102 protein-coding genes, 2 tRNA genes, 1 other RNA gene and 1 pseudogene (2 of these 106 only partly in view) are annotated in these 111,832 nt (G+C 66.9%); 61 read left to right on the top strand and 45 right to left on the bottom strand.

Going from position 1 to position 111,832, the window contains the following annotated elements:
• From ACVN9Z_RS00795 to ACVN9Z_RS00785, 3 genes are all read right to left on the bottom strand, one after another.
• Positions 1–194, bottom strand: partial view of a TRAP transporter substrate-binding protein gene (locus ACVN9Z_RS00795; RefSeq protein WP_054516094.1) — the start only. The gene continues 793 nt to the left of window position 1, outside the view; the window shows 194 of its 987 coding nt (coding positions 1–194); its start codon is at positions 192–194; its stop codon lies beyond the left edge, outside the window.
• Between the two features lie 251 nt (positions 195–445).
• The gene (locus ACVN9Z_RS00790; protein ID WP_020926750.1) at positions 446–1,639 is read right to left on the bottom strand and encodes an acyl-CoA dehydrogenase; all 1,194 of its coding nucleotides are present in this window, start codon (positions 1,637–1,639) and stop codon (positions 446–448) included.
• Positions 1,640–1,771: 132 nt separating this feature from the next.
• The gene (locus ACVN9Z_RS00785) at positions 1,772–3,454 is read right to left on the bottom strand and encodes a thiamine pyrophosphate-binding protein (protein WP_458212986.1); all 1,683 of its coding nucleotides are present in this window, start codon (positions 3,452–3,454) and stop codon (positions 1,772–1,774) included.
• A 179-nt stretch (positions 3,455–3,633) separates the two neighbouring features.
• On the opposite strand from ACVN9Z_RS00785, the gene ACVN9Z_RS00780 reads away from it, so the two are divergent.
• The 4 genes from ACVN9Z_RS00780 (at position 3,634) to ACVN9Z_RS00765 (ending at position 6,930) form a co-directional block, all read left to right on the top strand.
• Positions 3,634–4,536, top strand: coding sequence for a LysR substrate-binding domain-containing protein (locus ACVN9Z_RS00780; protein WP_020926753.1), 903 nt, complete (start codon positions 3,634–3,636; stop codon positions 4,534–4,536).
• 130 nt (positions 4,537–4,666) lie between these two features.
• Entirely contained in the window at positions 4,667–5,650 is a 984-nt protein-coding gene (xerD, locus tag ACVN9Z_RS00775) for a site-specific tyrosine recombinase XerD (protein ID WP_458212985.1), read from the top strand.
• 66 nt (positions 5,651–5,716) lie between these two features.
• Positions 5,717–6,205 carry a Cys-tRNA(Pro) deacylase gene (ybaK, locus tag ACVN9Z_RS00770; protein ID WP_026383153.1) on the top strand — a complete coding sequence of 163 codons (489 nt, stop codon included), beginning with the start codon at positions 5,717–5,719 and terminating at the stop codon, positions 6,203–6,205.
• Positions 6,206–6,351: 146 nt separating this feature from the next.
• Entirely contained in the window at positions 6,352–6,930 is a 579-nt protein-coding gene (locus tag ACVN9Z_RS00765) for a DJ-1/PfpI family protein (protein ID WP_006385523.1), read from the top strand.
• Between the two features lie 150 nt (positions 6,931–7,080).
• Here the strand turns inward: ACVN9Z_RS00765 and adhP are convergent, their stop codons facing one another.
• Positions 7,081–8,109 carry an alcohol dehydrogenase AdhP gene (gene adhP, locus ACVN9Z_RS00760; protein ID WP_020926756.1) on the bottom strand — a complete coding sequence of 343 codons (1,029 nt, stop codon included), beginning with the start codon at positions 8,107–8,109 and terminating at the stop codon, positions 7,081–7,083.
• Between the two features lie 211 nt (positions 8,110–8,320).
• Here adhP and ACVN9Z_RS00755 point away from each other — a divergent pair, with 211 nt between their 5' ends.
• Positions 8,321–8,710, top strand: coding sequence for a ribbon-helix-helix domain-containing protein (locus tag ACVN9Z_RS00755; RefSeq protein ID WP_006385521.1), 390 nt, complete (start codon positions 8,321–8,323; stop codon positions 8,708–8,710).
• A gap of 135 nt (positions 8,711–8,845) precedes the next feature.
• On the opposite strand, the gene pbpG is transcribed toward ACVN9Z_RS00755, so the two are convergent.
• From pbpG to ACVN9Z_RS00740, 3 genes are all read right to left on the bottom strand, one after another.
• Positions 8,846–10,129, bottom strand: coding sequence for a D-alanyl-D-alanine endopeptidase (pbpG, locus tag ACVN9Z_RS00750; RefSeq protein WP_458212984.1), 1,284 nt, complete (start codon positions 10,127–10,129; stop codon positions 8,846–8,848).
• A 312-nt stretch (positions 10,130–10,441) separates the two neighbouring features.
• Positions 10,442–10,516 (bottom strand) — tRNA-Arg (locus tag ACVN9Z_RS00745).
• A gap of 190 nt (positions 10,517–10,706) precedes the next feature.
• On the bottom strand, positions 10,707–12,458 hold the full coding sequence (locus tag ACVN9Z_RS00740) for an ATP-dependent nuclease (RefSeq protein WP_458213495.1): 1,752 nt from the start codon (positions 12,456–12,458) through the stop codon (positions 10,707–10,709).
• A gap of 398 nt (positions 12,459–12,856) precedes the next feature.
• Here ACVN9Z_RS00740 and ACVN9Z_RS00735 point away from each other — a divergent pair, with 398 nt between their 5' ends.
• From ACVN9Z_RS00735 to ACVN9Z_RS00695, 9 genes are all read left to right on the top strand, one after another.
• Entirely contained in the window at positions 12,857–13,621 is a 765-nt protein-coding gene (locus ACVN9Z_RS00735; RefSeq protein WP_047993232.1) for an enoyl-CoA hydratase/isomerase family protein, read from the top strand.
• Positions 13,618–15,240 (top strand): AMP-binding protein, encoded by a 1,623-nt coding sequence (locus ACVN9Z_RS00730; protein WP_150101803.1) that lies wholly within the window; start codon positions 13,618–13,620, stop codon positions 15,238–15,240. The genes ACVN9Z_RS00735 and ACVN9Z_RS00730 overlap by 4 nt, the downstream gene beginning before the upstream one ends.
• The gene (locus ACVN9Z_RS00725; protein ID WP_150101804.1) at positions 15,237–16,187 is read left to right on the top strand and encodes a hydroxymethylglutaryl-CoA lyase; all 951 of its coding nucleotides are present in this window, start codon (positions 15,237–15,239) and stop codon (positions 16,185–16,187) included. The genes ACVN9Z_RS00730 and ACVN9Z_RS00725 overlap by 4 nt, the downstream gene beginning before the upstream one ends.
• 87 nt (positions 16,188–16,274) lie before the next feature.
• The gene (locus ACVN9Z_RS00720) at positions 16,275–16,811 is read left to right on the top strand and encodes a MarR family winged helix-turn-helix transcriptional regulator (protein ID WP_006385515.1); all 537 of its coding nucleotides are present in this window, start codon (positions 16,275–16,277) and stop codon (positions 16,809–16,811) included.
• A 90-nt stretch (positions 16,812–16,901) separates the two neighbouring features.
• Entirely contained in the window at positions 16,902–17,636 is a 735-nt protein-coding gene (locus ACVN9Z_RS00715; protein ID WP_047993231.1) for an enoyl-CoA hydratase/isomerase family protein, read from the top strand.
• Positions 17,633–18,829, top strand: coding sequence for a CaiB/BaiF CoA transferase family protein (locus ACVN9Z_RS00710; protein ID WP_047993230.1), 1,197 nt, complete (start codon positions 17,633–17,635; stop codon positions 18,827–18,829). The genes ACVN9Z_RS00715 and ACVN9Z_RS00710 overlap by 4 nt, the downstream gene beginning before the upstream one ends.
• A 71-nt stretch (positions 18,830–18,900) precedes the next feature.
• A complete protein-coding gene (locus tag ACVN9Z_RS00705; RefSeq protein WP_054481915.1) occupies positions 18,901–19,872 on the top strand; it encodes a Bug family tripartite tricarboxylate transporter substrate binding protein in 972 nt (323 codons plus the stop codon).
• Positions 19,873–20,023: 151 nt separating this feature from the next.
• Positions 20,024–20,278 (top strand): type II toxin-antitoxin system prevent-host-death family antitoxin, encoded by a 255-nt coding sequence (locus ACVN9Z_RS00700; protein ID WP_006385511.1) that lies wholly within the window; start codon positions 20,024–20,026, stop codon positions 20,276–20,278.
• A complete protein-coding gene (locus ACVN9Z_RS00695) occupies positions 20,275–20,703 on the top strand; it encodes a type II toxin-antitoxin system VapC family toxin (RefSeq protein ID WP_045953464.1) in 429 nt (142 codons plus the stop codon). The genes ACVN9Z_RS00700 and ACVN9Z_RS00695 overlap by 4 nt, the downstream gene beginning before the upstream one ends.
• Before the next feature lie 75 nt (positions 20,704–20,778).
• Here the strand turns inward: ACVN9Z_RS00695 and ACVN9Z_RS00690 are convergent, their stop codons facing one another.
• A complete protein-coding gene (locus ACVN9Z_RS00690) occupies positions 20,779–21,732 on the bottom strand; it encodes an NAD(P)H-dependent flavin oxidoreductase (protein ID WP_047993228.1) in 954 nt (317 codons plus the stop codon).
• A gap of 215 nt (positions 21,733–21,947) precedes the next feature.
• Between ACVN9Z_RS00690 and ACVN9Z_RS00685 the strand changes: the two genes are divergently transcribed.
• The 12 genes from ACVN9Z_RS00685 to ACVN9Z_RS00630 all read left to right on the top strand — a co-directional run bounded on the left by ACVN9Z_RS00685 (position 21,948) and on the right by ACVN9Z_RS00630 (position 37,450).
• Positions 21,948–23,147 carry an MFS transporter gene (locus ACVN9Z_RS00685; RefSeq protein WP_020926766.1) on the top strand — a complete coding sequence of 400 codons (1,200 nt, stop codon included), beginning with the start codon at positions 21,948–21,950 and terminating at the stop codon, positions 23,145–23,147.
• Between the two features lie 16 nt (positions 23,148–23,163).
• Positions 23,164–23,325: a hypothetical protein gene (locus tag ACVN9Z_RS00680; protein ID WP_006385506.1), complete on the top strand. Its 162-nt coding sequence runs from the start codon at positions 23,164–23,166 to the stop codon at positions 23,323–23,325.
• A 59-nt stretch (positions 23,326–23,384) separates the two neighbouring features.
• Positions 23,385–26,048, top strand: coding sequence for a PD-(D/E)XK nuclease family protein (locus tag ACVN9Z_RS00675; protein WP_241059921.1), 2,664 nt, complete (start codon positions 23,385–23,387; stop codon positions 26,046–26,048).
• A gap of 3 nt (positions 26,049–26,051) precedes the next feature.
• A complete protein-coding gene (locus ACVN9Z_RS00670) occupies positions 26,052–29,615 on the top strand; it encodes a UvrD-helicase domain-containing protein (protein ID WP_458212983.1) in 3,564 nt (1,187 codons plus the stop codon).
• A 238-nt stretch (positions 29,616–29,853) separates the two neighbouring features.
• Positions 29,854–29,951, top strand: an RNA gene (ffs, locus tag ACVN9Z_RS00665) — signal recognition particle sRNA small type.
• A 120-nt stretch (positions 29,952–30,071) separates the two neighbouring features.
• A complete protein-coding gene (locus ACVN9Z_RS00660) occupies positions 30,072–32,342 on the top strand; it encodes a DNA polymerase III subunit gamma/tau (RefSeq protein ID WP_150101809.1) in 2,271 nt (756 codons plus the stop codon).
• Positions 32,343–32,387: 45 nt separating this feature from the next.
• On the top strand, positions 32,388–32,714 hold the full coding sequence (locus ACVN9Z_RS00655; protein WP_458212982.1) for a YbaB/EbfC family nucleoid-associated protein: 327 nt from the start codon (positions 32,388–32,390) through the stop codon (positions 32,712–32,714).
• A 67-nt stretch (positions 32,715–32,781) separates the two neighbouring features.
• Entirely contained in the window at positions 32,782–33,390 is a 609-nt protein-coding gene (recR, locus tag ACVN9Z_RS00650) for a recombination mediator RecR (RefSeq protein ID WP_006385499.1), read from the top strand.
• A 98-nt stretch (positions 33,391–33,488) separates the two neighbouring features.
• On the top strand, positions 33,489–34,778 hold the full coding sequence (locus tag ACVN9Z_RS00645; RefSeq protein WP_006385498.1) for a CaiB/BaiF CoA transferase family protein: 1,290 nt from the start codon (positions 33,489–33,491) through the stop codon (positions 34,776–34,778).
• Positions 34,759–35,799: an ABC transporter substrate-binding protein gene (locus ACVN9Z_RS00640; protein ID WP_020926770.1), complete on the top strand. Its 1,041-nt coding sequence runs from the start codon at positions 34,759–34,761 to the stop codon at positions 35,797–35,799. The genes ACVN9Z_RS00645 and ACVN9Z_RS00640 overlap by 20 nt, the downstream gene beginning before the upstream one ends.
• The gene (locus tag ACVN9Z_RS00635) at positions 35,792–36,604 is read left to right on the top strand and encodes an ABC transporter ATP-binding protein (RefSeq protein WP_054446667.1); all 813 of its coding nucleotides are present in this window, start codon (positions 35,792–35,794) and stop codon (positions 36,602–36,604) included. The genes ACVN9Z_RS00640 and ACVN9Z_RS00635 overlap by 8 nt, the downstream gene beginning before the upstream one ends.
• Positions 36,605–36,655: 51 nt before the next feature.
• Entirely contained in the window at positions 36,656–37,450 is a 795-nt protein-coding gene (locus ACVN9Z_RS00630) for an ABC transporter permease (protein WP_020926772.1), read from the top strand.
• Between the two features lie 43 nt (positions 37,451–37,493).
• On the opposite strand, the gene ACVN9Z_RS00625 is transcribed toward ACVN9Z_RS00630, so the two are convergent.
• From ACVN9Z_RS00625 to ACVN9Z_RS00610, 4 genes are read right to left on the bottom strand one after another with little or no spacing between them, the layout of a single operon-like run.
• Complete coding sequence (locus ACVN9Z_RS00625) at positions 37,494–38,069, bottom strand: biliverdin-producing heme oxygenase (RefSeq protein WP_150101810.1); 576 nt, start codon at positions 38,067–38,069, stop codon at positions 37,494–37,496.
• The gene (locus ACVN9Z_RS00620) at positions 38,066–38,716 is read right to left on the bottom strand and encodes a hypothetical protein (RefSeq protein WP_020926774.1); all 651 of its coding nucleotides are present in this window, start codon (positions 38,714–38,716) and stop codon (positions 38,066–38,068) included. Before ACVN9Z_RS00620 ends, ACVN9Z_RS00625 begins: the two co-directional genes overlap by 4 nt.
• Positions 38,717–38,723: 7 nt before the next feature.
• Positions 38,724–39,089: a response regulator gene (locus ACVN9Z_RS00615; RefSeq protein WP_020926775.1), complete on the bottom strand. Its 366-nt coding sequence runs from the start codon at positions 39,087–39,089 to the stop codon at positions 38,724–38,726.
• Positions 39,086–41,293, bottom strand: coding sequence for an ATP-binding protein (locus tag ACVN9Z_RS00610; protein ID WP_026384025.1), 2,208 nt, complete (start codon positions 41,291–41,293; stop codon positions 39,086–39,088). Before ACVN9Z_RS00610 ends, ACVN9Z_RS00615 begins: the two co-directional genes overlap by 4 nt.
• Positions 41,294–41,459: 166 nt before the next feature.
• Here ACVN9Z_RS00610 and ACVN9Z_RS00605 point away from each other — a divergent pair, with 166 nt between their 5' ends.
• Positions 41,460–41,987 (top strand): carboxymuconolactone decarboxylase family protein, encoded by a 528-nt coding sequence (locus ACVN9Z_RS00605; protein WP_020926777.1) that lies wholly within the window; start codon positions 41,460–41,462, stop codon positions 41,985–41,987.
• A gap of 41 nt (positions 41,988–42,028) precedes the next feature.
• Here ACVN9Z_RS00605 and tal read toward each other — a convergent pair whose 3' ends face one another.
• A complete protein-coding gene (gene tal / locus ACVN9Z_RS00600) occupies positions 42,029–42,982 on the bottom strand; it encodes a transaldolase (RefSeq protein WP_006385489.1) in 954 nt (317 codons plus the stop codon).
• Positions 42,983–43,205: 223 nt separating this feature from the next.
• On the opposite strand from tal, the gene carA reads away from it, so the two are divergent.
• The 4 genes from carA to ACVN9Z_RS00580 all read left to right on the top strand — a co-directional run bounded on the left by carA (position 43,206) and on the right by ACVN9Z_RS00580 (position 49,419).
• Positions 43,206–44,360, top strand: coding sequence for a glutamine-hydrolyzing carbamoyl-phosphate synthase small subunit (carA, locus tag ACVN9Z_RS00595; protein ID WP_006385488.1), 1,155 nt, complete (start codon positions 43,206–43,208; stop codon positions 44,358–44,360).
• A gap of 10 nt (positions 44,361–44,370) precedes the next feature.
• Positions 44,371–47,613, top strand: a complete 3,243-nt coding sequence (gene carB / locus ACVN9Z_RS00590; RefSeq protein ID WP_006385487.1) for a carbamoyl-phosphate synthase large subunit — start codon at positions 44,371–44,373, stop codon at positions 47,611–47,613.
• Positions 47,614–47,661: 48 nt separating this feature from the next.
• The gene (gene lpxO, locus ACVN9Z_RS00585; protein ID WP_054505160.1) at positions 47,662–48,558 is read left to right on the top strand and encodes a lipid A hydroxylase LpxO; all 897 of its coding nucleotides are present in this window, start codon (positions 47,662–47,664) and stop codon (positions 48,556–48,558) included.
• An 87-nt stretch (positions 48,559–48,645) separates the two neighbouring features.
• Positions 48,646–49,419, top strand: coding sequence for an SDR family oxidoreductase (locus ACVN9Z_RS00580; RefSeq protein WP_006385485.1), 774 nt, complete (start codon positions 48,646–48,648; stop codon positions 49,417–49,419).
• Between the two features lie 52 nt (positions 49,420–49,471).
• Here the strand turns inward: ACVN9Z_RS00580 and ACVN9Z_RS00575 are convergent, their stop codons facing one another.
• The 6 genes from ACVN9Z_RS00575 to ACVN9Z_RS00550 form a co-directional block, all read right to left on the bottom strand.
• Positions 49,472–50,116 carry a histidine phosphatase family protein gene (locus tag ACVN9Z_RS00575; protein ID WP_458212981.1) on the bottom strand — a complete coding sequence of 215 codons (645 nt, stop codon included), beginning with the start codon at positions 50,114–50,116 and terminating at the stop codon, positions 49,472–49,474.
• A gap of 49 nt (positions 50,117–50,165) precedes the next feature.
• Positions 50,166–51,074 carry a LysR family transcriptional regulator gene (locus tag ACVN9Z_RS00570; protein WP_006385483.1) on the bottom strand — a complete coding sequence of 303 codons (909 nt, stop codon included), beginning with the start codon at positions 51,072–51,074 and terminating at the stop codon, positions 50,166–50,168.
• A gap of 24 nt (positions 51,075–51,098) precedes the next feature.
• Positions 51,099–52,184 (bottom strand): ABC transporter ATP-binding protein, encoded by a 1,086-nt coding sequence (locus ACVN9Z_RS00565; RefSeq protein ID WP_053497942.1) that lies wholly within the window; start codon positions 52,182–52,184, stop codon positions 51,099–51,101.
• A 16-nt stretch (positions 52,185–52,200) separates the two neighbouring features.
• Complete coding sequence (locus ACVN9Z_RS00560) at positions 52,201–53,910, bottom strand: ABC transporter permease (RefSeq protein WP_047993220.1); 1,710 nt, start codon at positions 53,908–53,910, stop codon at positions 52,201–52,203.
• An 87-nt stretch (positions 53,911–53,997) separates the two neighbouring features.
• A complete protein-coding gene (locus tag ACVN9Z_RS00555) occupies positions 53,998–55,323 on the bottom strand; it encodes an ABC transporter substrate-binding protein (protein WP_024070093.1) in 1,326 nt (441 codons plus the stop codon).
• 144 nt (positions 55,324–55,467) lie between these two features.
• Positions 55,468–55,899, bottom strand: a complete 432-nt coding sequence (locus tag ACVN9Z_RS00550; protein WP_458212980.1) for a FlxA-like family protein — start codon at positions 55,897–55,899, stop codon at positions 55,468–55,470.
• 131 nt (positions 55,900–56,030) lie between these two features.
• Here ACVN9Z_RS00550 and ACVN9Z_RS00545 point away from each other — a divergent pair, with 131 nt between their 5' ends.
• The gene (locus tag ACVN9Z_RS00545; protein WP_049054682.1) at positions 56,031–57,341 is read left to right on the top strand and encodes a solute carrier family 23 protein; all 1,311 of its coding nucleotides are present in this window, start codon (positions 56,031–56,033) and stop codon (positions 57,339–57,341) included.
• A gap of 114 nt (positions 57,342–57,455) precedes the next feature.
• Here the strand turns inward: ACVN9Z_RS00545 and ACVN9Z_RS00540 are convergent, their stop codons facing one another.
• Positions 57,456–59,075 (bottom strand): methyl-accepting chemotaxis protein, encoded by a 1,620-nt coding sequence (locus ACVN9Z_RS00540; RefSeq protein WP_458212979.1) that lies wholly within the window; start codon positions 59,073–59,075, stop codon positions 57,456–57,458.
• Between the two features lie 697 nt (positions 59,076–59,772).
• Between ACVN9Z_RS00540 and greA the strand changes: the two genes are divergently transcribed.
• On the top strand, positions 59,773–60,249 hold the full coding sequence (greA, locus tag ACVN9Z_RS00535; protein ID WP_006385475.1) for a transcription elongation factor GreA: 477 nt from the start codon (positions 59,773–59,775) through the stop codon (positions 60,247–60,249).
• A gap of 124 nt (positions 60,250–60,373) precedes the next feature.
• On the opposite strand, the gene ACVN9Z_RS00530 is transcribed toward greA, so the two are convergent.
• On the bottom strand, positions 60,374–60,976 hold the full coding sequence (locus ACVN9Z_RS00530; RefSeq protein WP_020926788.1) for a YhbY family RNA-binding protein: 603 nt from the start codon (positions 60,974–60,976) through the stop codon (positions 60,374–60,376).
• Between the two features lie 18 nt (positions 60,977–60,994).
• Between ACVN9Z_RS00530 and ACVN9Z_RS00525 the strand changes: the two genes are divergently transcribed.
• The 5 genes from ACVN9Z_RS00525 to ACVN9Z_RS00505 all read left to right on the top strand — a co-directional run bounded on the left by ACVN9Z_RS00525 (position 60,995) and on the right by ACVN9Z_RS00505 (position 66,980).
• Complete coding sequence (locus ACVN9Z_RS00525) at positions 60,995–61,627, top strand: RlmE family RNA methyltransferase (protein ID WP_006385473.1); 633 nt, start codon at positions 60,995–60,997, stop codon at positions 61,625–61,627.
• A 228-nt stretch (positions 61,628–61,855) separates the two neighbouring features.
• Entirely contained in the window at positions 61,856–63,754 is a 1,899-nt protein-coding gene (gene ftsH / locus ACVN9Z_RS00520) for an ATP-dependent zinc metalloprotease FtsH (protein ID WP_458212978.1), read from the top strand.
• An 18-nt stretch (positions 63,755–63,772) separates the two neighbouring features.
• Positions 63,773–64,618, top strand: coding sequence for a dihydropteroate synthase (gene folP, locus ACVN9Z_RS00515; protein ID WP_458212977.1), 846 nt, complete (start codon positions 63,773–63,775; stop codon positions 64,616–64,618).
• Positions 64,615–65,958, top strand: a complete 1,344-nt coding sequence (gene glmM / locus ACVN9Z_RS00510) for a phosphoglucosamine mutase (protein WP_006385470.1) — start codon at positions 64,615–64,617, stop codon at positions 65,956–65,958. The genes folP and glmM overlap by 4 nt, the downstream gene beginning before the upstream one ends.
• Positions 65,959–66,176: 218 nt before the next feature.
• Positions 66,177–66,980 (top strand): GNAT family N-acetyltransferase, encoded by an 804-nt coding sequence (locus ACVN9Z_RS00505; protein ID WP_006385469.1) that lies wholly within the window; start codon positions 66,177–66,179, stop codon positions 66,978–66,980.
• Between the two features lie 170 nt (positions 66,981–67,150).
• Here ACVN9Z_RS00505 and ppx read toward each other — a convergent pair whose 3' ends face one another.
• Positions 67,151–68,638 carry an exopolyphosphatase gene (gene ppx, locus ACVN9Z_RS00500; RefSeq protein ID WP_006385468.1) on the bottom strand — a complete coding sequence of 496 codons (1,488 nt, stop codon included), beginning with the start codon at positions 68,636–68,638 and terminating at the stop codon, positions 67,151–67,153.
• Positions 68,639–68,857: 219 nt separating this feature from the next.
• On the opposite strand from ppx, the gene ppk1 reads away from it, so the two are divergent.
• The 5 genes from ppk1 to pstB all read left to right on the top strand — a co-directional run bounded on the left by ppk1 (position 68,858) and on the right by pstB (position 75,162).
• Complete coding sequence (gene ppk1 / locus ACVN9Z_RS00495) at positions 68,858–70,933, top strand: polyphosphate kinase 1 (protein ID WP_006385467.1); 2,076 nt, start codon at positions 68,858–68,860, stop codon at positions 70,931–70,933.
• 327 nt (positions 70,934–71,260) lie between these two features.
• The gene (pstS, locus tag ACVN9Z_RS00490) at positions 71,261–72,301 is read left to right on the top strand and encodes a phosphate ABC transporter substrate-binding protein PstS (RefSeq protein ID WP_006385466.1); all 1,041 of its coding nucleotides are present in this window, start codon (positions 71,261–71,263) and stop codon (positions 72,299–72,301) included.
• A 138-nt stretch (positions 72,302–72,439) separates the two neighbouring features.
• Positions 72,440–73,456, top strand: coding sequence for a phosphate ABC transporter permease subunit PstC (gene pstC, locus ACVN9Z_RS00485; protein WP_045953031.1), 1,017 nt, complete (start codon positions 72,440–72,442; stop codon positions 73,454–73,456).
• Positions 73,457–73,480: 24 nt separating this feature from the next.
• On the top strand, positions 73,481–74,338 hold the full coding sequence (gene pstA / locus ACVN9Z_RS00480; protein ID WP_006385464.1) for a phosphate ABC transporter permease PstA: 858 nt from the start codon (positions 73,481–73,483) through the stop codon (positions 74,336–74,338).
• Positions 74,339–74,385: 47 nt separating this feature from the next.
• Positions 74,386–75,162: a phosphate ABC transporter ATP-binding protein PstB gene (pstB, locus tag ACVN9Z_RS00475; RefSeq protein ID WP_006385463.1), complete on the top strand. Its 777-nt coding sequence runs from the start codon at positions 74,386–74,388 to the stop codon at positions 75,160–75,162.
• 144 nt (positions 75,163–75,306) lie between these two features.
• Here the strand turns inward: pstB and ACVN9Z_RS00470 are convergent, their stop codons facing one another.
• The gene (locus ACVN9Z_RS00470) at positions 75,307–76,662 is read right to left on the bottom strand and encodes an MFS transporter (protein WP_006385462.1); all 1,356 of its coding nucleotides are present in this window, start codon (positions 76,660–76,662) and stop codon (positions 75,307–75,309) included.
• A gap of 167 nt (positions 76,663–76,829) precedes the next feature.
• Between ACVN9Z_RS00470 and ACVN9Z_RS00465 the strand changes: the two genes are divergently transcribed.
• From ACVN9Z_RS00465 to ACVN9Z_RS00450, 4 genes are all read left to right on the top strand, one after another.
• A tRNA-Pro gene (locus ACVN9Z_RS00465) sits at positions 76,830–76,906 on the top strand.
• A 384-nt stretch (positions 76,907–77,290) separates the two neighbouring features.
• A complete protein-coding gene (locus ACVN9Z_RS00460; protein WP_024070036.1) occupies positions 77,291–77,566 on the top strand; it encodes a hypothetical protein in 276 nt (91 codons plus the stop codon).
• Positions 77,566–78,669 (top strand): glycosyltransferase family 4 protein, encoded by a 1,104-nt coding sequence (locus tag ACVN9Z_RS00455; RefSeq protein ID WP_024070035.1) that lies wholly within the window; start codon positions 77,566–77,568, stop codon positions 78,667–78,669. Before ACVN9Z_RS00460 ends, ACVN9Z_RS00455 begins: the two co-directional genes overlap by 1 nt.
• A gap of 105 nt (positions 78,670–78,774) precedes the next feature.
• A complete protein-coding gene (locus ACVN9Z_RS00450; RefSeq protein WP_006383905.1) occupies positions 78,775–79,242 on the top strand; it encodes a carboxymuconolactone decarboxylase family protein in 468 nt (155 codons plus the stop codon).
• A 19-nt stretch (positions 79,243–79,261) separates the two neighbouring features.
• On the opposite strand, the gene ACVN9Z_RS00445 is transcribed toward ACVN9Z_RS00450, so the two are convergent.
• The 3 genes from ACVN9Z_RS00445 to ACVN9Z_RS00435 form a co-directional block, all read right to left on the bottom strand.
• Entirely contained in the window at positions 79,262–79,864 is a 603-nt protein-coding gene (locus ACVN9Z_RS00445) for a LysE/ArgO family amino acid transporter (protein ID WP_006383906.1), read from the bottom strand.
• A gap of 103 nt (positions 79,865–79,967) precedes the next feature.
• Positions 79,968–80,219, bottom strand: a complete 252-nt coding sequence (locus ACVN9Z_RS00440; RefSeq protein ID WP_049051161.1) for a hypothetical protein — start codon at positions 80,217–80,219, stop codon at positions 79,968–79,970.
• A 243-nt stretch (positions 80,220–80,462) separates the two neighbouring features.
• A complete protein-coding gene (locus tag ACVN9Z_RS00435; protein ID WP_006383908.1) occupies positions 80,463–80,687 on the bottom strand; it encodes a YdcH family protein in 225 nt (74 codons plus the stop codon).
• Between the two features lie 258 nt (positions 80,688–80,945).
• Between ACVN9Z_RS00435 and ACVN9Z_RS00430 the strand changes: the two genes are divergently transcribed.
• Entirely contained in the window at positions 80,946–82,091 is a 1,146-nt protein-coding gene (locus ACVN9Z_RS00430; RefSeq protein WP_024070034.1) for a sterol desaturase family protein, read from the top strand.
• 29 nt (positions 82,092–82,120) lie between these two features.
• On the opposite strand, the gene ycaC is transcribed toward ACVN9Z_RS00430, so the two are convergent.
• From ycaC to ACVN9Z_RS00415, 3 genes are all read right to left on the bottom strand, one after another.
• Positions 82,121–82,744, bottom strand: coding sequence for an isochorismate family cysteine hydrolase YcaC (gene ycaC, locus ACVN9Z_RS00425; protein WP_006383910.1), 624 nt, complete (start codon positions 82,742–82,744; stop codon positions 82,121–82,123).
• A gap of 130 nt (positions 82,745–82,874) precedes the next feature.
• Positions 82,875–83,846 carry a LysR substrate-binding domain-containing protein gene (locus tag ACVN9Z_RS00420; RefSeq protein WP_006383911.1) on the bottom strand — a complete coding sequence of 324 codons (972 nt, stop codon included), beginning with the start codon at positions 83,844–83,846 and terminating at the stop codon, positions 82,875–82,877.
• A gap of 126 nt (positions 83,847–83,972) precedes the next feature.
• On the bottom strand, positions 83,973–84,920 hold the full coding sequence (locus tag ACVN9Z_RS00415) for an AraC family transcriptional regulator (RefSeq protein WP_110060007.1): 948 nt from the start codon (positions 84,918–84,920) through the stop codon (positions 83,973–83,975).
• A 319-nt stretch (positions 84,921–85,239) separates the two neighbouring features.
• Here ACVN9Z_RS00415 and ACVN9Z_RS00410 point away from each other — a divergent pair, with 319 nt between their 5' ends.
• The gene (locus tag ACVN9Z_RS00410; protein ID WP_006383913.1) at positions 85,240–86,286 is read left to right on the top strand and encodes an aldo/keto reductase; all 1,047 of its coding nucleotides are present in this window, start codon (positions 85,240–85,242) and stop codon (positions 86,284–86,286) included.
• Positions 86,287–86,544: 258 nt separating this feature from the next.
• Positions 86,545–87,282 (top strand): annotated as a pseudogene (locus tag ACVN9Z_RS00405) (YoaK family protein); the annotation flags it as partial.
• Positions 87,283–87,338: 56 nt separating this feature from the next.
• On the opposite strand, the gene ACVN9Z_RS00400 reads toward ACVN9Z_RS00405, so the two are convergent.
• The 4 genes from ACVN9Z_RS00400 to ACVN9Z_RS00385 all read right to left on the bottom strand — a co-directional run bounded on the left by ACVN9Z_RS00400 (position 87,339) and on the right by ACVN9Z_RS00385 (position 90,101).
• The gene (locus ACVN9Z_RS00400) at positions 87,339–88,085 is read right to left on the bottom strand and encodes a hypothetical protein (RefSeq protein WP_458212976.1); all 747 of its coding nucleotides are present in this window, start codon (positions 88,083–88,085) and stop codon (positions 87,339–87,341) included.
• Between the two features lie 132 nt (positions 88,086–88,217).
• Positions 88,218–88,763 (bottom strand): fasciclin domain-containing protein, encoded by a 546-nt coding sequence (locus ACVN9Z_RS00395; RefSeq protein ID WP_006383916.1) that lies wholly within the window; start codon positions 88,761–88,763, stop codon positions 88,218–88,220.
• A 121-nt stretch (positions 88,764–88,884) separates the two neighbouring features.
• Positions 88,885–89,559: an anti-sigma factor gene (locus tag ACVN9Z_RS00390; RefSeq protein WP_054505136.1), complete on the bottom strand. Its 675-nt coding sequence runs from the start codon at positions 89,557–89,559 to the stop codon at positions 88,885–88,887.
• On the bottom strand, positions 89,556–90,101 hold the full coding sequence (locus ACVN9Z_RS00385) for a sigma-70 family RNA polymerase sigma factor (protein WP_458212975.1): 546 nt from the start codon (positions 90,099–90,101) through the stop codon (positions 89,556–89,558). Before ACVN9Z_RS00385 ends, ACVN9Z_RS00390 begins: the two co-directional genes overlap by 4 nt.
• A 301-nt stretch (positions 90,102–90,402) precedes the next feature.
• Here ACVN9Z_RS00385 and ACVN9Z_RS00380 point away from each other — a divergent pair, with 301 nt between their 5' ends.
• Positions 90,403–91,062: a thiopurine S-methyltransferase gene (locus ACVN9Z_RS00380; protein WP_006383919.1), complete on the top strand. Its 660-nt coding sequence runs from the start codon at positions 90,403–90,405 to the stop codon at positions 91,060–91,062.
• A gap of 88 nt (positions 91,063–91,150) precedes the next feature.
• Here the strand turns inward: ACVN9Z_RS00380 and ACVN9Z_RS00375 are convergent, their stop codons facing one another.
• From ACVN9Z_RS00375 to ACVN9Z_RS00360, 4 genes are all read right to left on the bottom strand, one after another.
• The gene (locus ACVN9Z_RS00375; protein ID WP_006383920.1) at positions 91,151–91,750 is read right to left on the bottom strand and encodes a transglycosylase SLT domain-containing protein; all 600 of its coding nucleotides are present in this window, start codon (positions 91,748–91,750) and stop codon (positions 91,151–91,153) included.
• Positions 91,751–91,977: 227 nt separating this feature from the next.
• Complete coding sequence (acnB, locus tag ACVN9Z_RS00370) at positions 91,978–94,569, bottom strand: bifunctional aconitate hydratase 2/2-methylisocitrate dehydratase (RefSeq protein ID WP_006383921.1); 2,592 nt, start codon at positions 94,567–94,569, stop codon at positions 91,978–91,980.
• Between the two features lie 317 nt (positions 94,570–94,886).
• A complete protein-coding gene (locus ACVN9Z_RS00365; protein ID WP_076468653.1) occupies positions 94,887–95,786 on the bottom strand; it encodes an FxLYD domain-containing protein in 900 nt (299 codons plus the stop codon).
• Positions 95,776–96,660, bottom strand: coding sequence for an FxLYD domain-containing protein (locus ACVN9Z_RS00360; RefSeq protein WP_006383923.1), 885 nt, complete (start codon positions 96,658–96,660; stop codon positions 95,776–95,778). Before ACVN9Z_RS00360 ends, ACVN9Z_RS00365 begins: the two co-directional genes overlap by 11 nt.
• 292 nt (positions 96,661–96,952) lie before the next feature.
• Between ACVN9Z_RS00360 and ACVN9Z_RS00355 the strand changes: the two genes are divergently transcribed.
• On the top strand, positions 96,953–97,717 hold the full coding sequence (locus tag ACVN9Z_RS00355; protein WP_020926862.1) for a TSUP family transporter: 765 nt from the start codon (positions 96,953–96,955) through the stop codon (positions 97,715–97,717).
• 33 nt (positions 97,718–97,750) lie between these two features.
• On the opposite strand, the gene ACVN9Z_RS00350 is transcribed toward ACVN9Z_RS00355, so the two are convergent.
• Positions 97,751–98,191: a CBS domain-containing protein gene (locus ACVN9Z_RS00350; protein ID WP_006383925.1), complete on the bottom strand. Its 441-nt coding sequence runs from the start codon at positions 98,189–98,191 to the stop codon at positions 97,751–97,753.
• Positions 98,192–98,463: 272 nt separating this feature from the next.
• Between ACVN9Z_RS00350 and ACVN9Z_RS00345 the strand changes: the two genes are divergently transcribed.
• Positions 98,464–98,799, top strand: a complete 336-nt coding sequence (locus ACVN9Z_RS00345; RefSeq protein WP_006383926.1) for a type II toxin-antitoxin system RelE/ParE family toxin — start codon at positions 98,464–98,466, stop codon at positions 98,797–98,799.
• Positions 98,796–99,137: an addiction module antidote protein gene (locus ACVN9Z_RS00340; RefSeq protein WP_006383927.1), complete on the top strand. Its 342-nt coding sequence runs from the start codon at positions 98,796–98,798 to the stop codon at positions 99,135–99,137. The genes ACVN9Z_RS00345 and ACVN9Z_RS00340 overlap by 4 nt, the downstream gene beginning before the upstream one ends.
• Before the next feature lie 30 nt (positions 99,138–99,167).
• Here the strand turns inward: ACVN9Z_RS00340 and ACVN9Z_RS00335 are convergent, their stop codons facing one another.
• The 5 genes from ACVN9Z_RS00335 to ACVN9Z_RS00315 are packed head-to-tail and all read right to left on the bottom strand — an operon-like array spanning position 99,168 to position 103,975.
• Positions 99,168–100,181 (bottom strand): proline racemase family protein, encoded by a 1,014-nt coding sequence (locus tag ACVN9Z_RS00335; RefSeq protein WP_458212974.1) that lies wholly within the window; start codon positions 100,179–100,181, stop codon positions 99,168–99,170.
• Between the two features lie 39 nt (positions 100,182–100,220).
• Positions 100,221–101,012, bottom strand: a complete 792-nt coding sequence (locus tag ACVN9Z_RS00330) for an ABC transporter permease (protein ID WP_006383929.1) — start codon at positions 101,010–101,012, stop codon at positions 100,221–100,223.
• Entirely contained in the window at positions 101,009–101,857 is an 849-nt protein-coding gene (locus ACVN9Z_RS00325; protein WP_054438659.1) for an ABC transporter permease, read from the bottom strand. Before ACVN9Z_RS00325 ends, ACVN9Z_RS00330 begins: the two co-directional genes overlap by 4 nt.
• Positions 101,854–102,903, bottom strand: coding sequence for an ABC transporter ATP-binding protein (locus tag ACVN9Z_RS00320; protein ID WP_241076513.1), 1,050 nt, complete (start codon positions 102,901–102,903; stop codon positions 101,854–101,856). The genes ACVN9Z_RS00325 and ACVN9Z_RS00320 overlap by 4 nt, the downstream gene beginning before the upstream one ends.
• 16 nt (positions 102,904–102,919) lie before the next feature.
• Entirely contained in the window at positions 102,920–103,975 is a 1,056-nt protein-coding gene (locus tag ACVN9Z_RS00315) for an ABC transporter substrate-binding protein (RefSeq protein WP_458212973.1), read from the bottom strand.
• A gap of 124 nt (positions 103,976–104,099) precedes the next feature.
• Between ACVN9Z_RS00315 and ACVN9Z_RS00310 the strand changes: the two genes are divergently transcribed.
• The 5 genes from ACVN9Z_RS00310 (at position 104,100) to ACVN9Z_RS00290 (ending at position 108,732) form a co-directional block, all read left to right on the top strand.
• Complete coding sequence (locus ACVN9Z_RS00310; RefSeq protein ID WP_110060013.1) at positions 104,100–105,182, top strand: GlxA family transcriptional regulator; 1,083 nt, start codon at positions 104,100–104,102, stop codon at positions 105,180–105,182.
• 24 nt (positions 105,183–105,206) lie between these two features.
• Positions 105,207–105,917, top strand: a complete 711-nt coding sequence (locus tag ACVN9Z_RS00305) for a glutathione S-transferase (RefSeq protein WP_458212972.1) — start codon at positions 105,207–105,209, stop codon at positions 105,915–105,917.
• A 379-nt stretch (positions 105,918–106,296) separates the two neighbouring features.
• Positions 106,297–107,766 (top strand): methyl-accepting chemotaxis protein, encoded by a 1,470-nt coding sequence (locus ACVN9Z_RS00300; protein ID WP_458212971.1) that lies wholly within the window; start codon positions 106,297–106,299, stop codon positions 107,764–107,766.
• Between the two features lie 120 nt (positions 107,767–107,886).
• On the top strand, positions 107,887–108,111 hold the full coding sequence (locus ACVN9Z_RS00295; protein ID WP_024070026.1) for a DUF1653 domain-containing protein: 225 nt from the start codon (positions 107,887–107,889) through the stop codon (positions 108,109–108,111).
• A gap of 3 nt (positions 108,112–108,114) precedes the next feature.
• Positions 108,115–108,732 (top strand): 3'-5' exonuclease, encoded by a 618-nt coding sequence (locus ACVN9Z_RS00290; RefSeq protein WP_102949853.1) that lies wholly within the window; start codon positions 108,115–108,117, stop codon positions 108,730–108,732.
• Between the two features lie 81 nt (positions 108,733–108,813).
• Here the strand turns inward: ACVN9Z_RS00290 and ACVN9Z_RS00285 are convergent, their stop codons facing one another.
• On the bottom strand, positions 108,814–109,104 hold the full coding sequence (locus ACVN9Z_RS00285; protein WP_020926874.1) for an antibiotic biosynthesis monooxygenase family protein: 291 nt from the start codon (positions 109,102–109,104) through the stop codon (positions 108,814–108,816).
• Positions 109,105–109,630: 526 nt separating this feature from the next.
• On the opposite strand from ACVN9Z_RS00285, the gene ACVN9Z_RS00280 reads away from it, so the two are divergent.
• Together ACVN9Z_RS00280 and ACVN9Z_RS00275 are read left to right on the top strand one after the other, a co-directional pair.
• Positions 109,631–110,110: a hypothetical protein gene (locus ACVN9Z_RS00280; RefSeq protein ID WP_020926875.1), complete on the top strand. Its 480-nt coding sequence runs from the start codon at positions 109,631–109,633 to the stop codon at positions 110,108–110,110.
• Between the two features lie 47 nt (positions 110,111–110,157).
• Positions 110,158–110,859: a hypothetical protein gene (locus tag ACVN9Z_RS00275; protein WP_054473824.1), complete on the top strand. Its 702-nt coding sequence runs from the start codon at positions 110,158–110,160 to the stop codon at positions 110,857–110,859.
• Between the two features lie 32 nt (positions 110,860–110,891).
• On the opposite strand, the gene ACVN9Z_RS00270 is transcribed toward ACVN9Z_RS00275, so the two are convergent.
• A protein-coding gene (locus ACVN9Z_RS00270) for a DUF3772 domain-containing protein (RefSeq protein WP_458212970.1) crosses the window boundary here: on the bottom strand, positions 110,892–111,832 show its 3' end. 1,474 nt of this gene lie beyond the right edge of the window; only the last 941 of its 2,415 coding nucleotides appear in the window; its start codon lies beyond the right edge, outside the window; the stop codon is at positions 110,892–110,894.

The raw sequence follows: 111,832 nt of genomic DNA, 5'->3' as shown, positions 1-111,832 counted from the left end.
AAGCTGGCGTCGATGACAACCTGGCCCGCGCTCTTGCTGCGCACCAGATCGGCGAAGGTGGACACGCCTTGTCCCGGCATCGACGTGGCCGGGTACTCGGTGGTCATGGTGAGGGTGGTGGCGGCGAATGCGCCGTGGCCCGCAAAAGCGATGACGATGCCCGCCCACAGGCGGAACGAGGGACTGCCGTGCATGCGCGACTCCTGGTCGTGACGAAAAATCCGGGGTCGGGCAGGCGGATGCAGCGGGCCGGCACCAGGCCAATTGCACGCAGCGTAAGCCATGGGCCGCGCGCGGGCTAGCTCCTGATAACCCTAATGCGAGGCGGATGCGATGGTCGGCATCCAAAAAAAACGCCCCTCGAGAGGGGCGCCCAATCTTCGCCACGCCGGCGAACCGCGCGTCGGGAGCAGAGCCGGGCTCCGTCCGCGCGGGGCACTGCAAATCAATAGAAGGCCTGGATGCCGGTCTGCGCGCGGCCCAGGATCAGGGCGTGCACGTCGTGGGTGCCTTCATAGGTGTTGACCACTTCCAGGTTAACCAGGTGGCGGGCCACGCCGAATTCGTCGGAGATGCCGTTGCCGCCCAGCATGTCGCGGGCCAGACGGGCGATGTCCAGCGCCTTGCCGCAGGAGTTGCGCTTCATGATCGAGGTGATCTCGACCGCGGCGGTGCCTTCGTCCTTCATGCGGCCCAGGCGCAGGCAGCCTTGCAGGGCCAGCGTGATCTCGGTCTGCATGTCGGCCAGCTTCTTCTGGATCAACTGGTTGGCGGCCAGCGGGCGGCCGAACTGCTTGCGGTCCAGGGTGTACTGGCGGGCGGTGTGCCAGCAGGCTTCGGCGGCGCCGACAGCGCCCCAGGCGATGCCGTAGCGGGCCGAGTTCAGGCAGGTGAACGGGCCCTTCAGGCCGGACACGCCGGGCATCATCTGGTCGGCGGACACTTCCACCTCGTCCATGACGATTTCGCCGGTGATCGAGGCGCGCAGGCCGACCTTGCCGTGGATGGCGGGGGCGGTCAGGCCCTTGGTGCCTTTCTCGAGGATGAAGCCGCGGATCTTGCCGTCGAACTCGCCGCCGACGCACTTGGCCCACACCACGAACACATCGGCGATGGGCGAGTTGGTGATCCACATCTTGTTGCCGGTCAGCTTGTAGCCGTCGGCGGTCTTGACCGCGCGCGTTTCCATGCCGCCGGGGTCGGAGCCGTGGTTCGGTTCGGTCAGGCCGAAGCAGCCGATCCATTCGCCGCGGGCCAGCTTGGGCAGGTACTTCTGCTTCTGCGCTTCGCTGCCGAATTCGTTGATGGGCACCATCACCAGCGACGACTGCACGCTCATCATCGAGCGGTAGCCGGAGTCGATGCGCTCGACTTCACGGGCGATCAGGCCGTAGCTGACGTAGTTCAGGCCGGCGCCGCCGTATTCGGCGGGGATGGTGGCGCCCAGCAGGCCCAGCTCGCCCATTTCCGAGAAGATTTCCGGGTCGGTCTTTTCATTGCGGAAGGCATTCAGCACGCGCGGGGCCAGCTTGTCCTGCGAGTAGGCGTGGGCGGCATCGCGCACCATGCGTTCTTCTTCGGTGAGCTGCTGGTCCAGCAACAGGGGGTCTTGCCAATGGAACGAGGGATTCGAGGACATGCTGGGTCTCCGCTATGGATTTCCGTTTTCGGAATCTGGAAAGTTTAAACCTAAAATAATTGGCGCGGCAACCCGGGGTTTACGCGACGCGCGCGGGGCGCGTCGCCGTGGGGATGCCGTCGCCTCCGGGTATCAGTGCCGGGCCTTGAGCGCCGCGTCGCGGATCTTGTCCAGCGTGGTCGACGGCGTGATGGTCTGCGGGTCGATGAAGCAGTGCAGGATGGCCGGCTTGCCGCTGGCCAGCGCGCGTTCGAACGCCGGGCCGAACTGCTCGGTGGTCTCGACGCGTTCGCCGTGGCCGCCGAAGGCGCGGGCGTAGTCGGCGAAGTCCGGGTTCTTCAGCTCGGTGGCGGAAATGCGGCCGGGGTAGTGCTTTTCCTGGTGCATGCGGATGGTGCCGTACATGCCGTTGTCGACCAGCACCACGATGATGGGCAGGTCGTACTGCACGGCGGTGGCGAATTCCTGGCCGTGCATCAGGAAGCAGCCGTCGCCGGCGAAGCAGACCACGGTCTTGTCGGGCCAGACGCGCTTGGCGCCGACGGCGGCCGGCAGGCCGTAGCCCATCGAGCCCGAGGTCGGCGCCAGCTGCGTGCCGAAGCGGGTGAAGCGGTGGAAGCGATGCAGCCAGGTGGCGTAGTTGCCGGCGCCGTTGGTCATGATGGCGTCGGCCGGCAGGGTCTTTTCCAGGTAGGCCATGACCTGGCCCATCTGCAGCGCGCCCGGGGTGGTCACGGTGGCCGGGTCGCTCCACTTCAGGTACGACTCGCGCATCGCCTGCGTGCCGTCGGCCCAGGCCGGTTGCGCGGGGGCCTTCAGGCCGGCCAGCGCCTGGGCGAAGGCGGCGGGCGAGGTGTTGATGGCCAGCGTGGGGCGATAAACGCGGCCCAGTTCAGCGGCGTCCGGATGCACGTGCACCAGCTTCTGCTTTGGCACCGGAATGTCCAGCAGCGTGTAGGCCTGGCTGGGGTTTTCCGACATGCGGCCGCCGACCAGCAGCACCAGGTCGGCGTCGGCCACGCGCTTGAGCAGGGCGGGGTTGATGCCCAGGCCGACGTCGCCGATGAAACACGGATGATCGGCCGGGAACAGCATCTGGCGGCGGAACGACACCGCCGTGGGCAAGGCATGGCGCTGCGCGAAATCGGCGAACTGCTGCACCGCGCCCGCGTCCCAGCGCGTGCCGCCGAGAATCGCGACGGGATTGCTGGCCTGGGCCAGCAACTGCTCCAGGTCGGCCAGCTGGCCGGCGGTGGGGGCGGAATCGATGACCTCGTAGCGCGGCGCGTCGGCCACCTGGGCGGCTTCGACCAGCATGTCCTCGGGCAGCGCGATCACCACCGGGCCCGGACGGCCCGAGGTGGCGATGTGGAAGGCGCGCGAGATCAGTTCGGGAATGCGCTCGACCTGGTCGATTTCGGTGACCCACTTGGCCTGCGTGCCGAAGACGGCGCGGTAGTCCATTTCCTGGAAGGCCTCGCGCTCGCGCATGCCGCGCTCGATCTGGCCGACGAACAGGATCATCGGGGTCGAGTCCTGCTTGGCGATGTGCACGCCGGCCAGCGCGTTGGAGGCGCCCGGACCGCGGGTCACCATGCAAATGCCGGGTTCGCCGGTCAGCTTGCCATGGGCGTCCGCCATCATGGCCGCGCCGCCTTCCTGGCGGCAGACGGTGACCTTGATGTCGGCGTCGTGCAGGCCATCCAGCACCGCCAGGTAGCTCTCGCCGGGAACGCAGAAAACGTGTTTGACGCCCTGGGCGACGAGCTGGTCGACGAGGATGTGGCCGCCGAGGCGGGATGCTTGCTGGGACATGGTGGGTGTCAGGATGAGCCGAGATTAAGACACTCGAGCATAATGTTCCTTGATCGCACAACGCAATTGATAAAATTGCACAATCTAGTGACCCGCCGGCACGACCCGGATATTGCGCCGCGGCAGGCGCGGCGGGTGTTTCCGGCGATCTTCGGTTCCTTCCTGGCGGTTCCCGCTCCATGAGAAACGGCATTCCCAACCTCAGCGCCCTGCAGGCCTTCGAGGCCTCGGCCCGCCTGGGCAGTTTTTCGCGGGCGGCCGAAGAGCTGTCCCTGACCCACAGCGCGGTCTACCGCCAGGTGGCCAGCCTGGAGGCGCGGCTGGGCGTGCAGTTGTTCACGCGGGTGCGGCGCCGCATCGTCCTGACCGATCATGGCGCGGAATATGCGGGACGCATCCGCCATCACCTCGACCAGATCGAGAAGGACACCTTCGGCCTGGTCAGCCGCACGGGCATGGGCCGCAGCATCCACATCGCCGTGGTGCCGACGCTGGCCACCACCTGGCTGATCCCGCGGCTGGCGGATTTCCAGCGCGAGCAGCCGGACATCACCGTCAGCCTGTCGGTGCGCACGCTGCCATTCCAGTTCAAGGACCAGCCGTTCGACGGCGCGCTCTACCACGGCGACACGCTGTGGCCGGGCACCCAGGGCGTGCTGCTGTTTCCGGAACGCGAGCTGGTGCCGGTGTGCGCGCCCGAGCTGGCGGCGCGCGTGACCGAGGCTGGCGCCGGCGCGCTGGCCGGCATGACCCACCTGCACCTGAGTTCGCGGCCCGATGCCTGGCGCCAGTGGTACGGCGCCAACAACTATCTGTACGGCCCGCAGGCGGCCGGCGGGCCGCGCTACGAACTGTTCACCATGGTGATGGCGGCGGTGCAGGCCGGGCTGGGCGTGGGCCTGATGCCGCGCTTTCTGGCGCAGCCGGCGCTGGACCAAGGCACCCTGGCGATGCCGGTGCCGCAGTCGCTGACGGTCAGCCAGGGCTATTACTTCGGCTATCCGCAGCGCAGCGAGCGTTCCGAGGCCCTGAAACTGTTCGAGTCCTGGCTGAAGTCGGCCGCGGCGGTCGTGGGGCGCTGAATGCTCCGGCGACAGCGCCGCCGTAGAATGTTGCCCATCCCGCGGCCGATGCCGCGCCCGGCATTGCCTTGCGCGACGCTCCGCATACGCCTCGGCCGATTCGCCTTCCTGACGCCTTCCTCCCGGTCCCATGCCTGATTCCCGCGCGCCGCTTGCTTCCCAGGCCGACATCGATGCCTTCATCGACGCCGTCTGGCTCGAGGACGGCCTGTCGGCCAACACCCTGGCGGCCTACCGGCGCGACCTGACCGGCTTTGCCCGCTGGCTGGAGGACCCCGAGGCCTACGCCCGCGAGATGGCCGACCGCTACGGCGACGCGGCGTCGGCGCACGCGCTGCCGGCCGGCCCCGCCAAGGCGCTGGCCGAGGCCGGCAAGGCCGATATCGAGGCCTGGTTTGCCTTTCGCCACGAGGAAACCCGCGCCACCACTGCCAACCGCCGCCTGGCGGCGCTGCGACGCTTCTACGCCTGGGCATTGCGCGAGCATCGCGCGGCGCGTGATCCCTGCCTGACACTGGTGGCCGCCAAGCAGCCGCCGCGCCTGCCCAAGACGCTGTCCGAGCAACAGGTCGACGCGTTGCTGCGCGCGCCGGACCTGAACGAGCCGCGCGGCCTGCGCGACCGCGCCATGCTGGAAATGCTGTATGCCACCGGCCTGCGCGTGTCCGAGCTGGTTGGCGTGCGGGCGCTGGACGTCAGCCTGAACGAAGGCGTGGTGCGCGTGGTGCTGGGCAAGGGCGGCAAGGACCGCCTGGTGCCGCTTGGGGCGGAGGCGGCGCACTGGATCGACCAATACATGAAAACGGCGCGGCCCGAGCTGGCCGCGGGCCGCGTCAGTGACGCGCTTTTCATCACCGGCCGCGCCGAGGCGATGTCGCGCCAGGCGTTCTGGCAGCTGGTGAAGAAGTACGCGGTGCTGGCGGGCGTGCACGCGCCGCTGTCGCCGCACGTGCTGCGCCACGCCTTCGCCACCCATCTGCTGAACCATGGCGCCGATCTGCGGGTGGTGCAGATGCTGCTGGGCCACGCCGACATCTCCACCACCCAGATCTACACGCATGTGGCGCGCGAACGCCTGAAGGCGCTCCACGCGGCGCATCATCCGCGCGGCTGACGCGGGCGTTTGCGCGCCATCGCCGGCCTGCCTACACTTTTGCCTTCGCCTTTTCGCCGCACCGCCATGAGCAAAGCCCGCCACGTTTCCGAAACGCCCGCCACCCAGTTCCTCAAGCAGCACAAGGTGGCGTACACCGAACACACCTATGACTACGTCGATCACGGCGGCGCCGGCGAGGCCGCGCGCCAACTGGGTCTGGACCCGCACGCGGTGGTCAAGACGCTGGTGATGGAAGACGAATCGGCCAAGCCGCTGATCGTGGTGATGCACGGCGATCGCGAAGTCTCCACCAAGAACCTGGCGCGCCAGGCGGGGCTGAAGAAGGTCGAACCGTGCAAGCCGGAAGTCGCGCAGCGTCATTCCGGCTACCAGGTCGGCGGCACCTCGCCGTTCGGCACGCGCAAGAAGATGCCGGTGTGGGTCGAGGCCGAGGTGCTGCAATACCCGGTCGTCTACATCAACGGCGGCCGCCGCGGCTACCTGGTGGGCATCGACCCGAACGTGCTGGTGAGCCTGCTCGACGCCAGGCCGGTGACCGTGGCGCTGGAATAAGGGGTGCAGCGGCCTCGCGGCCCGCGTGGTATCCCGTTACCACCCTCGCGTTCTCCGGCGGGGGCACAATGACCCAAGAACATCAAGAACCGGCCGCCCGGCCCGCGGGCGCACCAGCCGGCGATCCCCATCCCCAGGAGACGAACATGAGCAAGAGACTGTTGATGCTGGTCGGCGACTACGCCGAAGACTACGAAACCATGGTGCCCTTCCAGACGCTGCTGGCGGTGGGCCACACGGTGCACGCCGTTTGCCCCGGCAAGAAGTCCGGCGAGAGCATCGCCACCGCCATCCACGACTTCGAGGGCGCGCAGACCTACAGCGAAAAGCGCGGCCACAATTTCGCCCTGAACTACGACTTCGACCGCGTCGAGGCCGATTCCTACGACGGCCTGGTGATCCCGGGCGGACGCGCGCCGGAATACCTGCGCCTGAACGAAAAGGTGCTGGAGATCGTGCGCGCCTTCGACAAGGCCGGAAAGCCGATCGCCGCCGTCTGCCATGGCGCCCAATTGCTGGCGGCCGCGGGCATCCTGGAAGGCCGCACCTGCTCGGCCTATCCCGCCTGCGCGCCGGAAGTGCGCCTGGCCGGCGGCACCTACGCCGAGATCGGCATCGACCAGGCCTACACCGACGGCAACCTGGTGACGGCGCCGGCCTGGCCCGCGCATCCGGCATGGCTGGCGCAGTTCCTGGCCGTGCTTGGGACCCGGATCACGCACTGAACCGGCCGCGTGGCCGGCGCCGCCTCGCGCGATCCGCTGCCGCGCCATGAAAGGGGGGGCGCCGTTCCCGCGCCCTGCGTGCATTCCCGCTCCGCAGCAAAACAAAGGCGCCTGCCATGGCAGGCGCCTTTTTGCGGGGCGAGGCGAGTGTTACGCCGCCATGTCCAGCACGATGCGGCCTTCGATCTGGCCGCGGCGCATGCGGTCGAACACGCTGTTGATGTTCTCCAGCTTCTCGGTCGCCACGGTCGCGCGCACCTTGCCTTCCTCGGCGAACTGCAGCGATTCCTGCAAGTCCAGCCGCGAACCCACGATCGAACCGCGCACCGTCACGCCGTTGAGCACCATGTCGAAGATCGACAGCGGGAAGTCGCCCGGCGGCAGGCCGTTGAGCGCCACCGTGCCGCCGCGACGCACCATGCCCAGCGCCTGCTCGAAGGCCTTGGGCGAAACCGCCGTGATCAGCGCGCCGTGGGCGCCGCCGATTTCCTTCTTCAGGTAAGCCGCTGGATCGGTGGTCTTGGCATTCACGACCACCTCGGCGCCGAGACGCTTGGCGAAATCCAGTTTGTCGTCGTCGATGTCCACGGCCGCCACGTTCAAGCCCATGGCGCGCGCATACTGCACCGCCATGTGGCCCAGGCCGCCGATGCCGGAGACCACGACCCAGTTACCCGGCCGTGTGTCCGTCATCTTCAGGCCTTTGTAGACCGTGACGCCGGCGCACAGTACCGGGGCGATGTCGACGAAGCCGACATTCTTCGGCAGCAGGCCCACGTAGTCGGCCGCAGCCAGCGCGTACTCGGCGAAGCCGCCGTTGACGGAGTAGCCGGCGTTCTGCTGCTGTTCGCACAGCGTCTCCCAGCCGCCCAGGCAATGCTCGCAATGGCCACAGGCGGAATACAGCCAGGGGATGCCGACGCGGTCGCCTTCCTTGACGTGCGTCACGCCTTCGCCCACCGCCACCACGTGGCCCACGCCTTCGTGGCCCGGGATGAAAGGGGGATTGGGCTTGACCGGCCAGTCGCCCTCGACCGCGTGCAGATCGGTGTGGCAGACGCCGCAGGCCTCGATCTTCACCAACAGTTCGCCCGCGCGCGGGCGCGGCACCTCGACTTCTTCGATTTCCAGGGGTTTGCCGAACGCGCGGGCCACCGCGGCCTTCATGGTCTTGTTCATTGCTGCCTCCGAAGTCAGATCAGTCTTAGCATGCTCGGATGGGTACGCGTCCGAGACCTTGATTTATATCAACGGTGTCCGGATGGGGGCGGCAAGGAAACTTATCGTTGCAGAATCGGCGAGGTCCTCCTGCCGGCAGGGGTGTCTTGCCGTGCCGCCGGGTGTCGTCGTAAAGTGGCTCGCAAGTATCGTGTCCGCACCAGGAGCGCCCATGTGTGAAATCTTCATCCGCGCCAGCGAACAGTCCTACGCGCCCGAAACCCGCTCCCTGCGCCTGCATGGGGCGGCCACCAGCCTGCGGCTGGAACAACTGTTCTGGCAGGTGCTGGAAGAGATCGCGGCGCGCGACGGCATGCGGGTCACGCAATTGATCGAGCGCCTTTACGACGAACTGGTGGAGTACCGCGGCGAGGCCGCCAATTTCACCTCCTTCCTGCGCGTGTGCTGCCTGCGCTACCAACTGCTGCAGGCCGAGGGCCGCATCCCCGCCGATGCCGCGGTGCCGATCCGCTCGCTCAACGCCAAAGCGGTGCTGGAAGGCCTGCCGCCTTCCATGTACGACCCGCAGCCGCTGCGGCCGAAACGGGCGGTCGCGGCGTAGGCGTGAATACACAGGCCTTCCGAAGGCCGCCGGTGTGGAAAGCGGATGCCCGCGTCCGCGCATGCGCCGGCCGGCGCCGGACGAAAAAAAGCCCGATCCTGGATCGGGCTTTTTCGTGGGTGGGCGAGGCGCGGATCAGCCGCCGGGTTGGGCCGAGGCCATGGCCACTTCGCTTTGCACGATGCGGCGGATGCGCACCGCATCGCCGATGCGCGACAGCTTGCCCTGCGAGTCCAGCAGCACGATGGCCAGGTCGCGGCCATTGATGCGCGCCAGCATCACCAGGCATTCGCCGGCTTCGTTGATGTAGCCGGTCTTGGACACCTTGATGTCCCAGTCGGGCTTGCGCACGAGCAGGTTGGTGTTGCGGAAGGTCTGCGTGCGGTTGTTGATCTCGACGTCGTACTCGGTATCGGTGGAGTAGCGGTGGATCAGCGGACGCTGCGAGGCGGCGCGCAGCAGGCGGGCCAGGTCGTGCGGCGACGACACGTTGTCGCTGGACAGGCCGGTGGGTTCGATGAAGTGCGTGCTGGTCATGCCCAGCGACTGCGCCTTGGCGTTCATGGCGGCCACGAACGCGGGCAGGCCGCCCGGATAATGGCGGCCCAGCGCGTTGGCGGCGCGGTTCTCGGAAGACATCAGGGCCAGGTGCAGCATGTCGCCGCGCGACAGCTTGGTGCCCACGCGCAGGCGCGAGGTGGTGTGCTTGAGGCCGTCGATGTCTTCATCGGTGATCTCGAGCATCTCGTCCATCGGCTGGTTGGCATCCACCACCACCACCGCGGTCATGAGCTTGGAAATCGAGGCGATGGGGCGCACCACGTTTTCGTTCTTGGCGAAGATCACGGTGGACGTGGCCAGGTCCTGCACATAGGCGGTGCTGGAGCGCAGCGCGGCGGCTTCGGCGCGCACCGACACCGCGGGCGGCGGCATGGCGGCGGCCGCCGCAGCGGCGGCCGTGCGCTGCGCGCGCGACGGTTTGTTCGGCTTGCCGTTCTTGCCGGCGGCGCCCTTCTTGGACGAACCCTGCTGCGCGACGGCCTGCTTGCCGCCCTTGGGAGACGCCTTTTTGCCGGCGGCCTGCTTGGGCGCACCCTTGCCCGCGGCCTGTTTGCCGGCGGCGCCCTTGGGCGTGGATTTGGCGGCGGCCGACTTGGGCGCGGCTTGCTTGCCGGCGGCTGCCTTGGGCGCGCCCTTGGCCGCGCTCTGCTTGGGGGCGGCGGCCTTGCCGGCGCCGGCCTTCTTGGCGGGAGCGGGCGCCTTCTTGGCTTGTTGCGCCTTGCAAGCGGCCGACTTGGCGTTGGTCTTGCAGGGGTCGGTATTCTTCGCGGCGAGCGCGGTGGAGGGCAGGAGCGCGCACATCGCCAGCGCCGCCGGCGCTATCGCGTTCGCAATTGCACGTTTCCAGTTAAATGCCATGGTTTGAACAGGCTTGTCAGTCTGTGAAGAATTGTTTCCCTGATCGTGCTCGCGACGGTTCAGGAAAAGTCCAGATGAATTAGAGGCTTACGCGTCGAATTTAAACAGCAATTTCAAGTGACGCGCAAGACGATTCGCTATCATCGCCCAAAAAAATATCGGGGTCGTATTGACGGATGGCGTATTCGTCACCAAACGCGTCCCGAGACGCTACCGGCGCGCGGCGCGTGAGCGTAGCCCGGATTAACCCTCATCTGGCTGAAAGCGGGGAATTTTCTTGCGATGGCCTGCGGAATCGAGGCCGGGGAAGGGTGGCCTCGCCGGGTGGAATCGAACCACCAATTGACCCTTAGGAGGGGCCGGTTATATCCATTTAACTACGGCGAGACTTCTATAAGTTGCTGAAAATAAAGGATTTTGTGTGCGACTTATATCCATTTGAGAGCAGAATTCTAACATTGAAGCGTCGATGGCTCGATCTTGCGTACGGGCTTGCTACAGCGCCCCAAAGTAGCTCTGCTCGTGTAAGCGACAGGCGTTCGGCAAGGACGACACCCTCCAACCTCCGCCTTGCAGGTCAGTTTTGAAACTTCTGGACGATCTTGCGAACTAGGACGGCTAGAGTAGCGGGAACAACTTTGTCGGTTGAAAGCCGTCGTCCTAGGTAGGAAGCAAAATCTCCTTTCTTGGTTCCCTTGAGTTTGTGATGGACGATCAACAGGTCATGTGGATCGTCCAGGAGCGCGTTAAGTGACTCAAGGGGCGGCCGATCTAGTTCCAAGAGCGCAGTGTTCGCTTCTATCAGGTCTGAGCCTCTCGTTTCTAGCCAGCCTTTGCTTTTTGCATGAAGCCAAGCGGCGTGGTCGCATAGTTCATCAATTGAGATCGGAATTTTGATTCCGCTTGATTTGATTCGCCGAACATGATCATCTCCATTGTCGATTCCGACGAAGATGCGGCTGGTTCTGCCCTCTCGGCCGATTGCTTGGCATCTCTCGAACAACTTGTTCGCGGCTTCTTTGCCCGCAGCGTCGTGATCAAACAATGCGACGGTAGTCGCCGTGACGTCAGTCATGGCTGCTCGCGCTAGACAGCAACTTGCCACCCAATTTGCTCCCCCACCCATGCCATCCTTGGCCATGATCACAAAATTCTGCTTTAGGCCAAGTGCCGATATCGCCGCCTCGATTATTGTCTTGTCCGAGCTGCCTTCAACATAGAGGGCTGGCTTATTCGTGACAAGCGCAGCAGCCTCCAGCTCCCTAACGGAAGCGATCAACTGTTCACGCTCTTCCTTGGCCTTTGCGAGATATGGTTCCACGAACGGCATCAATCCAAGATGCTGATCGACTTGTTCGGGGGATATTTCCCTGGAAAAATCTGTGCGGCCGTTGCTGCGTATGGTGTTCTGGATGCCACCGTTCGAGCTGGTTTTCGCGACGTTGTAAAACGCGGGCGAATGTGTGCTAACAAGGATCTGAACGCTAGAGGCGTAGGAGGCGAACTCAGTCGCCATATCAACTTGTTTGCTTAGTTCCAGATTGTTTTCGGGTTCTTCATATCCCCAGATTGTCTCTGATGGGGGTTTACCCATTGCAGAATTGGTTTTGCGCTGATCCGCGAGAAATTTCAATATCAGCGGGACATGGCGACCCTGAATTCCATCCCCTCGGTAGTGCAATGCAGTCTTGGTGTGATCGTCTGCGGAATTGAATTCCAAAGCTTCGAACAGGTCGCCCAAGTCACTGGGTAGCGAAAACTCGGTTTTTAGTTGGAGCAGTCTATGCGAGTCCTGCTCTATTTTTTTTACTTCGGCGCGGAGACTGGACAGAAAAGTCGTTGAGGCGCCCGTGAGTTTCGGCGCCACTGTGTCCGCCAGCGTCGCATGGAGTCTTCTTTTCAGGGAGGAAAAAAAGCTCTTCCCTCGCACGGCTGGCACGTACTCAAACGCCAAATGCCGAATCCAATATGCGGTTCTAGAACCTCGCGAGAACTCCCTTCCATCCTTACGGTACACCTGATCCAGATAGGGGGCTGGGGAGTCTGCGCGGTAGACCTTCTTCCAGATTACGTGATCAGCATCTCGATAATTTTTTGGCGGAGTGAACTCAACTTCTATCTCAATTTGTTTGGCCTTTTTTGCAACCAACTTGGCTTGTTGAGAGAAGTCGTTTTCGAATACTAGAGGCTGGTCTAGATCGGTATGCCCATTGAAGAAGAGGTTCAACGCGCGGAGGAGATTGCTCTTGCCGGAATCGTTCAAGCCCACAAGCGCCGTATAGTCATGTAGCTCGATATCTGCTTCCGCGAGAGACCGGAAATTCTGCACCCGTACCCTGGATATGTACACGTCACCCCCTATGAAGAAGGTGGATTGTAACTTGATGTGATTCGAGGCCTCTTATGCGCCTGGGACGTGCGATTCGCTACTACAAACCTACTACAGCAAAAACCCAAGCCTTTGAATAATTGTGGTATTTGGGTTGTAGAGTTCGCCGTTAACTACGGCGAGACTGCGCGATGGCTTCGCGCTGGAATCGCATCAGGCCAAGTGACGCCTAGTGCTTTGATATTCCAGGGAAAGACCGGCGCGTAAGTGTAACACCATTGGATAAGCACCGAAATTTAGTGGATTAAATCAACTATATGCCCTATATTGCCTGGCATGGCCAGTCGTCGCCGCCGCGCGGCGGTCCGGCCGCATACCCAGAACATCCAGGAGCAGGCATGACCCCGACTTTCCACACGATCCTGCTGGACGTGCAGGACCGTGTCGCCACGGTGACGCTGAACCGGCCCGACAGCCGCAACGCGCTCAATTCCCTCATGTGCGCCGAATTGGTGCAGGCCATGCAGCAACTGGCTGACGATCCGGACGCGCACGTGGTGTTGATCGCCGCGGCCGGCACGGCATTCTGTGCCGGCGCCGACCTCAAGGAGCGCAAGACCATGTCGAACGCGGAAATGACGGCGCGCCGGGTACAGGGCTTCGCCGCCTATGCCGCGATCGAACGCCTGCCGCAGCCGGTGATCGCGGTGGTGCAGGGCGCGGCGTTCGGCTCCGGTTGCGAGATCGCCGGCGCCTGCGACTTCGTGCTGGCCTCGTCCGAGGCCACGTTCTGCTATCCGGAGGTGGGGTGGGGCACCGTCGGCGCCACGCAGCGCCTGCCGCGCATCGCCGGTGCGCGCAAGGCCAAGGAATTGCTGTTCACCGGCCGCCGTTTCGATGCGGCCGAAGCGCGCGAGATCGGCCTGGTCAATCATGTGTATGCGCCCGACGCGCTGGCGGGCGAAGCGGCGCGCATGGCGGCGGCCATCGCGCGCGCCGCGCCGCTGACCGTCAGGCTGACCAAGCGCAGCATCGACCAGGGATTGGCGACCACGCGCGAAGGCGCGATGGCGATCGAGTTGCTGGCCATCGAGGAAAATCTGCGCGGCAGCGACTGGAAGCAGGCCATCGCCGGCTTCGGCGCGGCGGGAGACAAGGAATGATCGGTCCGATGACCCTGTCGCAGGCGCTGGCACGCCAGGTGGCCGAGCGCGGCGCCGCCGAAGCCTTCGTCGCGCCCGGCGAACGCCACACCTGGGCCGCGCTGCAGGATGGCGCGCAACGTATCGCCCGCGGCCTGCATGCGGCCGGCGTGCGCCGTGGCGACCACGTCGGCGTGCTGCTGGGCAACGGCGGCACCTGGGTGCAGGTGTTCTATGCCTGCGCCATGCTGGGCGCCGTGACGGTGCCGGTCAATACGCGCTTCAAGACCGATGAGCTGGCGTTCTGCCTCAGGCAGGCCGACGTCAAGCTGCTGCTGACGGCCGACTCATTCCTGGGCATCGACTTCCTCGGCCTGCTTACCCAGGTCGAGCCGGCGCTTGACAGTGGCTTGCCCGGCGAGGCGCTGCCGTTGCTGCGGCGCGTCGTGGTGCTGGGCGCGCGCTGCCTCGCGGGCGCGCAGCCTTGGCAGGACTTCCTGCGTGCCGGCGAGACGGTCGACGATATCGAGCTCGACACCGCGCTGCGCGCCGTGGCGCCCGACGACGTATTGCTGATCCAGTACACCTCGGGCACGACCTCGTTTCCCAAGGGCGTGATGCTGACGCATGCCAACATGCTGACCAACGCCTGGGCCGCGGCGCAGCGCATCGGCGTGCGGCCCGACGACCGCTATTTCAGCATCCGTCCGTACTTCCATGTGGCCGGCACTACCTTGTCGATCCTGGTCAGCCTGATGACCGGTTGCTGCCTGCTGACGCTGCCGAAGTTCGACGTGGCCGAGGCGCTGCGCATGCTCGATGAAGAACGCTGCACGCTGACGTCCGGCAACGACACCATCTTCCTCATGCTGATGGGGCATCCCGATTTCGACCGCAAGCGCATTCATCTGCGCGGCGGATGGGCGGCGGCAGGTCCGCAGGTGATGGGCAAGATCCGCGACGTGATGGGCGTGCCGGGCATCTGCAACGCCTACGGCCAGTCCGAAGCCTCGCCCAACATCACGCTGTCCGCGCACGACGATCCCTTCGAACTGCGCGCCATGGGTTGGGCTTTGCCGCATCCCGGCATGCAGGTGCGCGTGGTGGATCCGGGCACGGGCGCACCGCTGCCCGCCGGCATGCAGGGCGAGATCCAGGCGCGCGGTTGGAGCGTAATGAAGGGCTATTACAAGATGCCCGAGGCCACCGCCAAAGCGCTTGGCGCGGACGGCTGGCTCAGCACCGGCGACCTGGGCGAAATGGACGCGGCGGGCCGGCTGCGCATGGTGGGCCGCCTGAAGGACATGTTCCGCGTGGGCGGCGAGAACGTCGCGCCGGCTGAAGTGGAAGAGACCCTGCACGGCCACCCCGCCGTGCGCATGGCGCAGGTGGTGGGCGTGCCGGATGCGCGCCTGGGCGAAGTGCCGGCGGCGTTCGTGCTGCTCAAGGAGGGCCAGGATTGCACGCCGGACGAGCTGACGGCCTGGTGCAAGGCGCATTGCGCCAACTTCAAGGTGCCCCGCTATGTCGAGATCGTCGATAGCTTCGAGCACATCGGCATGACCGGCAGTTCCAAAGTGCAGAAGAACAAGCTGCGCGCCCACGCGCTGGCGCTGTTCGGACTGGAGCAGCAGGCATGAGCGCGCGCGACGTGGTGCTGTGCGAATGTTTCGCGCGCGACGGCCTGCAGCATGAGCCGGACTTCATCGACACCGCGGTCAAGGTCGACCTGATCGACCGCTTTGCCGCGCTGGGCTTCGAGCGGGTCGAGGCGACCTCGTATTCCAATCCCAAGGTGGTGCCGCAATTCGCCGACGCCACCGAGTTGCTGGCGGCGCTGCCGCGGCGCGCCGGCGTCTGGTACAAGGCGACCTGCGCCAATGCGCGCGCCGTCGAGCGCGCGCGGGCCGACCTGGATGCCGGCATCGGCGCCAACGAGATCAGCCTGCTGGTCTCGGCCAGTGAATCGCATTCGACGCGCAACCTGAAGCGCGATCGCGCCGCCCAATGGGACAACATCGCGGAGATGGCGCGGCTGGCGGACGGCCGTTTCCGCCTGATCGGCACGATTTCGGTGGCGTTCGGCTGCCCGTTCGAAGGCGCCGTCGATCCGGAGACGGTCATGGCCGACGCGCGGCGCTTCGCCGCGCTGGGCGTGGACATTGTCACGCTGGGCGACACCACCGGCATGGCCACGCCGGCATCGGTGCGTGACCTGTATGGGCGCATGGCGCGCGAGGTGCCGCAGGTGACCCCGGTGGCGCATTTCCATGACACGCGCGGCACCGGCCTGGTGAACTACGTGGCGGCGCTGGAGGCAGGCGTCACCCACTTCGATTGCGCCTTCGGCGGTGTCGGCGGGCATCCGGCCAAAGTGCGCTACGGCGGCGGCCATACCGGCAACGTCGCCACCGAGGACCTGGTCAGCCTGTTCGAGTCCATGGGCGTGCGCACCGGCCTGGACCTGGCGGGGCTGGCGGCCGTCTCGGCCCATTGCCAGGAAGTGCTGGGGCGCGCCCTGCACAGCCGGGTGGCGCAAAGCGGGCTGAACCCGCTGATCGGCGCTGCCGCGAGAGCGGCCGCGTGAGGGGCGCGCGCCGCCTTTGTATATCATGCGGGCAGTGGCGCGCGCAGGGCGCGAACGCCACGTTTTCCCGCATCTGACGAGTCCGCCATGGCCACCCGCACCGCATCCAAGTCCGCCACCGCCGCGCGTCCCGCACCCCGGGCGCTCAAGGAACTGTTCTCGTACCGGTTGAACCGGCTGGCTTATGTCTCCAGCCGCATTGCCGCCGGCCTGAACGAAAGCCGCTACGGCGTCGGTCCGCGCGAATGGCGCATCATCGCGCTGCTGGGCGCGGCGCCCGACATGTCGTTGAACGCCGTGGCGCGCGAAGCCAACATCGACAAGAGCCAGGCCAGCCGCACCGTGTCCGAACTGATCGAGCGCGGCCTGATCCAGCGCAGTGCCGACAGCCAGGATGGCCGTGGCGTCAGCCTGGACCTGACGCGCGCCGGCCGCGCGCTGTACGAGGAAATTTTCCCCGCGGCGATCGAGCGCAACGAAAGCATGCTGTCGGTGCTATCGGATGCCGAGCGCGAGGCGATGGAGCGCATGCTGGACAAGCTGACGGCGCATGCGCTGGAGATGTTGAACGAATGCAAGGCGGAGGTGCCGGCGCGCCGCGGCCGCGGCGTGCAGCCGCGCTAACGCGTGGGCGCGCGGCCCGCGCCTTTTTTTACCCTTATTGTTGATTTAATCAATCACTTTGCTTGTCGCCATTGGAAGAGGATATCCGTGATGTCGGAATTGATCATTGAAGACCTGGGCGCGGTGCGGCTGCTGCGCCTGAACCGTCCGGAAAAGCACAACGCCCTGAACACCGCGTTGACCACGGCGCTGCTGGAGGCCTTGCGCCAGGCGGACCGCGACGACGCGGTGCGCGCGGTGGTGCTGGCGGGCAACGGCAAGTCGTTCTGCGCCGGCGCCGACACCGGCGAGTTCTCGGCCCTGACGCCGGAACAGCCCGACGCGGTGCTGCGCCGCGCCGATCTCACTACCGATCTGCACCTGGTGTTCTCGCGCATGGTCAAGCCGGTGATCGGCGCGGTCCATGGCAATGCGCTCGGCGGCGGCGCCGGCCTGGCGCTGGCATGTGACCTGACCGTGATGGCCGAGGACGTGCGCTTGGGCTATCCGGAACTGCGCCACGGCATCGTGGCCGCGGTGGTCATGGCCAACCTGGTGCGGCAGGTGGGCCGCAAGCATGCCTTCGAGCTGGTGGCGATGGCCGAGCCCATCGACGGCGCCCGCGCGCTGCAGCTGGGCATCGCCAACCGCGTCGCGCCCGCCGCGCAGGTGCTGGACCAGGCATTGGCGATGGCGCAACGCCTGGCTGGCTGGGAGCCGGCCGCCATGGGCCTGACCAAGCGCGCCTTCCATCGCGCGGCCGACCTGGGGCTGGCCGAGGCGCTGGGCGTGGGCCGCGACGCCAACGTCATCATGCGCGGCTTTCGCCAGGGAGCGGCGCGATGAGGCCGCTCGAAGGCGTCACCATCCTGGACCTGTCGCGCGTCCTGGCGTGCCCGTTCGCCTCGATGATCCTGGCCGAGCTGGGCGCCGACGTGATCAAGGTCGAACAGCCCGGCGGCGGCGATGAGACGCGCGGCTTCGAGCCCAAGGTGCGCGGCGAGGGCGGCACCGAGTCGGCCTATTACCTGGCCTTCAACCGCAGCAAGCAATCGGTCACGGTGAACTTCCGCCACCCCGAAGGGCAGGTGCTGATCCGGCGCCTGGCGCAGACCTGCGACGTGGTGGTCGAGAACTTCCCGGTCGGCACGCTCGCCAAATACGGGCTGGACCGCGAGCACATCGCGCCGGACAACCCCGGCCTGATCTATTTCTCGTGTACCGGGTTCGGCATGACCGGGCCGTACGCGCCGCGCAAAGGCTATGACACCGTATTCCAGGCCATGGGCGGGATCATGAGCCTGACCGGCGAGCGCGGCGGTGGCCCGGTCAAGCCGGGCCTGCCGGTGAGCGACCTGACCTCGGGCCTGTGGGCCGCCATCGGCATCCTGTCGGCGCTGGTGGGGCGGGCGCGTTCGGGGCAGGGCTGCCACATCGACTTCTCCATGCTGGACGGCCAGGTCGGCCTGCTGTCGCTGGCGGCCGCGCGTTACTTCGCGCTGGGTGAGGTGCCGCCGCGGCTGGGCACCGAACATCCCGGCCGGGTGCCGTCCGCCGCCTTCGAATGCGGCGACGGACGCTGGGTGCAGATAACGGGCAGCGATCAGCACTGGAAGCCGCTGTGCGAGGCGCTCGACCTGCCGCAATGGGCCGACGATCCGGAGCTGGCGCGCAACGCCGTGCGCGTGGCGCGCCGCGACGAAGTCATGGCCGGCCTGTCGGCCGCCGCCGCGCGGCTGACGCGCGACGAACTGTGTCGCCGCTGCGATGCGCGCGGCGTGCCGGCCGGCCCGATCCTGGACGTCGAGGAGATCCTGCACAACGAGCACGTGCTGGCGCGCGGCATGGTGGCCAGCTACGAGCATCCGTCCATCGGCCGCTTCGGCGCGGTGCCGGTCCCGTTCAAGTTCGATGGTTTCGACGATCCGCGGCTGGAGCGTCCGCCCTTGCTGGGCGAGCACACCGACAGCGTGCTGGCCGGCCGGCTCGGCCTGTCGCCGGCGCAGATCGAGGCGTTACGCGCGCAGGGCGCGATCTAGCCATCGGGGCCATGCGCCCCGGGGCCTTTCCCCGCACCACGCATAAAACACAATATCCCAGGAGACAAACCATGAAGACTCTGAAGCGCCTGCTGTGCGGCGTGGCGGTGGCGAGCGCGTTGTGCGCCCCTGCCGTCGCCGCCGATTCCTATCCCTCGCAGCCAATCACGCTGGTCAACCCGTATGCCGCCGGCGGTCCCGCCGACGTGCTGGGGCGGGCCCTGGCGCGCGAGCTGGAAAAGCAGTTGGGCAAGACCATCATCGTCGAAAACAAGGCCGGCGGCGGCGCGGCCATCGGCGCCAACTTCGTGGCGCGGGCCAAGCCGGACGGCTACACGCTGTTGCTCGGCACGTCGGCCGCCCACGTGGTGACGCCGCTGATGCAGCAGACGCCGTACGACGGCATCAAGGACTTCGCCTTCGTCTCGATCGTCGCCAACCAGCCCAACATGCTGGTGGTGCGGCCCACGCTCAAGGCCGACAGCGTCGAACAATTGATCGCGATGGCGCGCAAGGAACCGGGCCGCATCAACTATGCCTCGGCCGGGCCGGGCAGCTCGCCCCACCTGGGCGCCGAACTGTTCCGCGAACGCGCCGGCGTGGACATCGTCCACATCCCCTACAGCGGCGCGGCGCCCGCCATCAATGACCTGGTGGGCGGCCAGGTGGACATGGCGGTGCTGAACCTGGCTGCCAGCCTGCAGTTCATCCGCAGCGGCCGGCTCAAGGCGCTGGCCTACGCCAACGGCCAGCGCTCGCCGTTGTTGCCGGACGTGCCGACCCTGGCCGAATCCGGGGTGAAGGGCGCGGAGTCGGCGTCCTGGTACAGCCTGGCCGCGCCCAAGGGCACGCCGCCGGAAATCCTCCAACGTCTGAACGATGCCGTGGCCAAGGTCAACGCCGATCCTGAATACAGCAAGCTGATGCAGGCGCAAGGGGTGGATCTGTGGAACATGACGCCGCAGGAGGCCACCGCCTTCGTCGAGAAGGACCAGGCCGCCATGCGCAAGCTGGTGCAGGCGGCGGGGTTGATGAAGAAATAGGACGGTTCCGGCGGCCGGAATGACGGTTTGCCGCCCTGGTCGGATCCTGATGAGCGGGAAAATCTCCCGGTGGCCCTGGCTGCCGGGGTGGTTTCATTGCTTTCTATGTAGTAACGTTACTACGTTATTTGTAAGGATCAGGGGATGCATCATGTCTATCACCACACTGTCCAGCCGGGAACTCAATCAGGACGTGACCCGCGCCAAGAAGGCGGCCCTGCATGGCCCCGTGTTCATCACGGACCGCGGCAAGCCATCCCACGTCCTGCTCGGCATCGAGGAATACTGGCGCCTGGTCGGCCAAAAACGAAATCTCGTCAGCGCATTGTCGATGCCGGGCCTGGCCGGCATCGATCTCGATGCCCCCCGCTCACGCGAGCTGCCCCGTCCCGCGGACGTCGACTGATGTTCCTGCTGGATACCAATGTGCTGTCCGAGCTGCGCAAAGCCGGCGACGGCAAGGCGGACAGGAACGTGATCGCCTGGTTCTCGAACGAGGACGCGGTGAACTTCTACGTTTCGGCGATCACGCTCATGGAAATCGAAATCGGCATCCAGCGCATGGAGCGGCGGGATGCCGACCAGGGCGCACGCCTGCGGGCCTGGATGCGCGATCGCGTCCTGCCGGAATTCTCCAACCGGACGCTGCCGCTCGATGCGGCCGTGTCGTTGCGTTGCGCCAGGTTGCATGTGCCGGATCTGCGTCCGGAACGGGACGCCTTCATCGCGGCTACCGCGCTGGTGCACGGGATGACGCTCGTTACGCGAAACGTGTCCGATTTTTCCGGTTGCGGGGTCCGCCTCGTGAACCCTTGGGAAGCGAGCGCCTGAAAGACAACGCCCAGGCTGCGCCGGCGTTGAGCCGGCGTCGGATGTCCCGCGCCGACCGACGGCGGCGCTTCGCAGTCAACCCGCCAGCGCCGCCACGCGCCTGAGCGCGTCGCGCGTTTCCGCCACCAGTTGCTCCACCACGGCGCCGGCCGGCTGCAGGCTGTCGATCAATCCAGCGCTCTGGCCGGCCTCGACCTTGCCGCCCTGCACGTCGCCGTCGAAGGCTGCCTGCTTGAGGGAACTGCCGGCGAACATCGTCTCCAGCATGGCCTCGTCGCCGCCGCGCTCGGCCGCAAGGTAGTCGCGGGCGAAGGCGTTGCGCAGCATGCGCACCGGCGAGCGGCCGCGCCCCACCAGCGTGGTGTCGGCCACGCCTGCCGCCAGCACTGCGTCCTTGTAGGCATCGCACACGCCGGCCTCGGGCGTCAGCAGGAACCGGGTGCCCAGTTGCGCGCCCGCGGCGCCCAGGCACAGCGCGGCCGCGATGCCGGCGCCGTCGGCGATGCCGCCGGCCGCCACCACCGGCACCGACACGCGCCGCGTCACCGAGCGCAGCAGCACTTGCAGGCCGATTTCATCGGGGCCGGGATGGCCGCCGGCCTCCAGGCCGACGGCGATCACCGCGTCCACGCCGGCCGCTTCGGCCTTGGCGGCATGCTCGGGGCTGGCGATGACCTGCAGCCATTTGGCGCCCGCCTCGCGCGCGCGGCCGATGTGCTTCTGCGGCCCGCCCTGCGACGCGATGATGACCGGCACGCCTTCGGCCAGCGCGATGTCCATGTGTTCCTGCGCGCGCTTGTTGTAGAGCGGGATGTTGACCGCGTAGGGCGCGTCGGTGCCGGCGCGGACCTCGCGGATGGCGGCAAGCAGCGCCTCGGGGTACATCGGGCCGGCGGCGATCACGCCGAGCCCGCCGGCGCGCGACACCGCCAGCGCCAGCGCCGCGTTCGACGAGGCCCAGCTCATGCCGCCCTGGATGATGGGATAGCGCGTGCCCAACAGGCGGGTCAGCGGGGTTTGCAGAGTCATGGCTGATCAGAAGAGGGAAAAACCCATTCTGGAATATATGGTTGATAAAATCAACTATATTTTGCGTGGCACGCCAGTGAGCGAGCACGCCATGCGCGATGCGCCGACGCGGGTATTGCCGGTCGCGCCAGGTTATTTGTTTATGATGTGCGCGTCTGGCCCAAGGCCCGGCCGTCCCGAGGAGGGGGCGCCTTTCCCCATCAATAAGAACAATCATGTCCAGCACTACCGATACGCGTTACGTGCGCACCATCATCCTGGGTACCCTGGTGGTGCTGCTTGCCATGGGCGTGCGCGCCACCTTTGGCCTGTTCATGCAGCCCATGGGCCTGGCCCACGGTTGGGGCCGCGATGTGTTTTCCATGGCCTTCGCGCTGCAGAACCTGGTGTGGGGCGTGGCCTGCATCTTCATGGGCATTCTGGCCGACCGCCATGGCTCCGGCCGCACCATCGCGCTGGGCGCGTTGCTGTACATGCTGGGCATGATCGGCACGCGCTTTGCCACGGACGAAACCACGCTGTACCTGAGCGCCGGCGTGCTGGTCGGCCTGGGGCAGGCCGGCACGACGTTCCCCGTGATCCTGCCGGTGGTGGCGCGCGTGGTGCCGCCGGCCTACCGCAGCACGGCCATGGGCATTGCCAGCGCCGGCGGCTCGCTCGGCCAGTTCGCCGTGGTGCCGACCGGCCAGGCGCTGATCACCGGCCTGGACTGGCCGGGCGCGCTGTGGGTGTTGTCGCTGTTCGTGGCATGCGCCGCGCCGCTCGCCTATTTCCTGCGCGGCCGGCCGCAGGCCCACGGCGGGCCGCAGCAGTCGCTGGCGGCGGCGGTGCGCCAGGCGGTGCGGCACCCGTCGTTCCACTTCCTGTTCTGGAGCTATTTCGTCTGTGGCTTCCACACGGCCTTCATCACGCTGCACCTGCCGGCCTACGTCACCGACGGCGGCCTGACGCCGGGGCAGGGCGCCACCGCGATCGCGCTCATCGGGCTGTTCAACGTGCTGGGGTCGTTCTACGCCGGCAAGCTGGGCGGCAAGTACAGCAAGAAGCGGCTGCTCGCGGTGGTCTACGGCATGCGCGCATTCGGCATCCTGCTGCTGCTGTGGATGCCCCTGTCGCCGTGGGTGCTGTATGCGTTCGCGGCCTGGATGGGGCTGTTCTGGCTCGGCACCGTGCCGCTGACGCAGGGGCTGATCGGCCAGATCTATGGCCTGCGTTATGCGGCAACCCTGTCCGGCATCGTCTTCCTGGGGCACCAGGTCGGCAGCTTCATCGGTGTCTGGCTGGGCGGCTACGCCTATGCCAAGACCGGCAACTACGACCTGGTCTGGTGGCTCGGCGTAGCGCTGGCGGTGGCCGCGGCCCTGCTGTGCCTGCCGGTGCGCGAACAGCCGCTGGCGCAGCCGGCCGCAGCCTGACAGGTCGCAACCCGCCATGAACGCCAGGCCTGCTCCCACGCCCGCCCGCCGCCATCGCGGCTGGCGGCTGCTGGGCTGGACGGCACTGGCGCTGGTGCTGGGCCTGGCCTTCTGGGGCTACACCACGCCCGAGATGCAGATCCACTGGGAAAACCTGGCTTCGCTGTGCGGTTTTTAGCCGCGCTGGCGCGGCGGCCTCGCGGTATCCTACGGCGGTGAACGATTCTTCGCCTTTCCATGCAGGACGACCCGCTTTCCTACCCTGATCTCAGCCTGCCCGAAGTCGGCGCCATGCCCGCCGCCGACCTGCTGGTGCTGACGGTCAACAACCGCCTGTCGCGCCGGCTCACGCTCGAGCTGGCCGGGCTGTTGCGCCAGGAACGCCAGGTCAGCGAACTGCCGCGCATCCTGCCCCTGTCCGCCTGGCTGGCCGAGTCCGCTAACGAACTGGCGTTCGAGGACGACGAGGACGTGCCGGCCTATCGCCTCGACAGCTTCGCCACGCAGCTGGTCTGGACCGAGGCCATCCGCGCCGAAGAAGCCGAGCGCGTGCTGCTCGATGCCAGCCAGGCCGCCCGCCTGTCGATGGACGCCGACCTGCTGATGGACGAATGGACACTGCAGGTGCCGTCCGGCGCCGATACCGATGAGTACCGCGGCTTCGCCCGCTGGCGCCAGCGCTACCGCAAGGCGCTGGCCGCCATCGACGCCGAAGACGCGAACCAGGGTTATGCGCGGGTGTTGCGGGCGCTCGAAGACGGCCGGCTGGCCGTTCCCGGGCAACTGGTGCTGGCCGGCTTCACCGATCTGTCGCCGCGTTTCCGGCGCCTGCTGCGCGCCTTCGAAGACCAGGGCTGCCTGATCGCGCAATGGCGCGATACCCAGCGGGCGCCGGCCACGCCGCGGCGCTTCGAGGCGGCCGACCACGGCGCCGAATGGCGCGCGGCGGCCGAATGGGCCGCGGGCCAGCTGGCACAGCATCCCTCCGGCCGCTACGCCATCGTTTCGCCGCAGCTCGAGGCCGAGTCGCCGTTCGCGCGCCGCATCCTGAGCCAGGCGCTGGCCGGCCGCGATGGCGCGCCGGCATTCGCCTTCAACGTGGCCGTGGGCCGCCCGCTCGACGAATGGCCGATGGCGCGCGCGGCGCTGGCCTGGCTGCGGGCGCTGGCTGAATGCGCGGCCGGCAAGGGCTGCGCCGTCGAGGTGCTGGGCGCGGCCCTGCTGGCGGGGCACTGCGCGGGCGACGTCAGCGAACGCGCGCGCCTGGCCGCCATCGACGCGCGCTGGCGTCGTCGCGGGCAGGTCCATGTCGGCGCGGCCGAGTGGCGCAAGCAACTGGCGGCCTTGCCGCCGTTGGCGCAGGCCTGGGACCAGGCCATGGAAATCTGGACGCGCGGTGGCGCCCGCGCGTCTTGCGACGTCTGGATGCTGCGTATGAAAGCGGCGCTGACGGCGCTGGGCTTTCCCGGCGAAGGCGTGCTGGACAGTGTCGGCTACCAGGCGCTGGGGGCGCTGGGAGAAGCCCTGGGCGGTTTCTCCGCGCTGGCGCCCGCCGCCGGCAAGCTGGGCGGCGTGGCGGCGGTCAATCTGCTGCAGAGCGTGGCGCGCTCGGCTTCGTTCCAGCCGCAGCGCGATCCCTCGGCGCGGCTCGACGTGCTGGGCCTGCTGGAAGCCGAAGGCGGCTTCTGGGACGGTATCTGGATACTGGGCCTGACCGACGACGTGCTGCCTGCCTCGCCCAAGCCGAATCCGTTGCTGCCCCTGGCGGTGCTGCGCCAGGCCAAGGCGCCGCGCGCCACGCCCGAACGCGAACGCGAATGGGCCGAGGGCATCTACGCGGCGTTGTGCCGTTGCGCGCCGCAGGTGATCGTCAGCCATGCGCACATGGACGGCGAACGCGAACTGCGGCCGTCGCCGCTGATCGCCGCTGCTGCCCCCACCGACTGGCGGCCGGCGCCGGTCGCGGCCGTGGCCGCCCTGCCGCAGGAATCGCTGGACGATATGCGCGGACCGCCGCTGGCGGCCGATGACCGCGGCGGCGGCGGCCTGGACGTGCTCGACACGCAGGCGCGCAACCCCTTGTGGGCCTTCGTGCGGCATCGGCTGGGCGGGCGCGAGCTGGCGCCCTATGCCGACGCGGCCACGGTGAACGTGCGCGGCCAGTTCCTGCACAAGGCGCTCGAGCTGGTGTGGGGCATGCTGCCCGACCAGGATGCCCTGCATGAAACGCTGGCGCAGGGGCGCCTGCCGGCGCTGCTGGAACAGGCGGTGGCGCAGGCGGCGGACGAGGAACTCCAGGAATACGCGCCGGCCCTGAAGGCGCTGGAATGCGCGCGCGCCAGGACGGTGCTGGCGGCGTGGCTCGACATGGAGGCGCAACGCCTGCCGTTCGCGGTGGCGCAGGTCGAGAAGAATCACCAATGGCGCCATGGCGCGCTGCACCTGAAGCTGCGGCTGGACCGCATCGACACGCTGGCCGATGGCCGCAACGTCATCGTCGACTACAAGACCGGGGTGGCCGCCGCCAAGCCCGAGCCGGATTGGTCGCGCAGCCGCCCCGTCAACGTGCAGCTGCCGTTCTATGCCTCGGTGCTGGCCGATGCCGCTGGCGGCGAGGTGGCCGGCCTGGTGCTGGCCCAGATCCACGCTCGCCAGGTGGCGGCGCAGGGACTGGCCGACGAAGACCTGGGCATGGAAGGCGTGACGCTGGCCGCCGAGAGCAAGTATTTCGATGGCTTGTCCTGGCCCGAGATCCGCCAGCGCTGGCGCGCCGCGATCGAGTCGCTGGCCGATGAATACGTGGCGGGCTACGCCGCCAACGTCGCCTATCGCCGCGACGACCTGAAATACTGCGATGCGCTGCCGTTCCTGCGCTTGCACCTGGACGATGAGGACGCCTGAGCCATGGCCGATGTCGAACGCCAGCCCCAGGACCACGCCGCGCGCGCGGCCGCGCTGGACCCCGCCCGCTCGTTCCTGGTGCAGGCCCCCGCCGGCTCCGGCAAGACCGAGCTGCTGACCGACCGCATCCTGGCGCTGCTGGCCACCGTCAATCGCCCCGAGGAAATCGTCGCCATCACCTTCACGCGCAAGGCCGCGTCCGAGATGCATGCGCGCGTGCTCAGCAAGCTGCGCCGCGGGCTGGACGCGCCGCCCGAGGCCGCGCACGAACGCCGCAGCTGGGACCTGGCGCGCGCCGCGCTGGCGCGCAACGACGCGCAGCAGTGGCATCTGCTGGACCACCCCGCGCGCCTGGCCATCCGCACCATCGACTCGTTCTGCGCCGGCCTGGTGCGCAGCATGCCGTGGCTGTCCGAATTGGGCGGCATGCCCGAGATCACCGACGACGCGCGCGCGCATTACGAAGCCGCGGCTCGCGCCACGCTCGACCTGGCGGACGACTACGACGCGGTGCGCATCCTGTTGCAGCACATGGACGTGGACGTGCAGGCCGCCAAGGACGCCATCGCCGACATGCTCGGCCAGCGCGACCAGTGGCTGCCGCTGCTGCGCCACGGCTCCGACCGCGAGGCCCTGGAAGAAACGCTGGCCGAAGCCATCGGCGAGGACCTGGACGCGCTGTGCGAGGCCATGCCGCTTGGCTGGGCCGAAGCGCTGTGCGGTCCCGCGCGGCTGGCCGCGGCCCAGTTGCAGGACGGCGGCGAAGACGACCGGCTGGCGCCGCTGCGCGACTGGACCGACGAACTGCCGGCCGACGCCGAGGCGCTGGACCAGTGGCGCGCCGTGGCCCATCTGCTGCTGACCGGCACCGGGTCGCTGCGCAAGACCGTCAACAAGAACCTGGGCTTTCCCGCCAAGTGCGCGCATAAGGAACCCTTCGTCGCCTGGCTCGAGAGCGCCGATGGCGACGCCCCGTGGGTGCGGCGCCTGGCTGCCGTGCGCGATATCCCCGCGCCGCGATTGAGCGATGCCCAGTGGGAAGTGCTGGGCGCGCAGCTGATGACGCTGGCGCTGGCCGTGGCGCAGCTGCGGCTGCGCTTCGCCGATACCGGCGAGGTCGATTTCATCGAGATCTCGCAACGCGCCGCCGCGGCGCTGGGCAGCGCCGACGATCCCGGCGAACTGCTGCTCAAGCTGGATGCGTCCATCCGCCATCTGCTGATCGACGAATTCCAGGACACCAGCCAGACGCAGCTGGATCTGTTGAAAACGTTGACCTCCGGCTGGCAGGCGGGAGATGGCCGCACGTTGTTCCTGGTGGGCGACCCGATGCAGTCGATCTACCGTTTCCGCAAGGCGGAAGTGGGCCTGTTCCTGGAAGTGGCGCAGCGGGGCGTGGGGGAACTCCAGCCCGGCTTTCTCAACCTCACCGACAATTTCCGTTCGCAGGCGGGCATCGTCGACTGGGTCAACGAATCGTTCGCGCAATTGCTGCCCAAGCGCAGCGACGCCGCCGCGGGCGCCATCAAGTACAGCCCGTCCAGCGCGTTCCACGAGACCCTGCCGGATCCGGCGGTGCGCTTTCATCCCGCCTGGTCGCGCGGCGGCGGCGTTCCGGCGGAGGAGCAGGCCGAGAATATCGCGGTCGGCCTGGTGCGCCAGGCGTTGGCGGACCACGCGGGCAGCAAGCATCCGGTCGCCATCCTGGTGCGGGCCCGCAGCCACCTTGGCAACCTCACGCGCCGGCTGGCGCAGGAGGGCATCCGCTGCCGCGCGGTGGACCTGGTGCCGCTGGCGTTGCGGCCGGTGGTGGCGGACCTGGTGCAGTTGGTGCGGGCGCTGTCCCACCCGGGCGACCGGCTGGCCTGGCTGTCGGTGCTGCGGGCGCCGTTCTGCGGCCTGACGCTGGAATCGTTGCAGCGCCTGTTCGGCGCCGACCACGTCACGCCGGTGCCGGTGCTGCTGGAGCGGTTGTTGCGCCCCGCGCCGGCCCGGCCCGCCGACACCCCGCCGGTGCGGGCCGTCTCGGCCACGGTCCCAGCCGCGTCGCGGCAGGGCTCGCTGTTCGACGACACCGAGAATCCGGCGCAGGGGGCGTTGTTCGATGACGCCGCGCCGCCGGGCGATCCGGCCGGGACGAGCCGGCAAACAGGCGCGGCGTTGCCGCCGGACGATGCCGGCGCGCGGCTTTCGGCCGAGGCTTTGCTGCATCCCGATGAATACGCCCGCCTGCGGCAGGTGGCGGCGGTGCTGCTGGACTCGCGCAACGCCTCGGGCGCCATGCCGTTCGCGGCCTGGATCGAGACGCTGTGGCGCCGCCTGGGCGGTCCCGCGCTCTACAGCGGGCCGTCGGTGGCCAATGACGCCGAAAGCCTGTTCCAGCTGGTCGAGCGCCTGGCGCCGCACGGCGCCATCGATCCGGCCGCGCTGGACGCCGGCATCGCGCGGCTGTTCGCGGCGCCGGATGCGGCCGACGAAGAGGCCGCCGTCGAGATCATGACCATGCACAAGTCCAAGGGCCTGCAGTTCGAAACCGTCATCCTTTACGGCCTGCATCGCGCTCCGCGCGGCGACCAGCCGCCGCTGGTGCGCTTCGAGCAAAGCGGCGGGCGGGTGCTGTTCGGCCCGGTCAAGCCGCGCGCCGAGACCGAGGCCGACCCCGTGTCGCGCTACCTCGGCGCGCGCGAGGCGCGCCGAGCTTCCTACGAAATCGACCGCCTGCTGTACGTGGCCGCCACCCGCGCCCGCAAGCGCCTGCATCTGGTTGGCCACGTCGCCATCGACGAAGCCACCGGCCAGGCCAAGACACCGTCCTCCGCCAGCCTGCTGGGCCGCCTCTGGCCCTGCCTGACAACACCCGTGCCGCCCGCGACGGACGGCGATAGCGCCGAACCCCGCGACGACGGCCCTGAATGGCAAGGCGAGCCCCTGCGCCGCGTGCATCGCGACGGCCTGGCGCAACTGGCGCGCCAGGCCGATATCGCCATCAGCCCCGGCTTCGCCGCGGCCGCGCGCGGCGCCTGGGGCGATAGCGCCGAGCATCCCGCCTGGCAACTCGAATCCGGCTACGACGCCGCCATCGGCACCCTGGCCCACGCCTGGCTGGCCCGCATCGGCCAGGACGGCATCGCCGCCTGGCCAGCCGAGGCCCTGGCCCACCGCCTGCCCGCCATGCGTCGCCAACTGACCCGCGCCGGCATCCCCGCCAGCCAGGCCGATACCGCCGCCGAAGCCGTCCTGGATGCCCTCCAGTCCACCCTCGCCGACGACCGTGGTCTCTGGCTCCTGTCCCAATCCGGCGCCCGCCGCGAATGGCCCCTCATCGACGCCGCCGGCAAGGTCTCCGTCATCGACCTGGCCCTGAGCACCGAAGACGGCTGGCTGATCGTCGACTACAAAACAGGCCGCCCCCAACCCAACGAATCCCCCGCCGCCTTCGCCCAACGCATGCGCCATCGCCACGGCGACCAACTCCTGCGCTACTGCGCCCAAGTCACCGCCCTGGACGGCCGCAAAGCCCGCGCCGCCCTCTACTTCCCCCGCGCCCGCGCCTGGATCGACCTATAGCTCCTCACCAAAACGAACCCAGCACCGCAACGTCCTCGCCTTCAGGAAAAAATCCAAAGCAAGCAACCAAGGAAAAGTGAGGCAAAGCGAAGCGAGCCCCCAAGACAAGCGAAGCAAAGTCTTCCTCCCTCCCCCTCGGGGGGAGGGCCGGGGAGGGGGCGCACATACAGCCCCTCGGGGCCCGCCAAGCAAGAGGCTAGCCGAGCGAGCAACGCGAAGCTCTGCTAGAATCTTGCTTGGCGGGCCCCTTCGCATGGTTCGACGGTGAACCTGGTCAGGTCGGGAACGAAGCAGCCATAGTCGTTTAGGGTCAGTGCCGGAGTAAGGCTCGCCAACCGGTTTCTCAAAGGGGACGGGGTTGTTTTCCAAGGGGATATCCCCGGAAGATGATTCCGTCCCTTTTGCATTTCCTGCCGGCAATCGCATAGGCTCTTGCAAAGGCTCTACAATCCCGCCATGACTTATCTGGTACTGGCCCGCAAGTGGCGGCCGCGATCGTTCGATACCCTCGTGGGACAGGATCACGTGGTGCGCGCGCTGACGCATGCGCTCGACACCCAGCGCCTGCACCACGCCTGGCTGTTCACCGGCACCCGCGGCGTCGGCAAGACCACGCTGTCGCGCATCCTGGCCAAATCGCTCAACTGCGAAACCGGCATCACCTCCAAGCCCTGCGGCGTCTGTCGCGCCTGCACCGAGATCGATGCCGGCCGTTTCGTCGACTACCTCGAACTGGACGCGGCCTCGAACCGCGGCGTCGAGGAAATGACCCAGCTGCTGGAGCAGGCCGTCTACGCGCCGGGCGCGGGCCGCTTCAAGGTCTACATGATCGACGAAGTGCACATGCTCACCGGGCACGCGTTCAACGCGATGCTCAAGACGCTGGAAGAGCCGCCGCCGCACGTCAAATTCATCCTCGCCACCACCGACCCGCAGAAGATCCCGGTCACGGTGCTGTCGCGCTGCCTGCAATTCAATCTGAAGCAGATGCCGGCCGACTCCATCGTGGGCCACCTGCAGGCGGTGCTGGGCGAAGAGCAGGTCGGCTTCGAAGTGCCGGCCCTGCGCCTGATCGGCCAGGCCGCGTCGGGTTCCATGCGCGATGCGCTGTCGCTGACCGACCAGGCCATCGCCTACAGCGCCGGCAACCTGACCGAAGACGCCGTGCGCGGCATGCTCGGCACCATCGACCAGCGCCACCTGGTGCGCCTGCTGGACGCGCTGTCCACCGGCGACGCCAAGGGCGTGCTGGCGGTGGCCGACGAACTCGCCACGCGCGGCCTGTCGTACGCCGGCGCGCTGGCCGACCTGGCGGTGCTGCTGTCACGCGTCGCCATCGAGCAACGCGTGTCCGGCGTGACGCCGGCCGAGGATCCGCTGGTGGCCGACATCGCCCGCCTGGCGCAGACCCTGCATCCCGACGCGGTGCAACTGTTCTACTCGGTGGCGGTGCACAGCCGCGGCGAACTGACGCTGGCGCCGGACGAGTACGCCGGTTTCATCATGGCGTGCCTGCGCATGCTGGCGCTCAACGGTGACGCCGGTCCGCAGACCGCCATCGAGGCCCCCGCCACGCCGGCCCGCCAGACGGCCGAACCCGCCGTGGCCGCCGCGCAGCCGCCGCAGGCGGCGCCGGTCGCCGCCGCTCCTGCGGTGGAACGGCCCGCGCAGGCGGCGCAACCGGCGGCACCCGCGCCATCCGTGCCTGTGAGCGCGCCGCAAGCGAACGTCGCGCCGGTTCCGGCCGCCGCGCCTGCGCCGATGGCCGCGGCGCCTGTCACCGCGCCCGCCGCACCTGTCGCGCCCGCCCAGCCGGCCGCTGCCAGCGTGCCGCCTTGGGAAGACGCTCCCGCCGCCGCGGATGCCGCCCAGGCCGCCGCAGCCACTGCCCAGCCGGCGTCCCCCGCGAATGCCGCAGCCGCAGCCGCAGGCGCTCCGGCCAAGACGGCATCGCCCAGCGCCGCTCCCGCCGTCGCGCAAGCGCCCGCCCCGCATGCCCCCGCCACGGACACTCCTGCCGTCTCCGCGGCCCCGGGGCCCGCCAAGTCGGCCCCGCTGGCCGTGACGCCCGCGGCTGCCGCGGTCGCGCCGGCCGCCGATGACGACGGTCCGCCGTCCTGGGTCGATGAGGAAATCCCGTTCGAGGCCGAAGGCGGCTTCGTGCCTGATGCTGGCTTCGCGCCCGACGGCGGCTTCACGTCCGACCCCGACGACGATTTCGAAACGCTGGCCAGCGCGCCATCGTCCGCGCCCGCGCCTTCCGCGGCGCCGGCCCGGCGCGAAGGCCCGGCCCCGGCCCGCAAGCGCCAGTCGCGCGCGCGCCTGGCCGACATGACCTCCGCCGCCTGGCCCGAACTGGCCGCGCGCCTGCCGGTCACCGGCCTGGCCGCCGAACTGGCGCGCCAGAGCGAATGGGCCGGCGTGCAGGGCGATGCCATCATCCTGCGCGTGGCCGTCAAGACGCTGGCCGAAAGCGAAAGCCGCGTGCGCCTGCAGACGGTGCTGTGCGAACACTTCGGCCAGGGCATCCGGCTGGACGTGGACGTCGGCGCGGTCGGTGAAGCCACGGCCCACGCCGTGGCCCAGGCCGAACGCGCGGCGCGCCAGCAGGCCGCCGAGGACGCGGTCGCCGTCGATCCCTTCGTGCAGGCGCTGGTGGCGGACTTCGGCGCCCATGTCGTGGCCGGTTCGATCCGCCACGTCGACTCTCCTTCCGCCGCCGCGTAACGCGCCGGCAAATCCCTACATTCCCTCGTTCAAGGAAGCTCCATCATGATGAAAGGACAACTGGCCGGCCTGATGCGCCAGGCGCAGCAGATGCAGGAAAACATGAAGAAGGCGCAGGACGCGCTGGCCGAGATCCAGGTCGAAGGCGCCTCCGGCGGCGGCCTGGTCAAGGTCACCATGACCTGCCGCCACGACGTCAAGCGCGTCGAGATCGATCCGTCGCTGCTGGCCGACGACAAGGACATGCTGGAAGACCTGATCGCCGCCGCCTTCAACGACGCGCTGCGCAAGGCCGAGGCCACCTCCCAGGAAAAGATGGCGTCCGTCACCGCCGGCATGCCGCTGCCCCCGGGCATGAAGCTGCCGTTCTGATCGAACGTTCCGGCCGCCGCCGCCCCGGGCGGCGCGGCCTTTGCCGTCCGCAAGTTGCCGTCGTGTCATGGACCCTCTACTGCCCGAACCCGAACCGCTGGTCTCGCTGATCGAGGCGCTGCGGCGCCTGCCCGGCGTGGGTGTGCGTTCCGCGCGACGCATGGCCTATCACCTGTTGCAGCACGACCCCCAGGGCGCCGACATGCTCGGACGCGCGCTGGCGGGCGCGGTGCGCGACCTGCGCCACTGCTCGCGTTGCAACAGCTTCGCCGAAGAGGACGTGTGCGCGACCTGCGCCAATCCCAAGCGCGATCCCTCGCTACTGTGCATCGTCGAGACGCCGGCCGATCAGAACATGATCGAGTCCAGCCACGGCTACCGCGGCCTGTACTACGTGCTGATGGGACGCGTCGCGCCGCTGGAGGGCATCGGCCCGCGCGAACTGGATTTCGACCGGGTCATACGCCGCGCCACCGACGGCGTGGTGCAGGAGGTCATCCTGGCCACCAACTTCACCGCCGAAGGCGAGACCACCGCGCACTTCCTGGGCGAGGCCCTGGGCGAGCGCGGCCTGCGGGTCACGCGCCTGGCGCGCGGCGTGCCGGCGGGCAGCGAATTGGAATACGTGGACGCCGGCACCATCGCCTGGGCGCTGATGGAGCGCAAGACCACCTGACACGCCCCCACAATAGCGCGCCGGCAATGTACCGGCGAGCATTGGAAAAACGGCCCGCCCCGCGCCGGCGCGGCCTCCACGAGAGGAAGACAACCAACATGTCAGCCCTGACCGGCCTGAAGGTCCTGGAACTCGGCACGCTCATCGCCGGCCCGTTCGCCGCGCGCATCTTCGGCGAATTCGGCGCCGACGTCATCAAGGTGGAAACGCCGCACGGCCCCGACGGGACCGGCGGCGGCGACCCCATTCGCAGCTGGCGCCACCTGCACGAAGGCAATTCGCTGTGGTGGACCGTGCAGGCCCGCAACAAGCAATCCATCGCGCTCAACCTCAAGCATCCCGAGGCCCGTGAAATCGCCCGCAGGCTGGCGCTGGACGCAGACGTGGTGGTCGAGAACTACCGTCCCGGCGTGCTGGAGAAGTGGGGCCTGGGCTATGAACAGCTGCGCGCCATCAATCCGGCGCTGATCATGGTGCGCCTGTCCGGCTATGGCCAGACCGGCCCGATGAAGGACCAGCCGGGCTTCGGCGCCATCGGCGAATCCATGGGCGGCCTGCGCTACGTGTCCGGCCACCCGGACCGCCCGCCGCTGCGGGTCGGCATCTCGATCGGCGATTCGATCGCCGCGCTGCATGGCGTGATCGGCGCGATGATGGCGCTGCGCCACCGCGACGCCACCGGCGGCCGCTGGAACGGCGTGCAGGGCGAAGGGTGCCAGGCGGGACAGGGCCAGATGGTCGACGTCGCCCTGTACGAGGCCGTGTTCAACATGATGGAAAGCCTGGTGCCCGAGTATGACGTGGCCGGCGTGGTGCGCGAACGCACCGGCGGCGCGTTGCCCGGCATCGTGCCGTCCAATACCTACACCACGCGCGACGGCCAGAACATCGTCATCGCCGGCAACGGCGATGCGATCTTCCACCGCCTGATGCTGGCCATCGGCCGCGACGACCTGGCCTCGGATCCGGACCTGGTGCGCAACGACGGCCGCGCCCGCCGCGTCGCCGAGATCGATGGCGCCATCCAGCAATGGTGCGATGGCCGCGGCATCGAGGAGGCGCTCAACACCCTGAAGGCGGCCGACGTGCCGGTCGGCAAGATCTACAGCGTGGCCGACATGTTCACGGATCCGCAGTTCCTGGCGCGCCGCATGATCGAACAGCACCACTTCGCCGACGGCAGTCCGGTCAAGCTGCCGGCGGTGGTGCCCAAGCTCTCGGAAACCCCGGGCGGCACCCGCTGGATCGGTCCGTCATTAGGGGAACATACCGAGGAAGTCCTGAAATCGCTGGGGTATGATTCAGCGGCTATCGACAAGCTGGCGCAGACCGGCGCTATCGGTATCCCCGCACCCAAGGAGACAACACATGTCAGTCACACGTCGTGATCTGCTCAAGATGGCCGGCGCCGCCGGCGTCATGGGCATGGCCCCCGCCATCGTGCGCGCCCAGAAGCTGGAAAAGACCAAGGTCCAGATCGCCGTGGGCGGCAAACCCCTGATCTACTACCTGCCGCTGTCCATCGCCGAGGCGCGCGGTTACTTCAAGGACGAGGGCCTGGACGTCTCCATCGCCGACTTCGCCGGCGGTTCCAAGGCCCTGCAGGCCGTGGTGGGGGGCAGCGCCGACGTGGTTTCGGGCGCCTTCGAGCACACGCTGTCGATGCAATCGAAGGGCCAGGCCTACCGCGCCTTCGTGCTGCAGGGCCGCGCGCCGATGATCGGCGTGGGCGTCTCCAAGAAGAACCTGCCCAACTACAAAGGCCCCGCCGACCTCAAAGGCAAGAAGATCGGCGTGACCGCGCCGGGCTCGTCCACCAACATGGTGGTCAGCTTCTTCCTGGCCAAGCACGGCCTGAAGGCTTCGGACGTGTCGATCATCGGCGTGGGCGCCGGCGCCGGCGCGGTGACCGCGCTGCGCAGCGGCCAGATCGACGCCATCTCCAACACCGACCCGGTGGTGTCGATGCTGGAAATGCCGGGCGACATCCAGATCATCGTCGACACCCGCACGCTCAAGGACACGCAGGACATCTTCGGCGGCAACATGCCCGCGGGCTGCCTGTATGCGCCGCAGGCGTTCATCGACGCCAATCCCAATACCGTGCAGGCGCTCACCAACGCCATGGTGCGCGCCGACAAGTGGATCCAGAAGGCAGGCCCGGACGAGATCGCCAAGGTCGTGCCCGAGACCTACCTGCTGGGCGACCCGGCGGTGTACAAGGCCGCCATCGGCAAGAGCCTCGAAGGCCTGTCGCCTGACGGCCTGATCCCCGAGGACGGCGCCGCCACCGCGCTCAAGGCCCTGGCCGCGTACCAGGCGGATTTCGACGGCGCCAAGATCGATCCGTCCAAGGTCTGGACCAACGACTTCGCGCGCCGCGCCAACGAGAAGTACCCCAATGGCTGAAGCCGCGCTTTCGCTGGAAAACATCAGCTGCACCTTCGTCTCCCGCGACGACCGCTCGCAGCGCTACACCGCCGTCAGCGACACCAGCCTGGCCATCGCGCCGGGCGAGTTCGTGTCGGTGGTGGGGCCGACGGGCTGCGGCAAGTCCACCCTGCTCAACGTCAGCGCCGGCCTGCTGGCGCCGTCGTCGGGGCAGGTCAAAGTGTTCGGCCAGCCGCTGTCGGGCATCAATTCGCGTGCTGGCTACATGTTCCAGGGCGAGGCGCTGCTGCCCTGGCGCAGCGCGCTCGACAACGTGGTGGCCGGGCTGGATTTCGCCGGCGTGCCGCGTGTCGAGGCCCTCGAGCGCGGCCGCGACTGGATGCGCCGCGTCGGCCTGGGCGGCTTCGAGAGCCGCTATCCGCATCAGATGTCCGGCGGCATGCGCAAGCGCGCCATGCTGGCGCAGACGCTGATCCGCGATCCCGACATCATCCTGATGGACGAGCCGTTCTCGGCGCTCGACATCCAGACGCGCCAGCTGATGGAAAACGAGGTCCTGGACCTGTGGATGGCCAAGCGCAAGGCGGTGCTGTTCATCACCCATGACCTGGATGAAGCCATCGCCATGAGCGACCGCGTGGTGGTGCTGTCGGCCGGGCCGGGCACGCATCCGATCGGCGAATTCGCCATCGACCTGCCGCGTCCGCGCGACGTGGCCGAGGTGCGCAACAACCTGCGCTTCGTCGAACTGCACGCGGCCATCTGGGCCGTGCTGCGCGAGGAAGTGCTCAAGGGCTACGCCCAACAACAGAAGCGGGCCTGAGGCCGTGCCTGATCCCGGCCACGCCCGCTTCCCCATGAACAGGCCCTGACCATGTCCAAGTCGTTCAAACCAGGCTCCGCCAGCCTGCGCTTCTGGCAGTTGCTGCTGCTGGTCGTCATCCTGGGCGTGTGGCACTTTGCCTCGCGCGATCCCAAGGTGGCGTTCTTCTTCGGCGAACCCCTCAAGGTGTGGGGCCGCATCTGGGCCTGGTTCGTCACCAACGCCGACATCTACACCCACCTGTGGGTCACGCTGACCGAAACCGTGCTGGCCTTCTTCATCGGCACCATCGCCGGCCTGGCCTTCGGCCTGTGGTTGGGGCTGTCGCCACGCGCCAGCGCGATTCTCGATCCCTACATCAAGGCGGCCAATTCGATGCCGCGCGTGATCCTGGCGCCGATCTTCGGCATGTGGTTCGGGCTTGGCATCTGGTCCAAGGTGGCGCTGGCGGTGACGCTGGTGTTCTTCATCGTCTTCTTCAACGTCTACCAGGGCGTGCGCGAGGTCAGCCCGACCCTGCTGGACAACGCCCGCATGCTGGGCGCGCGCCAGCGCCAGTTGCTGCGCCACGTCTATCTGCCGTCGGCCACCAGCTGGGTGTTCTCGAGCCTGCACACCTCGGTGGGCCTGGCCTTCGTCGGCGCGGTGGTCGGGGAATACCTGGGCTCGGCCAGCGGGGTCGGCTACCTGATCCTGCAGGCCGAAGGCACCTTCGACGTCAACACGGTTTTCGCGGGCATCGTGGTGCTGACGGCGTTCGCGCTGGTACTCGACTACATTGTCGGGATCGGTGAAAAGCGCCTGATGAAGTGGCAGCCGAAGTCGGGCGAAACAGAAAAGATCTGAGCCGCTTCCGGTCTGCCGCGCGGGCTGGTCCCGGGGGGGGCCGCTAGCCTGCAGCCCGCAGGGCACGCTGTTCGCGCAGCCAGGCGGCCAGGCTGTCGAAGGCATCCTGCGCGCCACGCAGCGCCTGCGTTTCGTGACCTTGGGCCGCCTCGTCCAGGTGCAGCAGGAACCCCTTCCACAACGGCCCGACGTCGTCGCCGTAGCCGCGCAGGTAGCCTAGCGGCAGCGGCGGCGCCAGCGTCTCGAGCCGCTTGGCCAGGAAGCGTCCTCCCAGTTGCGAACCTTCCACCACGTACGCCACGCCCAGCGCATAGGCGTCGGCCGCCCGCGGGCGCGGCGCATCAGGGCATTGCGGAACCGGCGCGCTGTCGCCCGCCGCCCGCAGGTCGGCGCGGATCAGCGCGCTCTTGCCGTCCCTGTCTTCGGCCCGCAGCGCGGCGGGCCAGTCCAGTTGCCACAGCCGGTTTTCGATCGGTTCAAGCCAGCCCAGCATGGCGCGCAGATACGCCACATAGCGGGCCGGACTGACGTTGCCATCGGCCAGCGCCAGTCCCTGATCCAGGGCCTCGTGGCGGTCGCGGGTGCCATCGCGCAGGAATTGGTGCACCGGGGAGATCATGCGGGTTCCTTGCCCGAGGCGGCGCGGTGCAACGACCAACTCTGCGGCTGCCGCTCGAAGCGCCAGCCTGAGTCGGCGGCCAGCCATTCGATGTCCCGCGTGTCGAACAGCGCGGCTCCGTCCGGCGCCTGCGCGGGCACGGTGAAGCGGGCATGCCATGCCGATGGGTCGGCCGTGTCAAGCTCCACTTCGGCGCCTTCAGGCAGCCAGGCCACCAGGCACAGCAGCCATGCCATGAGCAGATAACGGCTGGTGAAAGCGGGCAGTTCGAGCGCGCCCGGGTCCTCGGGCCAGCGGACCCGGCGCTTGGACCACATCAATTGCGAGAACAGCAGCTTGCGGCATTCCTTGAGCAGCGTCGCCAGCGGCAGCGTCGCGCCGTTGTCGCTGAACCACTGGTCCAGGTCGCGGATCACGCTGACGCTGTCTTCCAGCATGTCGTTGAGGTCTCCGGCCAGCCGTTCGCAGCGCTGCTGCCGTGCCTCGGCATCCGCGTCTTCAGGCGCGTGGCTCAGCATGGCCGCCGCCAAGGTGGCATTCGATAGCGGCGCGATGGCCTCGTGGCGCAGCACCGGGAATATCTGCGCCAGCACCTTCAGCCGTACGCCTTGCGCGGCCAGCGCCTGGGCGGATATATCGACTTGCATGGCGATGTCAGCCCGCCTGGCGCAGCACGGTCAGCAGCGCATCGGGGTCGGCAGGCTTTTCGATCCAGCCATCGAACAGGGCGGAGGCGTCTTCGTGCCGTTCATGCCGCGCCAGGCCGCTCAGGGCGTAGATGCGCGATGACACATTGCGCTCGCGCAGCCGGCGGGCCAGCTCGTAGCCGTCCATGTCGGGAAGCAGGATGTCAACCAGCACTGCTTCGGGGGCGAACGTGGCGGCCTGCCGCAGCGCGTCTTCGCCGGTACCCGCGCAGCGCGCCTCCAGGCCGGACAGCGCCAGGAATTCGGCCAGCAGTTCCGAGCCCATTTCATTGTCGTCAACCAGCAGGACGCGTAGGGCGCGCTCGTCGTTCAAGGGATGTCTCCAGATTCGGGGACCTGCGGCGCATCCTGGTCGCGCGGCAGGGTAACGGTGAAAATGACCAGGCCGTCGCGGCAGTCGACGGCGATCTCGCCCTGGTGGTCGCGCACCACCTGTTCGGCGATGTACAGGCCGAGCCCGAGGCCGTTGCGGTTGCGCGAATGGCCCAGGGATTCGGGCTTGAAGGGTGAGAACAGGTGCGCCATGACGTCGTCGGGGATCGGCGCGCCATGGTTGGCCACGGTGAGTTCGATGGTGTCGCCGCGCGGCATCGCGCTGACGTGGATCGGCATGCGCGGCGCGCCATGCTGGCGGGCGTTGCTCATCAGGTTGGTGACCACCTGGGCGATGCGGTCGGTGTCGGCCGTCAGCACCAGGTCGGGGTGCACGTCCGGCTCGATGAGCAGGCCGGGATAGGCCTGGCGCTTTTCCTCGATCAGGCCGTTCAAGAGGTCGGACAGGCGGCATTCGCGCTTTTCGATGCCTAACCCCATGCCGCCCTGCAGCCGGGAAAGATCCAGCACCTGCGAGATCAGCCGCTGCATGCGCCCGCTGGAATAGCGGATGCGTTCGCCCATGCGGGCGCCGGCGTCGGTCCGCGAAAGCAGCGTGGCCGCCATGGAAATCGATTGCAGCGGATCGCGCAGGTCATGGCCCAGCATCGCCAGCAGCGCGGTGCGGGCGCGGTCGACATCGGCGGCGCGGCTGGTGGCGATGTGCGACAGCTCGTCGCGCAGGTTGTCGGCCGCCTCGAGTTCGGCCGGCAGCCACGGCGGGCTGGTGTCGCGCATGACCTCGCGCCAGGCCTCGAACGAGCCGCGCGGGGTCAGGCGCGGCCCCAGGTTGCCCACCGCGTATTGCTTTTCGGGTTTGCCGCCCCACACCACGGTCTCGATCTGTTCGCGCCGCAACCAGATCAGCCAGCCGTTGTTCATGGGATCGAACTTGCACGCCAGCAGGCCCGCATAGGGCACCAGGTCGGTCTGCAGCTCGGGATAGTCGCGCGCGATGTGGTTGGTGTGGACCAAACGTTGCCCGCTCTGGTCCAGCGCGCACAGGATGCCGGCAAGTTCGCCGCGCGGCGCGATGCCCCCGAACACCGTGACGCTGTTGCCCCACAGGCACAGCGCGGCGTCGTTGGCGATCAGCGAGGCGGGCGTTTCCGGGCCGCCGGAAAGGGCCTGGTGGATGTTTTCGGAATCCGATGCGCGCTCGGTCAACCGGCTGACCAGCGCGACATTGCGCCGTGTTTGCGCGGCGCGGTCGTTGCCTTCGATGGTCGCCAGCGCCGCGGACAGCACCTGTGTCAGCGCCTCGCAGGCCAGCCGGGCCGGGTAGGGGACCAGGCGCGGCGAATGGTGGTGGCACGCGATCATGCCCCAGAGCCTGCCGCCGATCACCAGCGACAGGCTCATGGTGGCGCGCACGCCCATGTTTGCCATGTATTCCAGATGCACCGGCGATACGCTGCGCAGCACCGAGAAGCTCATGTCGAGCGGCGCGTCGATGCCGTCCTGCGCCAGCACCCGCACCGGCTGGTACTGGCCGTCGGCGATCTGGCGCAAAGTATTCACGGTGTACAGGCGACGCGCCTGGGCCGGAATGTCGCCGGCGGGATAGCGGCGCCCGACCCAGCCTTCGAGCGCGGGATCGCCGCGCCGCTCGGCCACGATCTCGCCGCTGTCGTCGGGATGGAAGCGATAGGCCATGACGCGGTCGAAGCCGGTGGCGCGTTGTACCTCTTGGACGGCGCGCTCCAGCAGGCCGGCGATGTCGCGCTGCGCCCGCACGCGCTCGATGCTGCGGTAGATCAGCGCGGGATCGGCGATGCCGGCGTCGTTGCCGCGGCGCTCGAGTTCGATCAGCGTCAGGTCGTCGGTGTTGCGGTGGGCGATGACGTCGTAGGCGTGCCCGTCCAGCGAGATGCTGAGCGGATCGAAGACGGGATCGTCCTGGGACAGCCAGCCCGGCAGGTTCCGCGCCAGGCCCGGCGGCAGCGAAGCCGGATCGCAGCGATAGCCCAATGCGACCGGCATCCCGAGCACCTGCGGGGCGTTTTCGCTGGCGTAGCGCAACACGCCCGCGGCATCGAAGGCAAGCAACGCGCCCAGGGGCTGGATCGCGCCCGGGACGTGAATCGGTTCGCTGTCGCAGTTCGCGAGCGTGACAGGCGGATGGGACTGGGTTGGCGCATTCATTCTAGGCTTGTCCTGGAGGTGCGCAATGTGTTGTCATTATGTCAAAGTTCTTGCGAATGTGTGCATATGCAGCGTCGGGGATTTTGGCGCGCGCCGCCTCGTTTTTTGGACGTCCACCATCCCTCTGGCCGTTTGGCGCAAGCGGCCGGATTATTCCGGAGTTTCCATGGCGCGTCTTCCCTACGCCGATCTGTCCCATCCTGAAGCACGACCCCTGGTCGACCGTATCGTCGCCGAGCGCGGCAGCGTGCTGCACCTGTACCAGATGCTGCTGCACAGCCCCGCCGTGGCCGGCGGCTGGCTCAACTACCTGACTTCCATCCGCCAGTTGTCCACCCTGCCCGGCGATATTCGCGAACTCGTGATCATGCGGGTGGCGGCGATCAACGGCGCGCCCTACGAGGCCGACCAGCACGCGCCGATCGCGCTGAAAGAGGGCGTGTCACAAGCCCAGCTGGACGCCTTGCCCGACTGGGAGGCGTCGACTCTGTTCAGCGAGCGCGAGCGCGCGGTGCTGGCCTACACCGATGCCATGACGCGCCACGTGCAGGTGCCCGAGCCGGTGTTCCAGGCGGCCCGCGCCGCCATGGGATCGGAAAAACTGATCGTGGAATTGACCGCCACCGTGGCGGCCTACAACATGGTGTCGCGCTTCCTGGAAGCGCTGCAGGTGCATTCGCACGATCACCGCTGACGCGCGGCCCGGCGGTGGCCGCCGGGCCAGCGCCGGCGGTCTCAGGCGCGCTGCGCTTCGATCAGCGCGTCCAGCTTGATGGCATCGGCCACGAAGGCGCGGATGCCTTCGGCCAGCTTGTCGCTGGCCATGGCGTCGTCGTTGAGCTGGGTGCGGAAGGCCACTTCGCCCGACGCGATGCGGGCGATATCGCCGCCCGCCGCATCGGCGCGCAACTGCGCCGGCGCGTCGCCTTCGGTCTGCGACAACTGGGTCAGCAACTCGGGGCTGATGGTCAGCAGGTCGCAGCCCGACAGCGCCAGGATCTGGCCGACGTTGCGAAAGCTCGCGCCCATGATCTCGGTGGCGATGCCGAAACGCTTGTAATAGTGATAGATGCGGGTCACCGACTGCACGCCGGGGTCGCGCGCGCCGGCGTGGTCGGCTTCGACCCAGGCGGCGCCGGCGGCCTTCTTGTGCCAGTCGTAGATGCGGCCGACGAAGGGCGAGATCAATTGCACCTGGGCGTCGGCGCAGGCCACCGCCTGCGGCAGCGAGAACAGCAGCGTCAGGTTGCAGCGCACGCCCTCGGCTTGCAGCGCGCGGGCCGCCTGGATGCCTTCCCAGGTGGACGCGATCTTGATCAGCACCCGTTCGCGCGGCACGCCGGCGGCTTCGTACAGCGCGATCAGGGCGCGGGCGCGCTCGATGGTGGCGCGGGTGTCGAACGACAGGCGCGCGTCCACTTCGGTGGAGACGCGGCCGGGCACGATATCCAGGATGGCGCGGCCAAAGGCGACCAGCAGCCGGTCCATCAGCTCGGCGGTGGGCGCGCCGCGGTGGTCGCGGGCGGTCTTTTCGAGTAGCGGGCGGTAGGCGTCCTGCTGGACGGCCTTCAAAATTAGGGACGGATTTGTGGTGGCGTCGGTGGGACGCAGCGCCTTCATTGCCTCGAAATCGCCGGTGTCGGCGACAACGGTGGTGTGATTGCGCAGGGCGTCAAGTTGGCTGGACATGGACAATACGGCTCGCAGCATCAGGGGTTGAAGGTGCTTTAGCGTATCACCGAGCCGCCGACGGCGCTGTCACCGTTGGTATGGCAAAGGAGGGGCACGGCCGGCCCGCCGCGGCGGCCGAAATCTCCGATCTCAGCCTTATTTGGCGCGGTTCCCCGGGAAAAACGCCCGCTCAAGGTATAATTCCAAGGTTTGATTATCGATTCTAAAACCGGGGTTTACTGTGCTGCCGCAACTCTTTCCCGAGGGGATCAACCGCTTCCCTCCTGCAATTCTGGCTCTGGCGGACGGTACCATTTTTCGAGGCGTGTCGATCGGTGCGCCTGGCCATACCGTCGCCGAAGTGGTGTTCAACACCGCGATGACCGGGTACCAGGAAATTCTCACCGATCCCAGCTATAGCGGCCAGATCGTCACGCTGACCTATCCGCACATCGGCAACACCGGCGTCAACGCCGAGGACGTCGAAGCCAATCGCGTCTACGCCGCCGGCCTGGTGGTGCGCGACTGTCCCGCCCGCGTGTCGAACTTCCGTTCCACGCAATCGCTGCCCGAGTACCTGTCCGAACAGGGCATCGTCGCCATTTCCGGCATCGATACCCGCAAGCTGACCCGCATCCTGCGTGAAAAGGGCGCCCAGGGCGCCTGCATCTTCGTCGGTTCGGATGCCGACCGCGCCGTCGAACTGGCCCGCGGCTTTGCCGGCATGGCCGGCCAGGACCTGGCCAAGGTCGTTTCCATAAAGGACAGCACCACCTGGACCCAGGGCACCTGGCAGCTGGGCGAAGGCTACACCCAGCCCGACCAGTCCAAATTCCATGTCGTTGCCTACGACTTCGGCATCAAGTCCAACATCCTGCGCCTGCTGGCCGACCGCGGCTGCCGCCTGACGCTGGTGCCGGCCCAGACCAGCGCCGAGGAAGTGCTCAAGCTCAACCCCGACGGCGTGTTCCTGTCCAACGGCCCCGGCGACCCCGAGCCCTGCGACTACGCCATCGACGCCACCCGCGTGTTCCTGGACAAGAAGCTGCCGGTGTTCGGCATCTGCCTGGGCCACCAGATCATGGGCCTGGCCGTCGGCGGCAAGACGCTCAAGATGAAGACCGGCCACCACGGCGCCAACCACCCGGTGCAGGACCTGGCGTCCAAGCGCGTGTTCATCACCAGCCAGAACCACGGTTTCGCGGTCGACGCGGCCAGCCTGCCGGCCAATGCGCGCGTCACGCACGTCTCGCTGTTCGACGGCACGCTGCAGGGCTTCGAGCTCACCGACCGTCCGGCCTTCTGCTTCCAGGGCCACCCCGAAGCCAGCCCCGGTCCGCACGACATCCTGGAGCTGTTCGACAAGTTCATCAGCCTGATGTCCGGCCAAAAGTAAAGATTGCATCATGCCCAAGCGTACAGACCTAAAAAGCATTCTCATCATCGGCGCCGGCCCCATCATCATCGGGCAGGCCTGCGAATTCGACTATTCCGGCGCGCAAGCGTGCAAGGCGCTCAAGGCCGAGGGTTACCGCACCATCCTGGTGAACAGCAACCCCGCCACGATCATGACGGACCCGGAAACGGCCGACGTCACCTACATCGAGCCCATCACCTGGCAAGCCGTCGAAAAGATCATCGAGCGTGAAAAGCCCGATGCGCTGCTGCCCACCATGGGCGGCCAGACCGCGCTGAACTGCGCGCTCGACCTGGCCCACCACGGCGTGCTGAAAAAGCACAACGTCGAACTGATCGGCGCCAACGAGCACGCCATCGAGAAGGCCGAAGACCGCCAGAAGTTCAAGCAGGCCATGACCGACATCGGCCTGGAATCGGCCAAGTCGGGCGTCGCCCACAGCATGGACGAAGCCTGGGAAGTGCAGCGCCGCATCGCCGCGGAAGTCGGCACCTCGGGCTTCCCCGCCGTGATCCGCCCCAGCTTCACCATGGGCGGCTCGGGCGGCGGCATCGCCTACAACGCCGAAGAATTCGAAACCATCTGCCGCCGCGGCCTGGAAGCCTCGCCCACCAGCGAGCTGCTGATCGAAGAGTCGCTGCTGGGCTGGAAGGAATTCGAGATGGAAGTGGTCCGCGACAAGGCGGACAACTGCATCATCGTCTGCTCCATCGAGAACCTTGACCCCATGGGCGTGCACACCGGTGACTCCATCACCGTGGCGCCGGCCCAGACGCTGACCGACAAGGAATACCAGATCATGCGTAACGCATCGATCGCGGTGTTGCGCGAGATCGGCGTGGACACGGGCGGCTCGAACGTGCAGTTCGCGGTCAACCCCAAGAACGGCCGCATGATCGTCATCGAGATGAACCCGCGCGTGTCGCGTTCGTCGGCGTTGGCGTCCAAGGCCACCGGTTTCCCCATCGCCAAGGTCGCCGCGCGCCTGGCCGTGGGCTACACGCTGGACGAGCTCAAGAACGAAATCACCGGCGGCGCCACGCCCGCCTCGTTCGAACCGTCGATCGACTACGTGGTCACCAAGGTGCCGCGTTTCGCCTTCGAGAAATTCCCCACCGCCGACGCGCGCCTGACCACCCAGATGAAGTCCGTGGGTGAAGTCATGGCCATCGGCCGCACCTTCCAGGAATCGTTCCAGAAGGCGCTGCGCGGCCTGGAAGTCGGCGTCGACGGCCTGAACCAGAAGACCACCGACCGCGAAAAGCTGCAGGTCGAGCTGGGCGAACCCGGTCCGGAACGCATCTGGTACGTGGGCGACGCCTTCGCGCAAGGCTTCACGCTGGACGAAGTGCACAACATCACGCACATCGACCCCTGGTTCCTGTCGCAGATCAAGGAAATCGTCGACATCGAGCTGGCGCTCGAACAGAAGACGCTGTCCGACCTGGACCACGCCACCCTGTGGGAACTGAAGCGCCGCGGTTTCTCCGATCGCCGCCTGGCGTTCCTGCTGGACACCGTGGAATCCGAGGTGCGCAAGCTGCGTCACCAACTGAACGTGCGCCCCGTCTACAAGCGCGTGGACACCTGCGCCGCCGAATTCGCCACCCGCACGGCCTACATGTACTCGACCTACGAGGAAGAGTGCGAAGCCGCGCCCACCGACCGCAAGAAGATCGTGGTGTTGGGCGGTGGCCCGAACCGCATCGGCCAGGGCATCGAGTTCGACTACTGCTGCGTGCATGCAGCGCTGGCGCTGCGCGACGACGGGTACGAGACCATCATGGTCAACTGCAACCCGGAAACCGTCTCCACCGACTACGACACGTCCGACCGCCTGTACTTCGAGCCGCTGACGCTGGAAGACGTGCTGGAAATCGTCCACAAGGAAAATCCGGTCGGCATGATCGTCCAGTACGGCGGCCAGACTCCGCTGAAGCTGGCGCGCGCGCTGGAAGCCAACGGCGTGCCGATCATCGGCACCAGCCCGGAATCCATCGACATCGCCGAAGACCGCGAGCGCTTCCAGAAGCTGCTGAACAAGCTCGGCCTGCGCCAGCCGCCCAACCGCACCGCCCGCACCGAAGGCGAGGCCCTGGCCCATGCCGCCGAGATCGGCTACCCGCTGGTGGTTCGCCCCAGCTACGTGCTGGGCGGCCGCGCGATGGAAATCGTGCACGAGCAGCAGGATCTCGAACGTTACATGCGCGAGGCCGTGAAGGTCAGCAATGACTCGCCCGTGCTGCTGGACCGCTTCCTGAACAACGCCACCGAAGTGGACGTGGACTGCCTGGCCGATGGCGAAACCGTCTTCATCGGCGGCGTCATGGAACACATCGAGCAGGCCGGCGTGCACTCGGGCGACTCCGCCTGCAGCCTGCCGCCGTACTCGCTGTCGGCCGACGTCATCGCCGAGATCAAGCGCCAGACCTCCATGATGGCCAAGGCCCTGAACGTCAGCGGCCTGATGAACGTGCAGTTCGCCATCCAGGGCGGCGATGTCTACGTGCTGGAAGTGAACCCGCGCGCCTCGCGCACGGTGCCCTACGTGTCCAAGGCCACCGGCCTGCAACTGGCCAAGATCGCCGCGCGCGCCATGGCCGGCCAGACGCTGGCGGCCCAGGGCATCACCCGCGAAGTCGTGCCGCCTTACTTCTCGGTCAAGGAAGCCGTGTTCCCGTTCGTGAAGTTCCCGGGCGTGGACACCATCCTCGGCCCGGAAATGAAGTCGACCGGCGAAGTCATGGGCGTGGGCACCAGCTTCGGCGAAGCCTTCGTCAAGTCGCAGCTGGCCGCCGGCGTGCGCCTGCCGGAATCCGGCACGGTGTTCATCAGCGTCAAGAACCAGGACAAGCCCCGCGCCGTGGAAGTGGCGCGCGGCTTGCACGCCCTGGGCTTCAAGCTGGTGGCAACCCGCGGCACCGCCGCCGAGATCGAAGCGGCCGGCATCCCGGTGCAGTTGGTCAACAAGGTCACCGAAGGCCGTCCGCACATCGTCGACATGGTCAAGAACGGCGAGATCTCGCTGGTCATCAACACTGTCGAGGAACGCCGCAACGCCATCGCCGACTCGCGCACCATCCGCACCCAGGCGCTGGCGGCGCGCGTGACCTTCTTCACGACCATCGCGGGCGCCCGCGCGGCCGTCGAGGGCATGCAGTATCTGCGCCAGGGCCTCGGCCTGCAGGTTTACCCGCTGCAGGAACTTCACGCGTCTTTATTGGACAAATAACGCTTGGGCGCGCAGGGGGCGCGTCTCAAGTGAATTGAGGACAAAAGAATGAAGTGGTTCATTCTGGCGTTATTCATCGTGTGCGCCACGGTAGTTCACTACCGTGGCCGCGTACGACACCGGTTCTCGCGGCAGGCGTTGGATCATTCCACCTTCACCGCGCCGCTGAACTGCTTCATGTACGCATTCTCCAGCGTGCCCAACAAGCCCTATCTCGACCTGGACCAGTTCCCGGAACTGAAGGTCTTGCTGGACCGCTGCGACGAAATCCGGGCCGAGGCCGTCAACCTTTATGGCGACGGCCACATCAAGGCCTCGGATAAGTACAACGACGCGGGCTTCAACTCGTTCTTCAAGACGGGCTGGAAGCGCTTCTACCTGAAGTGGTACGACGCCGACCATCCGTCGGCCGAGGCGCTTTGCCCGGTGACCACCAAGCTGCTGGCGGGCATCCCGACCATCAAGGCCGCCATGTTCGCCTCGCTGCCGCCGGGCAGCCGGCTGCCGCGGCACCGTGATCCCTACGCCGGTTCGCTGCGTTTCCACATGGGCCTGATCACGCCGAACAACCCCGACTGCTACATCAACGTCGACGGCCAGGAATACTACTGGCGCGACGGCGAGGCGGTCGTGTTCGACGAGACCTTCATCCATTACGCCGAAAACAAGACCGACCAGAACCGGATCATCCTGTTCGCGGACGTCGAGCGGCCCATGCGCTATCGCTGGGCCCAGGCGTTCAATCGCGTGGTCGGCGGTTTCCTGCTGCGCGCGGCCGCCGCGCCCAACCAGGAAGGCGACGCCACCGGCGGCATCAACCGCATCTTCGGCGCGGTCTACGCCGTGCGCCGCTTCGGCAAGGCGCTCAAGAAAAAGAGCAAGCCGCTGTACTACCTGTCTAAGTGGGCGCTGGTGGCGGCGATCTTCGCGCTCATCTTCCTGTAAACCCGGCGCCAGCGTTCCTGTAGCATAGCGGGCGGAGCCTCTCATCCGGGAGGCTCCGCTTTTTTACATCCGACCGGGGCCACCTTCATGGACAGGGTTTTCATCACCGGCGCCAGCAGCGGCCTGGGCCGCGCCCTGGCACGACGCTACGCCGCCAGCGGCGCCACGCTCGGCCTGCTGGGCCGGCGCGAAGACGCGCTGCGGGAACTGGCCGACAGCCTGCCCGGCCAGCATCGCTGCTACGCCGTGGACGTGCGCGACCGCCAGGCGCTGCATGCCGCCGCACAGGATTTCATCGCCTTCTGCCAGGGGCGGGTGGACGTGGTCATCGCCAGCGCCGGCATCAGCGCCGGCACCCTGACCGGGCATCACGAGGACTATGAGGTCTTCAAGGCCATCGTCGATACCAACCTGCTGGCGACCGTGGCGACCTTCGAACCCTTCGTCGAGCCGATGCGCGCGACGGGCGGCGGCCGGCTGGTCGGCATCGCCAGCGTCGCCGGCGTGCGCGGGCTACCGGGCGCGGGCGCCTACAGCGCCTCCAAGTCGGCGGTGGTGACCTACTGCGAAAGCCTGCGGCTGGAACTGGCGGGCGACGGCATCCGTGTCGTCACCATCGCGCCGGGCTACATCAAGACCGCGATGACGGCGCACAATCCGTACAAGATGCCGTTCCTGATGGACGCCGACAAGTTCGCGCAGCGCGCCCAGGCGGCGATTGGGCGCGGCACCACGTACACGGTGATTCCCTGGCAGATGGGCGTGGTGGCGAAACTGATGCGCCTGCTGCCCAACGCGGTCTACGACCGGCTGGCGCGCAACGCGCCGCGCAAGCCGCGCAAGGCGGACAAAGCCGGCTGAGCCGCAGGGCGACAGCGGCCAGGGCGTCAGGACGACACCCTGGCGCCGGCCGTCACGGCACGACGTCGTCGCCGACCTCGGCGGCCACGTGGCCCACGTCGCCCCAATCCAGCACTTGCCACTGGCGGCCGCGCACGCCGACCCGGTTGATGCTGACGTTCAGCAATGCCGCGTCGCGCGGCGCATTCAACGGCACGCCGCTGGCATGGCGCCAGATGATGTCCAGCACGCCGCCGTGGGTGAACATCAGGATGCGTTCGCCGTCATGGCGGCTGGCCACTTCATCCACCGTGGAGATGACGCGCGACTGGAACTGGCCCAGCGTTTCGCCGCCGTCCAGCGCGCGCAGCGGATCGCGGCTGCGCCAGGCGGCCGCGGCTTCCGGCGCCAGCGCGTCGATGCGTTCCAGGTCCAGCCCTTCGAGCACGCCGAAGCCGCGTTCGCGGATGCCGGGCTCGACCCGCACGCGCAGGTCCAGCTGTTCCGACACCGGCGTAGCGGTGGCATGGGCGCGTTGCAGGTCGCTGCTGTAGATGGCGTGGATCGGCGTGCTGCGGGCGTCTTCACGCAGGCGCGAGGCCAGCAAACCGGCCTGGTTGCGGCCGAATTCGTTCAAGGGGATGTCTTGCCAGCCCTGCAGGCGGCGCTGGCGGTTCCAGTCGGTTTCGCCGTGGCGGATGAACCAGATTTCAGTCATTGCGGTGTCGATACGGTGGGGAAGGGCGCGGGTGGCGGACCGACCCGGCTCAGAGCGGCTCGGGCGCGACTGGCGCGCGCGGCTTCCAGATGGCTTGAATCACCGAGCTTAACGCGACCAGCGCGGGCTCGCTAGCGCGTTCGTAGGGCAGGATGAAACCCAGCGTGGCATCGGCTCGCGCCTGGCCCCACACCATGAAATCGCCCGAGGCCGCGCCGGCCAGCGCGGTTTCCTCGCGCAGCAGCGCGCAACCGGCGCCGGCCCGCACCAGCGCCTCCAGGTTGGCCTGGTCGTCGTTCTGCATGGCGATGCGCGGCGAGAGGCCGTGGCGCTCGAACATGTCGCGCAACAGCAGGTGGGTGTGGCTGCCGGCGGGGCCGTCCAGCCACGGCAATTGCGCCACCTCGCGCCAGCCGCCGCGCTTGAGCACGGCGGCATGTTCGGTCGGCAGCGCGATGCGGTAGCGCACGCTGCGCAGCGGCAGCCACAGCACGCCGCGCGGCGGGTGCGCGGCGATGGTCAACGCCGCCGGCAGCCGGCCGGTGCTGACCTGCTCGGCCAGCACGGCGGTGGGCTGGATCTGCGTCTTCAGTTCGATCAGCGGCAGCCGCTGCGTGATGGCCGCCGCCAGCTCGCCCAGCCGCAAGAAGTCGGGCTTCTCGCTGGGCAGGCCCAGTTCCACCACGCCCTGCAGGCTGCCTTGCAGTTGCTGCGCCTCGGACTTGAATTGCGCGCCCAGCACCAGCAGCGATTCGGCCGTGGGCAGCAGCATCTCACCGGCCTTGGCCAGGGCCAGCCGTCCGCCGCTGCGGTCGAACAACGCCACGCCCAGGCTCTGTTCCAGCGCCTTGATCTGCGCGGTGACGGCGGGTTGGGTCAGCGACAGCGCTTCGGCGGCCCGCGTCAGGTTGCCCAGGCGGGCGACGGTGACGAAGGCGCGGATCTGATAGATTTCCATGCCGCCTTTGTAGGGGAAGCCGGCTCAGGCGGCAAGCAGCCGTACTTGCGTCGGCTCCAGCCCGATCGACACCGGCGCGCCCACCGGGAACGGCGACAGCCCCGCCAGGTGCGACTGGTCGGCCGTCAGGCGCTGTTCGCCGATCTGCACCTGGTAGCGGGTGAACTCGCCCAGGAACTCGCTGCTTTCCACCACGCCCGGCAGCCACACATAGCGCGCGTCGCCCAGCCCGTCGGCCATTTCGATCTGCACCGTGTGCGGCCGGAAGCTCGCCGCCAGGCGCTGCGCCGCCGGCGCTTCGGCCGCCAGCGGCAGGTGCAGGTCGCCCACGCCTTCCACCGCCAGCACCACGCTGCCGCTGGTGCGCTCGCGCACCTCGCCCTCCAGCACGTTCATGGTGCCGACGAAGTTGGCCACGAAGCGGTTCACCGGGTAGTCGAACAGCGTGCTGGGCGCGCCGATCTGCTGGACCACGCCGTGGTCCAGCACCGCCATGCGGTCGGCGGTGGTCATGGCCTCTTCCTGGTCGTGGGTGACGAAGATGGTGGTGATGCCCAGCCGCCGCTGCAGGCTCAGCAGGTCCTGCCGCATCTGCACCCGCAGCTTCTTGTCCAGGTTGGACAGCGGCTCGTCCAGCAGCAGCACCTGCGGCTCGATCACGATGGTGCGCGCCAGCGCCACGCGCTGCTGCTGTCCGCCGGACAGTTGGTTGGGGCGGCGGCGCGCGTATTGCGACAGGCCCACCAGCTCCAGCGCGGCCTCGACCTTGGCGCGGATCTGCTCGCGCGGCAGCTTGCGCTCGACCAGCCCGAACGCCACGTTGTCCCACACCGTCATGTGCGGCCACAACGCGTAGTTCTGGAACACCATGCCGATGTTGCGGTTCCAGGGCGGGATGGCGCTGATGTCCTTGCCGTCCACCAGCAACTGGCCGGCGTCCTGCCGGTTGAAGCCCGCGATCAGGCGCAGCAGGGTGGACTTGCCCGAGCCCGACGGCCCCAGCAGGGCGAAGAACTCGCCCGGCTCGATGTGGATGTTGACGTCCTTGAGCACTTCGGTTTTGCCATACGACAGCCGGATGTTGCGGCATTCAACGCTGACTTTCTTCATGTCGATTCCCCTTGATTCAGGCCGTCTCGTCGTGACGCGCCGGGCGCTGGCGCGCCTGGGCGCGTTCCACCAGCAAGTGCGAGACATACGTGCCGACCGCGACCGCGGCCACCGCCAGCACGCCCAGCGCCGCGCCCGGACCCCGGCCCGCCGCACTCTGCATGTACAGATAGATGCCATAGCTCATCGGCGCCTGGCTGTCCTTGGTGACCAGCATGATGGTGGCCGACAGCTCCACCGCCGCCGTCACGAAGCTGGTCACGAAGCCGGCCAGCATGCCGCCCGCCATCAGCGGTACCACCACCCGCCGGATGGTGCGCAGCCGCGTGGCGCCCAATGATTGCGCCGCTTCCTCCAGCGACACGTTGATCTGCTGCAGCGCGGCCACGCACGAACGCAAGGCGTAGGGCAGGCGCCGTACCGAGTACGCGATCATGATGATGATCCACGACGAGGTCAGCAGCGTGCCGGTGCCCGGGATCTCCACGCCGCGGAATGTGCGCAGCAGTCCGATCGCCAGCACGATGCCCGGGATCGCCAGCGCCGCCGAGGCCAGGAAGTCCAGCCATTGGCGCGCCGGCAGCCGGGTGCGCAGCATCAGGTAGGCGATGGCGGTGCCCAGGATCACGTCCACCCCCGCGGCCAGGCCGCAGTAGAGCAGGGTGTTGGCGATCATGCCCTGCGACTCGCTGAACACCGCGCCGTAGTGCGCCAACGTGTAGCCGTCCGGCAGCGGCGCGAAGCTCCAGACGCTCGCCAGCGACAGCAGCAGCACGCCCATGTGCGGCGACAGGACCAGCAGCAGCACCAGGACGATCCAGCCATAGGCCAGCACGCTTTCGGCCGGCCGCAGCTTGCGCTTCTGGATCGAGTTGCCGCCCTTTTGCAAGGTGGAATAGTCGCGCCCCTTGAGCACGCGCGCCGACAGCCACAGCGCCAGGATCGAAAAAGCGATCATGATGACGCTGATGACATAGCCCAGCGGATCTTCCAGCCCCACCTGCGTGATGCGCAGATAGGCCTGCGGCGCCAGCATGTTGGTGGTGCCCAGCACCAGTGGCGTGCCCAGGTCGTCGAACACCTTCACGAACACCAGCGAGGCGCCGGCCACGTAGCCCGGCAGCGCCAGCGGGAAGATCACGCGGCGGAACAGCCGGAAGCCGCGCGCGCCGAGGTTGAAGGCCGCTTCCTCCATGGCGCCGTCGATGTTGCGCAGCGCCACCACCAGGTTCATCAGGATGAACGGGAAGTAGTGCAGCGCCTCGACGAAGATGACGCCGTTCAGGCCTTCCATGAACGGGATGGTGAAGCCGAACCAGTCGTTCAGCAGCAGGTTGACGCTGCCGGAACGTCCGAAAATCAGCTGCATCGCCACCGCGCCGACGAAGGGCGGCATGATCAGCGGCAGCACGCCCAGCGTCTGGATGATGAGCGCGCCGCGGAAATCGAAGCGCACCGTGAAGTACGCCAGCGGCACCGCGATCAGCGAGGCCAGCAGCGCCGACCAGCCCGCCACGTAGAGGCTGTTGAAGAACGCCTCCAGCATCAGCGGCTGGTTGAAGAACGCGCCGAAGTGGCCGATGGTGAAGCCGCCATCGGCATTGACGAAGGCGCTGTAGAACACCGTGCCCACCGGCACGGCCAGGAACAGCGCCAGGAAACCCAGCACCAGGAGCGCGGCCAGCACGGGGCCGGCGGGCAGGCGTGAATGGCCCGGAAGATTCATCGAGATTCCCGTAAAGGTTCAAGACAGGCCGTCCGCGGCGGGGCGGCGGCCGGACGGGGCGAGCCCCCCGTCCGGCGCGAGCCGGGCCTACAGCGCCGCGGCTTCCCGCGCCAGCTTCACGGCCTGCTCATAATTGCTCTTGGCCGTGCCGTTCCATTCGCCTTCCAGCTTGGTGATCTGCTGGTTGACCGCGGCGTCCTTCTTGTTGCCGCTGAAGATCTTCAGGAACTCGGGATCGGCGGCCTGCTTGCCATCGACCAGCGGTGCCCAGGCCAGCTTGCGGGCCTGCGCCAGCAGTTCGGCCGGCTTGCCGCTCTTGCCCTTGTCGCCGAGCTTGGCCTCGGCGTCGTAGATCGCCTTGGTCGCCGCCTGCAATTCCTTCAGGCGGAACGTGACGGTCTGGTCGTACAGCGACTGCACCACGTAGTAGCGCGTCTGCGACAGGTCGGCGTTGAACTGCACCTTGCTGCGGCGCGCGATCTCGGCCGGGTCGGGGTAGCCCTGCGGCACCTTGCCCGCCAGCGCCGAATACGGCAGCACCGGCAGGCGCGAGATCTTCGGTTCCAGCAGCAGCTCCTGGCCGGCCTGGCTGAGCGTGAAGGCGATGAACTTCCTGCCTTCCTCGGCGTTCCTGGCGCCGTCGATCAGCGCGATGTTGGCCGGCACGATGGCGGTCTCGGAGGGATAGACGAACTCCACCGGGAACTTCGAGTATTTGCTCGACAGGCCGAAGAAGTCGATCACCGGACCCGCGCCGAACTGGCCGTTGTTGACGCCGTCCGGCACGCCGAACGAGCGCTCGGTCACGGCGCTGCTGTTGCCCGACATGCGCAGCAGCGTGTTCCAGCCGTCGTCCCAGCCTTCGCCCTGCAGGATGGTCTCGACCGTCAGGTGCATGGTGCCCGAGCGCGACGGCGAAGTGATGCCGACGTGGCCGAACCAGTGTGGCGCCAGCAGGTCCTTCCATTCGACCGGGGCGGGGATCTTGTGCGCCGCGATGTAGCGCGTGTTGTAGACGATGCCGTAGCCGGCCAGCGCCTGGCCCAGGTACATGCCGCCCGGGTCGTTGATGGGGTAGTTGCCGATCTTGTCCGGCACGTCCTTGTTGGCGACGTCCGCCGATTTGGCCAGCAGCTTGTCGCGTCCCAGCACCTCGAAGGCGTCCGGCGCGCTGGCCCAGAACACTTCCGGGCGCTGGCCGGCCGGCGTCTCGCGCACGTAGGCGATGCCGGACACGGTGTTCTTGTTGAGGATTTCCAGCGTGATGCCGGGGTTGGCCTTCTCGAACGCGGTCTTGTAGGCCTGGGTCAGGTCTTTCGGGAACGACGTGATCACCGTGACGGTGCCCGCCAGGGCGGGGGCGGCGCAGGCGGCCAGCAGCGCCCCTGCAAGGGCTGTGCGCATTGCATGCATGGTTTGTCTCCGTGGTTTTTTCGATTTGTCCGGAGACCTTAGCGGCTGCATGCGCCGCCAGTCCAATCACAAATTTTGATGCGCGCCATCAGCCCTGCGGGCATTCGGGAGAACCCGCGTGAGCGCGCGGATCAGGCCGGCCATCTAGGCCGTGGCCGACACGCCGCCGTTTGCCTTGGCCATCGCCTTGGCCTGCTCGGCCATCACCTGTTGGATCATGCCCATGATCTGCATCGCCTGGGCGTTCAGCGCCTGCAACTGGGTGGCCTTCTGCTCCGCCGACGCATTGCTGTCGCGCACGCGTTCGATCTGCTCCATGACGCGCTTGAGCTGGCGCTGGAGTTCCTTGATCTGGCGGGTGTAGTGGTCGTCGTTTTCGGACGATTCCGTTTCCTCGGCCTGGCCCACCTTCATGGCGCCCGCGTTGGTGACGCGGATCTTGCCGTCGGGGGTGACGGTGACGCCCGGGTCGCCAGCCTTGGCGTCCCTGGCCTCCTTGTTGGCCTGGATCTTCTGCGCCCACAGGTCGGCCATGCTGCCGATGCGCGAGGTGCCGCTGAGGGAATCGATGGCCATGAAGGTCTCCGGGGAGAGGTTTGACTGGGGTTTCCACTAATACGGCATGCTGGCGGGGAACTTAAGTTGCCGCCCGTTCCCGGCCCCCTTTACACTGGCGCCCGCTCACACCAAACACTCCCGGGGAATCCATGTCCAATTCCTATTTTCCGCGCTGGCGCCTGGCGGACGACGCCGAGCCCGGCGTCATCATCGCGCCCGATGAACGCCTGTCGTGGCCCAAGAACGTGGCCATGGGCGCCCAGCACGTGGTGGCGATGTTCGGCTCCACCGTGCTGGCGCCGCTGCTGATGGGCTTCGACCCCAACGTCGCCATCCTGATGTCGGGCATCGGCACGCTGATCTTCTTCCTGTTCGTGGGCGGGCGCGTACCCAGCTACCTGGGGTCCAGCTTCGCCTTCATCGGCGGCGTCATCGCGGTCACCGGTTACGCCGGCGGCGGCGCCAACGCCAACATCGGCGTGGCGCTGGGCGCCATCATCGCCTGCGGCCTGGCCTATACGCTGATCGGCGTGCTGGTCTGGATCGCCAACGGCCGCGCCGGCGGCGGCGCCAACTGGATCGACACCCTGATGCCGCCGGTCGTGACCGGCGCGGTGGTCGCGGTGATCGGCCTGAACCTGGCCCCCATCGCCGCCAAGGGCGCCATGGGCGCCTCGGGCTTCGACAGCGCCATGGCGATCGTCACCATCCTGTGCGTGGGCGGCATCGCCGTCTATACCAAGGGCATGGTGCAGCGCCTGTTGATCCTGGTCGGCCTGATCCTGGCCTGCGTGGTGTACGCGATCTTCGCCAACGGCATGGGGCTGGGCAAGCCGATGGACTTCTCGGCCGTGTCGGCCGCCGCCTGGTTCGGCCTGCCGCACTTCGCCGCGCCGGTGTTCAAGGCCGAGGCCATGGGCCTGATCGTGCCGGTGGCCATCATCCTGGTCGCCGAGAACCTGGGCCACGTCAAGGCGGTCAGCGCCATGACCGGCCAGGACCTGGATCGCTACCTGGGCCGCGCCTTCGTCGGCGACGGCGTGGCCACCATGGTCTCGGGCGCGGTCGGCGGCACCGGCGTCACCACCTACGCCGAGAACATCGGCGTGATGGCCGTGACCCGCATCTACTCGACCCTGGTATTCGTGATCGCCGCGCTGATCGCCGTCGTGCTCGGGTTCTCGCCCAAGTTCGGGGCCCTGATCCAGACCATTCCCGCGCCGGTGCTGGGCGGCATGTCGGTGGTGGTGTTCGGCCTGATCGCCATTGCCGGGGCCCGCATCTGGGTGGTCAACCAGGTCGATTTCAGCGACAACCGCAACCTGATCGTGGCCGCGGTCACGCTGGTGCTGGGCGCGGGCGACTTCACCGTCAAGCTGGGCAATTTCACCCTGGGCGGCATCGGTACCGCGACTTTCGGCGCCATCATTCTCTACGCCCTGTTGCGCCGCAAGAAATAGGACGGGGCATGGGCGGCGGCCCATGCGCTGTTCCGGGGCCATGGGCCGCCCCGATCCCGCCCGGGGCGCCGCCGTGCCTGCGCCGCCCCGGATTCAGAAACCCGCCGCGCCTTTTCAGGGGCGCGACAAGCGCGAAGCCGGCGCCCGGCCGGTCATCTGCACCGGCGCCGCCTCGATCACCTGGCCCGACTGGGTCTTGAATACCGCGGTCGCCTCGGCCAGGCGCCTGGCCTGCTCCTCCATCGCCGATGCGGCCGCCGAGGCCTGTTCCACCAGCGCGGCGTTCTGTTGCGTCACTTCGTCCATCTGCGAGACCGCCAGGCTGACCTGATCGATGCCGCCCGCCTGTTGCGTCGATGCGGCGGAGATCTCGCCCATGATGTCGGCCACCCGCTGCACCGAGGTCACGATTTCCTCCATCGTCTGGCCGGCGGCCGATACCTGGGCCGAGCCGGCCGCGACCGTCTCGACCGAGGTTTCGATCAGCGCCTTGATTTCCTTGGCCGCCTGCGCCGCGCGCTGCGCCAGCGTGCGCACTTCGCCCGCCACCACCGCGAAACCCTTGCCCTGTTCGCCCGCCCGGGCCGCCTCCACCGCCGCATTCAGGGCCAGGATGTTGGTCTGGAAGGCGATGCCGTCGATCACCGAGACGATGTCGGCGATGCGCCGCGAGCTGTCGGAAATTCCCTGCATGGTGGCCACCACCTGGCCGACCGTGTGGCCGCCACGTTGCGCCACCTCCATGCTGACCGCCGCCAGCTGGTTGGCCTGGGCCGCGTTCTCGGCGTTCTGCTTTACCGTGGTGGCCAGCTCTTCCATGGTCGACGCGGTTTCCTCCAGCGCCGCGGCCTGCTCCTCGGTGCGGGTGGACAGGTTGGCGTTGCCGGCGGCGATTTCCGCGGCGCCGATGTTGATTTCCTCGACTCCCTGGCGCACGGCCGTCACCGTGCGGGTCAGTCCTTCCTGCATGCGTCGCACCGCCGAGAACAGCATGCCGATTTCATTATTGGAGCGGGCCTCGACCCGCTGGGTCAGGTCGCCGGCGGCGATGCGATCGAAATGCCGGCCGGCGTCCTGCAGCGGCAACAGCACGCCCCGCCGGATGAAGGCCCAGCACAGCGCGGCCAACAACAGCGCCACCGACAGCAGCACGATTGCGGACATTCTTGCGGTGGAATAAGTGGTCTGCGAGCGTGCCAGCACGTCGTCGCTGCGCTCCTGCACCCGCGTCAGGAAAACCTGCATGTCCTTGGCGAAAGCGGCATCGGCCTGGCGCACCCGGGGCTCGCTCTGCTGGTAGCGCGCCGCGGAGCGTTCCTTGAGGGCGGCGTCCAGTTCGTCCAGCACTGCCACATAGGCATTGAACTGACCTTGCAGAATCTGCGCCAGCTCCTGGCCGCGTTCGCTCTTTGGCACCGCCATATAGCGGGTGAACCGCTCGCGCGCCTCTTGCAGCTGGCTGGCGGCGGCGGACTCGGCGGTGGCGGCCTGGTCGGCGGCGCCCGCCTGCAGGTCGGCGATACCGGCGCCGAGCGCCAGCCGCGCCCGCAGCAGGGCGCCGCTGGCCTCGTATAGCGGGTCGACCTGATGCACGGCCACATTATTCAGGTCCTCGATTTCCCGGACACTGTTTTCCGCATTGCGCCAACTCAGCCCGCACGCCTGGGCCAGGGTAATGACGAAAAAGAACAGCACCAGCATCATGCCCGTACGGACTTTCATTTTTTCCAGCATGGGAGCTCCCGTTCTTGAACGCGCTCCACCCCAGGCGCGGGCCTTTGCCCGCAAGCGCCACGGCGGAGGGACGAACGTCGAGCCGGATGACTGCGATGCGTCCGCCCAACCTGCAACACGCACAATCAATCGATTTACGCGGCGGCCATGAACAGCCGGCGCGTCCCTTCGCTGCGAACCAGAAAAAATGCCGGCGAATACCGGCATGTATTTAATTGTTATTAATGGGCCAGTTTGTCGGTTATACCTTTTTTATTGAATACAACCCGCCGTTTTTACATAAACCCGGCTACCGCCGGGTTTATCCCTATCGCCCAGTATCTTTTACGCAACGCGGGTTGTAGCTGGGAAACGACGGGTTTTAGCGGGTTACGGCGGCGAAATGCGCCGAAAACGCCGGTTTCTCCGGTGGCTTGCAATTCCCGCGGACTTTGACCACAATATGACCTTGATTGCCCCGGTTCCGACCCGAGCCGGGGTTTTGTTTTGGTCGCAGCTTGCCGCATTCGTCCGGCGGGCCGGCCCGAGCGGGCGCAAGGGGATCCATCGGGTTCAGCTTTGCCCGCCCCTGGCCGTTCCGCTCCTGGCGATGCCCGTCACGTATCAGCTTCCGACGGCGCCCCATGCGTCAGGTCCAAGACCTTCACACCGAGAACGCTCCGTCGGGGGCGTTTTCTACTTTTGTTTGGGAAACGACATGTCTGCCATTCCTTTGACCGTGCGCGGGGCCGAGCGCTTGCAAGAAGAGCTCCAGCGGCTGAAAACCGTGGAACGTCCCGCCGTCATCAACGCTATCGCCGAAGCGCGCGCGCAGGGCGATCTGTCGGAAAACGCCGAGTACGACGCGGCTCGCGAGCGCCAGGGTTTCATCGAGGGCCGGATCGCCGAGCTTGAGGGCACGCTTTCCAATGCCCACCTGATCGATCCGACCTCGCTCGAGGCCGAAGGTCGCGCCGTGTTTGGCGCCACCGTCGACATCGAGGACCTGGATTCGGGCGATCGCGTGACGTACCAGATCGTCGGCGACGTCGAAGCCGACATCAAGTCGAACCTGATCTCCGTGTCGAGCCCCGTGGCCCGCGCGCTGATCGGCAAGAGCGAAGGCGACGTGGTCGAGGTCAAGGCCCCGGCTGGCGTTCGTGAGTATGAAGTGTTGAGCGTGCGTTACATCTGACGCTGGCTCTGAGCGGTAAAATCAGCAAAACACCATAGCCCGCACCGGATATCCGGCACGGCAATATTGCGGAACGCTATGGTGGACCGGGCGCGTAAAGCGCCCGTTTTTGTGCCCGGCGGTACTATCTTTTGGGCGACGACTTGCGGCTGGTGCCGCTGCGGGCCCCGGCCCGCAGGCTCAGCGCGCTGCCGGCGCGGCGCGGAATGCCGTGGCTGCCGGAAGTGGTTTTCTTGGTGCCGGGACGCATCGGCTTGCCGTTCTTGTTGAGCTGGTCCTGCGGCACGAAGCGCGTCTTGGGCTTGGGCTCTTCGGTTTCGGAACGGCGCGGGCGCTTGGCCAGGGTCTTGCCCTCGGCGGCCAGCTTCTTGGGCGTATGCGGCTCGGAGGCGCGGCGCTTGGCGGGGCGTTCCGGCTCGAGGGCGGCCAGCACGGGCGGCTTGATGTTGCCGGCCAGCGGGCGGAACAGGATCAGGGTCTTGCCCAGGTGGTGCACCGGGGCGCAGGACAGCGTGTCGCAGATGGTCGACAGCATGGCCTCGCGGGCCTCGCGATCGTCGCCGCCGGCCCGGACCTTGATCAGGCCGTGGGAAGTGAGTGCCAGGTCGATTTCCTTGAGCACGGCTTCGGTCAGGCCGTTGTCGCCGATCAGGACGACGGGGCGCAGAGGGTGGGCGGCGGACCGAAGGTCGCTACGCTCACGAGAGGTAAGTTCTAATATAGGCATGCGTGGAATTGTACGGTAATGGCCAAGAATAAATTCTCCAAAGACTGGATTCACCAGCACATCAACGATCCCTATGTGAAGATGGCGCAACAGAAGGGCTACCGGGCCCGCGCCGCCTTCAAGCTGATCGAGATTCTCGATACCGAGAAGCTGTTGCGGCGTGGCGACCTGGTGGTCGACCTAGGCTCGGCGCCCGGCAGTTGGTCGCAGGTGGCGCGCGAGCGCCTGGCGGGGCCGGGCGGGGTGGTGGACGGGCGCATCATCGCGCTCGACATGCTGCCCATGGAGCCCGTGGCGGGCGTCGAATTCATCCAGGGCGACTTCCGCGAGGATGACATTTTGAAACAACTGGAAGACATGGTCGGATCGCGCGCGGTCGACCTTGTAATTTCCGACATGGCCCCCAACTTGTCTGGCGTGGGTATCGCCGACGCCGCGCGCATCCAGCACGTGTGCGAGCTGGCGATGGAATTTTCCCTTGCCCACCTCAAGCCCAACGGGGCGCTGATCGTCAAGGCATTCCACGGAACCGGCTTTTCGCAGATCGTGGAGTCCTACAAACAGCACTTCAAGCGGGTGGTCGAGCGCAAGCCGAAGGCATCGCGGGACAAGTCCTCCGAAACCTTTCTGGTTGCGCGCGATCTGAAATGACCCGCGCCAGGGCACGTGCCCTGGTGTCACAAGAACCTACCGGCCCGACGGCGGCCGGCCTGCCGAGACAACGACCAGCAAAATCACGAATCAGACGTAACTTAGCGGCCCGCCCCTTCCCAGGACGCAACCCGGTCCGACAGGGTAGAATGGGCTATTGACATACTTGTGACTGTGCCATATGCGGGTGCGCGGTCGCCGGTCGGAATCGAAAGCAGGAGATCGACCTTGAATAATTCATTTTCGAAAGTCGCCGTCTGGATGGTGATAGCCCTGGTGCTATTCACGGTCTTCAAGCAGTTCGACGGACGCGCGCAGACCCAGGACGGCGTGACATACACGCAGTTCATGGACGACGCCAAGGCGGGCCGTATCCGCAAGGTGGACGTGCAGGGCGGCCCTGGTGGCGACGTGCTCTACGTCACGCCGGACGCGGGCCGCGCCTACACGCTGACCTCGCCGGGCGACCTCTGGATGGTTTCCGACCTGCTCAAGTACGGCGTGCAGGTGTCGGGCAAGCCGCGCGAAGAGCAGTCGCTGCTCATGAGCATCTTCGTGTCCTGGTTCCCCATGCTGCTGCTGATCGGCGTGTGGGTGTTCTTCATGCGCCAGATGCAGGGCGGCGGCAGGGGCGGCGCGTTCAGCTTCGGCAAGTCGCGCGCTCGCATGCTCGACGAGAACACCAACCAGATCACCTTTGCCGACGTCGCCGGCTGCGATGAGGCCAAGGAAGACGTCCAGGAACTGGTCGACTTCCTGCGCGACCCCAGCAAGTTCCAGAAGCTGGGCGGCCGCATCCCGCGCGGCGTGCTGATGGTCGGCTCGCCCGGCACCGGCAAGACGCTGCTGGCCAAGGCTATCGCCGGCGAAGCCAAGGTACCGTTCTTCAGCATCTCCGGTTCGGACTTCGTCGAAATGTTCGTCGGCGTGGGCGCGGCCCGCGTGCGCGACATGTTCGAGAACGCCAAGAAGCACGCGCCCTGCATCATCTTCATCGATGAAATCGACGCGGTCGGCCGCCAGCGTGGCGCCGGCCTGGGCGGCGGCAACGACGAACGCGAGCAGACGCTGAACCAGATGCTGGTGGAAATGGACGGCTTCGAGTCGGGCCAGGGCGTCATCGTGATCGCCGCCACCAACCGTCCCGACGTGCTGGATCCGGCGCTGCTGCGTCCGGGCCGCTTCGACCGCCAGGTCGTGGTGCCGCTGCCCGACATCCGCGGCCGCGAGCAGATCCTGAAGGTCCACATGCGCAAGGTGCCGCTGTCGCCCAACGTCGACGCGACCATCCTGGCGCGCGGCACCCCGGGCTTCTCGGGCGCCGACCTGGCCAACCTGGTCAACGAGGCCGCGCTGTTCGCCGCGCGCCGCAATGGCCGCACGGTCGACATGTCGGACTTCGAAAAGGCCAAGGACAAGATCATCATGGGCGCCGAGCGCCGCTCGATCGTCATGCCCGAAGAGGAACGCAAGAACACCGCGTACCACGAGTCCGGCCACGCCATCGTCGCGCGCATGCTGCCCAAGACCGATCCGGTCCACAAGGTCACCATCATCCCGCGCGGCCGCGCGCTGGGCGTGACGATGCAGCTGCCGGAAAGCGATCGCTACAGCATGGACAAGAGCCGCCTGCTGTCGACCATCGCGGTGCTGTTCGGCGGCCGTATCGCCGAAGAGATCTTCATGAACCAGATGACCACCGGCGCCTCGAACGACTTCGAACGCGCCACGGCCATCGCCCGCGACATCGTCACGCGCTACGGCATGACCGACGAACTGGGCCCGATGGTCTACGCCGAGAACGAAGGCGAGGTCTTCCTGGGCCGCAGCGTGACCAAGACCACGCACATGTCCGAAGCCACCATGCAGAAGGTGGATTCCGAGATCCGCCGCATCATCGACGAGCAGTACGGTGTCGCGCGCAAGATCCTGGAAGACAACCGCGACAAGGTCGAAGTCATGACCGCCGCGCTGCTCGAATGGGAAACCATCGACGCCGACCAGATCGACGACATCATCGAGGGCCGCCCGCCGCGTCCCCCGAAGACGCCGCAGGGTCCGTCGGACACGTCGGACACGCCTCCGACCGGCCTGGCCGCCGGCGGCAACACGGCAGCCGCGGTCTGAGGTCTTTCGTCCTGATTTATGGCGAATAACTTCCTTTGCGGGCGCTTCGAGTTCGATCTCGAGCGCCCGCTTGTCATGGGTATCGTCAATGTCACGCCGGACTCGTTTTCCGACGGCGGCCAGCACGACGATACCGATTCCGCGGTGGCGCATGCGCGCCGCTTGATCGAAGAGGGCGCGCGGATCCTGGACCTGGGCGGCGAGTCGACGCGGCCGGGCGCCGAACCGGTGTCGGTCGCCGACGAACTGGCGCGCCTGCTGCCGGTGATCGAGGCGCTGCGCGATTGCGGCGTGCCGCTGTCCATCGACACCTTCAAGCCCGAAGTCATGCGCGCCGTGCTCGACGCCGGCGCCGACATGATCAACGACATCTACGGGTTCAGGCAGCCGGGCGCCATCGAGGCGGTGGCGCAGTCGCGCTGCGGATTGTGCGTCATGCACATGAAAGGTGAGCCGCGCACCATGCAGGCGACGCCGCCTGAATATTCCGACCTGATCGGCGAAATCGGACTCTTCCTGGGATCGCGGGCGCAAAAGCTGCGCGGCGCCTGGGTCGATCCCCGACGCATCGTGCTGGACCCCGGTTTCGGGTTCGGCAAGACGGCCGACCAGAACTTCCAATTGCTGCGCCGGCTGTCCAGCCTGCGCAGCGGCGGTTATCCATTGCTGATCGGCCTGTCGCGCAAGAACATGATCGGCCAGGCCACCGGCCGGCCGGTCGGCGACCGGCTGCCCGGCAGCATTGCCGCCGCCTTGGCCTGTGTGGCCCGTGGCGCCTCCATCGTGCGGGTGCACGACGTGGCGGCCACGGTCGACGCGCTAAAGGTCTGGCAGGCGGCTGAACAAGGAGCAATCACTTCATGATTCGACGCAAGTATTTTGGTACCGATGGTGTGCGCGGCGAAGTCGGCGGCGCGGTGATCAACGCCGAATTCGCCCTGCGCCTGGGCTACGCCGCCGGCCGCGTGCTGGCCCGCGAGCACGCGGTGCGCGGCGGCAGCCGCCCGCAGGTGGTGATCGGCAAGGACACCCGCATTTCCGGCTACATGCTGGAATCGGCGCTGGAAGCCGGGTTGTCGGCCGCGGGCATCGACGTGCTGCTGGCCGGCCCGATTCCCACGCCCGCGGTCGCCTACCTGACCCGCGCGCTGCGCCTGGTCGCCGGCATCGTCATCAGCGCCTCGCACAATCCCTACCAGGATAATGGCATCAAGTTCTTCTCGGCCCAGGGCATGAAATTGCCCGACGAGATCGAGGCCGCCATCGAGATCGCCCTGGACGAACCGCTGGGCTGCGTCAGCTCTGAAGGCCTGGGGCGCGCGCGCCGCATGTCGGATTCCCAGGGCCGTTACATTGAATTCTGCAAGAGCACCTTCCCCAACGATCTGGACCTGAACGGCATGACGATCGTGGTGGACGCGGCCCACGGCGCGGCCTACAACATCGCGCCGCACGTGTTCCGCGAACTGGGCGCCGAAGTGCACGCCATCGGGGTGCATCCCGACGGTTTCAACATCAACAAGGGCGTGGGCGCGCTGCACCCCGAACTGCTGGCCAAGGAAGTGAAGGCGCGCGGCGCCCAACTGGGCATCGCGCTGGACGGCGATGCCGACCGCCTGCAGATGGTGGATGGCGACGGCCGCATCTACAACGGCGACGAATTGCTCTACGCGATCCTGCGCGAGCGCATGCAGCGCGGCAAGGTGGATGGCGTGGTCGGCACGCTGATGACCAACTTCGGCTTCGAGCGCGAACTGCAACGCCTGGGCGTGGGTTTCGAGCGCGCGAATGTGGGCGACCGCTACGTGCTGGAGCAGATGCAGGCGCGCGGCTGGCTGTATGGCGGCGAAAGCTCGGGCCACCTGCTGTGCCTGGACTGCCATTCGACCGGCGACGGCATCGTGGCGGCGCTGCAGGTGCTGACGGCGTTGCGTCGCAACCATGTGTCGATGGCCGATTGGGTCAAGGATCTGCGCATGTACCCACAGAAGATGATCAACGTGCCGTTGACGCCGGGCCAGGATTGGAAAACGCACCCCGGCCTGACGGCGGCGCGCCGGGCAGTCGAGGAGGAACTGGCGGGCCGCGGTCGGATCCTGATCCGCGCTTCCGGCACCGAGCCCAAGCTGCGGCTGATGGTCGAGGCCGAAGACGAGGCCCTGGCCGTGGCCAGCGCCGAGAAGCTGGCGGCCAGCCTGGGGTAGGCCCACCACCCGCTCCAGACCCGACATGGCCATTCATTGTTTTGCGATGAATGGCCATTATTTGTGAATATTTCGTCTTTGTTTGTAAAGTTTTGTCGAGCTTTGCAGGAATTGACTCTCCTCGCTCCAAACTAAACTTCATAGTCACGTAACATATTGGTCAAGTCATTGACATACAGGGCGTCCAAACTGACCGGACTCTCTAGGAGCTTCGCGCAATGCTGGAACTAGCACGCATCAACCCAAGCCGTAATGCCGCAGAACCATGGACGGGCGCCGCCCCCCGGGTGCTGGTGGTCGGCCTGGCGCGCACGGCCGAGGAAATCGAACAGATCCAGCGCCTGCGCTACGACGTCTTCACCGAAGACATGGGTGCGGTCTTCCCGGATGCCCAGGACGGAATCGAGCACGACCGCTTCGATCCATTCTGCGAGCACCTGATGGTGCGCGAGCTCGACACCGGCCGCGTCGTGGGCACCTACCGCATCCTTACGCCCGAAAAGGCGCGCGAGGCGGGCGGCTACTACTCGCAGTCCGAATTCGACCTGTCGGGGCTGGGCGCCATCCGCGACGAACTGGTGGAGGTGGGGCGTTCGTGCACCCATGCCGACTACCGCAACGGCGCGGTCATCATGCTGTTGTGGTCGGGCCTGGCGGAATACCTGCGCCGCGGCGGCTACCAATACGTGCTCGGTTGCGCCAGCGTCAGCCTGCGCGACGATGGCGTCACGGCGGCCGAAGTGTGGCGCACCATTTCCAAGCAGCTGCCGAAAGAGGGCGAGCCGCAGGTCACGCCCTTGCATCGCTACCCCGTGGAAAAGCTCAACAGCACGCTGCCGGCACGCGTGCCGCCGCTGATCAAGGGATATCTGAAACTGGGCGCCACGGTTTGCGGCGAACCGGCCTGGGACCCCGATTTCAACGCGGCCGATTTTCCGGTGCTGCTGAAGATGGACGGCATGGACGAGCGCTACCGCCGCCATTTCGGCCTGGATCAACCCGCGACCGTCGGCCAGCGCTGATCATGCGCCGCCTGTTCCGCCGTATGAAGATCAAACTGATTCGGCGGGCCACGCGGCCTTTCCGCCTGGAGCTCAAGCAGCTCGATCGCCAGACCGACCTGTCGCCGTTCTAGCCGCCCCCCGCCGTTGCATGGCAAAAGGCCCCGGATATTGCCGGGGCCTTGTCGTTTTCAGAACTCGAGCAGCTCGAACGAGAAGCCGACCTTCGACCATTCCGCTTCTTCCGCCCGCAGCGTGAAGTCGCTGAGCGGGTGTTGCGCCAGCCAGTCACGGTTCACGCGCACCACGATGGAATCGTTGCGCATGGACGCGGTCAGGGGCAGCGGTTCGATTTCACCGCGGCGGCGGAACAGCAGCACGGCCAGCCGCAGGCTCAGGATGGCCATCCATTGGGCGCGGTTGCGCACCAGCGGTTCCAGCTTGCCCAGCTTGCCTTGGTGGCCCAGCGCCAGCAGCGCCAGCAGCTGCTGGTCGGCGCGGGAAAAGCCGGGCATGTCGGCGTTTTCAAGCACGTAGGCGGTGTGCTTGTGATAGGCGTTGTGGGCGATCGACAGCCCGACTTCGTGCAGGTCGGCGGCCCAGCCCAGGGCCGCGCGCAATTCGGTGCGTTCGGCGCCTTCGGGCATCATCGCGTCGAACAGGCTGAGCGCGGCGTGGCGCACGCGCCGGGCCTGGTTGACGTCGACGTGGTAGCGCTTGACGAACTGGCGCACCGATTCGTCGCGCTTGTCGTGTTCGTCGTCGCGGCCGAGCAGGTCATACAGCACGCCCAGACGCAGGGCGCCGTCGCCCGTGTGCATGACGTCGATGCCAAGCTCGTCGAACAGCGCGCTCATGATGGCCAGCCCGCCCGGCAGCACGTCGGCGCGCTCGACCTTGATGCCGGGCAGTTCCGACGGGATGACGCGGCCGGCGCGCACGATGCGGTCCTTCAGCTTGCTCAGGCCGGCGCGGGTGATGCCGCGGTCGGACATGCCGCCTTCGGTGAGGATGGCAAACAGTGCCTTGGCGGTGCCGGACGAGCCGTAGGCTTCCTTCCAGCCCGTCTTGCGGTACTGCTTGGCGATGACTTCGATCTCGCGCCGGGCGGCCAGTTCGGCCTGCTTCATCTGGTGGGCGTCGACGATGCCATCCGAGAAGAACTGCCGGCTATAGCTGACGCAGCCCATATACAGGGACGACATCAGGCCGGGCTCGTGGCCCTTGCCGATGATGACCTCGGTGGAGCCGCCGCCGATGTCGATCACCAGGCGCTTGTTGGGCGAAGGGGGCAGGGTATGGACCACGCCCGAGAAGATCAGGCGGGCCTCTTCGCGTCCGGCGATGACTTCGATGGGAAAGCCCAGGGCAGCCTCGGCCCGGGGCAGGAAATCGCGGGTGTTGCGCGCGACCCGGAAGGTGTTGGTCGCCACCGCGCGCACGCGGTTGGGATGGAAACTGCGCAGGCGATCGCCGAAACGTTCGAGGACGGCGATGGCGCGCTCGATGGCGTCGTCGCCCAGGCGTTTTTCGGCGTCCAGCCCGGCGGCGAGCCGGACGGTTTCCTTGAGGCGGTCGATCTGGTAGATCTGGGGCGTACCGTCCTGCTGAACGATGCGTCCGATGGAGAGGCGGAAGCTGTTGGACCCGAGGTCCACGGCGGCCAGAAGTTGATCCATGCGGCTCGTGATTTTGGCTGTGAGGTGGCCTGATTATAGAGACCCCATATGACAGCGCCGGCCCCCGCGGGTTTTCGCTTATGGAACAGATAGTTGGCGCCGGGAGACCATGTGCCATACGTCCCGGTTTTGTCGTACGCTACGCATTTGGCGTTGTGTCATAGAACCGTCACTCTTTTGAAGTAAAACTCCACGCTTTCCTTACGTATGGAATCCGGTATGACCACTCGCCCGCCCGCCGAGCCGCTGCTGCTGAACCGTGAATTGTCGCTGCTCAAATTCAACGAGCGCGTGCTGGCGATGGCGGAAAATCCCGGCACGCCCCTGCTCGAACGGCTGCGCTACGTGTGCATCGTCAGTTCCAACCTGGACGAGTTCTTCGAGATCCGGATCTCCAGCCTGAAAGAGCAGCAGCGCCAGTCGCCCAACCTGGTGGGGCCGGACGGCATGACGCCCGACCAGGCGTTCGAGAACGTCCAGCAGGCGGTGCACGAACTGGTGGGGCGCCAGTATGCGTTGCTCAACGACGCCATCCTGCCGGCGCTGCAGGCCGAGGGCATCGCGCTGCATCATGCGTCGGAATGGAATGCCGAGCAGCAGGAATGGGCGCGCGAGGTCTTCAACCGCGACGTCATGCCGCTGCTGACCCCGATCGGGCTGGACCCGGCGCATCCGTTTCCGCGGGTCTACAACAAGAGCCTGAACTTCATCGTTTCCCTGTCCGGCGCCGACGCCTTCGGCCGCCAGGCCTCTATCGCCGTGGTGCAGGCGCCGCGCGCGCTGCCGCGCCTGATCAAGATGCCGCAGGAGCTGTCCGGCCATCCGGAAGGCTACATCCTGCTGACCTCGTTGCTGCGCGCCTTCGTCGGCGAGCTGTTCCCGGGCCTGGAAATGCTGGGCTGCTACCAGTGGCGGGTGACGCGCAACAGCGACCTGTTCGTGGACGAGGAAGAAGTCACCAACCTGCGCCACGCCTTGCAGGGCGAGCTGTCGCAGCGCAACTTCGGCGCGGCGGTGCGGCTGGAGATCGACAAGCTGACCCCGGTTGAGCTGGAGACCTTCCTGCAGCGCGAATTCTCGCTCAAGCCCGAGGACACCTACCGTGTGCCGGGGCCGGTGAACCTGTCGCGCCTGATGCAGCTGTGCAATTCGCCCAACCGGCCCGACCTGCTGTTCCCCGACTACCGCGCGCCGGTGCCGGCGCCGTTCGACCGCGTCGGTGACAAGCCGGCCGAGCTGTTCGAGGCCGTGGCCGAGCAGGACCGCCTGCTGCACCACCCCTATCAGTCGTTCCAGCCCGTCATCGACTTCCTGACCGCCGCCGCGCTGGATCCGGACGTGATGGCCATCAAGCAGACCATCTACCGCACCGGCGAGGATTCCGAGCTGATGAAGATCCTGCTGGCCGCCGCGCGCGCCGGCAAGGAAGTGACGGTGGTGGTAGAGCTGATGGCGCGTTTCGACGAACAGACCAACATCAACTGGGCCTCCAAGCTGGAAGAGGTGGGGGCGCACGTGGTCTACGGCGTGGTCGCGCACAAGACCCACGCCAAGATGGCGGTGGTGCTGCGGCGCGAAAAGGGCCGCCTGCGCCGTTATGCCCACCTGGGCACCGGCAACTACCATCCGCGCACGGCGCGCCTGTATACCGATTTCGGCCTGCTGACCGCCGATCCGAAGCTGTGCGAGGACATGGACAAGGTGTTTGCGCAGCTGACCGGCCTGGGCGCGCGCCGCGCGCTCAAGTCGCTGATGCAGTCGCCCTTCACCATGCACGACGGCATGGTGGCGCTGATCCGCGCCGAGGCGCGCGCCGCCAAGGCGGGCCAGCGCGCCCGCATCATGGCCAAGATGAACTCGCTGCTGGAAGAGCAGATCATCGAGGAACTCTACAAGGCCAGCCAGGCCGGCGTGAAGATCGACCTGATCGTGCGCGGCGTCTGCGCGCTGCGCGCGGGGGTGCCGGGGCTGTCGGAAAACATCCGGGTGCGTTCCATCGTCGGCCGCTTCCTGGAGCACTCGCGCGTCTTCTATTTCTATGCCGACGGCGCCGAGACGGTGTACCTGTCCTCGGCCGACTGGATGGACCGCAACTTCTTCCGCCGCGTCGAAATCGCCTTCCCGATCTACGACAAGACCCTCAAAAAGCGCGTCATCGACGAGGCCTTCACCTTCGCCCTGCGCGACAACCAGCTCGCCTGGCAACAACAGGCCGACGGCGACTACGTCCGCGTCCGCAGCCGCCGCGAACCCTTCAATCTGCACCAATACCTGATGCAGAAACTGGGCGTGTAACACCAGGCCGCGCGGATCCGACCCGCCGGCCCACCTCTGGCGCCCTCGGGGAACGACTCCGCCCCCGGGGAAACGACTCCGCCCCCCATTTCCACCAGCAAACCGCCCCCCATCCCACCCGCGCCCTCCCAAGCCAGGCCGCGCGGATCCGGCTCCGCCGGTCCGCCACCGGCGCCCCCCTGGGGGGGAAGCGCGCAGCGCTCCGGGGGGGGGGTATATGACTGTCACTATCCTGTCACGTTGGACTTCTAAGATGCGAGGGTCGCTGAAAGACAGGCAGTGGAAAGCCTGCCAAAGACTCCTCTAACGAGCACAGAAGGAACCAAGATGTTCAAACGTGTCTTCAAACAAGTTTCCCTGGGTGTCGCGCTGAGCGCCGCCGTTTTCGCCGTCCAGGCCGCCGATGTGACCGGCGCCGGCGCTTCGTTCCCGTACCCGATCTACGCCAAGTGGGCGTCGGACTACAAGGCTGCCACCAACAACGCCGTGAACTACCAGTCGATCGGTTCGGGCGGCGGTCAGCAACAGATCATCGCCAAGACCGTCGATTTCGGCGCCTCGGACGATCCCATGAAGGCCGCCGACCTGGAAAAGAATGGTCTGCTGCAATTCCCGGCCGTCATCGGCGGCACCGTGGCCGTGGTGAACATCGACGGCATCGAGCCGGGCAAGCTGAAGCTGTCGGGCAAGGTCCTGGGCGACATCTTCCTGGGCAAGATCAAGAAGTGGGACGATGCCGCCATCAAGGCGCTGAACCCCGACCTGAAGCTGCCGTCGGCCGACATCATCGTCGTGCACCGTTCGGACGGTTCGGGCACCACCTTCGGCTGGACCAACTACCTGTCCAAGGTGTCGCCGGAGTGGAAGGAACAAGTCGGCGAAGGCAAGGCCGTCAAGTGGCCCGTGGGCCAGGGTGGCAAGGGCAACGAAGGCGTCGCTGCCTACGTCGGCCAGCTGAAGAACTCGATCGGCTACGTCGAATACGCCTACGCCAAGCAGAACAAGCTGGCCTGGACGCAGCTGCAGAACAAGGCCGGCAAGTTCGTCCAGCCGGAACAGAAGGCCTTCGCCGCCGCTGCCGCGAACGCCGACTGGAAGAGCGCGCCTGGCATGGGCGTGGTGCTGACCGACGAGCCGGGCGCCGATTCGTGGCCCGTCACCGCCGCCACCTTCATCCTGGTCCACAAGTCGCAGGACAAGCCGGTGCAAGGCAAGGCCGTGCTGGACTTCTTCGACTGGGCCTTCAAGAACGGCGCCAAGTCGGCTGAAGCCATGGACTACGTGCCGCTGCCGGAAGCCGTCACCAAGGAAATCCGCGCCGCCTGGGGCGAGGTCAAGTCCGCCGACGGCAAGGCCGTCTGGAAGTAAAGCGGTTGCCCGGCGCGACGGCCCAGCCACGCGCCGGCATCTGCCAACTGCCCCGGCATCCGGTTCGCCGGACGTCGGGGCGGGTCTCCCGGACCCACTCGTCGTTTCCCCCCAAGGTTTCCTAAGGAAAGTCCATCCATGAGCGCGGTAATGGATAATAGTGTGCCGCTTCCGCCCAGCGTGGCGGACTCCGTGACTACCGGCACGCCTTCGCCTATGAAGCAAAACAAAAACGCGCTGATGGATGCGCTGTTCAAGAACCTGACCCGCCTGTTCGCCTTCCTGGTGTTCATCCTGCTGGCGGCGATCCTCGTTTCCCTGATCTACGGCAGCCGCGAATCGCTGGCCAAGTACGGCCTGTCGTTCCTGTGGCTCAACGATTGGGACCCCGTCAAGCAGAACTATGGCGCGGTGGTGCCCATCATCGGCACGCTGCTGACCTCGGCCATTGCCCTGATCATCGCGGTGCCGGTGTCGTTCGGCATCGCCATCTTCCTGACCGAACTGTCGCCGACCTGGCTGCGCCGCCCGCTGGGCACCGCGGTCGAGATGCTGGCGGCGATTCCGTCGATCATCTACGGCATGTGGGGCCTGTTCGTCTTCGTGCCGGTGTTCCAGCAATACGTGCAGCCTTTCCTGATCGCCACGCTGGGCAGCGTGCCCGTCATCGGCGGCATCTTCGCGGGACCGCCATTCGGCATCGGCATCTTCACCGCCGGGCTGATCCTGTCGATCATGATCATCCCGTTCATCGCCGCGGTGATGCGCGACGTGTTCGAACTGGTGCCCGCCATGCTGAAGGAATCGGCCTACGGCCTGGGCAGCACGACCTGGGAAGTGATGTGGCGCGTGGTGCTGCCGTTCACCAAGTCGGGCGTCATCGGCGGCATCATGCTGGGCCTGGGGCGCGCGCTGGGCGAGACCATGGCGGTGACCTTCGTGATCGGCAACGCCTTCAAGTGGTCCGGTTCGCTGTTCTCCCCGGGCAACTCGATCGCCTCGGCCCTGGCCAACGAATTCAATGAAGCCGGCGGCATCCAGAAGTCGGCGTTGCTGGAACTGGGCCTGATCCTGTTCCTGATCACCACGATCGTGCTGGCGCTTGCCAAGATGCTGCTGGTTCGCCTGTCGGCCGGTGAAGGCAAGCGTACCTGACCGGCGCCGCACAAGGAAAAGATCATGGCTGCTGTATCCGTACTCAATATGCAAAACGGCGTCTACCGCCGGCGCCGCGTGGTCAACCGCGTGATGCTGACCATCTCGCTTGGCACCCTGGTGTTCGGCCTGTTCTGGCTGTTCTGGATCATCCTGACGCTGCTGCTCAAGGGCGCGCCGGCGCTGTCGTACACGCTCTTCACCGAGATCACGCCGCCGCCGGGGCAGTCCGGCGGGCTGGTCAATGCCATCTTCGGCAGCGTGATGATGGCGGGCGTGGGCACGCTGATCGGCACGCCGGTCGGCATCCTGGCCGGCACCTACCTGGCCGAATACGGCCAGCGCGGCTGGCTGGCGCCGGCCACGCGCTTCCTGAACGACGTGCTGCTGTCGGCCCCGTCCATCATCATCGGTCTGTTTATCTACGCCGTGTACGTGGCGCAGGTCGGGCACTATTCGGGCTGGGCCGGCGCCATCGCGCTGTCCATCCTGGTGATCCCGGTGGTGGTGCGCACCACCGACAACATGCTGCTTCTGGTGCCCAACAGCCTGCGCGAAGCCGCGGCCGCGCTGGGCTGCCCGAAGTGGCGCATGATCACCCTGGTGTGCTATCGCGCCGCCAAGACCGGCATCATCACCGGCGTGCTGCTGGCGATTGCCCGCATCTCGGGCGAAACCGCGCCGCTGCTGTTCACCGCGCTGTCGAACCAGTTCATGTCGACCAACATGAACGGCCCGATGGCCAACCTGCCGGTCGTGATCTACCAATACGCCGCCAGCCCCTTCAAGGACTGGAACGACCTGGCCTGGGCCGGCGCCACCCTGATTACGCTGCTGGTGCTGGGCATCAACATCATCGCCCGCAACATGTTCCGCAAATAAAGATCGCTTTGCCGGCGCGCGTGCCGCGCCGGACCTAGGGAAACCAAATGGAAAACACCGCTACCGCCGTCAAGAACAAGATCGAGGTCAAGAACCTGAACTTCTACTACGGCAAGTTCCATGCGATCCGCAATGTGAACATGTCGATCCAGGAGAAGAAGGTCACCGCCTTCATCGGCCCGTCGGGCTGCGGCAAGTCGACGCTGCTGCGCACCTTCAACCGCATGTTCGAGCTGTACCCGGGCCAGCGCGCCGAGGGCGAGATCATCCTGGACGGCGAGAACCTGCTGACCGCCAAGACCGATATCTCGCTGATCCGCGCCAAGGTCGGCATGGTGTTCCAGAAGCCCACGCCGTTTCCCATGAGCATCTACGACAACATCGCCTTCGGCGTGCGCCTGTTCGAGCGCCTGTCCAAGGGCGAGATGGACGAGCGCGTGGAGTGGGCGCTGAGCAAGGCCGCGCTCTGGAACGAAGTGAAGGACAAGCTGCACCAGAGCGGCAACAGCCTGTCGGGCGGCCAGCAACAGCGCCTGTGCATCGCGCGCGGCGTGGCCATCAAGCCGGAAGTGCTGCTGCTGGACGAGCCGTGTTCGGCCCTGGATCCGATCTCGACCGCCAAGATCGAGGAACTGATCGCCGAACTGAAGAACGACTACACCGTCGTCATCGTGACCCACAACATGCAGCAGGCCGCCCGCTGTTCGGATTTCACGGCCTACATGTACCTGGGCGAGCTGATGGAATTTGGCCAGACCGACCAGATCTTCGTGAAGCCGTCGCGCAAGGAAACCGAGGACTACATCACCGGCCGCTTCGGCTGATCGGCGGCGGGAGCGCGCCTGGCGGGCAACCGGCGGGCGGCGCTCCCGCGGCGCTTCATCACGGTGGTATCGGCGGCGCGCCTGGAAGGGCGCGCCGTTGTCATTTCCGCTGGCCTGCGTTGCTCGCCCGGCAGATGGGCAGCATCAGGAACGCTGCTGTTCCAGCGTCCGCGCGCCGGCCGCGGGTTGCGCCGACGCGCCACCGGCGTAGCGCCCCGGGATCAGGATCACGAACACCGCCGCCAGCACCGCCGCGCACGAGAACGCCATGAAATTCCATGCCAGCGGCAGCTGCAGCCCGGCCAGATAGCCGCCGACGATGGGGCCGCTCATCGCGCCGATGCGGGCGAACGACAGCGCCCAGCCGGTGGCGGCGCCACGCGCATGCGCCGGGTAGTAGCCCGCCAGATAGCCGGTCAGGATCAGCGAAGACGAAATGCTGCCGATCCCGGCCAGCGCCACCCACAGGTAGTTGACCGCCAGCGGATTGTTGTAGGTCAGGCAATAGATGCCGATAGCGCCCACCAGATAGAACAGCGCCACGATCCTGCGCGGTTCGCTCTTGTCGGCGAACTGGCCCAGCACCAGGCCGCCGATCGCGGAGGCCAGGCTGAAGACCAGCAGGAACGAGATGCTCGACCCCAGGTCGTAGCCGTTCTTGCGCATGATCTGCGGCAGCCAGGTGTTCAGGCCGTAGACCAGCATCATGCCCAGGAACAGCGCTCCCCAGAAGCACAGGGTGGCGCGCAGGTGGCGCGGCGCGAAAACCGCGGCCATCACATCGCGCCAGGTGGTCTTCTCGCCCGTCACTTCGCGCGGGCGGAACGGCTCCAGCGAGGCGATGCCCAGGCGTTGCGCCATGGCGCGGGCGCCGGCCTCGTCGCCCTTGGCCAGCAGGTATTCGAGCGACTCGGGCAGCAGGCGCGCCAGCACCGGCACCAGCAGCAGCGGCGCCGCGCCCACCAGGATCACCGCGCGCCAGCCCCAGTGCTGCAGCACCGCCATGGCCACCGCGGCCGAGCACAGGATGCCGAGCGAGTAGCCGGAGTACATGACGCCGTAGTTGAAGCCGCGCTTTGCGGGCGGTGAATACTCGATCGTCAATGCCGCCGCCACCGGGATCACGCCGCCCAGCCCCAGGCCGCCGATGAAGCGGAAGGCCGCGAACCAGGTCGGGGTGGGCGCCCAGGCCGCGCCGATCATGGTCAGGGAGAACAGCGTCACGCAGGCCAGCAGCATGCGCCGGCGGCCCAGCAGGTCGGACAGCGTGCCCACCGCGAACGAGCCGACGAACATGCCCGCCAGCGCGTAGCTGCCCAGCATGCCCAGTTCGATCGAACTGAGATTCCAGCTCTTGTCGTCGGCCAACGCCGGCAGCACCGCGCCCATGACGCCGACGTCGTAGCCCTCGAACAGGATGGCCAGCCAGCAAACGAACAGCACGGTGTAAGTGGTCCGCGCGGGCGTGGCCCAGGCGGACGGAGTGGAGGCGTTAGCCATGTGGTTCCCGATGAATGTCGTTATGAGTCGTGGGGCTTAGAGGGCCACATTTAATTTATGCTTCAACTATATAGGTGTCAATCAGGGCACGCCCGACGGGCGCGGAGCGGCGGCATGCTCCCGATGTGGTCGGGGATGGCGCCGGTATCTGGTATAGTTGCGACCCTCGGGGCGTAGCGCAGCCTGGTAGCGCATCTGCTTTGGGAGCAGAGGGTCGCGAGTTCGAATCCCGCCGCCCCGACCAGGAAACACAAGGCCGTTAGTGAACGCGTTCACTAACGGCCTTTGTCATTTCGCCCTCGCGCGGGCTTTTTTGCGGCGATAAGCGGAACGGGCGTTTATTAAGCGCTTGTCCGCTCCATGGCGTTGAAAGCCTGGTTCATTCAGAAAATGGTAAGCTGCCGCCTGCCCGGCCGACCTCGTCCCTGCCGCTCGGTGCTGATGTGAAAAATATAAGACCAAGAAGTTGACGCGTTACGTGCCGAAGCCGGGATGTTGGACACAGTTTGTTAAAATGCGACAACAATTATTCAATTGAAACATTCTTATGCCGCATTTTCAGGGCCTTCGGCTACCCGCGTTGTTTCGGTTTTCTTTCGATCCTGGCAATGGCAAGGCTCCGCGGCTCGTGGACGTAGGGCTGGCCAGCGCGATTCCGTCACACATTTCCGAAGCGGCCGAGCCTTATGCGCTGACCGTGCTGGAACCTTCCTCCACCATGACCCGGTTGCGGCAGGCCGGCTGGCGCCTGTGCCTGGACCCGTCCGGCAATATCCAGGCGCGCCAGCATGACAAGCGCCTGGACATCGAGCCAAAGGCCACCACCCCTTATGGCGTGATCTCGACCGAGGATTTTCTCTACGCCGAGGCCATGGTGCTGATGTCGCAAAGCGAGGCATCCTGATGCGAGACGGCGGCCAGATGCCCCTGCGGATCATGCATTCCGAGGCGGCCACCACCTTCGGTGGCCAGGAAAATCGGATCTTCCGGGAAATGATGGCGCTGCGCGAGCGCGGCCATACGCTCGAGGCGATCTGCCAACCCGCAAGCAAGCTGTCTTCGCGCCTGCAGGCGGAGGGGTTTCGCGTGCACGAATTCCTGATGGACGGGATGTCGAACTACACCCGTGCGGTATATGGGATCCGCGGGATCCTGGCGCGCGGCAAGTTCGACGTCCTCAATACCCATAGCCGGCGCGATACGGTGATCGCGGCGATGGCGGGCAGGCTCGCGGGCACGCCGCTGATCGTGCGGACCCGTCACCTGGCGAAGCGGCCAGGGTCCCTATGGAGTTACACGCGGCTGCCACACCGCGTGGTGGCGGTCAGCGACTATGTCGCCACCCAGATGATCGAGCGCGGCGTGCCCCAGAGCCATGTCGCGACGGTGTCCGACGCCATTCCCATCGCGCCGAACGACGGCCGCTCCAGCCTGCGCGAAGAACTGGGCATTGCGCGGGCCGCCATCGTCATCGTCTGCGTCGCGCACCTGCGGCCGCAGAAAGGCCAGGGCCTGTTGCTGTCCGCGGCGGCGCCCCTGATGAACGGTCCGGCCGATATCCATCTGGTCTTCGCGGGCGAAGGCTCGCAGCTCGACGTCCTCAAGGACATGGCCCGCCAGCATGGCTGCCAGGCGCGCACGCATTTTCTTGGCCGACGCGCCGATATCGGCAACGTGCTGGCGGCCAGCGACATCTTCGCGCTTGCCACCCAGTTCGAGGCCCTGGGCACTTCGTTCATCGAAGCGGCCGCCTGCGGGCTGCCCATCATCGGCACGCGCGTGGGAGGCGTCCCCGAAGTCGTGAAGCACGGCGAGACCGGGCTGCTGGTGCCCTACGGCGATGTCGACGCCTTGCGCGCCTGCCTGGAAACCCTGGCCGCCGACGCGACCTTGCGGCGACGCATGGGCGCCGCCGGCGCGGCCTACGTGCGCGGCGAGAAAAAGTTCTCGCTCGCCGGCATGGCGGAAAGCATGGAAGCCGCCTATCTGCGATGGTTGAAGCGATGAGGTGGCCGTTGCACATGGCCCAGCACGCAACCTGATTCTTGGATCTACCGGAAAACGCCATGCGGGCGCAACATGACGTTTTCACAGCCGAATTCAGGATTCACCATGAGCCAACGCATCGACTACGCCCAAGCCGCGCCCGAGGGCTACAAGGCCTTTGGCGCCGTATACGCCTATCTGCGCCAATGCGGCCTGCCCGAGGAGCTGGTCAACCTCGTGTATCTGCGGGTCTCGCAGATCAATGGTTGCGCCTATTGCATCGACATGCACTCGCGCGACCTGCTCAAGCAGGGCGTCGCGGTGGACAAGCTGGTGCTGGTGCCGGTGTGGCGCGAAGCGGGCGCCTTGTTCAGCGGGCGCGAACAGGCGGCGCTGGCCTGGGCCGAATGCGTGACGCGGGTGGCCGACAGCGGCGTGCCGGATGATGATTACGAGGCCGCCTCGGCACAGTTCAACGACAAGGAGCTGGCCGACCTGACCTATGCAATAGGACTGATGAACGCGTTCAATCGCCTGGGCGTCACGTTCCGCAATACGCCGGCCGCCGTCCGCAAAGCCACGTCGGGCCAATGAGGCCGGCGGCGCGACAGAATCACGGCCAGACCAGCTTCAACGCGATCGCCAGCATGGCGATGCCGACCAGGACGTCCAGCACCCGCCACGCCGTCTGGCTGGCGAACACCGGCCGCAACAGGCGGGCGCCGAACCCCAGTGTGAAGAAGAACGTGAACGAAGCCGCCATCGCGCCCAGCGCGAAGGCAGCCTTGTGTCCGTCGTACTGGCTGGAGATCGAACCGAGCAGCACCACCGTGTCGAGATAGACATGGGGATTGAGCCAGGTGAAGGCCAGGCAGGTGGCCAGGGTGGCGCCCAGCCCGGCCGCTTGCCGACCCGATGGCGTCAGGCTGCCGTGGTTGCGCAGGGCGGAACGCAGGCTGCGCGCCGCGTACGCCAGCAGGAACAGCGCCCCGCCATAGCGCAGCACCGGTTCCAGCCAGGGCAGGGCATGCGATGCCAGGCCGAAGCCGGCCACGCCGGCGGCAATGAGGATCGCGTCCGAGACGGCGCATACCAGGCAGACGGCAAAGACGTGTTCCTGGCGCAAGCCTTGCCGCAGCACGAAGGCGTTCTGGGCGCCGATCGCGAGGATCAGGCTCAGGCTGAGGAAAAAACCGGGAAGGAAGGCGCTGGTCATGTCATACCCTGGATCAAGGGCGACAGACTAGCGGCTGCAGGGTGATTAGAGAATCTAAAGATGCTAATCCATCTTTAGAGATACTGAAGGAACGCCGGGCGGCTCAGTGGCGCGGACGGGTAGGTTCGGGCTGCAGCTTGTCGAGCTGGGCCTGCAGTGAATCGAGCAGCAGTTGCAGTTGTTCGGAGGTCATGGCGTAGACGCGGCCGCGGCCAGCGCGGCCCATCGCCGTGGGCGAAGGATCGCTCAGGAAATCCAGCCGCAGCAGCAGCGAATCATGTTCCCGCAGCGGCATCATGGCCCAGCCCGTCACGGGCGACACGGCTTCGCCGGCCTTGAAATCTCTGTCTTGCACCTTGCACCGTCCTGTTTGCGCATCCGGCGGATGGCCGGAAGGCCTGATTTTATTAATTCAGTTATTTGTCAGCAAGCGGGCGCCTACATAATCGGACGGGATAACTGGACAAGGGGCAGGAGCTTTATCCCGTCGATGGGCGGCGGACGCCGTGGCAGCGTGGCGGCGACGGCTTGCCAGGCAGCAAAAAGGCGCCGCGATGGCGGCGCCCTGCGCAATGATCGGGCTCGGGAAGGAGGGTGGTCAGCCGGCGCTCTGGTCTGCCGCCTTCAGCAAGCTGTACAGCTTGTCCTTGAGCAGCAATTTTTCCTTTTTCAGGATTTCGACGCTGGTGTCCGAGGCCGGCACGATGCCCGCCTCCATATTCTTGATTTCCTGGTCCAGGTCGTTATGGCGCTGGAACAGGGCCGAGAAGTGACCGTTCTCGGCTTTCAGGCGGGTGATCAGTTGGCGGTACTCAGGGAACATGACGGCCTCTTGCTGGATCCGGGTGGAAGGGGACTGCGCGGGGCCGGCGGACCGGCCCGTAAACGAACTGTCGGTTCCATGACATAACAATGCCCCGTCAAAGTCAACCCGCCGCGCCCGTGCCGCCGCGGCCGGTTTGACGCGGCGCAAGCACGGTTCAGGCGCGCCGTCGCCTGGTCTTATCTACTCACGTTTGTTTACATGGCATGCCTGGGCCGGGGATACACTCGCTTCCCCGTGGTCTGCCATAAAAGTGAAATGAATCAGCGCGCGCCCATTTACCGTCAGGTCCTGGATTTGTTCAAGCAGGACGGCCGCATCCGCCCCGGCACGGGAATGATCACCGGCGTGATCGCGCTGTTCCTGGCGATCCTGTCCGTACTGGGCGTCCTGGCATTTCATTTCCCGGCATATCTGACGACCCCGGAGCTACGCAGTTTCTATACGGTGGAGGCAATGCGCACGCTGCTGTTCGCCGCCTTGCTGGCCTCCGGCACCATTGCCTTGACCAACATCGTGTTCGGCCGCCAGCGCTGGCTCAATATCGCCGCTTTCGTGCTGGTGTGCTGCGCGGTCGCGGCGGGCGGCAGCCAGGTCGTGGTGACCTCCTCCAATACCGGCCACCACCCCTATCTGGGGCTGGACTGGTTCATCCTGGACCTGCTGGCCTCGAGCACGGTGTTCATCATCTTCGAGAAGCTGTTCCCCCTGTACCCGGGCCAGCCTGTGTTCCGCGGCGAATGGCAGGTGGACATGAAGCATTTCCTGTTCAATCACCTGTCGGTCGGCGCGGTGCTGTTGTGCATCAACTTCTTCGTGCACCGGTTGTTCTCGTGGGCCGCGTATGAGCCGCTGCAGCAGGCGATCCAGTCGTTGCCGTACCTGGCGGAACTGTTCGTGGCGGTGCTGGTGGCGGACCTGGTGCAGTATGCCGCGCACCGCGCGTATCACGAGGTGCCGTTCCTGTGGCGCATCCACGCCGTGCACCACAGCACCCGTACGCTCGACTGGCTGGCCGGTTCGCGCCTGCACATCGTCGAGCTGCTGATCACGCGGGTGGCGGTGCTGGGCGTGCTGTTCGCGCTGGGCTTTTCCAAGCCGGTGCTGGATGCCTACATCATCATCGTCGGCTTCCAGGCGGTGCTCATCCACTCCAACGTCAAGCTGCCGTGGGGCTGGCTGCGCTACGTGATCGTGACGCCGGACTTCCATCACTGGCACCACTCGTCCGACACCGAGGCCATCGACAAGAACTACGCGGCGCACCTGTCGTTCATCGACTATCTGTTCGGCACGGCGGTGCGCGGCACCGGCAAGCGCCTGCCGGAAAACTACGGCATTCTCGACAACGACATGCCCGGCACGTTCCTGGCGCAACAGGCCTACCCCTTCCGCAAGAGGTAGGCCCGCGAGGCAGGCTTGCGCCGGACGGCTTACTTGCCCTTGGTGGTCGAGTACGACGCCATCAGGTTGCGATAGTCGGGGATGTGGTTGGCGAACAGCGTGCCCAGGCCCTCGATGTCGTTGCGCCAGTCGCGATGCAGTTCGCAGGCCACGCCGAACCACGACATCAGTTGCGCGCCGGCCTGTTCCATGCGGCTCCAGGCGGCGTTGCGGGTGACTTCGTTGAAGGTGCCCGAGGCATCGGTCACCACGAATACGTCGAAGCCTTCCTCCAGCGCCGACAAGGCGGGGAAGGCCACGCACACTTCGGTCACCACGCCGGCGATGATGAGCTGCTTCTTGCCGGTGGCCTTGACCGCCTTGACGAAGTCTTCGTTGTCCCAGGCATTGATGTTGCCGGGGCGGGCGATGTAGGGCGCCTTGGGGAATTTGTCCTTCAGCTCCTGCACCAGGGGGCCGTTGGGGCCGTCCTCGAAACTGGTGGTCAGGATGGTGGGCAGCTTGAAATAGGCGGCCAGGTCGGCCAGCGCCAGCACGTTGTTTTTGAATTGATCGGGTTGGAAGTCGCGCACCAGGGACAGCAGGCCGGCCTGATGGTCGACCAGCAGTACGGCGGCTTCGTTCTTGTCCAGTTTGACGTAGGGTTTGCTCATGGCTTTGCTCCGGTTGCGTGAGGGAGGCGGGGCCCAGGGCCGCGCCGTGGTCAGGATCTTGAGTCTGTAGCCTGCATCCTAGATTAGCCGGGGAACATGTCGGTAGTGGTTCAAAGCGATCCTCAGCGTTCTATTCCTGGGACGATATATATGCCTCTTGAGCGATCTGGGGGCAATGACGGCGCTGCGCCTGGATCTCAAGTTCGCTGATGCCGTGATATTGCTCCGCCATGAAATCCAGCAGTTCGCGCACCGCCGGCAGCAGGCCGCGACGCGAGGGGAAGACCGCGTGCACGTTGCCCGGCTCGGGCTGCCAGGGGCCGCCCACGTTCACCAGGCGCCCCGCATCCAGTTCGTCGTGGATCATGACCATCGGCAAGGCGACGACGCCCACGCCGCGTAGCGCGGCCTGCTTCAAGGCCAGCATGTCGTCGGTGACGAACCGCGGCGAGTAAGGCACCTCCAGGCGCGCGCCATCGGCGCCATCCAGTCTCCAGACGGATTCGCGCTGCTCGGGCCCCAGCGCCAGCGTCGGCAGCTGGCTGAGTTGTTGCGGATCGGCCGACGCGGGCAGGCGCTGCGCCAGTGCGGGGCTGGCCACCAGGCACTGGCGTCCAACGCCCAGGTGCTTCATCACCAGGTCGCTGCTTTCGATCTGGCCAAAGCGCACCCGTACCGCCAGGTCGTAACCCTCGCGCAGCACGTCCACGGGCCGGCTGAAGCTCTTCAGGTACACGTTCACCTTGGGACACTGCTCCATGAAGCGCGCCACCATGTCGCCCAGGAAATAATAGATCAACGCCGGTGGCGCGCTCATGCGGATGGTGCCTTGCGGCTCGGCGTGGGTGCGGTCGATGACTTCCTGCGCCGCCTCCGCGCCAGCCAGCATCGACAGGCACTGCTCGAAATATTCCTGGCCCAGCTCCGTGACCGCGAAGGTACGCGTGGAGCGCTGGATCAGCCGTACGCCGAGCCGTTCTTCCAGCAGCGCGATCCGCCGGCTGAGGCGCGATTTGGGGATGTCGAGCGCGCGTCCGGCCGGCGCGAAGCCGCCGTTGCGCACCACTTGCACGAAGTAGTAGAGGTCGTTCAGGTCTTGCATGGGGGCGCCGGCATTCGCAGTGGGGAGTCCCCAAGCATATCGCCGATTCCCGGTCAGGCGCTCCGCGTCGCGTCGCCGGGAGGCCCGAGCCGGGTGGCTGTGCGGCTGCGGCCGTGCGTCACAGGATCAGGCAGCCGCCAGCGCTTCGTCCTTCCAGCGCTGTTTGTCGCGCAAGGGCGGCGTGCCGAACAGGCGGCTGTATTCACGGCTGAACTGCGACGAACTCTCGTAGCCGACCGCATGGGCCGCCAGGGCCACGCCGGCATCATCGGTCAGCATCAGCCGGCGCGCCTCCTGCAGCCGCAGGTGCTTCTGGTACTGCAGCGGGCTCATGGCGGTGGCCTGCTTGAAATGATGATGCAGTGACGACACGCTCATATGCACGTCGCGGGCGATTTCCTCGACCCGCAATGGCAGCGCGTAGTTGTCGCGCAGGATGCGGATCGCCTTGGCCACCCGATTGAGCTGGCTGTCCTGCAGCACGGTCTGGCGCAGCACCACGCCCTGGCCGTTCATCAGCAGGCGGTACAGCAGTTCGCGCTTGAGCATGGGCGCCAGGATGGGGATGTCGCGTGGCGTATCGAGCAGGCGGAGCAGGCGCAGCATCACGTCCAGCAGGGTGCCGCCCAGCGGATTGACGCACATGGCACGCGAGGCTTCGGCCGGCACCAGCGGCGGCAGGTTCTCGTCGCTGATCAGGGCGGTGATTTCCTCTGGGTTCAGGTCCAGCCGCAAGCCCAGGTAGGGCAGGGTCGGGCTGGCCACCGAGACCTTGGCCACCACCGGCAGGTCGACTGAGGAGATCAGGTAGTGGAACGGATCGTACTCGTAGGCTTCGTCACCGATCAGCACCCGCTTGGATCCTTGCGCGATGACGGCCAGCGCCGCCTTTTGCAAGGCGGGCTTGGGACCGGTCGGCTGCGAGATGCGGTGCAGGAACAGGCCTTCGATGGGTGTATCGAGCGAGCCTTCGAGCGTGCCGGTCATGCGCTCGAGCAGGCACAGCAGTTCGTGCCGGGCGGGTTCGAAAACGGCATTCGGCGGGGTGATCGTGTCGGTGGGGACGGGAGGCATGGAGGGGCTCCGGGCAAGGCGCCCTTGCGCGCGCGTGGCGGGCGGGGCGCCGGAGGATCAGGCGTCGTCGAGTGTAGATCCAACCAGCGAGCCTGCGTGCCATCCGGCAAGTGGGTGCGGAGGAATAGGCAAAAAACATGGAGGATCGGGCGCATGCCAGGGAGGGGGGCGGCCGGGCCGGAGGATCGGGCAAAAAAAGGGCAGGATCGAGCATCGCCGGCGGCCCCTCCGGCGCCGCATACTGTTTCCACCCCGGCCGTGCGCCGCCGCCGTCCCATCCCGGGCCGGTACCGCGCCGTGCCTGCGAAGGAGTGCACTCATGCGGTACAAGAAATTCGGCAATACCGGCCTGTTCGTTTCGGAATTGTGCCTGGGCACGATGACCTTCGGCGGCGAAGGCGAGTTGTGGAGCAAGATCGGCGCCTTGCAGCAGGAGGACGCCAACCGGCTGGTGGGCCGTGCCCTGGAGGCGGGCGTCAACTTCATCGACACGGCCGACGTGTATTCGGAAGGCCGTTCCGAGATCATCACCGGGCAGGCGCTGCGCGACCTGAAGGTGGCGCGTGACGATGTGGTCGTCGCCACCAAGGTGTTCGGCCAGACCGGGCCAGGGGCCAATGCCCGTGGCAATTCGCGTTTTCACATCATGGACAGCGTCAAGAAGAGCCTGGCGCGCCTGCAGCTGGACCATATCGACCTGTACCAGATTCATGGCTTTGACCCGGCCACGCCCATCGAGGAAACGGTGCGGGCGCTCGACAATCTGGTGCAGCACGGGCACGTGCGCTACGTCGGGGTATCCAACTGGGCGGCCTGGCAGATCGTGAAGGCGCTGGGCATCGCCGAGCGCCTGGGCCTGGCCCGTTTCGAATCGCTGCAGGCCTACTACACCATCGCCGGCCGCGACCTGGAGCGCGAGATCGTGCCCATGCTGCAAAGCGAGGGGCTCGGCCTGATGGTGTGGAGCCCGCTGGCGGGCGGCCTGCTCACCGGCAAGTACGGCCGCGATGGCCAGGCCGCGGCCGGCGACCGCCGCGCCCAGTTTGACTTCCCGCCGGTCGACCGCGAGCGTGCCTTCGACAGCATCGACGTCTTGCGCCAGGTGGCCGAGGCGCGCGGCGTGTCGGTGGCGCAGGTTGCGCTGGCCTGGCTGCTCCATCAGCGAGCGGTCACCAGCGTCATCATCGGCGCCAAGCGCGTCGACCAGCTGGACGACAACCTCGCGGCCACCGCCATCCGCTTGACCGGCGACGAACTGGCGGCCCTGGACAAGGTCAGCGCCCTGCCGCCGGAATATCCGGGCTGGATGTTCACGCGCCAGGGCGAGTTCCGGCGCAAGCAGCTGAGCGAGTCCGACGCCGTGTGAACGGATTTGGGCTGGTAAAGCGTCGATGGCGGCGGCTGCCGCCTGCCGAAGGGGCGGCCGGGCGGGTAGAATCCTGGAACCAGGCGCGGCCGGCCAGCCGGCCGCGCCGCCTATTTCCGGGAGCCTCCGTATGCCGCGCACCGCGCGCGTTGCCACCCTGGCGCAGCGTGACAAATCGCTGGCCGCGCTCGAACTCATGCCGCGCACCGGCTACGTGGGTCCGTGGGACCGCCCGACGCGCTAGCGTATCGCGTCGCCATGGCCATTCCTTTCCTGCGCCAGCTCACCGCGGTCAGCCGCACGCCGCAGGCCAACCGGCGGCTGGCCTACTTCCTCACCTTCGTCGCCGGGGCGGTCAACGCGGGCGGGTTCCTGGCGGTGCAGCAATACACCTCGCACATGTCCGGCATTGTTTCGATGATGGCCGATCACATGGTGCTCGGCAGCGTGGCAGTGGTCTTGCAGGGATTGGCCGCGTTGCTGTCGTTCCTGGCGGGCGCGGCGACGTCGGCCTCGCTGATCAACTTTGGGCGGCGTTCGCACCTGGCCAGCGAATTCGCGCTGCCCCTGGTGCTCGAGGCCTTGCTGCTGCTGGCCTTCGGCCTGCTGGGCGCGAACCTGGGGGACCTGCGCTGGTTCTACGTGCCGGGCACGGTGATGCTGCTGTGCTACATCATGGGCCTGCAGAACGCGATGATCACCAAGGTGTCCAAGTCCGAGATCCGCACGACCCACGTGACCGGCATGGTCACCGACATCGGCATCGAGCTGGGCAAGCTGTTCTACTGGAATCTGGCTCACGACGACAAGGCTGGCGGCCCGCGAGTGCGGGCCGACCGTGGCAAGCTGATCGTGCTCAGCACGCTGGTCACGCTGTTCTTCTGCGGCGGGGTGGTGGGCGCCTATTCCTTCTTCCACTACGGTTTCGGCTCGACCCTACCGCTGGCGTTGTTCCTGCTGGTTCTGGCGGCGGTGCCGGTGGCCGACGACATCCGCCATTTCTTTGCGCGCCCCTAGCTTTGCATGACCCTGGCGCCTGGTCCGGGCGCGGCTCAGGCCTTGGCGTGTGCCAGAAAGACCTGCAGCGCGGCGGCCGTCTGCCAATGCAGGCTTTCGAGGCGGGCGTCCCTGGCCGGGTCGGTGATGGCGCGGCCCTTGGCGTCGATGGGGTAAGGCTCTCCCAGCAGCCGCGCCATGTCGATCTGGTAGTGGCTGCTGTCGCCATAGGGGCGCTTGCCATCGATGAACGGCATGGGCCAAAAGGCGTCGCCTTCACGCAGCACCGCTTCCAGTTCGTCCTTGCCGGCTTCGCGCCAGCTGGCCGCGCGCAGCAGCGTCAGGTGCTCGCGCCGCAGTTCGAAGCGGCCCTGCGCGTCGACGCCGCTGTCGGGAAAGTCGAACATCTCCCGGCGCTCCGGCGGCACGGCGTAGCGGCCGGGCGCCAGCCGCCCCAGCTGGCGAACATAGGTCGGCACCAGCCGGCAGACTTCCGCCAGCCGTTGCGCCGCCAGCGCGGGGGCGCGCGTGTCCAGTGCCGCCATGGCCGCGGCCAAGGTATCCCTGCCGCCCAGGGGATGCTCGAATTCGATGCCGGGCGCGCCCGATTCCACCGGAATCCAGATCACGCCCAGGCGCCGCATCAACGCGGCGTGTTGCGCGCCATAGCGGATCTGCCCGGGGGCGGCCTGGAACACCTGCCTGACAATGGTGTCGCGCCCCGGGCTCGCCCGGGCGCGCAACGGCGCGCAGGCCAACGCGGCCAGGGCCAGGGTGAAGCGGCGGCGGGAAGATGAAGGCATGATCGGCGGCATGCAGGCCCCTGGCTCAGGATGGAGCCCCTACGATATCGCGAAATCCCGGCATGCACGCCGCGCGGCCATGGGCCCGGCATTGCCGCCGGGCCCATGGCCGCTCTCCGAGGCTCGCCGCGATCACTTGGGCATGAGCACGGTGTCGATCACATGGATCACGCCGTTGGACTGGTAGACGTCATAGGTGCTGATATTGGCCACGCCGCCCTTTTCGTCCTTGACGACCAGGTTGTGCTTGCCGTTCATCATGACCCAGAGCTTGCCGCCGCTGGCGGTGGCCAGTTCCGTGACGCCGCCCTTCCTGGCCCGGGCGGCCAGCGCGTCGAAGTCCAGCTTTCCCGGAACGACGTGGTAGGTGAGGATCTTGGCGAGAGTCGCCTTGTTCTCCGGCTTGACCAGGTTGTCGACGGTCCCTGCCGGCAACTTGGCGAAGGCGGCGTTGGTGGGCGCGAACACGGTGAAGGGGCCCTTGCCCTGCAGGGTATCGACCAGGCCGGCGGCCTTGACCGCCGCCACCAGGGTGGTGTGGTCGGCGGAGTTGACCGCGTTGGCGACGATGTTCCTGGCGGGCATCATCGGTTGTCCGCCCACCATGACGTCGGCCGCATGGGCGGGCGACAGGGTCAGGGCAGAGCAGGCGATGGCAAGCGAGGCTAGCAGTTTCATGACGATCTCCTTTTTGGTTGGCCGTCACCAGGAGATACGCGGCGCCTGGGCCGTTGGATGCAGTCGCTTGATCAGGACAAACCCCAGGTGGAGCCATTTGGCGCCCGCCCGTGGCGCGGGCTCAGATCACCTTGCCACTCAGCACGATCGGACCGGTCGGAACGCCCTGCGGCGCGCCGCCCGGTGGTTCGAGCGAGACCGCCACCGTATCACCCTGGCGTGGCGGTTGGCGGGGGGTGATGAAGGTGATGGCGCCGGGCGCCAGCAGCCCGAGCGAGCGCGGCGCCTGGCCCGGCGAAATGGCCCACAGCTCCAGCGCGCGACCGTCGGCCAGCGCCGTCAGGTCCTGCATGGGCTGGACAGCCAGGCGCTGATCCGACACGCGATTGAGCACCAGCAGGGCAGGCGTCTTGTCTCCGGCGAGGACGGCGATGGTCTGCGGCTCGCGCGATGACGGGGTGGGCGTCAGCGTCAGGAAGGCCAGCGCCACGACGGCCGCGGCCAATCCGGCCGACAGGGTGCGCCACCATGTCAGTCCGCGCCAGGACGAGCGTGCGGCGTCGCGCGGCGCCGCGATGCGAGCCCGTACCGCCTGCCAGACGCGCGGCGGCGGCGCTTCGGGCGGCAGGGCCAGCGCCAGTGGCAACAGCCGTTCCTCCCATTCGGCCACCGCCCGGCGCAGCGCGGCGTCTTCCCGCATCAACTGCATGAAGCGCCGCCGCGCGCCCGCGCGCAGGCCGCCGAGCACGTATTCAGCGGCCAGGCGGTCCTGCAGGTCGGGATCGCGATAGTTCATTCCAGGCACCTCTTGAGCCGCAGCAGGCCGCGGCGTATCCAGCTTTTTATGGTTCCCAGCGGCGCATCCAGGCGGGCGGCGATGTCCGGATGCGCCATGTCGTCGAAGAACGCCATGGCGATCGCTACCCGCTGCGGGCCTTCCAGCTGCCCCATGCAGTCGGCCAGTCGCTCGCCGTCGCGGCTGGCGGACAGGCGGGCCAGCGGGCCGGGCGCGTCGTCCGCCATGGCCAGCGTCAAGCTATCGTCGGGGTCTGGCAGTTCGATGCCTGGACGCCGCAACCGGTCGATGCAACGGTTGCGGACGATGCGGGTCATCCAGGTCATCGCCTGGCTCTGCTCGGCGCGGTATTGGCCGGCCTGGCGCCAGATCGAAACGAAACATTCCTGCAGCACGTCCTCGGCGGCTGCCTGGTCTCTCAACATACGCCTGGCGAGCGTAAACAGATGCGGGGACGCAAGCCTGTACAGTTCGGACAGCGCGGATTCGCGCTGTTGCGCACATTGGGCGAGCAGGTCCTGGAGGCGCTGGGCGTCGGGCATCGGATCCTGGAAAACGTCGATCGCGTCGGTGGGGGCAGGCCGGCTAAAGCATACCGGCGCGGCGCCCGCGCGTCACCCTGGCGCGACCACTACAATAGCGGGTTTGACGGCCGGTCCGGCACGCTGCCCGGGTCATGGCCGGCACGGGATGCCGGTAAGCGCGCCTTTCGGGCGTCTGTTCAAAACCTCGATCGGCTTTCGGCCGGTTAGTATCCAGGGAGCATTGCCATGCCGCGCACCGGCGCGCGGCATTGTCCGCGAATCGCGCGATTCGCTATTTTTCCGGAGGACAAGAACAAACATGGACGCGGAATTCTGGTTGGAGCGCTGGCGTGACGGGCGCACGCATTTTCATCAGACACGAGTGACGCCGCTGTTGCAGAAATACTGGCCGACACTCTCGGTGCCCGCGGGCGGCAAGGTGCTGGTGCCGCTGTGCGGCAAGTCGCTGGACATGGTCTGGCTGGCGGCGCAGGGCTACCAGGTCCTGGGCGTGGAACTGTCGCAGTTGGCCGTCGAGCAGTTCTTCACCGAGAACGAGCTCAAGCCGGTGATCCACGAGAGCGCCTATGGCAGGCACTACGTGGCGGGCAATATCGAGATCATCTGCGGCGACATCTTCAAGCTGGACGCGCCGCTGCTGTCGCACTGCGTGGGCGCGTATGATCGTGCCGCGCTGGTGGCGCTGCCCGCCGACATGCGCGGCGACTATGTGCGCCACGTCTATGGCCAGCTGGCGCCCGGCTACCGTGGGCTGTTGATCACCCTGGACTATCCGCAGGAAGAAATGGACGGGCCGCCATTCGCGGTGGTCGACGCCGAGATGCGCAATCTGTTCACCGGCGTGTCGCCAGCGGTCATCATCGACCGCCGCGACATCCTGGCCAAGGAACCCAAGTTCGCCGAACGCGGCGTCAGCCGGCTGGACACCGTCGTCTACCGGCTGGGGGTCCAGGCCTGAGAGGTTGCCGGGCGGCGCGTCGACGCCGCCCGTCGGGCGCTCGGGGCGTGCCCGGCCTGCCGCCTGGCGCCGTGTCCCGCTCGCCGGCTCAGAAGAACCAGCCGCCGCGGGTCAGGTCCTTCTCGCAGCTCTTGTACTGGCTGGCGAACTTGTCGGCGCGCGCCTGCACTTTCTTTGATACGGTCTTCAACCACGCCTTGCGGTCGTAGCTGCGGTTGCGATAGCCGGTCCAGCCCTCGTGGTAGTTCAGGTACTGGCCATAGGCGTCCCATTTGGAGATGCCATTCAGGCGCTGGGTCTTGTTCATGTACCAGCCCATGAAATCGAGCGCATCGGCGAAATTGTCGCGGCTGGCGCCCCAGCCGCCGGCATCTTTCTTGTAATCGGCCCAGGTTTCGTCCTTGGCCTGGGCGTAGCCGTAGGCGGAACTGACCCGGCCCCACGGAATGATGCCCAGGAAGTAATAGCGCGGCGGCACCGCGTCCTGCTTGAAGCTGGATTCCTGGTACATCATCGCCATCGGCACCGGCACCGGCGCGCCCCATTTCTTCTGCACCTTCAGCGCGGCGTCGTGCCAATCCGGCTTTTCGCGGAAGATAGCGCAGATGTTCTCGGGATTCGAGGGCGGGGCGGTGGCGCAGCCGGCCAGCGCGGTCAGCAGCGGCAGCGGCATCAAGAGCCGTGTCATTGGCGGTTTTCTCCCGGTGCCGGCGGGCGGCGGTTACGTCTTGCTTGTCACGATTTGCGGTGATTGTATGAAAACGTATCGCCGTGAAAGTTCCGTCCCCTACTGTCGGACGCATGGCAGGGTGTGTCAGTCCGATCTGCGGCTTCGCCAAACCCGTGGGCCACGCCAATGAAAACAGCCCCGGATCACTCCGGGGCCGTGTCGCAGGCGAGCCTACGTGGCGAGGTTTACACCTCGATCACGTCCGCCACGTCCTTGTAGTCGGCGATCTTGTCGAAGTTCAGGTACTGGTAGATCTGGTCGCCGCTCTTGTTGATGACGCCCATGTCGGCCATGTACTCGTCCTTGGTCGGGATGCGGCCCAGCTTCGAGCAGATCGCGGCCAGTTCGGCCGAACCCAGGTACACGTTGGTGTTCTTGCCCAGGCGGTTCGGGAAGTTGCGGGTGCTGGTGGACATCACCGTCGCGCCTTCGCGGACCTGCGCCTGGTTGCCCATGCACAGCGAGCAGCCCGGCATTTCGGTGCGGGCGCCGGCGGTGCCGAACACGCCGTAGTGGCCTTCCTCGGTCAGCTGGGTGGCATCCATCTTGGTGGGCGGGGCCACCCACAGCTTGACCGGGATGTCGCGCTTGCCTTCGAGCAGCTTGGACGCCGCGCGGAAGTGGCCGATGTTGGTCATGCAGCTGCCGATGAACACTTCGTCGATCTTGGCGCCGGCGACTTCCGACAGCGTCTTGACGTCGTCCGGGTCGTTCGGGCAGGCCACGATGGGCTCGTGCACGTCGGCCAGGTCGATCTCGATGACAGCGGCGTATTCGGCGTCGGCGTCCGGTTCCAGCAGCTGGGGATTGGCCAGCCAGGCTTCCATCGCCTTGATGCGGCGGCCCAGCGTGCGCTCGTCTTCGTAGCCGTTGGCGATCATCCACTTGAGCATCACGATGTTGCTGTTGATGTACTCGATGATCGGTTCCTTGTTCAGGCGCACCGAGCAACCGGCGGCCGAACGCTCGGCCGAGGCGTCCGACAGTTCGAAGGCTTGTTCGACCTTCAGGTCGGGCAGGCCTTCGATTTCGAGGATGCGGCCGGAGAAGATGTTCTTCTTGCCTTGCTTGGCGACCGTCAGCAGGCCCTGCTTGATGGCGTACAGCGGGATCGCGTTGACCAGGTCACGCAGGGTGACGCCGGGCTGCAGCTTGCCCTTGAAGCGCACCAGCACCGATTCCGGCATGTCCAGCGGCATCACGCCGGTGGCGGCGGCGAAGGCGACCAGGCCCGAACCGGCCGGGAACGAGATGCCGATGGGGAAGCGGGTGTGCGAGTCGCCGCCGGTGCCGACGGTGTCGGGCAACAGCATGCGGTTGAGCCACGAGTGGATCACGCCGTCGCCCGGACGCAGCGAGACGCCGCCGCGGGTGCTGATGAACTCGGGCAGCGTGTGGTGCGTCTTGACGTCCACGGGCTTCGGGTAGGCGGCGGTGTGGCAGAACGACTGCATCACCAGGTCGGCCGAGAAGCCCAGGCAGGCCAGGTCCTTGAGTTCGTCGCGGGTCATGGGACCGGTGGTGTCCTGGCTGCCGACCGAGGTCATCTTCGGTTCGCAGTAGGTGCCCGGACGGATGCCGCGGCCTTCCGGCAGGCCGCAGGCGCGGCCGACCATCTTCTGGGCCAGCGAGAAGCCCTTGCCGGTGTCGGCCGGGTCCTTGGGCAGGCGGAACAGCGTCGACGGGGCCAGGCCCAGCGCTTCGCGCGCCTTGGCGGTCAGGCCGCGGCCGATGATCAGCGGAATGCGGCCGCCGGCGCGCACTTCGTCGAACAGCACGTCGGACTTCACTTCGAATTCGGCGATGACTTCGCCGTTCTTGATGGCCTTGCCTTCATAGGGGCGCAGCTCGACCACGTCGCCCATTTCCATCTTGGAAACGTCGAGTTCGATCGGCAGGGCGCCGGCGTCTTCCATGGTGTTGTAGAAGATCGGGGCGATCTTGTTGCCCAGGCACACGCCGCCGAAACGCTTGTTCGGCACGAAGGGGATGTCTTCGCCGGTGAACCACAGCACCGAGTTGGTGGCCGACTTGCGCGAGGAGCCGGTGCCGACCACGTCGCCGACGTAGGCGACCAGGTGGCCCTTTTCCTTCAGCGATTCGATGAACTTCACGGGACCGCGCTTGCCGTCTTCTTCCGGTTGGAAGGCGGCGCCGTCGCGCTTGTTCTTGAGCATCGCCAGGGCGTGCATCGGGATGTCGGGGCGGGTGGTGGCGTCCGGGGCCGGCGACAGGTCGTCGGTGTTGGTTTCGCCGGGCACCTTGAAGACCGTGATGGTCAGGCTTTCGGGCAGTTCGGGGCGGCTGGTGAACCACTCGGCGTCGGCCCAGCTCTGCATCACGGACTTGGCGTTGGCGTTGCCCTTGTCGGCCTTTTCCTTGACGTCGTGGAAGGCGTCGAACATCAGCAGGGTCTTTTTCAGGGCGTCGGCGGCGATCGTGCCGATTTCCTTGTCGTCGAGCAGTTGGACCAGCGGGCCAATGTTGTAGCCGCCCAGCATGGTGCCGAGCAGTTCGGTCGCCTTGGCGCGGCTGATCAGGGCACAAGCTTCGGTGCCCAGGGCCACGGCGGCCAGATACGAGGCCTTGACCTTGGCGGCATCGTCCACGCCGGCCGGAACACGGTGGGTCAGCAGATCGACCAGGTTCTGCTCTTCGCCCGCGGGCGGGTTCTTCAGCAGTTCGATCAGTTCAGCGGTTTGTTTTGCCGTCAGGGGCAGCGGGGGAATCCCCAGGGCCGCGCGTTCGGCAACGTGTTGGCGGTAAGTATCCAGCATGTGAGGCCTGCTTAAAGTCGGGTTGGAAGAAGGGTTGTCGCCGGAATTGTAGAGGGAAGAGGGGGCCGCTAGCAAATGTCTTATATCTTATATAAGACTTGGGTCGATAGACGTTGCCTGCGGGCCACGCCGGGGCGTCGCCCGGCATGGCGGTGGCGGTCCGGCGAGCCTGAAAATGGGGTCGATTCGGCCTTCCGCGCCGGGGGGCGCCCCGGGCGGGACGTCGCGGGCGCGCTGCGTCAGGCACCAAGCCGCGGTGGAGTAACGGTGCCTTGCGCTGCCTCGATCAATTGCGGGCGGGCCGCGCCGCCCGTGGCTCAGTTGGCCTTGGCGTCGTACACCACGCCCACGCGGGCGAAGTTGGCGCCATACTGCTTGACGTCCAGCTGGAACGGCGCGCTCTCGCCCGGCTTGAGCTTGGGCAGGCGCAGCTCCGAATAGCGCGCGCCGGTCAGCTTGTCCTGGGCGTCGTAGAGGCTGACCCAGACCTTGACGTTGTCGATCTCGGCGTCGTCGTTGTTGCGCACCCGGCCATGCACGGTGACGTACTTGTAGCGATAGCGGTAGGTGAAATTCAGGGTGCCGGTGCCGATGCCGGCCTCGGTGTTCTCGACGCTGATGTCCAGCGCCGGGCGCGAGCCGGGCAGGGCCGCGCGCTTGGCCGGCTTCCAGTGGGTCTTGACCTCGGAATAGCGCTCGAAATTCTCGCCGTTCAACAGCACCGGAATGCGCTCGCCGGGATAGAGCATGGCCGGCAGCGACCATTCCTGGCGCAGACGCAGGGGGCGCGAGCCGTCGAACACCGAGATCTCCATACCCGGCGACAACGCCACGTACTTGTCGCTGCGGTTGACCACCTCGGCCAGCAGCAGCGGACGTTCGATCTCGTCGAGCAGGCGGCGCGGCGGCGACAAGGCCAGCGCCGCCGGATCGAAAAGGGCGAAGTCCGGATCCAGCAGTTCGGCCGTGGTCAATCGCACATCGTCGATGATGCGTGGGTTGGCGGGGCTGACACGCACGATGCGGCTGGCGGGGCCTTCGGGAACCGGCGCCGTGGCGGCGGGCGCCGGCGCGGCCTGGGCTGCCTTGGGCGCGTCCCAGGGCAGCAGGCCGTTGTACTTGGCCAGGGCATAGCCGCCGGCGGCCAGGATGATCAGCACCAGCCCGGCCCGGGCGGGCCGCGACAGGGGCCGTGCGGGGGAACGGTCAGCCTTCACTTTGCACCATGTAATCGTAGGATCCGACCTTGCCTTCGGCCAGCATGTCGCAGCGCACGTCGAACGAGGTCAGCGCGCCGGGGGCGAGCGGACTGGCCGACCCGTAGCCATTGCCGGTGCCGATCAGCTTGCCGTCCTCGCCGTACAGCATCACCGTCACCTGGGTGCTGCTGGCCGCGGCCGTGCCCTTGTTGCGCAGCAGGCCCACCAGCCGATAGGCGCCATCGTTGCGCACCAACTGCACTTTGTCGGCGGCGACCTCGCGGGCGTTGCTGTGCGCCAGCGACGGCGTGGCCGGCTTCAGGACGTAGCGGCTATAGGCGGTGTCCGGCAGGGAGATCGTCACCGGGGTATATTCGCCCGGCAGCAGGGTGCGCGCCATCGGCGAACCCGAGGAGGACGACAGGGTCAGCTCGCCCTGGTAGAACGTGGCGGTGACGCGCGGCGCATCGATCTTCTTGCCGGTCTCGTTGCGCATCAGCATCACCAGTTGGCTACGGCCGCGCGAACGCACCTCCTGCACGTCCGTCAGCTTGACCAGCGCCGCATCGATCGGGGGAGGCGCCGCGCGCGAAGGCGGGCGGGTCGACGAACCACTGGTGAACAACGAGGCGGTGACCGGCACCAGGATGGCGGCAAGCACCACCAGCCCGATCGCGATGACCGCGCCGGGCTGCAGCCTGGCTGCTGGCGCCGGCTGCTGCATGCCGCGCAGAATCTTCTCCAGGCGCTGGGCGACGTTGTCCTCGACCAGGGTGACGGCGTGGCAATGGCTGCACTGGTACTCGTTGGTGTCCAGCTTGGTGAACTGGGCGCTGCCGCAGGTCGAGCAGGTCAGCGTCACCGTATTGATCGTGGTCTGTTTGGGTGTCATGCGTGGGGACGGGCGGGCCGCGTCCGGGGTGGCGCCGGGATGGCGCGGCCCGCCCGGGCGCGGCGGGCATACTGGGCGGCAAGGATAGCGGCCGGGCGCGGTGGACGGGGTGCATGAGCGCATCCGATTATTACAAAATGTAGGAAAACCGCCCGGCAAGCCCTGGACCCGGTGCTATCATCGCCGGCGTCGAACACCCCTCTAGATACGCCGTTTCTCCCAAGTCGTTCCGCTCCGGATCGCGATATTTCGCGGCGGGGCCGAGCCGAGGCAGGTCAGGCTCCGCCCCAGCATGAGCATCCTCCAACACGTGTTGTTCCTCGCCTGCGTGGCGCTGGCGACGTACGCCCAGACCATGACCGGTTTCGCCTTTGGCCTGGTGCTGCTGGGCCTGTCCGGGGTGTTCCAGCTGGCGTCCGTGTCCGAGGTGGCCAATGTGGTCAGCGTCCTCTCGCTGGTGAACGCCGTGGTTACGCTGGCGCGCGCCAAGCCCCAGGTCAACTGGCCGTTGATGGCGCCGGCGCTGCTCAGCAGCCTGGCGGGCGTGGCGGTGGGCGTGGCCGCGCTCGCCTGGATCAGTGGCGCCATGGCGGTGCTGCTGCAATTGCTGCTGGGCCTCACCATCATGGCCTGCGCCGTATTGCTGGTGGCGCGCGCCCAGCCCCTGGCGCGCCTCTCGTCGCGCGCGTCGTTCCTGTTCTTCGGCGGCGTTTCGGGCGTGCTGGGCGGCCTGTTCTCCAGCGCCGGGCCGCCCATGGTCTATCACCTGTACCGCCAGCCGCTGCCGCTGGCGTCGATCCGCAACAGCCTGCTGGTGCTGTTTTCGCTGAATGCCGTCGTGCGCCTGACGCTGGTGGCGGGACAGGGCGCCTTCATGGCGACCTCGTTCTGGCTGAGCCTGCAGGCCCTGCCGGTGGTGATCGGCGTGACGTGGGTGGCGCGCCGCTATGCCACCGCCGGGTCGATGAAGACCGTCAAGCGGATGGTGTTCGTGCTGCTGCTGGCGGCCGGCCTGGGCCTGGTGGTGCCGGCGTCGCGGCTCCTCGCGGCGGGCTAGCCGCGAGGCCCCCGGTGATGCCGGAGATGGCGTTCAGCCGCGCTCGCCGGTGATGTAGCGTTCGAGTTCGGTGATGATGAACTTCTGTTCGCTCATGACGTCCTTGACCAGGTCGCCGATGGAAACCAGGCCGACCAGCTTCTGGTCCTGGATGACCGGCAGATGGCGGAAGTGACGTTCGGTCATCAGCGCCATGCAGTGTTCTCGGGTGTCTTCCGGACGCACGTAGAAGACGGAATCGGTCATGATTTCGCGTACCTTGGTGGTGCGCGACGAGCGGTCCTGCAGCACGATCTTGCGGGCGTAGTCGCGCTCGGTCAGCATGCCCAGCACCTCGTCGCCCTGCGCCACCACCACGGCGCCGATACTGCGCTCGGCCATGGTTTTGATGGCGTCGTACACGGACGAGTCCGGTGAGACGGTCACGACGGCGGGGTTGGCCTTTTCCCTGAGAATCTCAGCAACTTTCTTCACGATGTGCTCCCGAATCGCTGGCAAGGTTCACGCGCCGGCCTGAGTCCGTGCCGGGCGCCTTCAGCCGGCGCACGGTCTGGCCGTGGCTCCATCCTAAGCCCGGCGACGGGATTGCCGCAAGTTTGCCGGCCATAGCGTTGCGGTCGGCCACAATAGCGTGGACAGCGGCGCGGACGGGATCATCGCGGAATGTCATTTGATTCCGATATATCCGTTCATGATCAAAGCCGGTTGCCCGCTTGATAATTTCTCTGTAACTTATAAGCTACACCATGGCCGTCGCGACGATTGAGTTGCGGCGCTACGTGACCGCGCAGGGCATATCGCCATTCGGCGTGTGGTTGCGAGAACTCGGCGACGCCAAGCTGCGCGCATGGATCGAAGTGCGCCTGAAGCGCATCGGCGCCGGTCTCCTGGGCGATTGGCGGGCCGTTGGGCAAGGTGTCATCGAATTTCGTCTGGATATCGGTCCGGGTTATCGCGTCTATGCCGGCAGGCATGGCACCCGCTTGATCGTGCTGCTGGCCGGGGGCGCGAAAGGCACGCAGCGGCATGACATCGAACTGGCCAGGCGTTATTGGGCGGACTGGAAGCAGAGGCAGGCATGAACAATCGCCAACATGACATCACGTCGATTTCCCATACTGCGGAGACCATCGCCGAATTGCGCGAGGATCACGACTTCGCGGTCGAATACCTGAAGGCGGCGCTGGAAGAGCTGGACCATCCGGATCATCGCGCCGCCGGACTGCTGGCGCTGCGCGACGTGGCGGAAGCCTATGGCGGCATCGCCGCCGTCGCGGCGGCCGCGGGCATCTCGCGCGAGGCCCTGTACCGCGCGCTCTCGCCCCAGGGAAATCCGACGCTCAAGACGCTGCTGGCCGTGCTGCATGCCGTCGGCATGCGGCTATCCGTGGTGCCGGCGGGCGCGGCGCTGAAGGTCTGACGCCGCGCCATCGCCGGCCGCCGCGCGTCCTCAGCGGATCAGGAATCCCGCGCCCACCGGATCGTTCTTGTCGATGACCCAGCGCGCCGTGCCCAGGATGCTGGCCGTGCCCTTCACCGTCGGCCGCACCGCCCGGGTGCCGTTCAGGTCGACCTCGCCCAGCAGGCAGCCTTCGAAGGTGCCGCTGCCCAGCAGGCCTTCGGACCTGATCGGCTGGTTCAGCCCCATCTTGCCGCGCGCTTCGAACATGGCCATCATCGCGCTGGTGCCGGTGCCGCCGGGCGAGCGGTCGAGCTGGCCGGCGCTGAACACGTGCACGTTCTTGTAGAACGCGCCCTCGATCGTCGGCTGGTGCCAGAACGTGATGAAGTTCAGGTTGTTGATGTGCGCTTCGGTCGGATGCTGGATGCGCTGGCGGGCATTGAGCTGGTCGCGCACGATCAGGCCCATGCGCGACAGTTCGGTGCCGTTGTCGGGCGAGATGCGCAGGTCGCAGTTCGACAGGTCGACGATGCCGAAGTAGTTGCCGCCCCAGACGATGTCGGCCGACAGCTTGCCGTAGCCCGGCAATTCCACCGGGATGTCCTGCGCCGCGACATAGGCCGGCACGTTCTCGAAGCGCGTCCACAGCACGTTGTCGCCTTCCGAGGCCACTTCCGACACCACCAGGCCGGCGGTGGTCTCGAAGCGGATGCGGGTGATGCCGTCCTGGCCGCGTGGCACCAGGCCGTTGGCCACCATGGCCATGCTGACCGCGATGGTGCCGTGGCCGCACATGTGCGAATACTCGGTGCCGTCGATGTAGATCAGGCCGGCGTCGTACTCGGGGCTGGACGGCGGCGTCAGGAACACGCCGAACATGTTCTTGTGGCCGCGCGGCTCGCGCATCAGCGCCTTGCGCAGCCAGTCGTAGTGCTGCTCCAGGAACGCGCGCTTCTCCAGGATGGTGGAGCCGGCGGGGTACGGAATGCCGCTGTGCACGATGCACAGGGGCTCGCCTTCCGTATGGGTATAGATGACATCGAACGCGTCTTGCTTGCGCATGACAGTGACTCCAGGCGGTAGATAGGGGGAAGAGGAAAGTTATTTGCCGCGTTCGGACAGCATGTCCAGCCCGACGGTCAAATCCAGGATCACGATGGCGACGACCGCAGCCACGATCGTGGCGCCCGATACGGCTGCGATGGTCGGATCGATCGTGTATTGCACGTAGTTGAAAAGCTTCACGGGGATGGTGTTCAGGTCCGCCGTGGTGTTGAAAATCGACAGTTCCACATTGATCCACGACGAGATGAAGGCGAAGATCGAACCGGTCACAATGCCCGGGCGGATCTGCGGCAGCACCACCAGGAAGAACGTGGTCCAGGGGTTGGCGCCCAGGTCGGCCGACGCCTCCTCCAGCGCGCGCTGTTCCGGCGTCAGCAGCGTCAGGGTGGAGCGCAGCACGAACGGCGCGATGATCACGACGTGGCCGATCAGCAGCGACAGGAAGCTGCGGGTCAGGCCGAAGTACGCGCCGAATTGCAGCAATGCCGCGCCCAGCACGATGTGCGGCAGCACCAGCGGCGACATCAGCACCGAGGTCAACGCGGCCTTGCCCGGGAACTCGTAGCGCGCCAGCGCCAGCGCCGCCGGCACCGTCAGCAGCACCGCCGCCACCGTGGCGGCCAGCGCCAGCACCGTGCTGGTGGTGAACGCGGCCATGTAGCCGGCCTCGACCAGCAAGGTGCGGTACCACTCCAGCGTCCAGCCCTGCGGCGGAAACGCCAGGTACGGCGTGGCGGTGAACGACGCGCCCAGGATCACCACGAGCGGCAGCGCCAGGTAGGCCAGCACGGCCAGCGCGGTCAGGCGGATCAGGTGGCGGGCGATCATCGCGCGGCTCCCGGCAAGGCGGCGGCGCGGTTGGCCAGCGCCACCAGGATCAGGGTGAAGACCAGCAGCACCATGCTCAGCGCGCCGCCGTAGTGGAAATCGAACACCGTGCTGTATTGCTGGAAGATCAGCATCGACAGCACCGTGACGCGGCCGCCCGACAGCAGCGCCGGCGTCACGTAGGCGCTGACCGCCAGCGTGAAGACGATGATGGCGCCCGACACCACGCCGGGCAGCGTCAGCGGCCAGGTTACGTGCAGGAAGGTCGCGACCGGGCTCGCGCCCAAGTCGGCCGAAGCCTGCTCGCAGGCCGGATCGACCCGCGCCAGCGCATTGCCCACCGCCAGCACCACGAACGGCAGCAGCACGTAGACCATGCCGATCAGGATGCCCAGCTCGGTGCCGATGAAGCGCATCGGCCGGTCCACCGCGCCGGTGGCCATTAAGCCCTGGTTGACCAGGCCGTTGCGGCCCAGCAGCACCATCCAGCCGAAGGCGCGCACGATGTTGCTGGTGAACAGCGGCACCACCAGCAGGATCACGCAGGCGCGGCGCCAGGCCTGCCAGCGCACCACGCGCACCAGGTACCAGGCCAGCGGATAGCCCAGCAGCAGGCAGGCGACGGTGGTGAACAGGGCCAGCCGGAACGTCACCAGGATTACGTCCCAGTGGTATTGGTCGGCCAGCACCTTCATGTATTGCGCGGCGGTCGGCGTCAGTCCGTCGGGTCCGCCGGTGGCGCTGGCCAGCGCCACCACCGCCAGCGGCGCCAGGAAGAAGGCCGCGAAGAACAGCACCGGGGCCGCCAGCAGCAGGCCGGGAGAGAGCCAGGCGCGCCGCGTCATGGCTGGCCGCCGATCAGGTGCAGGTGCTCGGGCGCGAACGCCAGCGTCACCTCGCCGCCGGCATGCAGGCCGCCGGGCGCGAGGCCGCCGTGGCGCGCCACCAGCGTCTGGCCGCCGATGTCGACGTGGATCATGCTGTGGCTGCCCACGTTGATCACGTCGCTCACTGAGCCGGTCAGCATGGCGTCGGTGCGCTCGCACAGCTTCAGGTCCTCGGGCCGCAGCACGGCCAGGCCGCGACCCGCCGCCGGGCGTTGGGCGAGCGGCACGCGCAGGCCCTGGGCATCCAGCATCAGGGCGCCGTCATCGGCCACGGTATAGGCGATGAAATTGGCGTCGCCGATGAACTCGGCGACGAAACGCGTGGCTGGCTGGCGGTAGATGTCGGCGCCGGCGCCGACCTGCTCGATGCGGCCGGCGTGCATGACCACGACGCGGTCCGCCATGGTCATCGCTTCTTCCTGGTCGTGGGTGACGAAGATGAAGGCGATGCCGAGGCGGGCCTGCAGATGCTTGAGTTCGAGCTGCATGCGCTTGCGCAGCTTCAGGTCCAGCGCCGACAGCGGCTCGTCCAGCAGCAGCAGCTTGGGCTGGTTGACGATGGCGCGCGCCAGCGCCACGCGCTGCTGCTGGCCCCCGGACATCTCGCGCGGATAGCGCGGACCGAAGTCGGCCAGGCCGACCATGTCCAGCGCATCCCGGGCGCGCTCGGCCGCTTCCGATTTCGACGCGCCCTGGCGCCGCGGACCGTAGGCGACGTTCTCCAGCACCGTCATGTGCGGAAACAGCGCGTAGTTCTGGAACACGGTATTGAGCGGGCGCTTGTGCGCCGGCAGCCGGCTGACGTCCTGGCCGTCGATCAGGATCCGGCCCGATTCCGGCTGCAGGAAACCGGCGATCGACTTGAGCAGCGTGGTCTTGCCGCAGCCGCTGGGGCCGAGCAGCGCCACGAACTCTCCCTGCTGGATCGCCAGGTCGATGCGGTCCAGCGCCTGGTAGGCGCCGAAGCGCATCGACACGCCTTCGATGGTAAGCAAAGCGGACATGGGGAACGGACCTTGCTCAGCGCTTGCGGGCGACCTGCCGGTTCCACGCGTCGGTGACCTCGGCGCGGCGGGCGTTGATGATGTTCCAGTCGAACAGGCTCAGGTTCTTGACCGAGCCGTCGGCGCCCCAGGGCAGCTTGCGGGCCACGTCCTTGGATACCTGCACGTCCTTGACCGCGGGGCCCAGGTACAGCTTGGTCGCCAGGCAGGCGGCCGCGTCCGGCGTCAGCGCGGTGTCGATGAACTTCTGCGCGGCGGCCTTGTTGGGCGCGCCCTTGACCAGATGCAGGCGGGCGTCGGTGGCCCACACGCCTTCCTTCGGCACGCTGAAGCCGATGGGCAGGCCCTTGTCGATCAGGTCCCAGGCGCCGACGTTGAAGTGCGCGCCGATCACGGCTTCGCCGCTCTGGAAGGCGTTGGTGGCCGCGCCCGAGCTGTCGAAGAACAGCGCGGTGTCCAGCGAGGCCAGCTTGGAATAGAGCGGCCCCAGGTTCGACGGGTCGATTGCCCACACCCGCGCCAGGAAGGAGATGAACGGCACGCCCGACGAGTTGGCGGGCGAGGGCACCGCCACCGCGCCGGCATACTCGGGCTTCCACAGGTCCTTCCAGCTGCTCGGCGGCTGCGTCACCTCCTTGGTGCTGTAGGTGATGCCGAGCGAGTAATAACCGGTGCTGACCGCGAAGGCGGCATTGCCGTCGCGGTACACACCCTGTTCGATGACGTTCTTCAGGTTGGGAATGGCGCCGGCATCCAGCGCATCCAGCACGCCGGCCTGCTGCGCCAGTTCGCTGATGCCGCCGTCCATCCAGGCCACGTCGATGGTGGGCGCTGCCTTCTGCTGCTGCAGCTTGGCCAGCGTGGTGGTGGAGGTGCCGACTTCCGGCACCACCGTGACGCCGGTGGCCTTGGTGTACGGTTCAGCCACGCAGGCGCGGAACGCGTCGCCCCAGTTGCCGCCATACCAGGCGACGGTGATTTTCTGCTGCTGCGCCAGCGCCGCGTGCGAAGCCAGGAGCAGCCCCGCGCCGAGCGCAGCCGCGCCCAGCGCGCTGCGGGTGTTCGTTGCCATGTCGGATTCCCCTTGTAGATTTGTCGATCCGCGACTCATTGACTCAAGTACCACAGGCGCATCTTGGGCGATCCTCGGGAAAACGAGCTTGAAGGCGCGGGACATAAACTTGAATAATTGCGTCATGTCCGTCGTCGCGCCACCCCCGTCCTTGCCGCTCTCCTATGAAGACGGCGAAGCGCACCCGCCTCAGGGAAAACCCGCCCTGACCATCGGCATCGTGCTGCTGGACCAGTTCACGCTGGCGGCGTTCGCCGGTTTCGTCGACGTGTTGCGGCTGGCCGGCGACCATGGCGGCCGCAGCCGCCAGATCCATACCGCCTGGCGCGTGATGAGCTGGGACGGCAAGCCGCGCTGCTCCAGCGCCGGCCTGACCATCGAAGTGGAAGCCGGCCTGCCCGACGATCCGGCGCAGTTCGACTACATCGCGGTCTGCGGCGGCAATGATTATTCGAGCGGCCGCATGCCCGAGCCGCTGCGCGATTGGCTGCGGCTGGCGGCGGCGCTGCGGGTGCGGCTGCTGGGCATCTGCACCGGCACCTTCGCCCTGGCGCAGGCCGACGTGATCGGGCCGCGCACGGTCTGCGTGCACTGGAACGTGCTGGAAGCCTTCCGCGAGCGCTTCGCGCAGACCCGCGCCGTGGTCGATCGCCTGTTCGTCGACGAAGGCGACCTGATTTCCTGCGCCGGCTCGACCGCCGCCATCGACCTGGGCCTGTACCTGGTGGCGCGCCATTGCGGCCGCGACAAGGCGCAGCAGGCCATGCGCCACATGATGTTGCAGGGGGCGCGGCCGGGCCGCGTGCCGCAGGCGCATTTCCGCACCGACCTGTCCGGCATCCAGGACCTGCGCGTGCGGCAGGCGGCGCATTTCATCGAGCAGCGCATCGACAATCCTCCGCCGCTGGACGCCATCGCGCGTTACGTCGGCGTGGGCCGGCGCCAGCTGGAACGGGCCTTCCGCCTGGCCACCGGCATGTCGCCGATGGCGTTCCAGCGGCAATTGCGGCTGGAATATGGCAGCTGGTTGTTGCTTAATAATGCCTGCAGCATCACGCAAATCGCGCTGGATTGCGGATTTGCCGACGGCGCGCATTTTTCACGCGATTTCCGCGCGCATTTCGGGCAATCCCCACGCCAGTATCAGCAAAGCCACGGGCGGCAGGCCGCGCGGCACGAAGGCGAAATCAGCGTCTTTCCCGCGTAGCCTTGCGCCCGCAAGGAGACCGGCATGACATACGACCTTTGGTATTGGGACGGCATACCCGGACGCGGGGAATTCGTGCGCCTGGCGCTGGAAGCGGGCGGGATTCCGTATCGGGAGCGCGCGCGCGAGCCGGCCGGCGACGAAGACGCGCTGGTCAAGGACATGCTGTCCGACCGCAAGCATCCGCCCTTTGCGCCGCCGTACCTGGTGGCAGGCAAGATGACCCTGGCGCAAACCGCCAACATTCTGCTGTTCCTGGGTGAAAAGCACGGCCTTGCGCCCGCCAGCGTCGAAGGCCGGCTGTGGGTGAATCAATTGCAGCTGACCATCGCCGATATGGTGGCCGAGGCGCACGATACGCACCACCCCATTTCCGCCAGCGATTATTACGAAGACCAGAAAGAAGAGGCGGCGCGGCGTGCCCGTGATTTCCGCCAAGCGCGTATTCCGAAATTCCTGGGTTACTTCGAGCGGGTGCTGAGCGGCCCGGACGCCTGGCTCGCGGGCGGCAAGCGCTGGAGCTACGCCGACCTGTCGCTGTTTCAGCTGGTCGATGGCCTGCTTTATGCCTTTCCGCGTCGCATGCGGACGCAGGCGGTCAGGTTTCCCAATGTCATGGCCTTGCACCGCCGTGTCGCCGAATTGCCGGCGCTGCAGCCCTATTTCACCAGCGGTCGCCGCCTGCCGTTCGGCGAAGGCATATTCCGCCATTATCCGGAACTGGACGCGGAATAACGATTCCGGTTCGCAGTAGGGCGCCGCGGGCGGATTCGTATTAACCCCTACTAATAATCCGGAAGGCCGCGGCTTGCGCGCCGATGAAACACGGTGAAATAACGGCCGGCGGAATTTTTTTGGTAAACGCGCGCTGAATATATTGAGAACGCCCCATTTTTGGGATTAAATATTTTCGACTGGATACATTCTTCCTTTTCTTGTAATCACTGACCTCCCGTCGCGGCGTTGGCGGCGGACATCCAGGCAAGCGCGTGCATGCGGCGCGGCGTGCACGGCCCGGTTCGTGGGACGCGCCAGCAGTCTGCTTCAGACAAGCCAACTGGTTTCCTCATCGCCTTTCAGCAAACTCGTCCCATTCCCTGCGGGAGACGTCAATATGCAATGGCTTACCCTAAAACGCCTGCTGCGCGCCGAACGCGGCATGCGGAAAGCGGATCTATACGGGCAGATAGCGGCCATCCACAAGGCACAGGCGGTTATCGAGTTCGATCTCGATGGCCATGTGCTGATGGCCAACCAGAATTTCCTCGACACCATGGGCTACGAACTGGACGAAGTGATCGGGCAACATCACCGCATATTCGTGTTGCCCGACGAGCGCGAATCCGCTGATTATCTGGCGTTCTGGGAGCGGCTGGGGCAGGGGGCGCATGACTCGGGGCGTTATCGCCGCATTCGCAAGGATGGCGGCGACGTCTGGCTGCAGGCCAGCTACAACCCGATTTTCGACAGGCATGGCCGGCCATTCAAAGTAGTGAAGTACGCCACCGACATTACCGCGCAGCAGCAGCGCCAGGCCGATACCGAAGGCCAGCTGGAGGCGATTTCCAAGGTGCAGGCCATCATCGAATTCGAGCTGGACGGCACGATCATTCGCGCCAACGAACTGTTCCTGAATGCGGTCGGGTACCGCGAGGACGAAGTGCGCGGCAGGCACCACAGCATGTTCGTGTCGCCGGAAGAGGCGCGCGGCTCCGCCTATGCCGATTTCTGGCACAAGCTCCGTAGCGGACGGCACGATACCGGACAATACCTGCGCATCGGCAAGAATGGCCGGAAGGTCTGGATCGAGGCCAGCTACAACCCCATCTTCGACGCCGAAGGACGGCCATTCAAAGTGGTGAAGTTCGCCACCGATATCACCCGCCGCTTCACCGCCGCGCAGACGCTGCGGGTGGCGGTGCAGGGCCTGACCGAAAACGCCGATCGCGCCGGGCAGGCCAATGCGCTGGCGCGGGATGCCTGTCGGGTGGCCGAAGAAGGGGGCAGGACCGTGGCGGGCGTGGTGCGCACCATGGGCGCCATTACCGAGAGTTCCAAGCGCATCTCCGAGATCATCGGCGTCATGGATGGCATCGCGTTCCAGACCAATATCCTGGCGCTGAACGCCGCGGTCGAGGCCGCGCGCGCCGGCACGCACGGCAAGGGCTTCGCGGTGGTCGCCTCCGAAGTGCGCAGCCTGGCGCAGAACAGCGCGGCGGCGGCCAAGGAGATCAAGGGACTGATTACCACCTCGGTCGAACAGATCGAGAACGGCGCCGGCCAGGTCCAGTCGGCCGGCGTCACCATGGAGGACATCGTGGCGTCGTCGCGCCGGGTCACGGAGATCATGGCCGAAGTGGTGGAAGTGTCGCTGGCCCAGTCGGGCAAACTGGGCGAGGTGACCGAGGACATCACCCACATGACCGCCGATGCCGCCTCGGTGCCGCAGGCGGCCCACGAGTTGCACGGCGGCAACCGCGTCCTGAAACCCGCGCTCAAGCCGGTGGCGCCGGCGGTGCGCGCCCGGCCGGCCGCCAACACGCCGTTGCCGGCCGAGCCGGTGCTCGAGTACGTGCGCTACTGAGCGCCCGGGCGGCGATGTGTTGGCCGCTGCCCGAGTGCGCTATAAATACGGACTTGTTCGAACCCGTCGGCCCTGGCAGGAGCCTTTCCGCCCGGGCCGCGTCTTTTGCGGCAATGCTCCATGACCGAATCCGAAGCCCTGGCTCTCGCCACCCATCGCCACTACAAGGGCGGTCTCTATCGCTACATCGATACGGCGCGCCATTCCGAGACGGAAGAAGCGATGGTGGTCTATGAGCACCTGTGGCCGCATGCGCGCGGCTTGTGGGTGCGTCCGGCGGAGCTGTTCTTCGGCCAGCTGGCCGACGGTTCGCCGCGCTTCGCGCCGTTGCATCGGGCGGAGTAGGGCATGGCCTTCTATTACCGCAGGACCCGCGCGCCGGGGGCCGCGGCGCGCTCGCCAGCCGCTGGCCGGGCGCCTTCAGCGGCGCTGTCGGCGGCGCTGGACGCCTTGCGCGGCCCCTTCGTGGTGGCCGACCTGGAAACCACGGGGCTGTCGACCGCGTCCTGCGAGATCCTGGAATTTGCGGCGGTCCGGGTCGGCGCCGACGGCGCGGCCGAGCGCGAATACGCGCAGGTGGTGCGCACCCGCGCCACGGTGCCGCCGTTCATCACGCGACTGACAGGCATTACCGAAGCGGAGGTCGAGCGCCAGGGAGTGCCGGTGGGACAGGCATTTGCCGCGTTCCTGGATTTCGTCGAGGACTTGCCGGTGTTTTTCCACAACGCCTCGTTCGATCGCCGTTTCCTGGATGCCGCGGCGTTGCAGACCGGCCTGCCGTTCGCCAACGCCACCCATTGCACGCTGGCGCTGGCCCGGCGCGCCTGGCCGGAATTGCCGTCGCACAAGCTCGACGTGCTGGCGCGCCACGTGGGCGCCTCGGAACCGACCCACCGGGCCCTGGCCGACGTGCGCACCACGGTGGCCGTTGCGCTGGCGGCCAGCTCCCGCCTGGCGACGGCCTGAGGCCATCGCCGGACGGGCAAGCCGACGCCGTTCCAATGGCCCGGCGGACCTGAACCGCATCCGCGGGAAAGTACCCCAGGCTCAGATCACCTTCTGTTCGTGATGCACCTGCGGCGGTTCGACGAAGAAGCCCGCCACGAGTTTGCGCCACTCCTGGAAATCGGCGGATTCCCGGAAGTCCACCATGTGGTTTTCGACGGTTTCCCAGTCCACCACCAGGGTGTAGCGCTGCGGCTGCTCGATGCTGCGGTACAACTCCATGCCGTGGCAGCCGCGGGCGCGCAGGAACAACGGCTTGGCCTGTGCCACGCCGGCTTCGAACAGGGCTTCCTGTCCTTCGCGCACGTGGATGCTGGCAATCTCCTGGATCATGATGGTGTCTCCGGATGAAAAAGGCCGGGCGGGGGCCGGCCGGCGGAGTAGTATGGCTCAAAATTTCCCGGCCGATGAATCGATCCCCCCGGACCCTGCCCCACTTCATCGTCGCGCGCGCCACCTTCATCCTGACAGTAAGCCTAACGGCGTGCGCCTGCCGGGCCGCCGTCTTGCGCGCTAGGGAAATCGTGCGAGGGGGCGCCACCGCATCCCATCCTATGAGCTGAGATGCGGCGCAGCAATCTGGCGCCACGGGCGTCCGGTCTCGGCCATATGCATGGCCCGCGACGGGGTAGTCGCAGATTGCCCGACATCTTTTACGTCTTCCTCCCCAGTCTCTTGGGACCGGTCGCCCGTTTACCCGATACCGACGTCCTTAGTCCGGCGCAATCATTCCGTACCAATACGAAAGTCCCGAGCGCCACGTTGCCTCATAGGCGTACTGCGTTGGGGGGGTAAAGGTCCGCGCCGGTCGGCCACCGGCACCTGTTCATCCGCGTGCAGCGGATCAGGAGGAGCTCAAATGAAAAAGCTCGCAGCAGTCGCAGCGTTGTCCCTCGTCGCGGTATCCACCGCCTACGCGACCGGGCCGGGCCAACCCGGCATTTCCGCCTCTGGCTACGTCGGCACCATTTCCGGAACGGTATCCTCGGTCTCCACCGGCACGTCCGTGGTCTCCACCCAGATCAACGGCTACGGCTCGTCGAGCCAGACGTCGTTTGGTGAAACGGGCGGCGTCGCCACCGCGGGGGGATCGTTCAGCCCGGATGGCACCACCGTGGTCACCAGCACCCGCCAATACGCCACCAGCGAGACCTACGGCCACATCCATGGCAACGCGCCGATCATGGTCGGCGACAGCATCGCCAATGGCGGCGCCACGTTCGGCAGCACCACCACCAACGCAACGGCGACGGGAACGTACAACGCCGGCGCGATCGGGGCCACCGCGTCGATCCACGGCATCGGCCCGGTGGGCCACGTGGGCGGTTTCGGTCACTGAGCAGCACGCAATCCGGACGGCTTCGGCCGTCCGGTCGAGAGGACATCATGAAAACCCTTGCGCTTGCCTTATCCCTGTCGCTGGTGGCCTTCTCCGCCGGTGCGCAGACCAGTACTTCTTCCTCGACCACCTCGGCGACATCGGGCTCGACCAACGCCGGCAACAATCAGGGCATCACGTTCAATTCCAACAGCAACGGTTCGAGCACCTTGCGCACCGCCCCGCCCATCGGCGCGCAGAGTTTCTACGGTTCGTTCTCCTCCGACAGCTGCATGGTGTCGGCGGGGGGCGGCGGCTCGGTGGTGGGCTTCGGCATGAACGTGGCTTTTCCGGTCGAGGACCAGAAGTGCAGCCTGCGCCGCAACTTCGAGCGCACCATGCAAGCGGCCGCGTCCACCAAGGACCCCGAGCGTTCGCGTCGGCTGGAAACCGCCGCCGTCGACATCCTGTGCCAGACGGATGACCGCACCAAGGCCGCCCTCACCGCGCAGGGACTGTGCACCAATCCCTCGCTGACCACGGCCGATCACCGCTTCGAGAATCCGACGCCCAACGTCGCGCAGGTCGCGCCGCCGGTGCAGGCCCAATACGCCCCCTCGCCGGCGCCCGGCGCGCAATATACGGCGAGCGCGCCCGTCGCGCAGGCATACCCGGTGTCGTCCGCGCAGAACATCATGGCCAATTCGCCGCCGTTGCGTAATCCAAGGATGGATCGCCAGGGCTTGCTTGACTTCTATTCGCCGGGTTGACGATCGTGGCGCGCGATCATCGACCCGGGTGGTCAGGGCGTGGCGGCGGGCGCGGCCGCGGCGCCCGGCCCCTCGGCCGCGTCGGGGCGCTGCGAGGCCATGGCTGGAGGGGGCGATGCCAGCAGCATCGTGGGCGGCGACGACACCTCAAGGCCGGCATCGTGCAGGCGCCGCAGCACTGTGAACAGCAGCGCGCTGCGCACGCCATAGGCCGAGCGTGGCGACGAGACGTAGCCCTTGGCGTTAAATATCAGGTTGCCGCCCTCGATGCCATCCAGGAACACATTGGGTGCCGGCGTCTCCAGCACGTCCTCGTGGTCGGCAAAGGCCTGCAGGATCAACTCGCGCACGCGCTGCGCATCGGTTGACAGCGGCAGCGGCAGCTTGATCTGCACCAGTCCCAGCGGATTCGAGCGCGTCACGTTGCGTACCGTCTTGGTCACGAACTCCGAGTTCGGCACGATCACGGTGGAACGGTCGCCCATCTGGATCTCGGTGGCGCGCACATTGATCCGCAGGATGTCGCCTTCGACGCCGCCCAGCGACACCCAGTCGCCCACCTTGACCGGCCGTTCGGCCAGCAGGATCAGGCCCGAAACGAAGTTCTGCACCACCGCCTGCAGACCGAAACCGATGCCCACCGACAGCGCGCTGGCGATCCATGCCACCCGCTCCAGCCCGATGCCCGCGGCCGACAGCGACAACGCCACCGCCAGCACGAAGCCGGCATAGCCGAACAGCGTCGCCGCCGACAGCTGCATGCCCGGATCCAGTTCGGTGGTGGGCAGGTAGCGATTCGACAGCCAGCGCTTGAGCATCTTCACGCCCAGCAGCGATAGGCCCAGCACCATCAGCGCCTGCAACACCGCGCCGGGGCGGATCTGCGCCTCGCCGATGGCCAGGCCTTTGCGCAACTGGTCGAAGCGTTGCAACAGATCCATCGGGCCTTCGCCGAAAGGCGCCAGCAGCAGGA

The sequence above is a fragment of the Achromobacter sp. KK8 genome (genome assembly GCF_054188005.1).
Note: the sequence above shows the minus strand (reverse complement) of the source record. Positions and strands in the feature narration are given on the sequence as shown.

Coding starts and splice junctions, on each gene's coding strand:
- ACVN9Z_RS00790 (WP_020926750.1), bottom strand. CDS start 1,639: ATGTCCTCGAATCCCTCGTTCCATTGGCAAGACCCCCTGTTGCTGGAC.
- ACVN9Z_RS00785 (WP_458212986.1), bottom strand. CDS start 3,454: ATGTCCCAGCAAGCATCCCGCCTCGGCGGCCACATCCTCGTCGACCAG.
- ACVN9Z_RS00780 (WP_020926753.1), top strand. CDS start 3,634: ATGAGAAACGGCATTCCCAACCTCAGCGCCCTGCAGGCCTTCGAGGCC.
- xerD (WP_458212985.1), top strand. CDS start 4,667: ATGCCTGATTCCCGCGCGCCGCTTGCTTCCCAGGCCGACATCGATGCC.
- ybaK (WP_026383153.1), top strand. CDS start 5,717: ATGAGCAAAGCCCGCCACGTTTCCGAAACGCCCGCCACCCAGTTCCTC.
- ACVN9Z_RS00765 (WP_006385523.1), top strand. CDS start 6,352: ATGAGCAAGAGACTGTTGATGCTGGTCGGCGACTACGCCGAAGACTAC.
- adhP (WP_020926756.1), bottom strand. CDS start 8,109: ATGAACAAGACCATGAAGGCCGCGGTGGCCCGCGCGTTCGGCAAACCC.
- ACVN9Z_RS00755 (WP_006385521.1), top strand. CDS start 8,321: ATGTGTGAAATCTTCATCCGCGCCAGCGAACAGTCCTACGCGCCCGAA.
- pbpG (WP_458212984.1), bottom strand. CDS start 10,129: ATGGCATTTAACTGGAAACGTGCAATTGCGAACGCGATAGCGCCGGCG.
- ACVN9Z_RS00735 (WP_047993232.1), top strand. CDS start 12,857: ATGACCCCGACTTTCCACACGATCCTGCTGGACGTGCAGGACCGTGTC.
- ACVN9Z_RS00730 (WP_150101803.1), top strand. CDS start 13,618: ATGATCGGTCCGATGACCCTGTCGCAGGCGCTGGCACGCCAGGTGGCC.
- ACVN9Z_RS00725 (WP_150101804.1), top strand. CDS start 15,237: ATGAGCGCGCGCGACGTGGTGCTGTGCGAATGTTTCGCGCGCGACGGC.
- ACVN9Z_RS00720 (WP_006385515.1), top strand. CDS start 16,275: ATGGCCACCCGCACCGCATCCAAGTCCGCCACCGCCGCGCGTCCCGCA.
- ACVN9Z_RS00715 (WP_047993231.1), top strand. CDS start 16,902: ATGTCGGAATTGATCATTGAAGACCTGGGCGCGGTGCGGCTGCTGCGC.
- ACVN9Z_RS00710 (WP_047993230.1), top strand. CDS start 17,633: ATGAGGCCGCTCGAAGGCGTCACCATCCTGGACCTGTCGCGCGTCCTG.
- ACVN9Z_RS00705 (WP_054481915.1), top strand. CDS start 18,901: ATGAAGACTCTGAAGCGCCTGCTGTGCGGCGTGGCGGTGGCGAGCGCG.
- ACVN9Z_RS00700 (WP_006385511.1), top strand. CDS start 20,024: ATGTCTATCACCACACTGTCCAGCCGGGAACTCAATCAGGACGTGACC.
- ACVN9Z_RS00690 (WP_047993228.1), bottom strand. CDS start 21,732: ATGACTCTGCAAACCCCGCTGACCCGCCTGTTGGGCACGCGCTATCCC.
- ACVN9Z_RS00685 (WP_020926766.1), top strand. CDS start 21,948: ATGTCCAGCACTACCGATACGCGTTACGTGCGCACCATCATCCTGGGT.
- ACVN9Z_RS00680 (WP_006385506.1), top strand. CDS start 23,164: ATGAACGCCAGGCCTGCTCCCACGCCCGCCCGCCGCCATCGCGGCTGG.
- ACVN9Z_RS00675 (WP_241059921.1), top strand. CDS start 23,385: ATGCAGGACGACCCGCTTTCCTACCCTGATCTCAGCCTGCCCGAAGTC.
- ACVN9Z_RS00670 (WP_458212983.1), top strand. CDS start 26,052: ATGGCCGATGTCGAACGCCAGCCCCAGGACCACGCCGCGCGCGCGGCC.
- ACVN9Z_RS00660 (WP_150101809.1), top strand. CDS start 30,072: ATGACTTATCTGGTACTGGCCCGCAAGTGGCGGCCGCGATCGTTCGAT.
- ACVN9Z_RS00655 (WP_458212982.1), top strand. CDS start 32,388: ATGATGAAAGGACAACTGGCCGGCCTGATGCGCCAGGCGCAGCAGATG.
- recR (WP_006385499.1), top strand. CDS start 32,782: ATGGACCCTCTACTGCCCGAACCCGAACCGCTGGTCTCGCTGATCGAG.
- ACVN9Z_RS00645 (WP_006385498.1), top strand. CDS start 33,489: ATGTCAGCCCTGACCGGCCTGAAGGTCCTGGAACTCGGCACGCTCATC.
- ACVN9Z_RS00640 (WP_020926770.1), top strand. CDS start 34,759: ATGTCAGTCACACGTCGTGATCTGCTCAAGATGGCCGGCGCCGCCGGC.
- ACVN9Z_RS00635 (WP_054446667.1), top strand. CDS start 35,792: ATGGCTGAAGCCGCGCTTTCGCTGGAAAACATCAGCTGCACCTTCGTC.
- ACVN9Z_RS00630 (WP_020926772.1), top strand. CDS start 36,656: ATGTCCAAGTCGTTCAAACCAGGCTCCGCCAGCCTGCGCTTCTGGCAG.
- ACVN9Z_RS00625 (WP_150101810.1), bottom strand. CDS start 38,069: ATGATCTCCCCGGTGCACCAATTCCTGCGCGATGGCACCCGCGACCGC.
- ACVN9Z_RS00620 (WP_020926774.1), bottom strand. CDS start 38,716: ATGCAAGTCGATATATCCGCCCAGGCGCTGGCCGCGCAAGGCGTACGG.
- ACVN9Z_RS00610 (WP_026384025.1), bottom strand. CDS start 41,293: ATGAATGCGCCAACCCAGTCCCATCCGCCTGTCACGCTCGCGAACTGC.
- ACVN9Z_RS00605 (WP_020926777.1), top strand. CDS start 41,460: ATGGCGCGTCTTCCCTACGCCGATCTGTCCCATCCTGAAGCACGACCC.
- tal (WP_006385489.1), bottom strand. CDS start 42,982: ATGTCCAGCCAACTTGACGCCCTGCGCAATCACACCACCGTTGTCGCC.
- carB (WP_006385487.1), top strand. CDS start 44,371: ATGCCCAAGCGTACAGACCTAAAAAGCATTCTCATCATCGGCGCCGGC.
- lpxO (WP_054505160.1), top strand. CDS start 47,662: ATGAAGTGGTTCATTCTGGCGTTATTCATCGTGTGCGCCACGGTAGTT.
- ACVN9Z_RS00580 (WP_006385485.1), top strand. CDS start 48,646: ATGGACAGGGTTTTCATCACCGGCGCCAGCAGCGGCCTGGGCCGCGCC.
- ACVN9Z_RS00575 (WP_458212981.1), bottom strand. CDS start 50,116: ATGACTGAAATCTGGTTCATCCGCCACGGCGAAACCGACTGGAACCGC.
- ACVN9Z_RS00570 (WP_006385483.1), bottom strand. CDS start 51,074: ATGGAAATCTATCAGATCCGCGCCTTCGTCACCGTCGCCCGCCTGGGC.
- ACVN9Z_RS00565 (WP_053497942.1), bottom strand. CDS start 52,184: ATGAAGAAAGTCAGCGTTGAATGCCGCAACATCCGGCTGTCGTATGGC.
- ACVN9Z_RS00560 (WP_047993220.1), bottom strand. CDS start 53,910: ATGAATCTTCCGGGCCATTCACGCCTGCCCGCCGGCCCCGTGCTGGCC.
- ACVN9Z_RS00555 (WP_024070093.1), bottom strand. CDS start 55,323: ATGCATGCAATGCGCACAGCCCTTGCAGGGGCGCTGCTGGCCGCCTGC.
- ACVN9Z_RS00550 (WP_458212980.1), bottom strand. CDS start 55,899: ATGGCCATCGATTCCCTCAGCGGCACCTCGCGCATCGGCAGCATGGCC.
- ACVN9Z_RS00545 (WP_049054682.1), top strand. CDS start 56,031: ATGTCCAATTCCTATTTTCCGCGCTGGCGCCTGGCGGACGACGCCGAG.
- ACVN9Z_RS00540 (WP_458212979.1), bottom strand. CDS start 59,075: ATGCTGGAAAAAATGAAAGTCCGTACGGGCATGATGCTGGTGCTGTTC.
- greA (WP_006385475.1), top strand. CDS start 59,773: ATGTCTGCCATTCCTTTGACCGTGCGCGGGGCCGAGCGCTTGCAAGAA.
- ACVN9Z_RS00530 (WP_020926788.1), bottom strand. CDS start 60,976: ATGCCTATATTAGAACTTACCTCTCGTGAGCGTAGCGACCTTCGGTCC.
- ACVN9Z_RS00525 (WP_006385473.1), top strand. CDS start 60,995: ATGGCCAAGAATAAATTCTCCAAAGACTGGATTCACCAGCACATCAAC.
- folP (WP_458212977.1), top strand. CDS start 63,773: ATGGCGAATAACTTCCTTTGCGGGCGCTTCGAGTTCGATCTCGAGCGC.
- glmM (WP_006385470.1), top strand. CDS start 64,615: ATGATTCGACGCAAGTATTTTGGTACCGATGGTGTGCGCGGCGAAGTC.
- ACVN9Z_RS00505 (WP_006385469.1), top strand. CDS start 66,177: ATGCTGGAACTAGCACGCATCAACCCAAGCCGTAATGCCGCAGAACCA.
- ppx (WP_006385468.1), bottom strand. CDS start 68,638: ATGGATCAACTTCTGGCCGCCGTGGACCTCGGGTCCAACAGCTTCCGC.
- ppk1 (WP_006385467.1), top strand. CDS start 68,858: ATGACCACTCGCCCGCCCGCCGAGCCGCTGCTGCTGAACCGTGAATTG.
- pstS (WP_006385466.1), top strand. CDS start 71,261: ATGTTCAAACGTGTCTTCAAACAAGTTTCCCTGGGTGTCGCGCTGAGC.
- pstC (WP_045953031.1), top strand. CDS start 72,440: ATGAGCGCGGTAATGGATAATAGTGTGCCGCTTCCGCCCAGCGTGGCG.
- pstA (WP_006385464.1), top strand. CDS start 73,481: ATGGCTGCTGTATCCGTACTCAATATGCAAAACGGCGTCTACCGCCGG.
- pstB (WP_006385463.1), top strand. CDS start 74,386: ATGGAAAACACCGCTACCGCCGTCAAGAACAAGATCGAGGTCAAGAAC.
- ACVN9Z_RS00470 (WP_006385462.1), bottom strand. CDS start 76,662: ATGGCTAACGCCTCCACTCCGTCCGCCTGGGCCACGCCCGCGCGGACC.
- ACVN9Z_RS00455 (WP_024070035.1), top strand. CDS start 77,566: ATGCGAGACGGCGGCCAGATGCCCCTGCGGATCATGCATTCCGAGGCG.
- ACVN9Z_RS00450 (WP_006383905.1), top strand. CDS start 78,775: ATGAGCCAACGCATCGACTACGCCCAAGCCGCGCCCGAGGGCTACAAG.
- ACVN9Z_RS00445 (WP_006383906.1), bottom strand. CDS start 79,864: ATGACCAGCGCCTTCCTTCCCGGTTTTTTCCTCAGCCTGAGCCTGATC.
- ACVN9Z_RS00435 (WP_006383908.1), bottom strand. CDS start 80,687: ATGTTCCCTGAGTACCGCCAACTGATCACCCGCCTGAAAGCCGAGAAC.
- ACVN9Z_RS00430 (WP_024070034.1), top strand. CDS start 80,946: ATGAATCAGCGCGCGCCCATTTACCGTCAGGTCCTGGATTTGTTCAAG.
- ycaC (WP_006383910.1), bottom strand. CDS start 82,744: ATGAGCAAACCCTACGTCAAACTGGACAAGAACGAAGCCGCCGTACTG.
- ACVN9Z_RS00420 (WP_006383911.1), bottom strand. CDS start 83,846: ATGCAAGACCTGAACGACCTCTACTACTTCGTGCAAGTGGTGCGCAAC.
- ACVN9Z_RS00415 (WP_110060007.1), bottom strand. CDS start 84,920: ATGCCTCCCGTCCCCACCGACACGATCACCCCGCCGAATGCCGTTTTC.
- ACVN9Z_RS00410 (WP_006383913.1), top strand. CDS start 85,240: ATGCGGTACAAGAAATTCGGCAATACCGGCCTGTTCGTTTCGGAATTG.
- ACVN9Z_RS00400 (WP_458212976.1), bottom strand. CDS start 88,085: ATGCCTTCATCTTCCCGCCGCCGCTTCACCCTGGCCCTGGCCGCGTTG.
- ACVN9Z_RS00395 (WP_006383916.1), bottom strand. CDS start 88,763: ATGAAACTGCTAGCCTCGCTTGCCATCGCCTGCTCTGCCCTGACCCTG.
- ACVN9Z_RS00390 (WP_054505136.1), bottom strand. CDS start 89,559: ATGAACTATCGCGATCCCGACCTGCAGGACCGCCTGGCCGCTGAATAC.
- ACVN9Z_RS00385 (WP_458212975.1), bottom strand. CDS start 90,101: ATGCCCGACGCCCAGCGCCTCCAGGACCTGCTCGCCCAATGTGCGCAA.
- ACVN9Z_RS00380 (WP_006383919.1), top strand. CDS start 90,403: ATGGACGCGGAATTCTGGTTGGAGCGCTGGCGTGACGGGCGCACGCAT.
- ACVN9Z_RS00375 (WP_006383920.1), bottom strand. CDS start 91,750: ATGACACGGCTCTTGATGCCGCTGCCGCTGCTGACCGCGCTGGCCGGC.
- acnB (WP_006383921.1), bottom strand. CDS start 94,569: ATGCTGGATACTTACCGCCAACACGTTGCCGAACGCGCGGCCCTGGGG.
- ACVN9Z_RS00360 (WP_006383923.1), bottom strand. CDS start 96,660: ATGACACCCAAACAGACCACGATCAATACGGTGACGCTGACCTGCTCG.
- ACVN9Z_RS00355 (WP_020926862.1), top strand. CDS start 96,953: ATGAGCATCCTCCAACACGTGTTGTTCCTCGCCTGCGTGGCGCTGGCG.
- ACVN9Z_RS00345 (WP_006383926.1), top strand. CDS start 98,464: ATGGCCGTCGCGACGATTGAGTTGCGGCGCTACGTGACCGCGCAGGGC.
- ACVN9Z_RS00340 (WP_006383927.1), top strand. CDS start 98,796: ATGAACAATCGCCAACATGACATCACGTCGATTTCCCATACTGCGGAG.
- ACVN9Z_RS00335 (WP_458212974.1), bottom strand. CDS start 100,181: ATGCGCAAGCAAGACGCGTTCGATGTCATCTATACCCATACGGAAGGC.
- ACVN9Z_RS00330 (WP_006383929.1), bottom strand. CDS start 101,012: ATGATCGCCCGCCACCTGATCCGCCTGACCGCGCTGGCCGTGCTGGCC.
- ACVN9Z_RS00325 (WP_054438659.1), bottom strand. CDS start 101,857: ATGACGCGGCGCGCCTGGCTCTCTCCCGGCCTGCTGCTGGCGGCCCCG.
- ACVN9Z_RS00320 (WP_241076513.1), bottom strand. CDS start 102,903: ATGTCCGCTTTGCTTACCATCGAAGGCGTGTCGATGCGCTTCGGCGCC.
- ACVN9Z_RS00315 (WP_458212973.1), bottom strand. CDS start 103,975: ATGGCAACGAACACCCGCAGCGCGCTGGGCGCGGCTGCGCTCGGCGCG.
- ACVN9Z_RS00310 (WP_110060013.1), top strand. CDS start 104,100: ATGTCCGTCGTCGCGCCACCCCCGTCCTTGCCGCTCTCCTATGAAGAC.
- ACVN9Z_RS00305 (WP_458212972.1), top strand. CDS start 105,207: ATGACATACGACCTTTGGTATTGGGACGGCATACCCGGACGCGGGGAA.
- ACVN9Z_RS00300 (WP_458212971.1), top strand. CDS start 106,297: ATGCAATGGCTTACCCTAAAACGCCTGCTGCGCGCCGAACGCGGCATG.
- ACVN9Z_RS00295 (WP_024070026.1), top strand. CDS start 107,887: ATGACCGAATCCGAAGCCCTGGCTCTCGCCACCCATCGCCACTACAAG.
- ACVN9Z_RS00290 (WP_102949853.1), top strand. CDS start 108,115: ATGGCCTTCTATTACCGCAGGACCCGCGCGCCGGGGGCCGCGGCGCGC.
- ACVN9Z_RS00285 (WP_020926874.1), bottom strand. CDS start 109,104: ATGATCCAGGAGATTGCCAGCATCCACGTGCGCGAAGGACAGGAAGCC.
- ACVN9Z_RS00280 (WP_020926875.1), top strand. CDS start 109,631: ATGAAAAAGCTCGCAGCAGTCGCAGCGTTGTCCCTCGTCGCGGTATCC.
- ACVN9Z_RS00275 (WP_054473824.1), top strand. CDS start 110,158: ATGAAAACCCTTGCGCTTGCCTTATCCCTGTCGCTGGTGGCCTTCTCC.